Source organism: Streptomyces sp. CA-106110 (assembly GCF_050936285.1).
Classification (GTDB): domain Bacteria; phylum Actinomycetota; class Actinomycetes; order Streptomycetales; family Streptomycetaceae; genus Streptomyces.
In genome coordinates this window covers 279757-394473 of sequence record NZ_JBNJNB010000001.1, presented here as the reverse complement: position 1 = coordinate 394473, position 114717 = coordinate 279757, and the positions used below count along the sequence as shown (strand labels likewise).

The 114717-nt window shown below is 68.9% G+C and carries 99 protein-coding genes and 8 pseudogenes (2 of these 107 cut by a window edge); 55 read left to right on the top strand and 52 right to left on the bottom strand.

Annotation, left to right across the window (positions count from 1 at the left end; genetic code table 11):
- Positions 1-238, top strand: a pseudogene (locus ACQEXA_RS01990) (GNAT family N-acetyltransferase) (it extends 670 nt beyond the left edge of the window).
- A 141-nt stretch (positions 239-379) separates the two neighbouring features.
- Here the strand turns inward: ACQEXA_RS01990 and ACQEXA_RS01985 are convergent.
- Positions 380-1081: an SMI1/KNR4 family protein gene (locus ACQEXA_RS01985; protein WP_432937804.1), complete on the bottom strand. Its 702-nt coding sequence runs from the start codon at positions 1079-1081 to the stop codon at positions 380-382.
- 698 nt (positions 1082-1779) lie between these two features.
- Between ACQEXA_RS01985 and ACQEXA_RS01980 the strand changes: the two genes are divergently transcribed.
- Positions 1780-1863: a 50S ribosomal protein bL37 gene (locus tag ACQEXA_RS01980; protein WP_372496954.1), complete on the top strand. Its 84-nt coding sequence runs from the start codon at positions 1780-1782 to the stop codon at positions 1861-1863.
- A gap of 429 nt (positions 1864-2292) precedes the next feature.
- Positions 2293-2592 carry a hypothetical protein gene (locus tag ACQEXA_RS01975; protein ID WP_433128329.1) on the top strand — a complete coding sequence of 100 codons (300 nt, stop codon included), beginning with the start codon at positions 2293-2295 and terminating at the stop codon, positions 2590-2592.
- Positions 2593-2848: 256 nt separating this feature from the next.
- On the opposite strand, the gene ACQEXA_RS01970 is transcribed toward ACQEXA_RS01975, so the two are convergent.
- Positions 2849-3901: a PP2C family protein-serine/threonine phosphatase gene (locus ACQEXA_RS01970; protein ID WP_432937806.1), complete on the bottom strand. Its 1053-nt coding sequence runs from the start codon at positions 3899-3901 to the stop codon at positions 2849-2851.
- Between the two features lie 409 nt (positions 3902-4310).
- On the opposite strand from ACQEXA_RS01970, the gene ACQEXA_RS01965 reads away from it, so the two are divergent.
- Complete coding sequence (locus tag ACQEXA_RS01965) at positions 4311-5606, top strand: ISAs1 family transposase (protein ID WP_433128038.1); 1296 nt, start codon at positions 4311-4313, stop codon at positions 5604-5606.
- 124 nt (positions 5607-5730) lie between these two features.
- Here ACQEXA_RS01965 and ACQEXA_RS01960 read toward each other — a convergent pair.
- Together ACQEXA_RS01960 and ACQEXA_RS01955 are read right to left on the bottom strand one after the other, a co-directional pair.
- Positions 5731-5904, bottom strand: a pseudogene (locus ACQEXA_RS01960) (transposase); the annotation flags it as partial.
- Positions 5905-6428: 524 nt separating this feature from the next.
- Complete coding sequence (locus ACQEXA_RS01955; protein WP_433128327.1) at positions 6429-6602, bottom strand: hypothetical protein; 174 nt, start codon at positions 6600-6602, stop codon at positions 6429-6431.
- Positions 6603-7051: 449 nt separating this feature from the next.
- Between ACQEXA_RS01955 and ACQEXA_RS01950 the strand changes: the two genes are divergently transcribed.
- The 3 genes and pseudogenes from ACQEXA_RS01950 to ACQEXA_RS01940 all read left to right on the top strand — a co-directional run bounded on the left by ACQEXA_RS01950 (position 7052) and on the right by ACQEXA_RS01940 (position 10912).
- Entirely contained in the window at positions 7052-9844 is a 2793-nt protein-coding gene (locus ACQEXA_RS01950) for a helix-turn-helix transcriptional regulator (RefSeq protein ID WP_433128325.1), read from the top strand.
- A gap of 151 nt (positions 9845-9995) precedes the next feature.
- Positions 9996-10185, top strand: a pseudogene (locus ACQEXA_RS01945) (transposase); the annotation flags it as partial.
- A gap of 163 nt (positions 10186-10348) precedes the next feature.
- Positions 10349-10912, top strand: a complete 564-nt coding sequence (locus tag ACQEXA_RS01940) for a transposase (RefSeq protein WP_433128323.1) — start codon at positions 10349-10351, stop codon at positions 10910-10912.
- On the opposite strand, the gene ACQEXA_RS01935 is transcribed toward ACQEXA_RS01940, so the two are convergent.
- The 3 genes from ACQEXA_RS01935 to ACQEXA_RS01925 form a co-directional block, all read right to left on the bottom strand.
- A complete protein-coding gene (locus ACQEXA_RS01935) occupies positions 10866-11345 on the bottom strand; it encodes a hypothetical protein (RefSeq protein ID WP_432939948.1) in 480 nt (159 codons plus the stop codon). The genes ACQEXA_RS01940 and ACQEXA_RS01935 overlap by 47 nt on opposite strands.
- A 130-nt stretch (positions 11346-11475) precedes the next feature.
- Positions 11476-11709 carry a hypothetical protein gene (locus tag ACQEXA_RS01930; protein ID WP_432937814.1) on the bottom strand — a complete coding sequence of 78 codons (234 nt, stop codon included), beginning with the start codon at positions 11707-11709 and terminating at the stop codon, positions 11476-11478.
- Between the two features lie 431 nt (positions 11710-12140).
- The gene (locus ACQEXA_RS01925) at positions 12141-12275 is read right to left on the bottom strand and encodes a hypothetical protein (RefSeq protein WP_432937816.1); all 135 of its coding nucleotides are present in this window, start codon (positions 12273-12275) and stop codon (positions 12141-12143) included.
- 499 nt (positions 12276-12774) lie between these two features.
- Here ACQEXA_RS01925 and ACQEXA_RS01920 point away from each other — a divergent pair, with 499 nt between their 5' ends.
- From ACQEXA_RS01920 to ACQEXA_RS01900, 5 genes and pseudogenes are all read left to right on the top strand, one after another.
- A complete protein-coding gene (locus tag ACQEXA_RS01920; RefSeq protein WP_432937817.1) occupies positions 12775-13287 on the top strand; it encodes a hypothetical protein in 513 nt (170 codons plus the stop codon).
- 233 nt (positions 13288-13520) lie between these two features.
- Positions 13521-14531, top strand: coding sequence for an AraC family transcriptional regulator ligand-binding domain-containing protein (locus ACQEXA_RS01915; RefSeq protein ID WP_433134416.1), 1011 nt, complete (start codon positions 13521-13523; stop codon positions 14529-14531).
- Between the two features lie 79 nt (positions 14532-14610).
- Entirely contained in the window at positions 14611-15738 is a 1128-nt protein-coding gene (locus ACQEXA_RS01910; protein ID WP_433128321.1) for a hypothetical protein, read from the top strand.
- A complete protein-coding gene (locus tag ACQEXA_RS01905; RefSeq protein ID WP_433128319.1) occupies positions 15735-16559 on the top strand; it encodes an SDR family oxidoreductase in 825 nt (274 codons plus the stop codon). Before ACQEXA_RS01910 ends, ACQEXA_RS01905 begins: the two co-directional genes overlap by 4 nt.
- Positions 16560-17268: 709 nt before the next feature.
- A pseudogene (locus ACQEXA_RS01900) lies at positions 17269-18488 on the top strand (RNA-guided endonuclease InsQ/TnpB family protein).
- Positions 18489-18558: 70 nt separating this feature from the next.
- On the opposite strand, the gene ACQEXA_RS01895 reads toward ACQEXA_RS01900, so the two are convergent.
- From ACQEXA_RS01895 to ACQEXA_RS01880, 4 genes are all read right to left on the bottom strand, one after another.
- On the bottom strand, positions 18559-19233 hold the full coding sequence (locus tag ACQEXA_RS01895; protein ID WP_432937829.1) for a hypothetical protein: 675 nt from the start codon (positions 19231-19233) through the stop codon (positions 18559-18561).
- A complete protein-coding gene (locus ACQEXA_RS01890; RefSeq protein ID WP_432937832.1) occupies positions 19230-19463 on the bottom strand; it encodes a hypothetical protein in 234 nt (77 codons plus the stop codon). Before ACQEXA_RS01890 ends, ACQEXA_RS01895 begins: the two co-directional genes overlap by 4 nt.
- Before the next feature lie 517 nt (positions 19464-19980).
- Positions 19981-20397 (bottom strand): YeeE/YedE thiosulfate transporter family protein, encoded by a 417-nt coding sequence (locus tag ACQEXA_RS01885; protein WP_433128317.1) that lies wholly within the window; start codon positions 20395-20397, stop codon positions 19981-19983.
- Entirely contained in the window at positions 20397-21044 is a 648-nt protein-coding gene (locus ACQEXA_RS01880) for a YeeE/YedE family protein (protein WP_432937837.1), read from the bottom strand. The genes ACQEXA_RS01885 and ACQEXA_RS01880 overlap by 1 nt, the downstream gene beginning before the upstream one ends.
- Before the next feature lie 794 nt (positions 21045-21838).
- Between ACQEXA_RS01880 and ACQEXA_RS01875 the strand changes: the two genes are divergently transcribed.
- Positions 21839-22138: a hypothetical protein gene (locus ACQEXA_RS01875; RefSeq protein WP_432937840.1), complete on the top strand. Its 300-nt coding sequence runs from the start codon at positions 21839-21841 to the stop codon at positions 22136-22138.
- A 163-nt stretch (positions 22139-22301) separates the two neighbouring features.
- Positions 22302-23780, top strand: coding sequence for an MFS transporter (locus tag ACQEXA_RS01870; protein WP_433128315.1), 1479 nt, complete (start codon positions 22302-22304; stop codon positions 23778-23780).
- Positions 23781-23783: 3 nt separating this feature from the next.
- Here the strand turns inward: ACQEXA_RS01870 and ACQEXA_RS01865 are convergent, their stop codons facing one another.
- Positions 23784-25925, bottom strand: coding sequence for a transposase (locus ACQEXA_RS01865; RefSeq protein ID WP_433128313.1), 2142 nt, complete (start codon positions 25923-25925; stop codon positions 23784-23786).
- Between the two features lie 227 nt (positions 25926-26152).
- Here ACQEXA_RS01865 and ACQEXA_RS01860 point away from each other — a divergent pair, with 227 nt between their 5' ends.
- Complete coding sequence (locus tag ACQEXA_RS01860; RefSeq protein ID WP_432937851.1) at positions 26153-26704, top strand: hypothetical protein; 552 nt, start codon at positions 26153-26155, stop codon at positions 26702-26704.
- Here the strand turns inward: ACQEXA_RS01860 and ACQEXA_RS01855 are convergent.
- The gene (locus ACQEXA_RS01855) at positions 26652-27446 is read right to left on the bottom strand and encodes an IS5 family transposase (protein WP_432937853.1); all 795 of its coding nucleotides are present in this window, start codon (positions 27444-27446) and stop codon (positions 26652-26654) included. The genes ACQEXA_RS01860 and ACQEXA_RS01855 overlap by 53 nt on opposite strands.
- A gap of 281 nt (positions 27447-27727) precedes the next feature.
- Here ACQEXA_RS01855 and ACQEXA_RS01850 point away from each other — a divergent pair, with 281 nt between their 5' ends.
- Positions 27728-28492, top strand: coding sequence for a transposase (locus ACQEXA_RS01850; RefSeq protein ID WP_433128311.1), 765 nt, complete (start codon positions 27728-27730; stop codon positions 28490-28492).
- A 404-nt stretch (positions 28493-28896) separates the two neighbouring features.
- Here ACQEXA_RS01850 and ACQEXA_RS01845 read toward each other — a convergent pair whose 3' ends face one another.
- Genes ACQEXA_RS01845 through ACQEXA_RS01830 form a run of 4 tightly spaced genes read right to left on the bottom strand, consistent with a single transcriptional unit; the run spans position 28897 to position 32178 of the window.
- Positions 28897-29829 carry an ABC transporter substrate-binding protein gene (locus ACQEXA_RS01845; protein ID WP_433128309.1) on the bottom strand — a complete coding sequence of 311 codons (933 nt, stop codon included), beginning with the start codon at positions 29827-29829 and terminating at the stop codon, positions 28897-28899.
- A 12-nt stretch (positions 29830-29841) separates the two neighbouring features.
- On the bottom strand, positions 29842-30504 hold the full coding sequence (locus ACQEXA_RS01840) for an ABC transporter permease (RefSeq protein WP_359411081.1): 663 nt from the start codon (positions 30502-30504) through the stop codon (positions 29842-29844).
- 1 nt (position 30505) lies between these two features.
- Positions 30506-31147 carry an ABC transporter permease gene (locus ACQEXA_RS01835; RefSeq protein ID WP_359411083.1) on the bottom strand — a complete coding sequence of 214 codons (642 nt, stop codon included), beginning with the start codon at positions 31145-31147 and terminating at the stop codon, positions 30506-30508.
- The gene (locus tag ACQEXA_RS01830) at positions 31144-32178 is read right to left on the bottom strand and encodes an ABC transporter ATP-binding protein (RefSeq protein ID WP_359411085.1); all 1035 of its coding nucleotides are present in this window, start codon (positions 32176-32178) and stop codon (positions 31144-31146) included. The genes ACQEXA_RS01835 and ACQEXA_RS01830 overlap by 4 nt, the downstream gene beginning before the upstream one ends.
- A gap of 140 nt (positions 32179-32318) precedes the next feature.
- Between ACQEXA_RS01830 and ACQEXA_RS01825 the strand changes: the two genes are divergently transcribed.
- A complete protein-coding gene (locus ACQEXA_RS01825) occupies positions 32319-33884 on the top strand; it encodes an aromatic amino acid ammonia-lyase (protein ID WP_432937863.1) in 1566 nt (521 codons plus the stop codon).
- Between the two features lie 813 nt (positions 33885-34697).
- On the opposite strand, the gene ACQEXA_RS01820 is transcribed toward ACQEXA_RS01825, so the two are convergent.
- Positions 34698-35594 (bottom strand): aldo/keto reductase, encoded by an 897-nt coding sequence (locus ACQEXA_RS01820; protein WP_432937865.1) that lies wholly within the window; start codon positions 35592-35594, stop codon positions 34698-34700.
- Positions 35595-35627: 33 nt separating this feature from the next.
- Positions 35628-36659, bottom strand: coding sequence for an aldo/keto reductase (locus tag ACQEXA_RS01815; protein WP_433134414.1), 1032 nt, complete (start codon positions 36657-36659; stop codon positions 35628-35630).
- A gap of 228 nt (positions 36660-36887) precedes the next feature.
- On the opposite strand from ACQEXA_RS01815, the gene ACQEXA_RS01810 reads away from it, so the two are divergent.
- Complete coding sequence (locus ACQEXA_RS01810; RefSeq protein WP_433128307.1) at positions 36888-39662, top strand: helix-turn-helix transcriptional regulator; 2775 nt, start codon at positions 36888-36890, stop codon at positions 39660-39662.
- 44 nt (positions 39663-39706) lie between these two features.
- On the opposite strand, the gene ACQEXA_RS01805 is transcribed toward ACQEXA_RS01810, so the two are convergent.
- Positions 39707-40357: an SDR family oxidoreductase gene (locus tag ACQEXA_RS01805; RefSeq protein WP_433128305.1), complete on the bottom strand. Its 651-nt coding sequence runs from the start codon at positions 40355-40357 to the stop codon at positions 39707-39709.
- Positions 40358-40449: 92 nt separating this feature from the next.
- On the opposite strand from ACQEXA_RS01805, the gene ACQEXA_RS01800 reads away from it, so the two are divergent.
- On the top strand, positions 40450-41877 hold the full coding sequence (locus ACQEXA_RS01800; protein WP_432939902.1) for an IS1182 family transposase: 1428 nt from the start codon (positions 40450-40452) through the stop codon (positions 41875-41877).
- A 110-nt stretch (positions 41878-41987) separates the two neighbouring features.
- On the opposite strand, the gene ACQEXA_RS01795 is transcribed toward ACQEXA_RS01800, so the two are convergent.
- Positions 41988-42188: an SDR family NAD(P)-dependent oxidoreductase gene (locus tag ACQEXA_RS01795; RefSeq protein ID WP_433134412.1), complete on the bottom strand. Its 201-nt coding sequence runs from the start codon at positions 42186-42188 to the stop codon at positions 41988-41990.
- 164 nt (positions 42189-42352) lie between these two features.
- Between ACQEXA_RS01795 and ACQEXA_RS01790 the strand changes: the two genes are divergently transcribed.
- Entirely contained in the window at positions 42353-43087 is a 735-nt protein-coding gene (locus tag ACQEXA_RS01790; RefSeq protein WP_432937874.1) for a hypothetical protein, read from the top strand.
- A 99-nt stretch (positions 43088-43186) separates the two neighbouring features.
- On the opposite strand, the gene ACQEXA_RS01785 is transcribed toward ACQEXA_RS01790, so the two are convergent.
- Complete coding sequence (locus ACQEXA_RS01785) at positions 43187-43630, bottom strand: alcohol dehydrogenase catalytic domain-containing protein (protein WP_433134410.1); 444 nt, start codon at positions 43628-43630, stop codon at positions 43187-43189.
- Positions 43631-43896: 266 nt separating this feature from the next.
- On the opposite strand from ACQEXA_RS01785, the gene ACQEXA_RS01780 reads away from it, so the two are divergent.
- Both ACQEXA_RS01780 and ACQEXA_RS01775 read left to right on the top strand, forming a co-directional pair.
- A complete protein-coding gene (locus ACQEXA_RS01780; protein ID WP_433128303.1) occupies positions 43897-45138 on the top strand; it encodes a PP2C family protein-serine/threonine phosphatase in 1242 nt (413 codons plus the stop codon).
- 851 nt (positions 45139-45989) lie between these two features.
- Positions 45990-47114: an alpha/beta fold hydrolase gene (locus tag ACQEXA_RS01775; RefSeq protein WP_433128301.1), complete on the top strand. Its 1125-nt coding sequence runs from the start codon at positions 45990-45992 to the stop codon at positions 47112-47114.
- 208 nt (positions 47115-47322) lie between these two features.
- Here the strand turns inward: ACQEXA_RS01775 and tnpA are convergent.
- Both tnpA and ACQEXA_RS01765 read right to left on the bottom strand, forming a co-directional pair.
- A pseudogene (tnpA, locus tag ACQEXA_RS01770) lies at positions 47323-47565 on the bottom strand (IS200/IS605 family transposase); the annotation flags it as partial.
- Between the two features lie 571 nt (positions 47566-48136).
- Complete coding sequence (locus tag ACQEXA_RS01765; RefSeq protein ID WP_432937881.1) at positions 48137-48529, bottom strand: hypothetical protein; 393 nt, start codon at positions 48527-48529, stop codon at positions 48137-48139.
- A 27-nt stretch (positions 48530-48556) separates the two neighbouring features.
- Between ACQEXA_RS01765 and ACQEXA_RS01760 the strand changes: the two genes are divergently transcribed.
- Both ACQEXA_RS01760 and ACQEXA_RS01755 read left to right on the top strand, forming a co-directional pair.
- Entirely contained in the window at positions 48557-50056 is a 1500-nt protein-coding gene (locus ACQEXA_RS01760; protein ID WP_432937884.1) for an ATP-binding SpoIIE family protein phosphatase, read from the top strand.
- A gap of 486 nt (positions 50057-50542) precedes the next feature.
- Positions 50543-50680, top strand: a complete 138-nt coding sequence (locus ACQEXA_RS01755) for an Ig-like domain-containing protein (protein ID WP_432937887.1) — start codon at positions 50543-50545, stop codon at positions 50678-50680.
- Positions 50681-50765: 85 nt separating this feature from the next.
- Here ACQEXA_RS01755 and sigJ read toward each other — a convergent pair whose 3' ends face one another.
- Positions 50766-51719 (bottom strand): RNA polymerase sigma factor SigJ, encoded by a 954-nt coding sequence (sigJ, locus tag ACQEXA_RS01750; RefSeq protein ID WP_433128299.1) that lies wholly within the window; start codon positions 51717-51719, stop codon positions 50766-50768.
- 151 nt (positions 51720-51870) lie between these two features.
- On the opposite strand from sigJ, the gene ACQEXA_RS01745 reads away from it, so the two are divergent.
- Both ACQEXA_RS01745 and ACQEXA_RS01740 read left to right on the top strand, forming a co-directional pair.
- A complete protein-coding gene (locus ACQEXA_RS01745) occupies positions 51871-53007 on the top strand; it encodes an LUD domain-containing protein (RefSeq protein ID WP_433128297.1) in 1137 nt (378 codons plus the stop codon).
- A gap of 408 nt (positions 53008-53415) precedes the next feature.
- The gene (locus tag ACQEXA_RS01740; RefSeq protein WP_432937894.1) at positions 53416-53937 is read left to right on the top strand and encodes a hypothetical protein; all 522 of its coding nucleotides are present in this window, start codon (positions 53416-53418) and stop codon (positions 53935-53937) included.
- 240 nt (positions 53938-54177) lie between these two features.
- Here ACQEXA_RS01740 and ACQEXA_RS01735 read toward each other — a convergent pair whose 3' ends face one another.
- Together ACQEXA_RS01735 and ACQEXA_RS01730 are read right to left on the bottom strand one after the other, a co-directional pair.
- On the bottom strand, positions 54178-54339 hold the full coding sequence (locus tag ACQEXA_RS01735; protein ID WP_432940086.1) for a hypothetical protein: 162 nt from the start codon (positions 54337-54339) through the stop codon (positions 54178-54180).
- 182 nt (positions 54340-54521) lie between these two features.
- Positions 54522-54626 (bottom strand): annotated as a pseudogene (locus ACQEXA_RS01730) (hypothetical protein); the annotation flags it as partial.
- Positions 54627-54648: 22 nt separating this feature from the next.
- On the opposite strand from ACQEXA_RS01730, the gene ACQEXA_RS01725 reads away from it, so the two are divergent.
- The 3 genes from ACQEXA_RS01725 (at position 54649) to ACQEXA_RS01715 (ending at position 56397) form a co-directional block, all read left to right on the top strand.
- Positions 54649-55647 (top strand): RNA polymerase subunit sigma-70, encoded by a 999-nt coding sequence (locus ACQEXA_RS01725; protein ID WP_433128295.1) that lies wholly within the window; start codon positions 54649-54651, stop codon positions 55645-55647.
- A 5-nt stretch (positions 55648-55652) separates the two neighbouring features.
- Entirely contained in the window at positions 55653-55856 is a 204-nt protein-coding gene (locus tag ACQEXA_RS01720; protein ID WP_432937900.1) for a hypothetical protein, read from the top strand.
- An 85-nt stretch (positions 55857-55941) separates the two neighbouring features.
- On the top strand, positions 55942-56397 hold the full coding sequence (locus tag ACQEXA_RS01715; protein WP_432937903.1) for a DUF6069 family protein: 456 nt from the start codon (positions 55942-55944) through the stop codon (positions 56395-56397).
- A gap of 170 nt (positions 56398-56567) precedes the next feature.
- Here the strand turns inward: ACQEXA_RS01715 and tnpC are convergent, their stop codons facing one another.
- Entirely contained in the window at positions 56568-58016 is a 1449-nt protein-coding gene (tnpC, locus tag ACQEXA_RS01710; RefSeq protein ID WP_432920114.1) for an IS66 family transposase, read from the bottom strand.
- Positions 58017-58711: 695 nt separating this feature from the next.
- Here tnpC and ACQEXA_RS01705 point away from each other — a divergent pair.
- Positions 58712-60871, top strand: coding sequence for a transposase (locus ACQEXA_RS01705; RefSeq protein WP_433128293.1), 2160 nt, complete (start codon positions 58712-58714; stop codon positions 60869-60871).
- A gap of 22 nt (positions 60872-60893) precedes the next feature.
- On the opposite strand, the gene ACQEXA_RS01700 is transcribed toward ACQEXA_RS01705, so the two are convergent.
- The 5 genes from ACQEXA_RS01700 to ACQEXA_RS01680 all read right to left on the bottom strand — a co-directional run bounded on the left by ACQEXA_RS01700 (position 60894) and on the right by ACQEXA_RS01680 (position 66462).
- Positions 60894-61796 (bottom strand): IS5 family transposase, encoded by a 903-nt coding sequence (locus ACQEXA_RS01700; RefSeq protein WP_433128283.1) that lies wholly within the window; start codon positions 61794-61796, stop codon positions 60894-60896.
- An 89-nt stretch (positions 61797-61885) separates the two neighbouring features.
- Entirely contained in the window at positions 61886-62707 is an 822-nt protein-coding gene (locus ACQEXA_RS01695) for a helix-turn-helix transcriptional regulator (protein WP_432938085.1), read from the bottom strand.
- 172 nt (positions 62708-62879) lie between these two features.
- Complete coding sequence (locus ACQEXA_RS01690) at positions 62880-64313, bottom strand: aldehyde dehydrogenase family protein (RefSeq protein ID WP_432938088.1); 1434 nt, start codon at positions 64311-64313, stop codon at positions 62880-62882.
- Positions 64314-64629: 316 nt separating this feature from the next.
- The gene (locus ACQEXA_RS01685; protein ID WP_432938090.1) at positions 64630-65127 is read right to left on the bottom strand and encodes a hypothetical protein; all 498 of its coding nucleotides are present in this window, start codon (positions 65125-65127) and stop codon (positions 64630-64632) included.
- A gap of 981 nt (positions 65128-66108) precedes the next feature.
- A complete protein-coding gene (locus ACQEXA_RS01680; protein WP_433128291.1) occupies positions 66109-66462 on the bottom strand; it encodes a hypothetical protein in 354 nt (117 codons plus the stop codon).
- A 362-nt stretch (positions 66463-66824) separates the two neighbouring features.
- Here ACQEXA_RS01680 and ACQEXA_RS01675 point away from each other — a divergent pair, with 362 nt between their 5' ends.
- Complete coding sequence (locus ACQEXA_RS01675) at positions 66825-67490, top strand: DUF4097 family beta strand repeat-containing protein (protein ID WP_433134408.1); 666 nt, start codon at positions 66825-66827, stop codon at positions 67488-67490.
- Positions 67491-67676: 186 nt separating this feature from the next.
- Positions 67677-68492, top strand: a complete 816-nt coding sequence (locus tag ACQEXA_RS01670) for an alpha/beta fold hydrolase (RefSeq protein WP_433128289.1) — start codon at positions 67677-67679, stop codon at positions 68490-68492.
- 293 nt (positions 68493-68785) lie between these two features.
- Here the strand turns inward: ACQEXA_RS01670 and ACQEXA_RS01665 are convergent, their stop codons facing one another.
- Genes ACQEXA_RS01665 through ACQEXA_RS01655 form a run of 3 tightly spaced genes read right to left on the bottom strand, consistent with a single transcriptional unit; the run spans position 68786 to position 71565 of the window.
- Positions 68786-69766, bottom strand: a complete 981-nt coding sequence (locus ACQEXA_RS01665) for an alpha/beta hydrolase (RefSeq protein WP_433128287.1) — start codon at positions 69764-69766, stop codon at positions 68786-68788.
- Between the two features lie 48 nt (positions 69767-69814).
- A complete protein-coding gene (locus tag ACQEXA_RS01660; protein WP_433128285.1) occupies positions 69815-70603 on the bottom strand; it encodes a flavin-containing monooxygenase in 789 nt (262 codons plus the stop codon).
- Positions 70604-70662: 59 nt separating this feature from the next.
- Positions 70663-71565: an IS5 family transposase gene (locus ACQEXA_RS01655; RefSeq protein ID WP_433128283.1), complete on the bottom strand. Its 903-nt coding sequence runs from the start codon at positions 71563-71565 to the stop codon at positions 70663-70665.
- Between the two features lie 231 nt (positions 71566-71796).
- Here ACQEXA_RS01655 and ACQEXA_RS01650 point away from each other — a divergent pair, with 231 nt between their 5' ends.
- On the top strand, positions 71797-72822 hold the full coding sequence (locus tag ACQEXA_RS01650) for an IS630 family transposase (RefSeq protein WP_433128281.1): 1026 nt from the start codon (positions 71797-71799) through the stop codon (positions 72820-72822).
- Here ACQEXA_RS01650 and ACQEXA_RS01645 read toward each other — a convergent pair.
- From ACQEXA_RS01645 to ACQEXA_RS01630, 4 genes are all read right to left on the bottom strand, one after another.
- A complete protein-coding gene (locus ACQEXA_RS01645; protein ID WP_433128279.1) occupies positions 72733-73623 on the bottom strand; it encodes a flavin-containing monooxygenase in 891 nt (296 codons plus the stop codon). The genes ACQEXA_RS01650 and ACQEXA_RS01645 overlap by 90 nt on opposite strands.
- Before the next feature lie 84 nt (positions 73624-73707).
- Positions 73708-74892 (bottom strand): helix-turn-helix domain-containing protein, encoded by a 1185-nt coding sequence (locus ACQEXA_RS01640; RefSeq protein WP_433128277.1) that lies wholly within the window; start codon positions 74890-74892, stop codon positions 73708-73710.
- Between the two features lie 127 nt (positions 74893-75019).
- The gene (locus tag ACQEXA_RS01635) at positions 75020-76120 is read right to left on the bottom strand and encodes an acyl-CoA dehydrogenase family protein (protein ID WP_433128275.1); all 1101 of its coding nucleotides are present in this window, start codon (positions 76118-76120) and stop codon (positions 75020-75022) included.
- A 44-nt stretch (positions 76121-76164) separates the two neighbouring features.
- The gene (locus tag ACQEXA_RS01630) at positions 76165-77397 is read right to left on the bottom strand and encodes an acyl-CoA dehydrogenase family protein (RefSeq protein ID WP_433128273.1); all 1233 of its coding nucleotides are present in this window, start codon (positions 77395-77397) and stop codon (positions 76165-76167) included.
- Positions 77398-77701: 304 nt separating this feature from the next.
- Here ACQEXA_RS01630 and ACQEXA_RS01625 point away from each other — a divergent pair, with 304 nt between their 5' ends.
- A complete protein-coding gene (locus tag ACQEXA_RS01625; protein WP_433128271.1) occupies positions 77702-78643 on the top strand; it encodes a LysR family transcriptional regulator in 942 nt (313 codons plus the stop codon).
- 4 nt (positions 78644-78647) lie between these two features.
- On the opposite strand, the gene ACQEXA_RS01620 is transcribed toward ACQEXA_RS01625, so the two are convergent.
- Positions 78648-79802, bottom strand: coding sequence for a CaiB/BaiF CoA transferase family protein (locus ACQEXA_RS01620; RefSeq protein ID WP_433128269.1), 1155 nt, complete (start codon positions 79800-79802; stop codon positions 78648-78650).
- 40 nt (positions 79803-79842) lie between these two features.
- On the opposite strand from ACQEXA_RS01620, the gene ACQEXA_RS01615 reads away from it, so the two are divergent.
- On the top strand, positions 79843-80457 hold the full coding sequence (locus ACQEXA_RS01615) for an IS607 family transposase (RefSeq protein ID WP_433128267.1): 615 nt from the start codon (positions 79843-79845) through the stop codon (positions 80455-80457).
- A gap of 71 nt (positions 80458-80528) precedes the next feature.
- Entirely contained in the window at positions 80529-82427 is a 1899-nt protein-coding gene (locus ACQEXA_RS01610; protein WP_433128265.1) for a zinc ribbon domain-containing protein, read from the top strand.
- Here ACQEXA_RS01610 and ACQEXA_RS01605 read toward each other — a convergent pair.
- The 6 genes and pseudogenes from ACQEXA_RS01605 to ACQEXA_RS01580 form a co-directional block, all read right to left on the bottom strand.
- On the bottom strand, positions 82424-83737 hold the full coding sequence (locus tag ACQEXA_RS01605; protein ID WP_433128263.1) for a CoA transferase: 1314 nt from the start codon (positions 83735-83737) through the stop codon (positions 82424-82426). The two genes, ACQEXA_RS01610 and ACQEXA_RS01605, sit on opposite strands and share 4 nt — an antisense overlap.
- 198 nt (positions 83738-83935) lie before the next feature.
- Entirely contained in the window at positions 83936-84550 is a 615-nt protein-coding gene (locus ACQEXA_RS01600; RefSeq protein WP_433128261.1) for a TetR/AcrR family transcriptional regulator, read from the bottom strand.
- Between the two features lie 178 nt (positions 84551-84728).
- Entirely contained in the window at positions 84729-87107 is a 2379-nt protein-coding gene (locus ACQEXA_RS01595; RefSeq protein ID WP_433128259.1) for an acetyl-CoA acetyltransferase, read from the bottom strand.
- A gap of 87 nt (positions 87108-87194) precedes the next feature.
- Positions 87195-88301 carry an MBL fold metallo-hydrolase gene (locus tag ACQEXA_RS01590; protein ID WP_433128257.1) on the bottom strand — a complete coding sequence of 369 codons (1107 nt, stop codon included), beginning with the start codon at positions 88299-88301 and terminating at the stop codon, positions 87195-87197.
- Positions 88302-88343: 42 nt separating this feature from the next.
- Positions 88344-88647 (bottom strand): annotated as a pseudogene (locus tag ACQEXA_RS01585) (electron transfer flavoprotein subunit alpha/FixB family protein); the annotation flags it as partial.
- 390 nt (positions 88648-89037) lie between these two features.
- Entirely contained in the window at positions 89038-89553 is a 516-nt protein-coding gene (locus tag ACQEXA_RS01580; RefSeq protein WP_433128255.1) for a hypothetical protein, read from the bottom strand.
- Positions 89554-90355: 802 nt separating this feature from the next.
- On the opposite strand from ACQEXA_RS01580, the gene ACQEXA_RS01575 reads away from it, so the two are divergent.
- The 6 genes from ACQEXA_RS01575 (at position 90356) to trxA (ending at position 98181) form a co-directional block, all read left to right on the top strand.
- Entirely contained in the window at positions 90356-90970 is a 615-nt protein-coding gene (locus ACQEXA_RS01575; RefSeq protein ID WP_433128253.1) for an IS607 family transposase, read from the top strand.
- Positions 90967-92943 carry a zinc ribbon domain-containing protein gene (locus ACQEXA_RS01570; RefSeq protein WP_433128251.1) on the top strand — a complete coding sequence of 659 codons (1977 nt, stop codon included), beginning with the start codon at positions 90967-90969 and terminating at the stop codon, positions 92941-92943. Before ACQEXA_RS01575 ends, ACQEXA_RS01570 begins: the two co-directional genes overlap by 4 nt.
- A 344-nt stretch (positions 92944-93287) precedes the next feature.
- Positions 93288-93959 (top strand): TetR/AcrR family transcriptional regulator, encoded by a 672-nt coding sequence (locus ACQEXA_RS01565; protein ID WP_433128249.1) that lies wholly within the window; start codon positions 93288-93290, stop codon positions 93957-93959.
- Between the two features lie 614 nt (positions 93960-94573).
- A complete protein-coding gene (locus tag ACQEXA_RS01560) occupies positions 94574-96424 on the top strand; it encodes a BTAD domain-containing putative transcriptional regulator (protein WP_433128247.1) in 1851 nt (616 codons plus the stop codon).
- A gap of 550 nt (positions 96425-96974) precedes the next feature.
- On the top strand, positions 96975-97748 hold the full coding sequence (locus ACQEXA_RS01555) for an SDR family NAD(P)-dependent oxidoreductase (RefSeq protein ID WP_433128245.1): 774 nt from the start codon (positions 96975-96977) through the stop codon (positions 97746-97748).
- A 103-nt stretch (positions 97749-97851) separates the two neighbouring features.
- Positions 97852-98181, top strand: a complete 330-nt coding sequence (gene trxA, locus ACQEXA_RS01550; RefSeq protein WP_351365694.1) for a thioredoxin — start codon at positions 97852-97854, stop codon at positions 98179-98181.
- 67 nt (positions 98182-98248) lie between these two features.
- Here trxA and msrA read toward each other — a convergent pair whose 3' ends face one another.
- The gene (msrA, locus tag ACQEXA_RS01545; RefSeq protein ID WP_433128243.1) at positions 98249-98758 is read right to left on the bottom strand and encodes a peptide-methionine (S)-S-oxide reductase MsrA; all 510 of its coding nucleotides are present in this window, start codon (positions 98756-98758) and stop codon (positions 98249-98251) included.
- A gap of 641 nt (positions 98759-99399) precedes the next feature.
- Here msrA and ACQEXA_RS01540 point away from each other — a divergent pair.
- The 7 genes and pseudogenes from ACQEXA_RS01540 to ACQEXA_RS01510 all read left to right on the top strand — a co-directional run bounded on the left by ACQEXA_RS01540 (position 99400) and on the right by ACQEXA_RS01510 (position 104198).
- Positions 99400-99747 carry a GNAT family N-acetyltransferase gene (locus tag ACQEXA_RS01540; protein ID WP_433128241.1) on the top strand — a complete coding sequence of 116 codons (348 nt, stop codon included), beginning with the start codon at positions 99400-99402 and terminating at the stop codon, positions 99745-99747.
- Positions 99748-99931: 184 nt separating this feature from the next.
- Positions 99932-100396, top strand: a complete 465-nt coding sequence (locus ACQEXA_RS01535) for a DUF5709 domain-containing protein (RefSeq protein ID WP_359408865.1) — start codon at positions 99932-99934, stop codon at positions 100394-100396.
- Between the two features lie 392 nt (positions 100397-100788).
- A complete protein-coding gene (locus ACQEXA_RS01530) occupies positions 100789-101583 on the top strand; it encodes a sigma-70 family RNA polymerase sigma factor (protein WP_433134406.1) in 795 nt (264 codons plus the stop codon).
- A 51-nt stretch (positions 101584-101634) separates the two neighbouring features.
- Positions 101635-102348 (top strand): sigma-70 family RNA polymerase sigma factor, encoded by a 714-nt coding sequence (locus tag ACQEXA_RS01525; protein ID WP_359408861.1) that lies wholly within the window; start codon positions 101635-101637, stop codon positions 102346-102348.
- Between the two features lie 216 nt (positions 102349-102564).
- Positions 102565-103164, top strand: coding sequence for a sulfite oxidase-like oxidoreductase (locus ACQEXA_RS01520; RefSeq protein WP_432938115.1), 600 nt, complete (start codon positions 102565-102567; stop codon positions 103162-103164).
- On the top strand, positions 103134-103889 hold the full coding sequence (locus ACQEXA_RS01515; RefSeq protein ID WP_433128239.1) for a ferredoxin reductase: 756 nt from the start codon (positions 103134-103136) through the stop codon (positions 103887-103889). Before ACQEXA_RS01520 ends, ACQEXA_RS01515 begins: the two co-directional genes overlap by 31 nt.
- Positions 103780-104198 (top strand): annotated as a pseudogene (locus tag ACQEXA_RS01510) (DUF6510 family protein). Before ACQEXA_RS01515 ends, ACQEXA_RS01510 begins: the two are co-directional and overlap by 110 nt.
- Positions 104199-104595: 397 nt before the next feature.
- Here the strand turns inward: ACQEXA_RS01510 and pstB are convergent.
- Entirely contained in the window at positions 104596-105375 is a 780-nt protein-coding gene (gene pstB, locus ACQEXA_RS01505) for a phosphate ABC transporter ATP-binding protein PstB (protein ID WP_359408853.1), read from the bottom strand.
- A 1146-nt stretch (positions 105376-106521) separates the two neighbouring features.
- On the opposite strand from pstB, the gene ACQEXA_RS01500 reads away from it, so the two are divergent.
- The 3 genes from ACQEXA_RS01500 to ACQEXA_RS01490 all read left to right on the top strand — a co-directional run bounded on the left by ACQEXA_RS01500 (position 106522) and on the right by ACQEXA_RS01490 (position 110063).
- Positions 106522-108078, top strand: coding sequence for an aminotransferase class I/II-fold pyridoxal phosphate-dependent enzyme (locus tag ACQEXA_RS01500; RefSeq protein ID WP_433128237.1), 1557 nt, complete (start codon positions 106522-106524; stop codon positions 108076-108078).
- A gap of 532 nt (positions 108079-108610) precedes the next feature.
- Positions 108611-109345 carry an SDR family oxidoreductase gene (locus tag ACQEXA_RS01495; RefSeq protein ID WP_432938121.1) on the top strand — a complete coding sequence of 245 codons (735 nt, stop codon included), beginning with the start codon at positions 108611-108613 and terminating at the stop codon, positions 109343-109345.
- A 244-nt stretch (positions 109346-109589) separates the two neighbouring features.
- A complete protein-coding gene (locus ACQEXA_RS01490; protein ID WP_361827722.1) occupies positions 109590-110063 on the top strand; it encodes a GNAT family N-acetyltransferase in 474 nt (157 codons plus the stop codon).
- 107 nt (positions 110064-110170) lie between these two features.
- On the opposite strand, the gene ACQEXA_RS01485 is transcribed toward ACQEXA_RS01490, so the two are convergent.
- The 3 genes from ACQEXA_RS01485 to ACQEXA_RS01475 form a co-directional block, all read right to left on the bottom strand.
- Entirely contained in the window at positions 110171-111079 is a 909-nt protein-coding gene (locus tag ACQEXA_RS01485; protein WP_433128235.1) for a DNA-3-methyladenine glycosylase family protein, read from the bottom strand.
- A gap of 114 nt (positions 111080-111193) precedes the next feature.
- Entirely contained in the window at positions 111194-111811 is a 618-nt protein-coding gene (locus ACQEXA_RS01480; RefSeq protein ID WP_432938126.1) for a TetR/AcrR family transcriptional regulator, read from the bottom strand.
- 23 nt (positions 111812-111834) lie between these two features.
- Positions 111835-112248: a RidA family protein gene (locus tag ACQEXA_RS01475; protein ID WP_433128233.1), complete on the bottom strand. Its 414-nt coding sequence runs from the start codon at positions 112246-112248 to the stop codon at positions 111835-111837.
- A 536-nt stretch (positions 112249-112784) separates the two neighbouring features.
- On the opposite strand from ACQEXA_RS01475, the gene ACQEXA_RS01470 reads away from it, so the two are divergent.
- The 3 genes from ACQEXA_RS01470 to ACQEXA_RS01460 form a co-directional block, all read left to right on the top strand.
- Positions 112785-113333 (top strand): carboxymuconolactone decarboxylase family protein, encoded by a 549-nt coding sequence (locus ACQEXA_RS01470; protein ID WP_432938130.1) that lies wholly within the window; start codon positions 112785-112787, stop codon positions 113331-113333.
- Positions 113334-113444: 111 nt separating this feature from the next.
- Positions 113445-114239 (top strand): isocitrate lyase/PEP mutase family protein, encoded by a 795-nt coding sequence (locus tag ACQEXA_RS01465; RefSeq protein WP_432938132.1) that lies wholly within the window; start codon positions 113445-113447, stop codon positions 114237-114239.
- Positions 114240-114295: 56 nt separating this feature from the next.
- Positions 114296-114717, top strand: partial view of an IS701 family transposase gene (locus ACQEXA_RS01460; protein ID WP_432923500.1) — the start only. Its footprint extends 808 nt past the window's final position; 422 of the gene's 1230 nt are visible here — the first part of the coding sequence; its start codon is at positions 114296-114298; its stop codon lies off the right edge, out of view.

Sequence of the window (114717 nt, the reverse complement as noted above, 5' to 3'; positions counted from 1 at the left end):
CCCAGCCCACCTGCGCGGCCGCGGTTATGCGGGCGCTGCGACGATCGAGGTGAGCCGGGCCGCGCTGGCCGCGGGCGCGGCGCACGTCCTGCTGTTCGCGGACCTGGCCAACCCGACCAGCAACGCCCTCTACCAGCGGCTCGGGTACCGCCCGGTCACCGATTTCGCGGTATACGACTTCGAGTGCGCGCAGATGAGGCCCTGCTCAGCGAAGCAAGTCCAATGCGGGCCCCGTTAGTAGCTGCTTCTCTTCCGGTCGTGTGGTCGCCCGGGTCGAACAGAGCGCGGGTTCGGGGACGGATGCCGGAGCGGGCGGGTGATGCGGAGGGTGCTGCCGGTGTCGGCATGGGTTGGACCGCGGGGGCCGCCGACCTGAGAGCTACTGCGGGCCAGGACCGTCGTCCCAGGATCCCAGGACTTCCCTCTCTCTCCGCTCGAGCCATTCGAGATACCAGGTGTGGAAGTTGTGGCGGTTTCCGTGCACATCGACGAACGGTATGTAGGGCGGGTTGGTCCCAACGTTCCGGTCGCGGAGTTCTCCGCGGTGCGGGCCGACGATGATGAGCCAACTGGTCATCCCGCATCCGTTGTCGCTGATGAGGATCGCGCCCCGATCACGCTGCTCGTGCCAGATGCGGTCTGCGGCGTCGCCGAAGACCTTGCGGTAGTCGTTCAGGTAGTCGTCGTCCTCGTCGCGGGTGGTGGGCTCGTACCCGGCAGCGCGAAGGGTCGCCAGCTGTCGGTCGGCCCATTCTTCCGTCTCCACGAAGGGCTCGCTCGGGTCCAGCGGAATGGGATCGCCGTCTTCCCAGACCCAGCCCCAATTCCCGTCGACCCGGCGCAACGACGTCAGCTCGAATTCGGGTCCGGGTCCGCCCGCGCCGACCTCCGCCAAGAAGGTGCGGTACTCCTCGGGGAGTTTGACTCCGTATTGGGCCTCGGCCTCAGCAATCTCTGCGGCAGTCAGGACCGGCTCGAAGACGGGGTGCTGTGGAGGCCCCCAGCCGCGTGCCCGACACCGTGCCTCCACCACCGCGATTACACGTTCCCGGATCCCTGACCAGTTTGTCTGTGTGTCCACGGCTCCTCCTGTCAACGGCGAGCACGGACGTTAGTCCATGCCACCGACAACGGAGGTTCGCCCTTGGTGTCGCCGGAGTGGGTAACGGCGAACGGGCAGCCGCGACGCGGCTCCCGTCCTATTTGCTCTTGAGTGGCGTTCGCCGAACGGGAGTCTCGATCGGGTGATTACGACGACTGCCGGGCATGGGGAGAGGGCCTCTTGGTAGCTCGGTGGGTGTCTACGCCAACTCGAGTACCAGGAGGCTCGTTGTCGCACTTGTACGTCACTGCGGGGGTGAAGTCCATTTCGGCCACTCTCACGTGTGACCGTCTTGCGCACCGGTTCGGGAACGCCGCCGAGCACGGGGTGCGTGAGCGCCGGTATCCCACGGACATGTCGGACCAGGAGTGGGCCGCCGCCCTGCCACTGCTGCCGGTGCCGGGCTGGATGCGGGCCGGGGCAACGTCCGGCTGCGCATTCTTTCCGGCAGCGCCTCCGGCCGGTCCACCGTGCATCTCGACGCCGGCGTGATCACTCGCTGAACCGGCTGGCGCCCGGCTGTGGGATGGCCTGACATGCCGCCTTCCCGCAGCCGGGCCCGCGAGGATCTGGCGAGACAGGCGCGGTCTATGTGCGCCACGCCGCGGCACCGCTGATGCGGACGCTCCGGGCCGAATCTAGAATGACCGATGCGTAGAAAGTCCAGAATTAGGGAGATGTGCACCGTGGCTAAACGAGGGAACAAGCGGCGCGGCCGCAAGAAGAAGAAGGCCAATCACGGCAAGCGTCCCAACGCTTGAGCCAACCTGAGCAAGACGGCCGAGAGGATCCATATCGTCGCCGCTCGGATTGAGGGCAAGGACTGGGATCCCGCAGCGGTGCGGGAGCACGGCAAGGAGCCGGACCGGACCAGGTCGGCTCTCGATGACTGGGTGCCTTCCCAGAGTTGGGCAGGGAACGTTCGAACCTGCGCGCACGGCTCCGTCCGTTCGAATATGGACAGACCCCCTCTGTTCTGCGTCTCCGCAGATCAGAGGGGGATTTCTCCCGTGTGGCGGCGGCAGGATTCCAACCTGGGAAGGTTGAGCCGACAGAGTTGCAGACCGCACGGCGATCACGCAGTGACCTGGTCTTTCCCTCCGCAGGCGCCCTACCGCTCCACAGGGACCCCATGGGAGGGTTGCGTCCTTGGAAGTGGTGTACGCGGTGCAGTCGGCGACTTTCACGACATGACCCCCGACGCGCTCGGATCCATCCAGGACAGCTTCCAGTTGGGCCTCAGCGCTACGGGGCTGACCACAGGCAAGACTTGGTTCGCCGACCCCGGCCGCCTCGGCGGCACCATACGGTGCCTGTCCTGTCAAACGAACGGCAACCAGCAGATCATCGCCTGCACCTGGGGAGACAAGGGCAGCTTCGGCACCGTTCTGTCGCCCGACTCGGGCCGGGGCCAAGAGGCTGCAGCGGACCTCACCCGATCAGTACGGGAGGCAGTTCTGCACCAGGGGACCCCCGCCAACGCCGCCTGAGCGCCCCAGGATCCCTGCGCGGTCATATGGCGCAGCAAGGGCAACTGCACGAGCCCTGCGTGCGCAGACCTCCCCAAAAAACGGACCCCAGCAGGCATGCCGATCTTGCAGGTCGACCACGTACGCGATCTGGCCAGGAGTGGGGCATCGCCCGCCTGCACAACCTCGTCCTCGCCGGGTAGCCGCGCATCTCGTGGCCGTTGACCGCACGCATCGACCTCAAGATCAGTTGCGGGGACAAGCCTTGGGCGACCCCTCAGGTGCGGGAGCGAGTCTTGTATGCGTCGCCGGACGCGTCCGGCAGGCGGGTAACGGCCATGAGGGCGGCATCGTCGTCCAGGCGTCCTTCGGTGTACCGGGTCAGATCGGCGATGAGAGCGTCCAGGATCACACCGGGGTCCGTTGGGAGGGGACGGGACAGGAATGGCACGGGATCGTAGAAGGTGCCGTGGCGGTCGCGTGCCTCGACCAGGCCGTCAGTGAACAGCACCAGGGTCGCGTCGTGCGGCAGGGTGTACCGATCGACCGGCACCCGGGTGCGGCCCAGGCCGCCCAAGCCCAGGGGCAGGGATGGGGCAGACGGCTCGAGCGGACTCGCGCGGCCCTGGTGGACAAGGAGCGGCGCCGGGTGTCCCAGATTGATCATGTATATGGCGGAGCCGTCGTTGGGGACGTCGATGAGGACGGCGGTGGCAAAGGACTCAGTGCCCTCCTGCTCCTCGACATCGACCCTCTGCATGACCTCCTCCAGGCGGTCGACCACATCGGTCAAGCCGGGGATGTGAGCCACGGCCTCGTAGAAGGCGCCGAGCAGCCTGTTGACGGTTCGGACGGCGCCCAGTCCCTTCCCCCGCACGTCGGCAATCATCATCCGAACGCTGTCGGGTGTGGGGTGGATGGCGTAGAGGTCGCCACCGATGGCCGCCTCCTTCGCGGCGGCCCGGTACCGGGAGGCCACGTCCAGCGGCCCGACCCGCTCGGGAGGGATGGGGAGCACCGCCCGCTGGACAGCCTCGGCTACCTCGCGGGTGTCTTTCAACTGCTTCCGGTCTTTGGCCATGACCCGGTTGAGGATCGCGGCAAGAACGGTCAGGACTACGACGCTCGTGAACCGGACGGAGTATTCGGTAAAGGCGGCGCTCTTCGTGTACGCCGCGGCCATCCCGATCAGCTGTGTCGCTACGCCGGTGGCGATTACGCCCGGCAACGAGTACACGGGGGCGGCCAGTACGGGAGCGGCCGCCAGCAGCGGAAACACGCTGAATCCTGACGGGGTCAGTACGTCGACGACGACCGCGACGAGGAGCACCGCGGCAGGCAGGAGAGAAGGCCATCGAATCCAGCTGACCAGAGGTGTGCGGTCGCGTGTCATTACCCTGCTGTCCCCGGGCTCCTGGGCGGATCGTCATCGAGTCCCAGTCTCCGACGCACCCCGACCCGCAGCGACTGGACCAACCTTGTACGCGTCCATATCAGCGACATCAGCATCTGACTGAGACGCCATCCGCTTTCCGAACGTGATCGCTTGGTTCGGGCTGGGTGGGCATGAGCTCAACCCGGTGGCCCTTGTCCACGGCACCTTCTACGGCAGGGCCCCGGCGTTTGCCCGGCTCGTCCGACCTTGGGTCGGTTGACGTCGGCGGCGGGCCCCGGAAGCAGGCGAACACGGCCCCTGTGGATCATGGAGTTCTCTACGCTTCAAGATCCACGAAGGTGCCGTGTTCGTCCCACCATCATCCCCCATCCCTGCTCCTGTCTGCCCCGCACCCCGCCTGCAAGATCTGCGTGAGGGTGCCGCCCGGGATCAAGTCGGCAGCCTGGTCGCGGAGTTCGAGTCACTCACCGATCCGCGCGGAGCCAGCGGTGTGCGTTACCGGCTCTCCTCCCTGCTGGCCCTGGTGGTCTGCGCGATGACGCCCGCGGGCCACGACTCGATCACTGCGGCAGCGGAGTGGTGCCGGCGTGCGGCCCCCGAGGAACTGGCCGCCTTCGGCCTGCCCTACCACCCGCTCCTGGGCCGTTACCGGGTGCCGAGCGAGAAGACCCTGCGCAGCGTGCTGGGGCGCCTTGATCCGGCCGAGCTCAGCGCGGCCGGGTTCGCCTACCTGACGTCCCTGCTCTCCGACGAGCGCGCGCATCCCGCGCTGCTGATGCCGGACGGCGGCCCGGAACGCGAACAGCGCCGGGCCCACCAGGCTGCCGCCCAGACCGATCCGGTGCGTCAAAGGCGCCGGGCGATCGCGGTGGACGGCAAATGCCTGCGCGGTGCCAGGCGCCCTGACGGCAGCCGGGTCTTCGTGCTCTCCGCGGTCCGCCACGGCGACGGCATCACCCTGGCCTCCCGCGAGATCGGCGCGAAGACGAACGAAATCCCCGAGTTCGCACCCCTGCTCGACCAGATCGACGACGTGGAACTCGCCGGCGCGGTCATCACCGCCGATGCTCTCCACGCCCAGCACGCCCACGCCGCCTACCTGCACGAACGCGGCGCCCACTACCTCCTCACGATCAAGAACAACCAGCGCGGTCAGGCCCGCCAACTCCACCGGCTGCCCTGGAAAGAGGTCCCCGTGATCCACCGTGACGACACCCGCGGCCACGGCCGCCACGAGCAGCGCCACGTACAGGTCGTCACCGTCGACGGCCTGCTCTTCCCCAACGCCCGTCAAGTCCTGCGCATTCAGCGCAGGCGCCGCCTCTACGGAGCGAAGAAGTGGTCCAGCGAGACCGTCTACGCCATCACCGATCTGCCCGCTGAGCAGGCATCTGCCGCCGAGATCGCCGCCTGGGCTCGCGGGCACTGGACCGTGGAGAACACCGTCCACTGGGTGCGTGATGTCGTCTTCAGTGAGGACAAGTCCCAGGTCAGGACCCGCAATACGCCAGCCGTGCTCGCCGCCGTCCGCGACCTGATCCGCAGTGCACTCAAACTCGCCGGGTACGTCAACACCGCCGCCGGACGCCGAGCCCACACCGAACGCCACCGCGTCCTCGCCCTCTACGGCATCACATGATCAACCAGACATCCGAGGCAAACGCCGGGGCCCTGCCTTCTACGGCCCCAGCCCGCCCCCGGGTTGACGAAACCCATAGGGGCACCCCCTTGTTCCAGCTGAAATCAAGCCCTTCGTGTCTCGCCTTGAAGGCCATGGCCAGGGCGGCGCTGCGGGAGCCGGCCCCTCGGGTGACCTTGGTCCGCAGCCGGACGGTGGCGAACGTGGACTCGATCGGATTCGTGGTGCGCAAGTGGATCCAGTGCTCGGCCGGGAAGTCGAAGAACGCCGGCAGCTCGGCTTCGTCGTCGGTGATCTTGCGCTACTCGCTTCGACTCTCCAAACTTGCGGTTGGCCTGGGTAGTGAGCACGGCGACTGCCAGGGCGGAGGTCAGCGGATGCAGGCAACAAGGTTGGAAACGCTCGCCAGCGGGTCAAGGAGCTTCATGGCATAGCCATACAGCTCTCCGTGTTCTTGTGTCCCATGATCGGGCAGACGTCTAGGGCTAGGTGCATCCTCTATCGCCGGTCTATCGCGATCAGGGCGCAACAACGACAAAGAGCCGGACTCTCAGTGAGACTGGGCCCGGCTCTTCATTCATGACATCCGCCCTGGTCAGCGCATGATCTGTGCTGGTTGTCGGCGAGTGCCCCGGCAGGATTCGAACCTGCGCACATGGCTCCGGAGAGAATGCGTCAATCATCCCGCATAGCCCTCTGAGCTGCGGCGGAGCTCGTCAGAGGGCACCAGCGGCACAGACTGTGTCGAAGGTGTGTCGGGCGCCCTCCTCACGAGGACGCGAACCGCCTCTGTTGCGCTCCCTGCCAGGATGGCCAGGATATTCAGTGCTTGAAGGAGTCCTTGGTAGCCTCTTTCGCGCCCCGCATCTTGCCCCGCGCTTCGAGGGCCGCACCCTTTGCTGCGAGGGTTTCTTTGTGTACTGCGTGGGCCACCTTTCGTACGGTTTTTCCTACAACTTGTTCGGCCTTTGCCTTGGCTTTCTCTCCGGTACTCATCTCAGTACCTCCGCGCTCACAGGCCGAGTGCCCTTGAGGCTGAGAAAAACCCTGAGCAGGCGGACACAAACTGCACCGCACGGTCGGCGGGCAGGTGGACGATGGTGCGTGCCCCGTTTCCACAACGTTTCGTACGCGTACTCGCCCCGCGTCTGCAGGGCCCCTATCTCCTTCGTCAAGCGATCGTGATGGTGGTGGGCATGAGGGATGAGGATCGGGGCTTGGGTCGTGAGAGCCGTCGGGGGTGGACGCCGCTGCACTTCGCGGCGGATGAGCAGGACGCCGCGGCTGTCGGCTCTCTCCTGGCTCCTCGCCCGGAGTCGACTCCTTGATCTCTTCGAGGAGCGGAATGCTTTTTCGACCAGCTCCTAGCCGGGATGCCCCTGTGCCTCCGGTGAGGGTGCGGACACTCACAAACCCCTTCTCCGACATAACGGTCAGAGGTGTTTATGTCCTGGATTCCGCTTAGCGTGCTTGAGGAGGAGAAGATCGGAATACGGCATCCCGGTGAGGGACGCAGCCGTCCCGTGGCGCTGGTGGGCAGGTCACCGGAGCTCGCCGTGTTGGGATCGGCGGTAGACCAGGTGCACGAGGCCGGTGCGGCTTTGCTATTGCGTGGTGAGCCGGGAGTGGGCAAGACGGTTCTGCTGGACTGGGCGGCGGACCATGCGGTGCAGGCGGGCTTTTGGGTGCTTCGGGCCGCGGGGGTGGAGCAGGAGTCCGAGCTGGCTTTCGCGGCCCTGCACCAGGTCCTGTATCCGCTGCTCGACCGCATCGGGGAGCTCCCTCTGGCCCAGCAGACGGCGTTGAACCGGGCTTTCGGTGTGGTCGACGGCGGGGCACCCGACCGCTTCGCCGTCTCGGTGGCAGCCCTGGCCCTGCTGCAGCATGCGGCGCACACCGAGCCCCTGCTCGTGATCGCTGATGACGTGCAGTGGGTCGATGCCTCCAGTGCCCAGATCCTCAGTTTCATCCAGCGCCGCATCGCCCCCCTGCCCGTCGTCGTCTTGACAGCGGCTCGCAACGGATGGCGCAATCCCCTGGACTCGGCCGGCATCGACATGCTCGACGTCGCACCGCTCCCTGCTCAGGACGCCGCCGCCCTGCTGGCCTCGGCACATCCAGGTCTCGCCGCGCCGACCGCGCGCTGCGTCCTGGGCGAGGCCATGGGCAATCCTCTGGCGCTGGTCGAGCTGCCGGCGCAGCTCACCCGGCGCCAGCAGCGCGGGGCGGATCCGCTGCCGTCCTGGCTTCCGCTGGGCGAGCGGCTGGAAGAAGGCTTCGCGGGTCGGATCCGTACGCTGCCCCAACCGGTCCGCAACACGATGCTTCTGGCAGCGCTGACCGGAGGGGGTCCAGGCGGCTTGCGGACGGTGCGGGAAGCCGCCCGCACCTGGCACGGCTGGGACGAGGAGGCTCTGGACGCCGGGCAGGCCAGCGGCCTGGTCACCGTGGACGCCGGGAGCGAGAAGATCGTATTCCGGCATCCGCTGGTGCGATCCGCGGTCGTGCGTATGGCCCCCTTGGTGGTGCGCCGCGCCGCGCATCAGGCCCTGGCGGAAGTGCTCACGGCCGATCCGGTGCGGCGGGCCTGGCATCTGGCCGACGCGGCCGACGGCTCGGACGAGATCGCGGCCCAGGCCCTGGTCGACGCCGCGGAGCGCGACTTGAACCGCGGAGGTGCCGCGGAGGCGACGGTAGCGCTGGCACGTGCAGCGGAGTTGAGTCCCGACCCGCACGACCGGGCCCTACGACTGGTGGAGGCCGCGTTCGTGGCCGTCACCGGCGGACAACTGCAGACAGCCGAGCGTCTGCTGAAGGCAACCGAACAAGAGGAGTTGCCCATCGAGCTGGCGTTGCGCCGGACCACGACCGCCGCGCTGTTGATGTTGCACCGCGACGGCGATGCCGAGGGCGCCTACCAGGCCATTCTCCCCGTGGCGGAGGCCATCGGGCCCGACGAGCGACACGATCCGGCAGTGGAGGACGCATTCGATGTCCTGATGCGGGCCTGCTTCTGGTTGGGAGGAGGACAGGAGCGGTGGGAACCGGTGCGCCAGTTTCTGGACCGGGTGTCGTCCTTGGCTCGATTGGCTTACGACGCGGCTGCAGACCCGGCCCGCACCGCGCACACCGTGCGCGAGCGGTTGCAGCGGGCGGTCACCGAACTGCCACAAGGGCGGCGCACCACCCGGGCATATTGGCTGGTGGGTGCGGCGCACTCCATCGAGGCCTTCGGCGACTTCACTGCGGTGTGGCGCGAACTGATGGAGCGTTGCTCCTACGAGAGTCAGCCGCTCGTGATGCCGACGCGGCAGTACGACGCCTACGCCCGGGGCCGCTGGGAGGAGGTCGAGGCACTGTCCGAGGAGGGCATCGAGCGGAGCCACTCGGACAACTTCACATATCTCTTGCGCAGCGTCGAGGCCCAGGTCGCGGCATCCCGCGGCGACCAGGCACGGCTTCAGACCCTCAGTGACACGATCACCGCATGGGCGCGACCGCGGCGCATGAACCGGCTGCTCAGAAGAGTCACCGAGGCCCACGTACGGGAGGCCGTCACGCGAGGGGCCTACGAGGAGGCCTACGCCCGCGCCAGCGCACTGACGCCACCGGGTGAGCTCCCCGCGTTCTTCCAGCACTTCCACCGCGTCTTCCTGGACCTGGTCGAGGCGTGCATACGCACCGGACGCATCGATCAGGCACGCGCCCACGTGGCTGCTGGTCAAGCGGCCCGCATCGACGCCATCTCCTCGCGCCACGCGCTCATCCTGGCCGGATCGGCGGCACTGGCAGCCGACGACGAGCAAGCCGACACGCTCTTCCAGGCCGCGTTGGCCGAACCCGACGCCGACCAGTGGCCCTTCGAACTGGCCCGCATCCAACTCGCCTACGGTGAATGGCTGCGCCGCCGCTCGGACCGGACGGCCGCACGGGTTCACCTGGGGCAGGCTCTGGAGATCTTCCGCCGTCTGCAAGCCGAACCATGGGCCAAGCGCGCCTGCGAGGAGCTGCGCACCGCCGGCACGCCGCAAACAGCAGCCACAGTCCCGGGCTTGGCTTCCTTGAGCCCGCAAGAACTGCGCATCGCGGAACTGGCGGCGCAGGGCATGACGAACAAGCAGATAGGGCAACTGCTGCACGTGTCACCACGCACCATCGGCGCCCACCTGTACAAAATCTTTCCGAAACTCGGTATCACCTCCCGGGTAATGCTGCGCGACTCCCTGCTCGCCTCGTGATGGCGAGCGCGTCCGAAAGCTCGTGTAAGTCCGTAATGTGACAGGCCGGCCGCGGCCCAGCTGGGGGCCATGACCAGTCGGGACGGACGGACATGGCAGAAAAGGAAGACCCGGCCGTCGAGCGGTCGAGGACGAGGTCGTCGAGCGGTTGATGGATCGCGCCGAGGCCTCAGGAGCGGGCGCTGCTGGGCCAGAGTGTGGGTTGCTGACGAAGGTCCCGGGCTGTACTGGAGCGGGCCCTGGACGCGGAGATGACCGAGCACCTCGGCTACGAGAAGCACGATCAAGCCGGCTGTGGTTCGGGCAACAGTCGCAACGGGACGTCGGCGAAGACCGTGCTGATGGCCTTGGCCGGACTGGGCGCGCTGGCCGCGCCCGGAGTCGGGGCCCAGGGGCTGATCGCCTCGTTCGACGCGGACTCCTCTGCCGCCGCTGCACCCGACTCGGCGACAAGCACGGCTTCACCGTCGTCGCCTGAACCCCGAAAGAAAACCCGATAATGTCTTGGATCAAGCTGCCCGAGGTGCAGACCGTCGTGCGGACCGCGAGAACGTACTGACCGGACCGAATCCGACCGACCGCGGCAAGCTGGGATCCAAGGTCAATCTGATCACGGACCGGAACGGACTCCCGCTGTCGCTGGGAATCTCCAGCGCCAACCTGCACGACAGTCAGGGCCTTGAGCCGCTCGTGCGCGGTATCCCGCCCATGCGTTCCCGTCACGGACTCAGTCGTCGCCGTCCGGCGAAGCTGCGCGCCGACAAGGGTACGACCACGACCACCTGCGCCGATGGCTCCGCAAACGCGGCATCCGCTACCGCATCGCCCGCAAAGGGATCGAGTCCTCACAGTGACTCGGCCTCCACCGATGGGTTGTTGAGGGCCGTGTCCTGGCTCGCTGGCTGCCGCCGGCTCCAGCGCCGCAACGAACGCAAGGCAGAGCACTTCCTCGCCTCCGTCGGCATAGCCGCAGCCCTCATCTGCTCACGGCCGGCTCGTCCGTGTGGACGGGCCGGACCACTCAGTGTGAGGCTCCAACACTGCTGGCCCAGACAGGCAAGGGCGTGATCTCCGGCTTGGTCTCCGTCTGCTCCAAGTGGCCTTCCACGTCGTCCAGGTCCGACCAGGCGACGATGCCCGGCTTGCTGTCGGCCAGGAACGCCTCGACGACCGGACCAAGGTCGTCGGAAACCACATAGTTACTGCTGAACGGCAACGCATCCGGGGGCACAGAACCGGTCGAGCACCGGAGCTGCCCGGCTTGCGCGTCGTGCCACACATAGAACGTCGCCACTCCGGAAAAGCCCAGTTCGCGAATGTGTTCCCGGATGGCAGCAGCGGTCCGCTCGAAGGCAGCGACCACCTCAGCGGCGGACAACGACCTCCTGTCCTCGTCCGCCGCACCCAGCGACCAGGTGTTGGTCTCCCACTCCACCCGCCGGTCACCCGGCTCCAGCGCCAATGGCTCGTCCGCCACCTCAGCGATCCACGTCAACAGCACCAAAGCAGTATCCCTGCACGGCGCGGACCCAAGACCACCATAAGAAACGACTATTAGAAGGCACCGCCGGTGCCGGGGGCCGCCGTGTGCTCGGTCCAGACGGGGGTCTGGAACGTCCCGGTGGTGTGGGTCAGGCGTGGTCGACGAGCTCTGCCCTGCCCTGCTGGCGGGCGCAGTGCGCGCAGCAGAAGAACTGCCCGTCGGCCTGGAGGCCGTGACCGAGGATGCGGCATTGGCAGTTGTCGCAGATCGGCGCCATCTTCTGGGCGGCGCATTCGAGGCTGTCGAAGGTGTGGACCCCTCCCTTGGCGTGCACTTCGAATGACATCTCGTAGTCGTTGCCGCAGACCTCACACACGGCCATGGACGCTCAACTCCTCAACACTTCCCGGACAGGACCGCTACCGGTACCTGCAACCGCCGGCGTTCCTCGACGGTAGTGAAGAGACATCACTGTCCTTGGGCGGCACGTTGGTCTGCAGCCCGAGCGGCATACAGGAATCACTCGGCCGGGCGCGGCGGTACGCGGCAGCCGTGCCTGTCCTGCCGGCCTCGATACAGGACTGCCGCCTCTTTGTGAGGGGTGACCATGGAGCCACCCTTGCTTCGTCCGGCCCTGTGCGCCGTGTGAGCCATGGGGTCCGGACAGGTGCAGGAGCTTGGAGAGAGGGCGGCGGTAGGCGGGCGGCTGGTGGTCGGCCCTGGTGCCGGGCCGCGTGGGGGAGGGGTGAGGACGGCCCGGCACCAGGGTGGGGACGTCGTGCGGGCAAGGGACGGGGGCTCGCGGCGGTGGGGTCAGAGATCGGGGAGGTCGCACAGGGTGATGACGGTGTAGGCGTGGAGCCGGCGCACCATCTGTGAGGTGAGGAACCGGCCGAGGCCTGGATGCCTGTAGGGGAGCGCTTGGTCGGTGGCGGGCAGCGCTCGCACCCCGCCGTCTCCGTACCGATCAGGGGCGCCGATCACTCCGGATATCGGTGCACTCTGCACCAGGAACGCGGTCGGTCGCCTGGATCCGTCGGCAGCTCCCCGGCCGCCTGCTCGACCTTCGGAATGATCAACGGCATGTGACACACCCGGGAGCACGGCACGCTGACGCCTGGCTCCCTTGTTGCCAGTTGGCCCCCCGGGTCGCAGACAGGCGCACCGGACCCTATCCCGACGTCGCCGGCCTCGACCGTGCGCTGCGCAAGCTGTTGGGCGCGATGCGCGGCCTGGTCTTTGAAGACCGAAGACCTCAAGCCAGGATGCCTGATGCCGGTCCGTGGGCATAACGAGGACAACCCCGCCGCGCCGAAGTACGGCGGGAAGCTCACCTACGACCCGCACAAGACGCTCATCCGCTGAGATACCTGCCGCCGCGCGTACAGGCCTACCGACTGGCCCCAGCTCCCTCCCGCTCACCCTCACGGCCGCTCAGGAGGCCCCAGTGATCCGTACCCAACCCCAGCCCGGCGACATCGGACTGACCGGCATCACCGGCCCCGTCGGCCGGCTCATCCAGATCGGGCAGTGGCTCAACGGCGACGGCTTCGGCCCGTACGAGCACGCCTTCATCGTGCTGCCCGACGACCAGCTCATCGAGGCCGAGCCCGGCGGCGCCCAGGTCGTCCCGCTGTCCGAGTACGACGACCGCCAGGTGCTGTACGTGTCGCCGGCCGAGTTGACGCCGGCCCAGCGCGAGGCCATCGTCTCCTGCGCCCTCAAGTACCGCGACGTCCCATACAGCTTCCTCGACTACGCCGCGCTCGCCGCGCACCGCTTCCACCTCCCGGTGCCCGGACTGCGCACCTATGTGGAGTCGACCGGGCACATGATCTGCTCCCAGCTGTGCGACCAGGCGTACAAGGACGCCGGCATTGAGCTCTTTGACGATGGACGGTGGGAGGGCTACGTGACCCCCATGGATCTCTACAACCAGCTCGCCGACCCGACCCGATGAACTGCGGGCACGGCATCCCGCGTCACAGTCATGCAGGGAAGTGAGACGAGTACGGCAGGAGCGTCACCGGCAGGTTGTCTCTGCCCGGTTGAGCGGCCACGCTACCGGCGAAGATCAAACGAACCGGGACACTTCCAGCAGGGCTCTGTGTCCAGATTCAGGCGATCCCATGGAGGCCGGACTTTCCCCTTGACCGCACACCTGCTGGGGTTAGCCTCGCCCGGGTGGGTGCGATGATTCGGGGCGCCAGCCTGCGCGGGTTCGCGCGCCTCGTCGAGGAACTCGACGGCGACCCCGGGGAGTTCATGGGGCGGTTCGCGATCCCTTGGCAGGCGCTCTCCTCCGAGGAGGGGCTCATCCCGATCACAAGCCACGACCTGATGCTCGACGCGGTCGCCCGTGAGCTTCGATGCCCTGATTTCGGTCTTCGCCTGGCTTGCCGCCAGGATCTCAGCATTCTCGGCCGGCTGGCGCTGGCCATCCAGGCGTCGTCGACGGTGGCGGAGGCACTGGAGTGTGCCTCGCGGTTCATGTTCGTGCACAGCTCGGCGCTGAGCGTCGGTGTGGAACCGGATCCGCGGGGGTGTCGTGAGGTGGTCGCGCTGACCTATCGGAAGGATCTGCGCGAGTCGCCGTACTCCCCGCAGGCCATGGAGCTGGGGCTCGGCCTCTTTCACCAGGTGGCAGTGGCTCTGGTCGGCAGCCTGGCAGGCCTTCGGGCGGTGGAGCTGCCGCACCAGCCTCTGTCGCCGGTGTCGCGGTACACCGAGTTCTTCGGCGTGGATGTGAAGTTCGGGTGCCCGACCGCCGCGCTGCGCGTGGAACGGCGACTGCTCGACGAGGAGTTCCGCAGCGCTGACGCGGTGATCCGCCGGCTCGCCGTCGACTACCTGGCCAGTCACCACACCGATCCGGAGCGCTTGGTCTCCACGCACGTCCGGCGGGCCCTGGCCGGGAGCGTCGGCACCACCCCTGCGGCGATCGGTCACGTCGCGCGGCTTCTTGCGATGCATCCCCGTACGCTGCAACGGCGGCTCGCCGCGGAGTCGACCAGCTTCGAGGAGATCCTCGAGGACGTACGGCAGGGTCTCGCGCTGCGCTACATCACCACCACCGAACTGCCTCTTGGACAGGTGGCCGCGATGGCGGGCTTCGCCGACCAGTCCGGCCTCAGCCACGCCGTACGACGGTGGTGGGGCGCCAGTCCGAGCGAGGTGCGCCGTCGGGTGCGTGGCACCTCATGAGATTGTCGCGCTGGAACAAATCCCACCCTGCTTCAGCGGGCATTGTGCTGACCCGGCGACGAGAGCGAGGAGTGGGCCCATGGCGACAGCCGGAACCGACCATCTCACCGAAATCGGTGCGAGAGTGATCCCCGAGTTCGACGGCGTCCACGACGTGTGGCCGCGCGGCGAACGGCTGCGGGCGGTCCGCGAGGCAGCCGCGGCGTACAAGGAGCGCTTCAAGGCCCAGGGCCAGGTGCGCGCGGTGAAGTCGGTTGACATCGCCGCGGCGCCATACCCCGTGAAGTACGCCTTCCACGACGCCGTCTCGGTGCCCACGCTCCCGCTGATCTCGATGATCAACCGCATGATCGTCGTGCAGTACGACGACTTCGACGGCCGGGCACGCACGCTGGTCTTCGAGCCGACGGTGCCGGAGGGCTCCGCACAGGCGCCGTTCTACCGCAACCTGCAGAAGGTGACGGACAAGGTTCCCGGTGGCAAGCTGCTCGAGCGGATGGTGCTGAGGTATTACGCCGAGCCCGGCGACGTGCTGCGCCGACTGGGGCTGACCCCCGACGACATCGACTTCTGCACCTTCGACCACCTGCACGTACAGGACCCGCGGATGATCCTGGGCTCCACCGAGGTCATCGAGGGCGAGGCAGCCGAACGCAAACCGCTGTTCGGCGGGGCGAGGATGCTGGTGCACCACCGCGAGCTGGCGACCCTCGAGTCCCTGCACCCCATGCAGTGGGCCTGGTACGTCGACGGCGGGCTCGACGGCGTCGACCCGGAGAAGTTCGTCACCTTCGACGGGGACGTCGAGCTCGGTCCCGGCATCGCACTGCTGTGGACGCCCGGGCACACCGATGGCAACCACTCGCTGGTGCTCAACACCCCCGACGGGGTGTGGGTGTCCTCGGAGAACGGCATTTCGCTGGACAACTGGCAGCCGGAGCTGTCCAAGATTCCCGGCGTACGCCGCTACCACGAGGTCTTCGGCCGCGAGATATGCCCCAACGCCAACACGCTGGAGGACTCGCTGGACCAGTACGACTCGATGGTCAAGGAGAAGACGCTCGCCGACCGGTGCAAGGCGGACCCGCGCTGGCTGCAGATCCTGCCGTCCACCGAGCTGGCCTCGTGGAAGCGGTTCTGGCCGGTGGTGCCCACCTACGTCCACGGCGGGATCACCTACGGCGAGATCAAGGGCGGTCGGCGATGAACCGCTCCCGCGCCGGCGCGGTGGTCACCGGGGCGGGCCGCGGCCTCGGCAGGCTGATCGCCGCGGCTCTGGTCCAGCGCCGCCACCAAGTGCTGGTCACCGACGTCGACGAGGAAGCGGCATGCGCCGCGGCGGCCGAGCTCGGGCCTGACGTGTTGTGGGCCGCCGTCGACGTGCGCGACGAGGTCCAGGTCGCCGCGGCGCGGGACCGCATCGTGGCAGAAGCCGGCCGCCTCGACGTGTGGGTCAACAACGCCGGCGTGCTCGTGACCGGGCCCGCTTGGGAGCAGCCGCCCGACGTACGACGCCTGATGCTGGAGGTCAACGCGCTCGGCACCGTCAACGGCACCGTCGCCGCAATCGAGGCCATGCGGGGCACGGGCGGGCACATCGTCAACGTCGTATCCCTGGCGGGACTGACCGCGGTCCCGGGCGAGGCGGTGTACGCCGCGTCCAAGCACGCCGCGATCGGCTTCAGCCTGAGCACACTCGCCGACCTGCGCCTGGCCGGGATCAAAGAGATCGACATCTCCTGCGTCTGCCCCGACGGCATCTGGACCCCGATGCTCCACGACAAACTCGACGACCCCGCCGCGGCACTGTCCTTCTCCGGCAAACTGCTCATGCCCGAGGAGGCCGTCGAAGCGGTGCGCAAGGTGCTGGACCGCCCACGCCCGGTCACCGTGGTACCGGGCTGGCGGGGACTGCAGGCGCGCCTGGCAGACGCGCTCCCCTCGTTCGGGCTGCATGCCGTCCCCCTGGCGGTCGCGCAGGGCAGGCGGGTGCAGCGGAGGATGCTGGCGAAGAGACCGTCGGTGTAGAAAGCTCACCTCTCCTCTTCCTCGCTGGTATCGGCGGTGGCCGGGTCGCGGCCTCAGGCCACCGTTGGCCGGGTTGGAAGCACGGAAGCGGCAGCGACCCAGCACGTTGAGGTTCGCGTGCCGACGCGTCGACCACCAGGTGGCGCTTGAGCACTGTCCATCCATCGCGTACCCCGAGCGGGTCGTCGGCGTCTGCGCCTGTAGCGGCCGGACCTTGTACGCCGCGGCCCTCGCGCACGGTGCGGTGCCCGCCCACCTTCGACACGCCCGGCGCCGGCCTCCCTTGAACTGGTTCTCGTCTGTGCTCTGTTGCGCATGCCCGGGCGATGCCGTGGCTGACCTGCGGGGTGCTGATGACGTCGGCGGCGTGCGCCGGGCGGGTATCCCGCTCGCACTGCGGGGTTGGGCGCGGTCGGTCAGGGGGTGAGGGGCGGCGGGTGGCGAGTGCTTCGAGGCGGGAGCGATCCGTTTCCCGGCCCGTGAACACCTGGCCGTCTCCCACTGCTCACGGCGTGATCGACATGGTTCACCGGGTTCCTCCGAGGATGCCCCGGCCTTCAGGCCGGGGAGGAATCGGACTCCTGCGGAGCAGGACAGGAAATAGGGGTTTCGCCTCCAGGGCGAAAGACCGTCCACCCGCGACGAGGTGAGCGAGCCCGTGGCGATCAAGAGGTCTCAACTGTCAGTCCCCCCGGGTAGGTTCGGTTGCATGACGACAGACGCGACCACGGAGGGGGCCGGGCATGCCCGGTACTCCTTCCGTGTGCGCCTGTCGGCTACCGCGCGGCGCGCACTTGAAGCGGAGTGGGACCGCTGCCGGTGGCTCTGGAATGAATGCGTGGCCAAGTCCAAGCAGGTCCACCAGCGAGCCAAGGGGTCCGGAGAGAAGCTGACGTGTGGTCCGGCCCAGCTGGACAGGATGCTGACCGACGCCCGCGGGGTGACACCGTGGCTGGCCGAGGGTGCCTCGGTGCCGCAGCAGCAGGTGATTCGGGACTTCGCCAAGTCGCGGGCGAAGGCGCTGAAGGACATCAAGGACGGGCTTCCGGTGCACCGCCGGGCCGGGATGCCCCGCTTCAAGCGCAAGCGGGACAGCCGCCCGAGCCTGAACTACACCCGGCGGGGTTTCCGTCTGAAGGACGGTCGTCTGCACCTTGCGGGCCAGATCGTGGTGAGCGTGGTGTGGTCGCGGGCTCTTCCGGCTGACCCGTCGAGTGTGCGCGTGTACCGGGACACGCTCGGGCACTGGTATGTGTCCTTCGTCGCCCCCGCGCGGAGCGAACCGCTTGCCCTCACGGGGCGGGTGCTCGGGGTGGACTGGGGTGTGAAGGAGACGGCCACCACCACGGATGGCGCCTACGATCTCCCGCATGCCGAGTACGGCAAGCGGGCCGCGCAGGGGCTCGCCCGCTACCAGCGGATGATGGCCCGGCGCCGGCGTCCGAAGGGCCGGCCCGCATCCAAGGGCTACCGGAAGGCGCAGGCACAGGCCGCGAAGCTGCACAAGAAGATCGCGCGGCAGCGGGAGGACACCGGCCGCAAGTGGGCCAAGTCCGTGATGCGTGATCATGACGGGGTGGCGGTGGAGGACTTCCGCCCGAAGTTCCTCGCGAAAACCACGATGGCCCGCAAGGCGGCCGATGCCGCCATCGCCGCCACCAAACGCGCTCTGGTCGAGATGGGGCGCAAGCACGCACGGGACGTCCGCCTCGTGCACCCGGCGCACACCACGATGGACTGCGCGCAGTGCGGAGCGAGAACCAAGCACGCACTCCTCTCTCGATGAGAACCTATGCCTGCACCGTGTGCGGAGCCGTCTCGCCCAGGGACAAGAACTCCGCCCGCGTGATGCTGGTCCGGGCAGGTTGGAACCCGGACGGTGCCGAGGGCGTAAGACCACCTGAGCCGCCGGCTCAGGTGGCGGCCTGAGCCGTGAATCCCCACATCAGCCCTGGAGGGTGGACAATCCCCTCCCTTCAGAGAGGGGAGCCTTCAAGTCTTACGACGTCCCCTGGCCGGGGTCCCCTGGCGGGGCCAGGTGCTTGATCTTGATCCAGTCGCGGGTGCGCCTCCCGGGAAGGTAGGGGCTGGTGAGGCGTTTGGCGACGATGCCGTCGAAACCTTCGAGTCGGCTGTGTTCCAGGGCGGCAGGGGCCATGGCGGGCCAGGCGGCGGGCATCATGATGCCGGGGCCGGTGAGGCTGAGGTCGTCCAGCAGGTCGCGGCGAGCTGTGTATGGCAGCTGGATGGTGGGTTCGCCCAGGAAGAGGATGTCGTAGATCATCAGCTGGACGGGAAGGTCGCAGCGGGCGTGATCGACAGCGGCCGGGTGGTGCAGGCTGATGCGCTGCTGCAGCCGTTCCACCGACGGGCGTCCTTCGTCGTCGAGCACGACGATCTCCCCGTCCAGCACCGCCTCCGGCGCCGGCAGCAGTCCCGCGAGGGCCTGCAGTTCCGGGTACTGGGCCGTCACGTTCAGCCCGGCGACGGACACAAACTGCACCGTCCCGTCGGCGGGCAGGTGGACGATGGTGCGTTCCCCGTTCCACAACGTTTCGTACGCGTACTCGCCCTGCGTCTGTGGTGGGGGCAGCGGTCCGATCACCGCCAGCATCGGTGATAGGGGCGGCAGCTCATGCGGCTGAGCGGGCCCCGGTGGCGGGTGTGTGCTCATGTTTTCCAGCGTGACGCCTGCATCCTGCGGGAGCGACTTCGGCGCTCGGACGGGTCGGCCGTACGGCGGCACGCCTTGCAGACGTCGATCTCGGCGTCGACCGCGATGCCGATGACGTCCTTGCCGGTGTCCGCCCCGGCGATGGCGCCCGCCGCATGCGTGCCGGTGCCTACCTCGTCCTTCGCCCAGCCCTCGTCCGTGCCGTGCGCGAGATCGGTCCCGGAACGCACCCGCCGTCCCGTCGGCGCCGGTGAGGCCCTGGGCCGGCCGTGTCGCGCCGATCAGGAACACTCCCGCGCCCGCCAGTGGTTCGCCGTCCAGGCTGCAGACGCGCAATGTGATGTCCACGGGTTGTTCCAGGGGCATCACCAGCCCCGGATCACGCAGCGGCACGACTGCGGCGGGCGGCGCGGCGACGGGCCCGGCCGCGGACAGCGGCAGGTCCGGTTCGATGTGCACGTGCAGCGACCGCATCGCCGGCACCTGGGCCTCGGCCGCCTCGACGACCGCGATCTCCGGGCAGGAGGGCTGCAGTCCGGTCGACTGGAGTTTTTCCGACGGCTGGAGCCTGCGGGTCACCTTGACCTCGGGCATCCGGTCGAGCCGGTCGCAGACCGCGTCCATGCTCAGTTCGGGAACTCCCGGCGGAAGCAGGCTCTGCGGCAGCGGCGTGACCATGTACCGTTCGCGACGCGGCCGCACCGAGAGCGGTGACTGCTTGGTGGTCGTGTCGGTGGGTGGCCTTGATCAGAGCCCGCAGGAGCCCCGGTCGAGGTGGAAGTATCGGGCGTTGGCCCAACGGCACAGCCGGATACCGATGGCGACGCCGACGATTGTGACCAGGGCAGGCAGATATCCGCTGGCAACCTGAGTGATCGGGATTGCCGGGCACCCACCTGAGATGGCCCAGCCCGTACCGAACAACACTGCGCCTGGGATCACTCCGGCGTGGATCCGCCCCAGGGTGCGGCGGACCCGTAGCAGAGCGAACATGCATGCGATGATCACGACGGCGCCGGCGAAGGAGAGCATCATGCGCAGGTCCTGAAAGGTGAACATGCGGTTCAGTTCGGTGTAGTCGCCGAAACCGATGTTCGTGACGGTATAGCCGAGGGTCAGACCGGTGATGATGTTGGCCATCAGAATCGCGCCGCGGGTGCGCATCAGATCACCTTCCACAAGAGGAACGACACCCCGACAGCGGTGCCGAAGAACACCGCGGTCGCGACGATGCTGACCGGGCGTAGACGGCCGCAGCCGCTGAGTCCGTGGCCGGAGCTGCACCCGCCGGCCAATCGAGTGCCAAAGCCGACGAGCACGCCTCCCACGAACAACAGGGCGACCATGGTGATCGGATTGGCGGTGACCAGGTTCCGAAAACCCGAGCCCATGTCGAAGCGGAGGTGGAACCGCCCGGAGGTGACCGCGGCGATCAGTCCGCCGAGGAAGATCGACACCAGCAAGGCAGCCTGGGTGACCACCGGGACCGGCCGCAGACTCGTGGCCGAGGGACCGTCACCTGCAGCCGGTTCGACGGCCGGGTCCAGCGCTTGTGTCCCCCCGTACGGAGCCTGCGACATGGCTGCCGCACCGGGACCGGCTCCGAAGTGCTCCGCGGTGAGCGCGTCGGCGAGGGCACGATCGTCTTCGAACTCCTCCTCCGTCCGTTCGAGCTCACGTTCCCTGCGCCAGTGCAACACGCGGTCCCACGCCGAGGAGACCCCGAAAGACCGATCGGTGGTGAGGGTGTAGTTGATGGTGACCAGAGCGAGCCCGACAGCGCCCGCCCACCAGGGCCAGTAGGAACTCATGCAGGGCCTTTCATCCAATCGGCGAATCGAGCCCACCAGCCGCGCTTCGAGTCGGACGCTGGGCGCGCGTGTCGAGCGAAGCGGTCCGGAGGCTGGGGAAATTGTGTGGGTGGTGACGGTCGGTGATGTCCCACCGTTTCCGGCGAGGGGGCTGCGAACGGGGCGGTCATTCCCGGCGACGCGGTTCCAGGTCCTGACCGCTGCGGTGGCCGGTCTGGTCCCGGCTGGGACCAAGTCCCGGTCTGCGGGGAGTAGGGATTGGGTCCTGGTGGCGGGGTCTGTCGGGGTGCTTGCCTTGGGTCGGCCGCGCCGGACCGGTTCTCATCGGGCCGGGGTTCGAGGTGCCGCGCGCTGGCTCCGTTGGGCAGCAGACTGATCGGCACGCGTTCGCCGGTGAGCGACAACTGGTAGCGCGCGCAATCGTGCCACTGATCCTCGCTGTCGCAGTAGTACATGCGCCAGCTTTGCAAGCTTGCCCTGAGTAGGGGGAAAAGGGGGCATGTTGCAGCGTGCCAGCAACCCACGTTGCTCCCTCCTGAACGGCGCACACCGCCCGTTCGGAGAGGGCGGCTGTCGTTGTCGGTTCTTGTCCTTGCCGCGCCCGGTCGACGATCTCGATGCGTCGTGGAGTGCGGGCACAGCGCCGTATTGTGACTTTCCGTCATCGCGTCGAGACGTGATGCAACCACTGTTTCGGTATCCCGAGCAACCTCAACGGGCTTTTCAACCAAACCACTTGACATTGCATAGTGGGATACGCCGCGTGATGGATGTGCCAAGGGTGGTGGCGACGGGTGTCGCTGGGGCTCCACCCGCACGACCATGGAACCCGTGCCCGCCTCCAAGGGGGCGGGCGCGTCAAGGTGCACCAGCGCCCGCCGGTGGTCGGCCAGGCCAAGATGATCAGCATCAAGCGCGAGGGGAAGCGCTGGTACGCCATTCCGACTGCCGGACAGCCTGCGCCCGAGCCGTTTCTCGGTGGCCGCGACCACGCCGCCACCGGGTGCGGGCACTGCGTCCGGTGGCGCAGCGCAGTGTGCCTGTGGGTGTTCGGCCGCCCTTGCCTGGTCCGCCTCCTCGCCGGTGCAGCCTGAGTCGGTTGGATGTTCCGCATCATCGCCCTCGGCGGGCGGCTGACCTGCTGTCTCGTTCTCGGTGTTTGCGAGCCGCCCCAATAGGAGCATATGCTCCTATTTATTGACCCCCAGGCCACGGACCCAGATCCGCGGCCGCCGCCCACGAGACAAGGAACGGCACATGTCCCTCCACAAGCGGACCATCGGCGATCCGTCCCCGCGGACGGCAACCGGGGCGGCCCAGGGCGGTACCGCCCCGGACGAGCCCCAGGACCCTGCGGCGCGCCGGCACGCTGGGCGCGTACTCGCCCTGAGCAGCCTCGGTGCGTTCGTGGTGTTCCTCGACACCACCATCGTCAACGTCGCCTTCGAGACGATCGGCAGCAGCTTCCACACCACCATCGGGCACTTGAGCTGGGTGCTGAACATTTACAGCCTGGTTTTCGCCGCGGCGCTGATACCCGCCGGGCGCCTTGCCGACCGGTACGGCCGCAAGCGGGTCTTCCTGATCGGCATGACCGGCTTCGGTCTGATGAGCGCGCTGTGCGGGCTCGCCCCCAGCGCGACGGTGCTCATCATCGCCCGCGGGCTGCAGGGGGCCTTCGCCGCGCTGACCATCCCGACCTCGCTGGCCCTGATCCTGCCCGAGTTCCCGCCCTCGCGCCGCCCTGCGGCCATCGGCACCTGGGGCACGATGGCCGCGGCCGCGGCCGCGGTCGGCCCCACCCTGGGCGCGCTGCTCATCGAGTACGCCTCCTGGCGCTGGATCTTCCTGGTGAACGTGCCGATCTGCGCGCTGGTCCTCATCGTCGGGCTGCGGCTGCTGCGCGAGACCCGCGAGCAGGGCGCCCGCGGAATCCCCGACCCGCTGGGCGCGGTGCTGATCGCGGTGATTCCCGCCGCGCTGAGCCTGGGCATCGTCGAAGGCCCGAGCTGGGGCTGGACCAGCCCCCGGGTGATCGCCGCCTTCGTCGTCGCCGTCGTACTACTGCCGGCCTTCGTGTGGCGCACCCGCACCGCAGTCCGGCCCGTCATGGACCTGGCGCTGTTCAACGTCCCCCAGTTCAGGCTGGTCAACGCGGCCTCGCTGGTGTTCGGCCTGGCGTTCTTCGCCGTGCTCCTGAGCAACTTCATCTTCCTGCAAACGGAGTGGCACTACTCGGTGCTGATCGCCGCCCTGGCCTGCCTGCCCAACCCCATCCTGACGACTATCACCGCCCGCCCCGCCACCCGCATGGTGCACACATACGGGCACAAGGTCGTGTTCCTCGCCGGGGCCGTTCTCTTCGCCGTCGCCCAAGGCGCCCTCGCACTGGCGCTCTCCACCCACGCGCACGTGGCCGCCCTCTGGCTGCCCGTCATGGCGGTCACCGGAATCAGCCTCGGCCTCAACCTGCCCACGCTGTCCGTCGCCTCCACCAAGCCACTGGCGCCTGCCCAGTTCGCCGTCGGCTCCGCGATCAACCAGAGCTTTCGCCAGCTCGGCGCTGTCCTCGGCGTCAGTCTCTTCGCCGCCATCGTCGGTACACCCGGGGCCGGTACCGCACTCACCGCCTTCCACAACGCCTACTGGCTCTTCGGCGCCCTGGGCCTGCTCAGCGGACTGATCATCTGCCTGCCCCAGCTCCGTCGCACCACCACCCCGACACAAACCGCCTAAGAGTCATCCCGTATTGGGATGCCACCCGATCGGTTCCCGCGCAGGGATACCGCCGCGGGCTGCGGTGTTTCCTGTGTGGGCGGCTGTTCCGACGTGGTCCTTGTGCCGCTGGTTCGCGGGTCGGGTCTCATTCGGGGTGGGCCGGTGCCGGTCGGGGGTGTTTCGTCGAGCAGAGGCCTGCCGGCCGGGGATTCCCGGACCGTGGGCTGCCGCGTGGGTGCGGCCCCTGCTGGGGCGGCCACCGCGCTGCGGTTGACTCGACAGGGCTTCTTGCAGCCCTGGTGAGAACAAGATCTGTGTGGTGCGGGCCTGGACGGTGTCCAGGCCCGCAGTGCTGGGATCGTCTGGATCGGTGAGCCGGACGTGCGCGGCGAGTGCGGCGGAGACCATGTCGCGGTCGGCGACCAGGCCGCAGGAGGTGCAGGCGTGCGCCCGGTCGGCGAGGCTTTTCCGCACCTGGTCGCCGCACAGGCAGGTCTGGGACAGCTTCGTGGTGAAGGTCGACGCGCGCAGCAGGCGGCCGCTGGTCTTCTCGCATTCTTTGCCGATCGCGGCGATGAGCCGGCCAGGTGTGGTGGCTTGCAGGGCGCGGCCCCACAGCCGGTACCAGGTGCGGATGTCGCAGTCCTCGACGGTCAGGTTGACGCCATGATCGGCAACGATCCGCTCAGCGATTCGCCGTGCGCGGTGGTCTTTCGCGGCGGCCGCGGTGGCCGCGGCCTCGGCGAGCTTCGCACGGTCAAGGCGGTAGCCGGCCGAGAGGGTGTCCCTGCGGTATGCCTGTTTGGGTACTCCGGCCTTGTTCGCCGCCCGCGCGCCGCCCGGAACGTGAACGTGCCGTTCCGGGAGTCCGGCGGTCTTGCGTCGTGCGGCTCGGGCCTGCTGGCGTTTCGACGGCGCGTACTGGCCTGGGTTGGTGGCGCGGCGGGACCGGTCGAGGGCACGTTTGCGGCCCCGTTCCTTGCGACGGGCCTTTTCGAGTGCGGCCCTCTCATCATCGGTGAGCTCGACCCTGGTCGAGCTCACTGCGCCGTCTGCGGGGTCGAAGGTGTCTGGGAAGGAGACGACGGACAGGTTGGAGACGTTGCCGTCGATCCCACCGACCCGGTTCAGGTCGGCTGCGGCAGCCCGCCGCGCCTTCGTGGCTGGGGACGCGTATCCGCTGGTGAGGACCATCAGGTGCGCCTCGTATGCCCACCCACCAGGCGCACTGGCATCACGGCGGCGGACGAGGTCGACCTTGTGCCAGGTTTCTGGGTTGTTCAAGAAATGGACCAGCCGCGGCCAGCGGCCGGCACCGGAAGGCAGCCGCACGGGCAGGACGAGGTCGCCGCGCTGGGAGTCGGCGCCGCCGGTGAACACCAGGGCGAGCGGGCCGGTGTGGTCCCACCATGTCGCAGCCCGGGTTTTTGGTTTTCCCTTCGCGGTGACGTCGCCGGTCTCCACTCGGCGGGGCCTCGCGGGCACGGGCATGCGCCGCGGCTGCGCGAGAACACTCGTGGTCGGCGGCAGCCCGGCTGCCTGCTCCGGGGTGGTGATGGCCTGGTCGAGGTCCCGGTGCCGGTAGGCGTCCAGATGCTCGGCAAGGGTGCCGTGCAGGCGGAACGTCTCCCACTTGCGGGCCGTGGTGTGCGAGCGGGCACGGCCGGGGATGCGGGTGTAGTCCCACCAGGTGCCGGTCCTCGGCCGCCCGAACCGGCGACCGGACTCATCGGGGAACAGGTGCCGACTGACGCCTTCCCACACCTCGTCGGCCTGATGCATCACCAGAGCTTTGGTGACGTGCCGGCCCAGATGCCGGGAGCGTTCCATGTGTCGGTACCCGCGGCGTTCCATGCCCGCACGGGACAGGCCCAGCTCGACACGCCACCCTTTCGCGTCGACATCGCGGCGCACGTCCCCGGCCCAGTACGCGTCGACCGCGGCCCGGGCATCGCGCTGTAGCGCGCGTTTGACCGACCACATCGCCCAGTACAGTTGCTCTACTCGCAACTGGCTGTCGAGCCCGCTCACCTCGAGCGGCAGCCGGATTACCGCGAGCTCGGTGCCGTCGCCGCGCGTCCACCGCTTGCCTTTGTTCTTCCCACGGAACCGGCGGGCAGACACGTCACAGGCAGATACCGGGTCGAGCAGCTCTGCACTCACGGCATCCCACCTCCTTTGTCTACGGCAACGGCGATGCCCTGTCCGGAACTTGACAGCTCCGGCAAGCAAGTCCAAAGCTACAGACGCCCACTGACAACGGCTGGGCGACGGACGTTCTTGGCGTTCTAAGAAGCCGTATCTCAACTGAACGTGATCGTTTGATTTCTGCTGCTCAGGCATGGTTTCGCTCGGGGTGAGGGAGGGATGCGGCGTCTTGTGTCTGCTTGATGGCCGAGGGGTGCGCGGTGGCGTCGGTGCTGGGAATGCTGGAGGAGCGGGAGACGGCTGCCCGGGTGCGGGTGGAGGGGTTGCGGGAGGAGGCCGCGCGGCTGGCTGAGGTGTTGGAGGCCGCGGAGATCGAGCTGGACCGGCGGGTGATCGCGCGGGAGGAACTGATCGAGGCGTTGGCCGCCTCCGCCGCCGAGACGACTGCCGTAACCGAGGCCGGGGCGGAGCAGGTAACGGCGCCCTCACCGGTGCCGGTGCCCGGCTCGACGGTGCCGCCGTGGCGGGACGGGCTGCCGGTGACGGTGCTGGCGCCGGACTACCAGCGGATCCTGGAGGTGGTGCAGGAGCGGGCCCCGGCGGGTCAAGGACCGCTGAAGGCCAGGGAGATCGCAGTTCAGTTGGGCCTTCAGACGACGCCGGCGAAGGTCGAGGGCGTGCGCTCGAAGGCCAGGCGCCTGGCGGAGCGCGGGTGGCTCGTGCAGGACACGTCTGGGATGTTCAGCGCCGGCCAGCGGCCCGTGGCCGTGCCAGACGCCGGCCCATCCGCGTGATCATCGACCACCGGATCATCGCCTCGCTGGTAGCGGGCAGAGTCTCGTAATCCCGGGCCAGACGGCGGGAGTTCATCAGCCATGCGAATGTGCGCTCTGCTACCCAGCGTCTGGGCAGCACCACGAACCCTTTCATGTCGTCGGTGCGCTTGACGATCTGAAGGGTGAGGGCGAGTTTCTGCCGGCACCAGTCGACCAGGTCGCCGGTGTAGCCGCCGTCGGCCCAGACCAGGGTGATGTCGCGGTGCAGGCGGCGCAGCCGCCTCAGCAGGCCCGCCGCTGCGTCCCGGTCACCGATATTCGCGGCGGTGACCGCGACGACGAGCAGCAGACCGAGCGTGTCGGTCACGATGTGCCGCTTGCGGCCCGGCACCTTCTTCCCGCCGTCGTAGCCGCGTGAGGCGGCCGGCACCGTCGCGGCGGCCCGCACCGACTGCGCGTCGATGACCCCTGCCGTGGGCTCAGCCTCACGGCCTTCGCGTTCACGGACCTTTCCGCGCAGTCGGTCGTGGAACTCGCCGATCAGCCCGTGCTCGCGCCAGCGGCGGAAGAAGGCATACACCCGGCCCCAATCGGGGAAGTCCGCGGGCATCGCCCGCCACGAGATCCCGCCCGCGACCAGGTAGCGGATCGCGTCCAGCATCTGGCGGTGGCAATAGCCCTCGGGCTGCCCGCCCCGCCCCTGGAGCCAGGCAGGCACCGGCAGCAACGGCCGGATGGCCGCCCACTCTGCGTCCGTCATGTCCGACGGATACCGGCGCACCCGATCTGGATGATCAGCCGCGTTGCCGTACACATGCGCGAGGCAATCACACGATGGAGCGGCTGAGTTGAACTGGACGGACTCGGACGCGTACAACAACGACACCAGGGCCTCCCGGCATTGCTCGGTTCGATTCGCATCCCCGAGCTACCGAGAGGCCCTGCTCTCATGCGCACACAACGGGAAGATCACCCCGACGGGAAACCTGTTCGACCGGCACGTTCCATGGTCGGTTGAGATACGGCTTCTAAGGTGCCCTTATGCGCCTGACTCTGGCCCGCTGCACGAGCGTTGAACTCCGCGCCTTCACCGGGCTCACCGGGCCACAGATGCAGCACCTCGTCGAGCAGCTGTGGGAACGGAGACCAGAGGCCGACCACGGCCGGAACTGGGCGCTTCCGTTCCCCGACCGGGTCCTGCTGCTCGTCCTCGCCTACCGGACCAACCTCACAAGGCAGCAGTTGGCGTCACTGTTCGAAACAACCGACTCCACCGTACACCGCGTGATTTCCCCTCTCGCACCGCTCCTCGGGGAACTCCTGGGGCCGCCCCCGGGTGACCGGCGGGAGCTGTGGGTCGTCGACGGCACCCTCATCCCCGTCCACGACCACACCCACACCGCGAAAAGCAAGAACTACCGGCACAGCGTCAACGTCCAGGTCGTCTGCCGGGCCCGGGACAGACGCATCGCCGCACTCGGTGACGCATGGCCAGGGAACCGCAACGACATCGTCGTCTTCCGGGAAACTCTCGGCCGGACCCTTCCAGCTCACCCGCGGCTCGCCGGCGACGCCGGCTACCGCGGCTGCGCTCACATCAGAACACCACGTCGCGGACCAGACGGCCGCATCATCAAAGATCGGACCTACAAACGGTTCCGGAAACGGCGAGCAGTAGCCGAGCACACCATCGCACGCCTCAAAGACCATCAAATCCTGCGGCAATGCCGCCGCCGCGGCGACGCCATCAACCACGCCGTCGCCGGCGTCGCGGCGCTTCACAACCTCAAGATCGACATCAGCTAACTGAAGCCCCGGAGGTGGTGAGGCACGCACCGAACCGCATTACGGGATATCTCTTAGCAGCCGACCGCGGCCCGTGGTCTGCCCGGGGACGGAGGGGGCCTCTTGAGGGCGATGGCCTGGCGCGCTGGATCGCCGCGGCCCCGAGTCCCGCCCCTAGCAGACTCCTTTGGCTGATATCCCGCATGCCTGCCGTCTTTCGCCAGAACCAGGTGAGGATCGTGGGACCGTGCATGCTGGTGGGTTGGCGTTGGCTCTGGCGTGACGGCTTGTTCGTGAGCGTCCTCCTACGATGCTTGTCGGGCGCCTGATCGCCGACCGCAAGGGTGCTGTCCACGGCGTACCCGGAGCGCTGTTCGACCTCTGCGGCCATGGGGAATCGCCGTCATGGCCGGTCCTGGGTTGGCCTACTTCACCAGCCCGTGCCGCTTCGCGTACGCGTTCGCGACGTCCTGCGGGTCCTTCTTGTCGTTGTCGACCAGGCTGTTGAGCTCGGTGAGGTCGGCGGTGGTCAGGACGTTGCCGAGCCGGGCGAGCGCCTTGCGGACGGTGTCGTCCGCCTTGCGGTCGGCAATGAGTGGGACGATGTGCTGGCTGGGGATCAGATGCAGGGGGTCGGCCAGCACCACCCAGTCGTTTGACTTGATGTCGGTGTCGGTGGTGAAGAGGTTCGCCACGTCCACGTCGCCCTTTTTCAGGGCGCCTTTGACCAGAGGGCCGTCGGAGTCCAGCGACTTGAACTCCTTGAACTCGACGCCGTACACGTCCTTGAGGCCGACTGCGCCGACCTGGCGCTTCTTTACTTCGGGGGCGGCGCCGATGACCAGCTTGCCGTTCTGCTTCTTGAGGTCGGCCAGGGAGGCCAGGCCGTACTTGTTCGCGGTCTCGCGGGTGACGACGAAGGCGTCCGAGTCCTCCGCCATGCCGTAGGGCAGGATTTGGAGGCCGGCGGGTAGGGCGAGGGTGAGGGCGTTCTGCATCGCGCCCTGCTCGCTCGCCGTGGCCTTCGGGTCGAGGTAGTTGAGGAGGGCGCCCTGGTACTCGGGCAGCAGGTCGATGTCGCCGCTTCTGAGAGCGGGGATCACGATCTCGCGGGTGCCGAGGTTGGGGCGGACGGTCACCTTCACACCGGCCGCCTGAAGGGCCGCCGCGTAGAGGTAGCCGAGGACCTGGTTCTCGGTGAAGTTGGCCGTGCCGACGGTGATTCCGCCCTTGCTGGAGCTCCCACCGCCGGTGCCGGATCCCTGGCTGTCGAGGGAGGTGATGCCGCTCGCGCAGGCGGAGAGGGCGGGGACGGAGGCGACGGCGAACAGGCCACCGAGGACAGTACGTCGGTTCATGTCAGGAGTTCCCTAAGCGGTGCGGTGGCGGAAGAGGAAGCGCTGAAGGCCGGCGAGGGTCACGTCCAGGATTACGGCGACCACGGCGACCAGCACCGCGCCGCCGAGTACTTGGACGAGGTCGCGCTGGGCGAGGCCGTCGAAGACGTAGCGGCCCAGGCCGCCGAAGGAGACGTACGCGGCGATGGTCGCGGTTGCGACGACCTGGATCAGGGCCAGGCGCAGGCCCGTCATGATCAGGGGGAGCGCGAGCGGCAGTTCGACCTGGAAGAGGACCTGGTGGCCGCGCATGCCTTGGCCGCGCGCCGCGTCCTTCACGTCGGGGTCGACTGCCGTCATTCCCGCGTAGGTGTTGGTGACGATTGCCGGGACGGCGAGGGCGACGAGGGCGACGTACACGGGCAGCATCGACAGGCCGCCGGCCAGGAAGACCAGGACGACCAGGCCGACGGTCGGCAGGGCGCGACCGAAGGACGCGAGGTTGATCGCGAGGAAGGCGCCCTTGCCGGTGTGGCCGATCAGCAGGCCCAGCGGGAGGCCGATGGCGGCGGCGATGAGCGTGGCCACGAGGGAGTACTGGAGGTGTTCGGCGAGGCGGTGGGCGATCCCGTCCGGGCCGGACCACTGGGATCCGCTGACCAGCCAGGTGCCGAGGTTCTTGAAGAGTTCGTACATCTCAGGCTCGCCGCCTCTTCCAGGGGGTGAGGACGTACTGGAGGGCCACCAGCACCGCGTCCGCGACGACGGCCAGGAGGAGGGTGAGGACCACTCCTGCGATGACCGGGGTGGGGAAGTTGCGCTGGAAGCCGTCCGTGAAGAGCTGGCCGAGGCCGCCGTCGCCGATGTACGTCGCGACGGAGACGAGGGAGATCGACATGACTGTCGCGATGCGGACGCCGGCCATGATCACGGGGAGGGCCAGGGGGAATTCGACCGTGAGGAGTGTGCGCAGCGGGCGTGTGCCCATCGCTTTCGCGGCCTCCTTCACCTTCACGGGGACGGAGTCGAGGCCCTCGACCGTGTTCCGCAGCAGAACGACCAGGGTGTAGACCGTCAGTCCGATGACCGTGGTGGTGCGGGTCAGGCCGCTCACCGGGAGGAGCAGCACGAAGATCGCGATCGACGGGATTGTGAACAGGACGTTCGAGGCACCGAGGAGGAAGCCGCGCAGGGGGCGGATTCGGTGGGCGATCACCGCGAGCGGGAGGGAGATCAGCAGGCCGAAGAGGACGGCGGTCAGGGCGGCCTGGAGGTGGGAGATGGTGAGGGTGGTCAATTCGCCGGTGTGGGCGCCGATCCACGACCAGTCGATCGTCATGCCGCCACCTGCACTTCCGCGTGCGCCCGGCCCGCGTGCTCGTGGATGTCGTCCCGCGATGAGACGCCGGTGAGTACGCCGTCCGAGTCGACGCGGGCGATCAGGCCGGTGGGGGAGGCGATCGACTCGTTGAGGGCCGACAGGAGGGAGTCGGTGTCCTTCAGCGGTCGTACGGGGAGTTCTGCCTCCTCGGACCTCCAGTGCTGCGGCCTGCCCGCCTGGTCGAGGACGAGCGTCCAGGGCCCGCTGTGTGGCGCCGGGCCTTGCGGGACGTTCGCGAGCGTCTTCAGTGAGAGGAGCTTCAGGCCTCGTTCGGCGCCCAGGAAGTCGGCGACGAAGTCGTCGGCCGGGTGGGCGAGAAGTTCAGCGGGAGCGGCGCACTGGACGAGGTGGCCGCCGGTACGGAAGACCGCGATCTGGTCGCCGAGGCGGACGGCCTCGTCGATGTCGTGGGTGACGAAGACGATGGTCTTGCTCAGCTCCTTCTGCAGCCGCAGTAGTTCGTCCTGGAGTTGGGTGCGCACGACAGGGTCGACCGCGCCGAACGGCTCGTCCATCAGCAGCACCGGTGGATCGGCGGCCAGCGCGCGGGCGACGCCGACCCGCTGCTGCTGACCGCCGGACAACTGGTGGGGGTACCGCTTGCCGGCGTCGGCGGCGAGACCGACGGTCTCCAGGAGTTCGGCGGCGCGGGCCCGCGCTTTGCGGCGGTTCCAGCCGAGCAGCAGCGGAACGGTGGCGATGTTGTCGAGCACCGTGCGGTGCGGGAACAGGCCGGCCTGCTGGATGACGTAGCCGATGGAGCGGCGCAGGTCGGCGGCGTCTTGCTGGGTGACGTCCTGGCCGCCGACCCGGATGGTGCCGGAGGTGGGCTCGACCATCCGGTTGATCATTCGCAGGGTGGTCGTCTTGCCGCAACCGGAAGAGCCGACGAGGACGGTGACGCCGCCTTCCGGCATCTCCAGGGATAGATCGTGGACGGCTGTCGTGCCGTTGGGGAAGCGCTTGTGGACCGCATCGAACTGGATCATGAGATGTCCCTTGCCCGGCTGCATAATGTCATGCAGAGTTCTCGGTGAATGAATTACTTGTCAACAGTTCGGCGTTAATCCGAGGTGGCGGATGGCCGACAGCCGAGATCGAATGTCCAGGTTGGGGGGATTCAGCCCTGATGTCGTCTCAAATGCTGGACGCACCCGGATGTGCGTACTCCGGGCCGGTCGTCCTCGACGGGATCGGGCTCGGCGTCGAGGACGTCGTACGCCTCGCCGACGGGGCCGCCCGGCCGGTCCCCGGCACCGAAGCGATGAAACGCGTGACCGAGTCCTGGGACGCCGCCCGGCGGATCGCGGCGACCGGGCGCGTCTACGGCCGCTCCACCGGTGTCGGCGCCAACCGGAACGAAGACGTACCCACCGAGGCCGCCGCCGACCACGGCCTGCGCCTGCTGCGCAGCCACGCGGGCGCCATCGGCGAGGAACTCCCGGCCCGCCAGGTCCGCGCGATGCTCGCCATACGTGCCAACCAGCTGCTGGCCGCAGGAGCCGGCCTGCGGCCCAGCGTGATCACAGCCTTGTGCGAGGCGCTGGACGCCGGAGTTCACCCGGTCGTCAACGAGTTCGGTTCCGTGGGAACGGGAGACATCGCGGCACTGGCGCAGGCGGGCCTGGCGCTGGTGGGGGAGCGGCCCTGGCGGCGGACGGGCACCTCCTGGCCCGACCCGTCCGCGACGGGCGCCTCTGCTGAGGGGACCATCCTCCCGGGCCCCGAGCCGCAACCCCTCGACAACAACGACGCGCTCGCACTCATCAGCAGCAACGCCCTCACCCTCGGCCAGGCCGCGCTCGCGCTGCACGAGCTGCGCGGGCTGATCGGCGCCACCCAGGTCGTCGCCGCGCTCTCGTTGCTCGCGGTGGACGGTTCGCACGAGGCGTACGCCGCACCCGTGCACGCCGCCCGGCCGCACCGGGGCTCCGCCGAGGTCGCCCGCCGCATGCGGGAGCTGATCGGCGCCGCCGACCGGCCGACACCGCCGCTGGGCCGTATCCAGGACCCGTACGGCTTCCGCTGCCTGCCCCAGATCCACGGCCCTGCGCTCGACGCGGCCAACGCACTGGAGGACGTCATCACCGTGGAGATCAACGCGGCCGCCGAGAACCCGCTGATCTCCCCCGAGGACATGGCCGCCTACCACCACGGCGGCTTCTACGCGGCCCAGCTCGCCCTCGCCCTGGACCACTTCAGGCTGGCCGTGACCCAGGTCGCGCGGCTGTCCACATCCCGGCTGTCGACGCTGAACGAGCCCGCCTACACCCGGCTGCGGCCCTTCCTCGCCGATCAGGAGCCCGCCTCCTCGGGTGTGATGATCCTGGAGTACGCCGCCGGGGCCGCGCTCGGTGATCTGCGGGCGTTCTCCGCGCCCGCGTCGCTCGGGCACGCTGTACTCTCCCGGGGCGTCGAGGAACAGGCCAGTTTCGCCTCGCTCGCCGCGCGCCAGACGCTACGCGTGTGCCGCGCGTACCGTCTGGTGGTCGGCTGTGAACTGGTCGCCGCCGTAAGGGCGTTGCATCTGCGCGGCCTCAGGCCCGAGCCGGAGCTCCCGGTGGGCCGGGCGCTGGAGCTCGCCGAGACGGTGCTCGACCGGGACCTGGCCGACCGGCCGCTCACCGACGACGTGACGGCGGCGGCGCACCTGCTCGACCGGTTCACCGACATCTGGAGGGGGAGCACGCCATGAACGCGCGAGGAGTACGCGCGTGGCATGCTGCCCGGCCGCACTCTTCCCGCACGTGGTCCGGACCGCGGGCTCTGTCCGGACCAGCCCCGGCGCTCACGGGGCTGTGGCCAGGGGGAGCTCGTCACTGGAGTTGCGGGCGGTTCCAGGCGGGCCCGTCAGGTGTCCGGTACCAGGCGATCTGACGGCTGGGCGTGATGTTGAGTGAAACTCCTGCCGCTGCGGTTCACCGGCGAAGGTCTTGGCGAGGCCTTCAACGACGTCCCACTGGCGGCGCGGTCCGACCTGGCGAACCGTGCCAGACACGTGAGCCGTCGCGGTTGCCCCGTCCTCCGTCCAGATGCCGACGGCCGTCAGCTCGCCCCTTCATCGCGCCACGAGCACCTGGTGTGCCGGGGCAGTGCCAGTGACAGGGGGAACCGCAGCCGTCCCAGTACGTCACTCGGCGCTGTCGTGGTCTTGGTGGGCTCGGCTTCCCGGGTCGCGTCGAATGCAGGCGGCACGGACGAGATACGGCGGGGCATGACGTGGGCCCGGGTCGGGAGGAACCATCCCGTGCCATGGCCAAGGGCTGTCACCGTGAACCGCTAGATGCCGTAGCCGACCGGGACACGATGACCGCGCCGGGCGCGGCCTGCTTGAGGAACGCGTTCGGGATCGCGCAAAGTGCGGCAGTGGCGATGAACCGCTGGCAGGGGGCGCGGTCTGGCCAGCGGCCGGCGCCGTCACCGGTGCCGATGAAGGGGTGCAGGCCTGCATCCGCATACCGCCACCTGCGAAGCCGTATTTCGTCGGTTCCCGGGACGGGGAGCAGGGTCAGTTGGTGGGCTGCTCCTCGGAAGCGAGCCCGGTCAGCCGGCGGACCTCGTCGTCGGACAGGTGGAGGTGCGCGGCCGCCAGGTTCTCGGCGAGGTGACCGGGCGTCGTGGTGCCCGGGATCGGGAGGCTGTTGGGCGACTGGTGCAGGTGCCAGGCGAGCGCGACTTGCTGCGGCGTCACGCCGTGGTGCTGGGCGATCGCCTGCGCCTCGTCCCGGATGTGCGGGGCGCCGGGGCCTGCGATCCGGGTCGGTCCCCAGGGGGAGAACACGACGTCGGCGCGTTCGGCGGCGGCCAGCTGAGCGGCGCCGGCCCGGCTTGCGAGGTTGTACTCGGCGGTGATCGCAGCGATGTCGACGATGCGGCGGGCGGCTTCGAACTGGTCGACGGTGACGTTCGACAGGCCGATGTGGCGGATCAGGCCCTGCTCCTTGAAGTCGGCCAGCACGCCGACCTGGTCCTCGAAGGGGGCGTCGGTCGCCCTTCCGCTGTGCAGGTAGTACAGGTCGATGCGGTCCAGGCCGAGTCGGCGCAGGCTCATGTGCACACACTGTCGCAGGTAGTTCGGGTTCCCGACGGCGCCGAGTGTGTCGTACGGGTACCCGCCGCGCACGAACCCGCCCTTGGTCGCGATCACGAGATCGTCGGGGTACGGATGGAGCGCCTCGCGGATCAGCAGCTCGTTGGAGTGCGGTCCGTAGACGTCGGCCGTGTCGATGAAGGTGACGCCCGAATCGACGACGTGGCGCAGCAGGGCGATACCGCCGTCGTGGTCGGGATATTCGCCCCACACCTGGTCGCCGGTCAGTCGCATGGCGCCGAAGCCCATCCGGCCGACGGTCAGCTCTCCGCCGATCGTGATCGTCTCGGTGACGTGTCCGGTCGTTGCGGACATGGGTCCTCCTTGTTCGAGTGGTGGCGGCCTGGTTCAGTGCTGCTGGGGCGCGGAGTCTGAATCGGCGTCGAGGGTCGCGAGCATTCCGGCGGAGTAGCGGTCGCCGGCGGCCTTGCCGATCGGGGCGGCGTCCTCGAGCGCGGCGCGGTCGGCGTCTGTGAGGGCGATGTCGGCGGAGGCGAGGTTGTCCTCCAGGCACTGGATCCGGCGCGTGCCCGGGATGGGTACGTGGCCCTGGTCGAGGAGCCAGGCGAGGGCGAGCTGCGAGGGCAGGACCTTCTTGGCAGCGGCCACCTGGCTGATCGCGGCCACCAGCCGCAGGTTGGCGTCGAGGTTCTCGCCCTGGAATCGGGGGTCGTGGCGCCGGAAGTCGCTGTCGTCGAGCGCGTCGAGGTTGGTCAGCGCGCCGGTGAGCATGCCGCGGCCGAGCGGCGAATACGGGACGAAGCCGATGCCGAGCTGCTGGACGGCGTCGAGGACCCCGTTGCGCTCCACGCCGCGCTCGAAGAGTGAGTACTCGCTCTGCACGGCGGTGAGAGGAAACGTTGCGTGGGCGCGTCGGATGGTGGCCGTGGATGCCTCGGACAGGCCGATGTGGCCGACCTTCCCGGCCCCAACCAGGTCTGCCATGGCGCCGACGGACTCCTCGATCGGCACCTTCTGGTCGATGCGGTGGAGGTAGAGGAGATCGATCTGCTCCACTCCGAGGCGGCGTAGGGACCCGTTCACAGCGGTGCGCAGGTGCTCCGGGCTGCAGTCGACGGCGGGCCGGCCCCCGTCGTGCATCACCATCTTCCCGTCATCGTCGAAGATGAAGCCCACTTTGGTTGCGATCCGCACCCGGTCGCGGACAGTGGCCAGGGCGGAGCCCACGAGGCGTTCGTTGTGGAACGGCCCGTACGTCTCGGCCGTGTCGAACAGCGTCACCCCGAGGTCCACGGCCCGCGCAAGGGTGGCGCGGCTCGCCTGGTCGTTGCTCGGCCCGTACGTGGTGCTCATGCCCATGCAGCCGAAGCCGAGGGCGCTGACCGTCAGACCCTGACTGCCGAGTTCCACGCTCTTCATCATTGTCACCTGTCTCGTCCGGTGTGCTGGCGGTGGTCCTGCATGCGGTTCAGGACCTGCACCTTCAGCGTGGTTTCCAGGAGTGGCCCCTGGCCCCAGGCAAGTGCCTGGGAGGACACCCGGGTCCCCACGGGCGGGAAGCCCCGGGGGCGGGCCCGGGGCTGACCCGTGGAGCGACGGGAGCGCGATCGGATGCCGGACCTGGGCCTGCACCCGTACCCTGTGCGCATGTCCAGATCACTGGGTGCTGCCTTCATGGGCCGCGCTCGTGAGCGGATCGAGCTCGACGCCCTACTCGCCGACGCCCGCAACGGGGCCGGCTCGGTCCTGGTCATCCGAGGCGAGGCCGGCGTCGGCAAGACAGCCCTGATGCAGTACTGCGCACGGCAGGCGTTCGGGTTCCAGGTCCGGGAGATCTCCGGCGTCGAGTCGGAGATGGAGCTGCCGTTCGCCGCGCTCCACCAACTGTGCGCGCCGATGCTCGACTGTCTCGATGTCCTGCCGGCCCCCCAACAGCAGGCGATCCAGGTGGCCTTCGGGCTGGCCGAGGGAAGTCCTCCGGACCCGTTCATCGTCGGCCTGGCGACGCTCGGCCTGCTGTCCGAGACCGCGGCGGAGCAGCCACTGGCCTGCCTCGTCGATGACGCCCAGTGGCTGGACAGCGTGTCCAAACAGGTGCTCGGATTCGTCGGCCGGAGACTGAACGCCGAGTCCGTACTGCTGCTGTTCGCCGTCCGGGCGGACGCCCGGGACGACGACCCGGGGTTCGCCGCGTTGCCGGGCCTGACGGTCGGCGGGCTGACCGACGAGGACGCGCGCGAGCTGCTGACCGCGTCCGTGCCCGGTCGCCTGGAACAGCACGTGCGCGACCGGCTGATCGCCGAGACCCGCGGGAACCCTCTTGCCCTGGTGGAGCTGGCGGGCGAGATGAGCCCGGAGGAGCTGGCCGGCGGCTTCGCCGGCCGGCCGTCCCTGACCGGCATGCTGTACGACCGCTACCTGCATCGGATCGAGGGCCTGCACGAGGCGGCCCGGCTGTTCCTGGTGCTGGCCGCCGCCGACCCGACCGCCGATCCCGCGCTCGTGTGGCGCGCGGCGCATGCTCTGGGGCTGGGGCGCGCCGAGGCGGAGGCCGCCGAAGCGGAGCAGCTGTTGGTCATCGACTCCCTGGTGCGATTCCGGCATCCGCTGGTGCGATCGGCGGCCTATGCGGCAGGGAGCCCCGAGGAGCGCCGTACCGCGCACGAAGCGCTCGCCGAGGCCACAGATCCGAAGGCCGATCCCGAGCGCAGGCTGTCGCACCGGGCAGCGGCGGCCACCGCGCCGAACGAGGACATCGCCTTGGAGCTCGTGCAGGCGGCGGGCCGTGCCGAGGCCCGCGGCGGGCTTTCGGCCGCGGCCGGGTTGCTGCAGCGGGCGGCGGCGCTCACCGAGCGTCCGGGAAAGCGGGCGGACCGTGTGCTGGCGGCCGCGTCGGAGCACCTGCAGGCGGGCTCGCTGCAGACCGCCGCCCGCCTCGTGGCCGAAGCGGAGGCGGACGCGGGCACCGATCTGCAGCAGGCCCTGGTCGCGCGGCTGCGGGGGCAGATCGGCTGGGCCGCATCCCCCGGGCGGTCAGCCTCGGTACACCTGCTCCGGGTCGCGACGCAGCTCGACGGGCTCGACGCGGGCCTGGCACGCGAGACCTACCTCGACGCCTGGGCTGCTTCCCTGGTCGCCGGCCGGTTCGCCGAGCCCGGCGGGCATCTGCCCGAGGTGTCACGGGCGACCCTGCAGTCGCGGGCCATGGCAGAGCCCTCGCCCGGCCCGGCTCACCTGCTGCTGCGCGGCCTGGCGACCCTGATCGACGACGGGCCGGCCGCCGCAGCACCGAGCCTGCGTCAGGCCGTCGACGCGTTCGTGCACGACCCGGATCACGGCTGGTTCCAGAAGGGCGCCAACCTCGTCGCCACGGCCGCCGTTCTGCTGTGGGACTTCGAGACCTTCGCGCTGCTGAGCAGCCGCTGGACGGAACACGCCCGAGCGTCGGGCGCCCTTGCCCCGCTGGTCGGCTCCCTGGGCGTGCAGGAGCTGGTGAACACATGGCGTGGCGACCTGAAAGCGGCAGCCGCGGCTCGGGACGAGGGCGAGACGATCGCGGAGGCGACCGGCACGAGGCTGTTCCCGCTGGGCGCGGCGCTGCTCGCCGCCTACCGAGGCCGGGCGGACGAGGCCATGCCTCTGATCAAGGCGACCGCCGCCGCCGCGGTCGAACGCGGCGAGGGCATCTCCTCGCAGGCCGCGCACTGGACGGAATCGGTCCTGCGCAACGGCCTCGGCCAGTACGCCGAAGCGGCAGCAGCCGCGGAGCAGGCCGTCGACGAGACCCACCTGCCCCAGATCACCGGGTGGGTGCTCCCCGAACTGGTCGAGGCGGCGGTCCGGGCCGGAAAGCGGGACGTCGCCGAGCAGGCGCTCCGACGACTGACCGAGCACGCTGGCGACTCGGACTGGCCGGTGGGCATCGAGCTACGATGCCGAGCCCTGCTCACCGACGGCACCGAGGCAGAGCCGCTGTACGCAGGGGCCATCGAGCGCCTCGACCGCACGCCGCTGCGGCCCGAGGCCGCCCGGGCACGTCTGCTGTACGGCGAGTGGCTGCGCCGCGAGCAACGGCCCACCGATGCTCGCGACCAGCTCAGGGCCGCCCACGAAGGGTTCTCGGCCATGGGCGCGGAGGCGTTCGCCGAACGGGCCCGCCGCGAGCTGGCCGCGGCCGGGGAAAAACTCCGCAAGCCGGAGTCCCAGGCCGCGACTGGACTCACGTCGCAAGAACAGCACATCGCGCGCCTGGCCCGGGACGGACGCACCAACCCGGAGATCGGCGCCGAGTTGTTCATCAGCGCGCGGACCGTCGAATGGCACCTGCGGAAGATCTACATCAAGCTCGGCATCACGTCACGCAGAGCGTTGCGGGAGGCGCTGCCGCCCCTGGGCGACGGGTTCTCAGCCGGGCCGCGCTAGTTCTGGCCTGGACTGGCCAGGTCCTGCGCAGCGGTCCTGCCGCCTCACCAGGTCTGATCTGGCGCCCGGACGATGATCTCGTTCACGGCGACGTGGCGGGGGCTGGCGACGATGAACGCCACGCTCCGGGCGACGTCCTCCGGCGCCAGACGCTCGATCCTCCGGACGTGCGCGTCACTGTCGACGCGTTGCTGCTCCCGGGCGTGCGGGGTGCGTCCGGGGTCCACGGTGCCAGGCTCGACCAAGCCCACCCGGATCCGCTGCGGCCGAAATTCCTGCCGCAGGGATTCTGAGAAAGCCACCACGCCGGCCTTGGTCATGGAATAGACGGCCGTCCCGGGGCGGGGCACCCGCCCCGTGGTCGAACCGATGTTGACGACGTCGGCCACGTGCCGCGGCTCTGAGGCGGCGGCTTTCGCCAGGTGAGAGTGTGCGGCCTGGGTGACGTAGAGCAGCCCCAACTGGTTGACCGCCACCATCCGCTCCCACTCGCCGACCGGCGCATCCTCGACGGGGCCGACGAGCATGGCGCCCGCGTTGTTGACCACAGTGTCCAGACGCCCGAAGCGGGCCACCGTTTTCTCCACCGCCAGGGCCGCCTGCCCACCGTCGGTGACGTCCGCCTCGACGCACAGCGCGGGAGGACCTAGGAACGTGTCTCTGTAACCGGCGACCCGCGCGCGGTCCGTGATCATTCGTACGGGATGATTTTGGTATGCGTGGTGGGGATGGGCTGTTCGAGGTCGAGCCGGTGGAGAACAAGCGGCCGCAGGCCCGCCCGGCAGCGGTGGACAAGACGTTTCGGGCGTTCGACCCGCACCAGGTCCTGCTGCTGCCGCCGTCGCTGGACGAGTGGCTGCCCGAGGACCACCTGGCCCGGTTCGTCGCCGAGCTGGTCGACGAGGTCCTCGATCTTGGACCGGTGCTGGCGGACTACACCGAGAAGCGGGGCTACCCGCCCTACGACCCGCGGCTGATGGTGCGGCTGCTGATCTACGGCTACACCACCGGGGTCCGCTCCTCGCGGGCGATCGAGCGCCGTTGCGTCGATGACGTTGCGTTCCGGTTCCTGGCCGCTGATCAGGCCCCGGACTTCCGCTCGATCGCCCGGTTCCGCCGCCGCCACCTGGACGCGCTCGCGGGTCTGTTCACCCAGTCCCTGCACCTCGCCCAGAAGCTGGGAATGGTCAAGATGGGCCGCGTCGCGCTGGATGGCACCAAGCTGGAGGCCAGCGCATCCCAGCACAAGGCGATGAGCTACGGCCGCCTGGTCGACAAGGAAGAGCGGCTCGAGGCCGAGATCGCCGCTTTGGAGGCTCGGGCTGGGGACCTGCTCGCTGACGCGGAGGCCACCGACGAAGCCGAGGATGAGGTCTTCGGGCCCGACGGCAAGGATGTGGACCTGCCCGCTGAGCTGGACCGGCGCGAGAAGCGCCTGGCCAAGTTGCAGGCCGCCCGCGCGCAGATCGAGGCCGAAGCGGCTGAGAAGGCTCGCCGCCACGCGGAAGACAAAGAACGCCGCCGCCAGGAGCGCGCCGGCAGTAGCGACGAGCAGGCCGTCACCGACGCGGGACAGAAGGCTGCCGCCACAGCCCGGCCCAAGTCCAAGGCCCAGGCCAACTTCACCGACCCCGACTCGCGGATCATGAAGAACAGCGACGGCGCCTACATCCAGGCCTACAACGCCCAGGCCGTCGTGGACGATAAACATCAGGTCATCACCGCCGCCGACGTCACCTGCAACCCCTCGGACGCGCTGAACTACACCACGATGCTCGACCAGTGCGCAGCGAACACTGGCACGCATCCCAAGCAAGCGCTGGTCGACGCCGGATACTGCTCCGAGACCAACCTTGAGGCGGCGAAAGACCGCCAACTGGCCTGCGGCACCGACACCTTCATGGCCACCGGCCGACTCGCCCACGACGAACAGGTCCCACCCGCACCCCGCGGACGCATCCCCAAGGACGCCACGCTCAAAGAACGCATGGCCCGAAAGCTGCGGACCAAGCTCGGTAAAGCCGCCTACGCCCGCCGAAAAGTCATCGTCGAACCCGTCTTCGGTCAGATCATGACCTGCCAGAACGGCCGCCAACTCCACCTGCGCGGCGAAGACGGAGCCCGCGGCGAGTGGCGACTGCTGGCCGCCTGCCACAACCTCCGCAAGATCTTCCGACACGCCGGAACGGCAGGACTCGCTACCGTGACCGGCTGACCAGCCGGGCTCACCGGCCCGCCACGCCCACCGGGCCATGAAACTCAGCGGCACACGACCCACCCGAGCACCTCAGACCACCAACGGACGATCACAACCGATCCCGCCGATCACGACCACCGGGCCAGTAGCCGGTTACCGAGACACGCTCCTAGCTCGAGTACCCGCCGCGCCACGGCTTCCAGACGGTTGCGCCGTCGAGCCACCAGGGCGACCGCTGCTCCCTGCTGCGCGAGCGCGACAGCGGTTGCCGCGCCGATGCCGCTGCTAGCCCCGGTGACCAGGGCCACGGTGCGGTCCAGTCGCTCCATGATCGCCTCTTCCCACACGTGCTCTGCATGGACTCCAAGCTGTTCTCACCGAGCGTGCTCCCGGGCGGGCACAAGAGGGACCAGGGACGTCCCTGGTCCCGTACCCCGGTGGCCACCGCGGCGTGTGCGAGGGTGAGTGGCGCGACTGCCCTGTCGTTCCTGACTTGTTCAACCGATCTCAGACGAATGAGCTTGGCGGTCTGCTCACGCTGCTCTCGAAGTCCGTCGGCGAAGGTGGCATCGGTGACGAATTTCGTGCGGGACAGGCATGTGTTGCCCTTGTCGCAAGACTGATGGGCTTGTTTTTGAACCTGTCGGTGTGGGGGCGGGCGATTGCGTCTTCGTGCGGTGAAGCTGAGAGCGTGAGCATCAGTAGCGAGCGTCCGGTGACTGCTGAACAGGTCTATGCCGCACTGGCGGCTCTGGGGGCTGAGTCGGTTGATACGAAAGTGCGACCCGAGGGGCCGCGGGACGAGGACCGTCTGCATCTGCTGGGGAGTCTGCTGGCGAGGACAGAGCTGGAAATCACCGCCGCGACGCGTCTGGCCGGGGAGGAGGGGATCGAGGACGTCCTCGACACGTCGCTCGGCTGGACGGATCAGGTGGGCCCTGACCCCGGCCTTGCGGTCAACGTCCTGACGAACAGGCTGCACCGCACTGCAATGCAGATTTCGCCCGGGGCGGAGGAGCTGTCACGGGGCCGGGAGGCTGCCTTCGCCGCCGTCATGACGGCGGTGTATACGCTCAGCGCCCAGTTGCATGCGGAGCACGGTGATATGGAGGGAACCCGACGGGCTCTGGGTGGGGCGGAGGAAGCGGTCATCGACATCCTGCAGGGCATGCATGACCTGCGCGCCGCCATCGGCGACGTGGCCGGGCAGGAGGACGCAGAGGGCTGACCCGCTCACCCGTCCGGCGTTCGGTCATCGAGACCGTATTGCGTACGGAGCTACGACTCCAAGACGGCGTTGATGAGCTCTTGACCTGCGACAACAGGTTCAGATACAGCGTTTGCACGCACGCGCAGGGACCCCGAGCACGTGCCGGACCTGACACTGCCGGAAGCCCGCTACGCCGACCGTCCGCTGCCCTGCAGGGAACGCTGCCACCGTGGGACACCCAGGCCGCGATCGATGTGCTTGCGTGCCGCCCGGAACGTCATGAGCCACGCAGAATCGACCTCCGCGACGCCGTTCTGAGTGAACTTTGTCGGGTTCGGACAGAACGTAGTCGGCGTCCATCACGACGTGGGTGGAGTAGCGGCCCTGGGTGGTGCCGTCACGGTCGACTCCGGCGTAGGTGGGGACCAAGCCGCTCAGGCAGTACTGCTCGTCACCGTTTCGGTAGTAGGCGCACTTGCCACAGGAGTTGACCATGCAACCGACGCCGACGCGGTCGCCGACCTGGTACCTGGTGACATCGGCGCCGATTTCAGTGACGATGCTGACGATCAGGCCGAGGCGAGGGACTGTCCGACTCGAGGCGAGCGCGACTCAAGCCGGACTCGCACACCTCGCGTCGGCATCTCCCTCACCGCCGAGCATCTGGGTCCAGGGCGGCGTGTCGAGACGGCACGGCCAGGGATGTCCCAACACCGCTCTGATCAGTGCATCGGTGACACTCCAGGCGCTTACACGGTGGTGTGGTGACCGGCAACGCGCATAGTGGGAACCGAGAGGGGGGCGACTGATGGGAACGGAGGGCGTCGGTGTCCACACCGCCGATCGACTACCAGGCGTTGTTCGCCGCCACACTCAGTCCGTATCTGGTGCTGGGCCCCGATCTGGTGATCCTCGACGTCAACGAGGCGTACTGCCGTGCCGTCCGCCGTCCTCGTAAAGACCTGGTCGGGCGGTATCTCTTCGATGCGTTCCCCGAAAATCCGGCAGACCCCGATGCCGAGGGGGTGCGGAACCTGCGTGTTTCCCTGCACCGGGTTCTGTGCTCGGGGGAGCCGGAGGCGTTGGTGGTACAGAAGTACGACATCCCCGTGCCCGACCGCCCGGGGATGTTCGAGGAACGGTGGGGCGCTCCGACCAACGTCCCCGTGCGCGGACCGGACGGACAGGTGGCGTGGATCCTTCACCGGGTGGACGACGTGACCGACTTCGTACTCTCCCACGCCGACCGCCTGCGGCCGGATCAGGCACCCAGCGAGCGGCAGGCCCTGGAGGCCGAACTCTACGTGCGGGCACAGGAACTCCAGCGGTTGAATGAACAACTGCGGCGGGCTCACGCCAAAGAACGGAAGGTCGCCGTCACCCTCCAAGAGGCCATGATGCGGGCTCCGGACCTGGCTCGGCACCACAACATCGCGGTGCGCTACCTGCCCGCCGCCAAAGGACTCAACGTATGCGGCGACTGGTACGACGTGGCGGACCTGCCCGACGGCGGCTTCACCGTCGCGGTCGGCGACGTCGTCGGCCACGGCCTGGAGGCCGCCGCCGCCATGGGCATGCTCCGCAGCGCCCTGTCCGCCGCCGTCCGCGCCCTGCAAGAGCCCGCCCAGGCCATGGAGGTCCTGGGTCTGTACGCACGATCGGTGGAAGGGGCACTGGCCACCACCGCGGTCAAAGCCGTCATCGACACTCACCGCCGCCACATCACCTTCAGCAGCGCCGGCCACCCCCCACCGATCCTCGTCCGCCCCGATGGCACCTTCGTCCTGCTCGACCAGGCCACCGACCCGCCGCTGGGAGCCCGCCCACGCCATCTCCCGCGCCCCCAGGCCGCCCTGTCCTACAGCCCCGGGGAAACCCTCGTGCTCTACACCGACGGCCTCATCGAACGCCGCGGCGAAGACATCGACGCTGGCCTGCACCGGCTCACCGACGTCCTCGCCGCCCACGCCCGCCTCGAGCCTGAACACGTGGCCGACACCCTGCTGTCCCGCCTCGGCGTCAGCGGCGGTGGAGACGACGACATCGCCTTGATCGTCGTCCGTCTGTAGTCCTTCCGTTGCCCGGTACCCACACCCCGCTGTCACCGGGTGGTCTCCTGAGCCCGTTGGCCTCCAGGCGTGGACAATCGACAGTTCGCGCCGGATGGGATCAGACCCGTCCTCGATCGGTCACGCACCTCGAGAGGCCCAGCGACTCGGCGCCTGCGCGTGCGCTGCTCACCGGGGGCGCGTCTCACTTGGTGGGCGTCAACGCGCCGCCGATGGCAGGGCAGGCGGCATCGCTCAGTTGTGCAGGCCCCGCCTGCTGACGCGGTCGGCGTCCGGCAGTGAGTGTCACCTCGTCAGTTGTAGCAGCGAATGTCGTGGGACAGCACCCGTTCGCCGTCCGCGCTGATCACCGTGACTGGTGACGTTCCTTGCCTGTATCGGCCCAGCCGAGGTCCGGGCGGGCACGCCGGCTCATGCTGCATCGATCACCCGGACGGCCCTGCCCTGCCGTTCTTATGGCGGCGATCGCGTCGCGTCTCCGACGTGGCGGTCGATTCGACCCGCGGATCGGGGAGGCAAGGTCCCGTCAGCCGCCAAGCGGCTTACCTCTGTGGCCACACCCTGAACCCACGGGTTGTCCCCCCGCGGGTCGTCCGACCAGAGCAGGCACGTCGTGAAAGCAGGAACGGCAGGACAGGCCTCAGCCGAAGCTCCATTTGCGGCAGTTGGAGGCGCGGCACAGCATGGGCTGCACAGGCGTGATGCGCGCCTGTTCTTGGGGTCTATGCGTAGGCGTTGTGTGCTGGCGAAGTTTGCTGCCGCGACGCATTGCCCGCATTCCTGGACGCCGAGGTGATCGGTCTCCACGCCCTCACTGAACAAACGCTCGTCAGGTATGGAAGAGGAGCCTCATGCCTCGGGAATCTGCGAACGAAAACTCCGGAGACCAGGTCAACGCCAGGATGCCCCGGCGCCACGTGCTGCGCACGGCAGGCGTGGGTGCGCTGGGGCTAGGTCTGGGAGGCGTCGCGCCGACCGCTGTCACGATGCCGGGCAGTGCGCCCCCGGACTCCCATGTCAAGCCCGATCCCACCCCGGAGGGCCTCGGCTCCGTCGTCCAGGCGCCGCACTTGCCGCCGGGGTTCACCAAGACGTTCACCAGCCGGTACATCAACACCGGCCAACTGCGCCTGCACGCGGTCATCGGCGGCGACGGACCACCACTGCTGCTGATACACGGCTGGCCCGAGACGTGGTACGCCTGGCGCCTGGTGATGCCGACACTGGCCCGGGACTTCAAGGTGATCGCGGTCGACCAGCGCGGCGTCGGGCTGTCCGACAAGCCCAAGACCGGCTACGACACCCGTACTCTCGCGCGCGACATGGTCTCGCTCATGGAGGCGCTCGGCTACCAGCGATTCGCCGTCGTCGGCCACGACACCGGCATGCCGATCGGCTACGCGCTGGCCGCGGATCACCCGGAGCGGATCGACCGCCTGGCCGTCGCAGAGGCCTTCCTCCCGGCCGTGACTCCCTCACCGCCCCTGGTGGGCTCTGCGCAGGTCAACAACAGGCTGTGGCACATCCCCTTCAACCGGCTCACGGACGTGAACGAACAGCTTGTCAGAGGACGCGAAAACATCTACTTCGGCTGGCAGTTCGCCACCAAGGCCGTACAGAAACTCCCCGATTACGCTGTCACGCACTACGTCCAGATCCTCGCCTCCCAACGGGACGCCCTGCGTGGCAGCTTCGGGTGGTACCGAGCGCTTGACACCACCATCGCGCAGGACCAGCAACGCAAGATGCGTCCGCTGACTCTCCCCGTCCTGGCGATCGGCGGAGCAGGGAGCCTGGGTGCGAACGTTGCGAGCACGATGAAGCTCGTCGCGCACGACGTCCACAGCGTGGTCATTCCCGGCTCCGGTCACTGGGTCGCGGAGGAGGCTCCCCAACAGATGCTGGCGGCGCTGACCGCTTTCCTGGCCCCCTACCGCGACCGAGCGCGACGCGCACAGCCCCAGGCCACCGCGTAAATTGGACTTCCGCCGGTGGTGGGCCGAGCATGACGTAGCCTAGTGCGCCCATGACACGGTGCGCTATCGGCATCCCCTGGTCGGCGACACCACCATCCCCATCTTCGGAGGGAATCTCCGCCTTCAGGCGGGGAGGGAATCCGATCCTGAGCCCCGTGGCGCGGGGCGCCGCAGCTTCTCTCCGGAGTGTTCCGACCACAGCCCGCGCTCAGTCGGGCCGCACCTGGTTCTCGATGTAGTCCTTGACCACTTGGGGCGGTGCTCCGCCGTATGAGCCGGCGAAGTAGGAGCCGGACCAGAATCGGTCGTGCATGATCGCCCGGTTCACGCGGCCGGCGAACTCCTCCCGCAGGCGGCGCGAGGAGACGCCCTTGAGGAAGTTGACCAGGTTGGAGAGGGCGACTTTCGGCGGGTAGTGCACCAGCAGGCACACGTGGTCTTCTTCGCCGTTGGCGGCCCGCGGCACCGCGGCCCTCCAGCTGTCGGTGTCAACGGGCCGCTGGGATCTCCTGCAGGAGTGCCGGCATGCGACGCAGGCCCGGGTCTTTGCTGGCGTGCGGGTGGCCGACAGTGTGACGGTCAGTGATCGTGGTCCGGGCGATTCGTTTCGGCGCAATGCGCGGTCTGCCCGGCGCGACGGTGCCATCGAGCTGCGAGGGCACCCCAGCCGGGACAAAGCGGGCGCTGTACTTTGCCCACGGGTGCGACCGCTGGGACAGAACACCTCCCTCGTGTGCGCGGCAGTCGGTGTGCCTGTCCTCTGCGGAACTCGGGTGGCACGATGGCCGGCAGCCTCCAACGATGGGAAATAGCCCAGGCTGTCGTTGGATGGAACTGCGTGAAGGCCTCCGACACCGCGCAGGGCCCGCCGCAAGGCCGGGTGCCCACCCTCCTGGCTTTTGGAGGTGTACTACGTGCGACCAATTCAGCCAAGCAGAAGCTTCGCTTTCCTGCTCCTCGGCGTTGCGCTGATCTCAGGCCTGGAATTGGCTTTGGCTGCCTCTCACGTGCAGGTGATGGGCCTACCGGAGTATTCCGTGCTGATCACTGTCGTGGCCAGTGCTCTGTTGCCGCTGCGACAGACCGTGATCGTGGGCCTTTTCAACCTGGCCGCCGCCATGGCGATCTACGGGATATTCCTCCGGGAAATCGGGCAGGCCAGTCAAATATCGGTCATCATGGCGTTGGTCGTCGCGCTGGGCATGAGCGTGGTCGTCTGCCGTGTCCGTATTGCAAGGGAGAGACGATTCGAACGCCTCATGATCGCTCGCGAGCGGCTCGCGTTGCTCAGCGAGGCCAGCAGCCGTGTCGGCAGCACGCTCAACGTGGCTCGAACCGCTGAGGAACTGACCGAAGTAGCAGTTCACCGCTTCGCGGACCACGCCGCCGTGGACCTCTTCGATCGTGTCCTCCAAGGTGAGGAACCTGCCCCCGGTCCTCACATGGGCGAGATCACCTTGCGCCGCACCGCCCGTCAAACGGGCCCGGTCGCCCTTGCTGGCACTGCACGGCCGGGTGAGACCGTCACCTACCGCCAGGGATCGGTACCAGCCCTGAGTCTGAGGACAGGCGAACCCATGAGGGCGGAGATCGCCGATGCCGCCTGCTGGCCTGCCGATACAAACGACGCCAGCATGAACGCACCACACTCCGCGCTGGCTGTCCCTCTCCGTGCCCGGGGAGTGACCCTTGGTGCGGCACTTTTCACACGCTCCCCGAGCCGGGAGCCCTTCGATGCCGATGACCTGCTGCTGGCGCAGGAAATCGGGGCACAAGCCGCGGTATGCGTGGATAACGCCCGCCGCTACACCCACGAGCGCACCACCTCCCTGGCACTTCAGCAAAGCCTTCTGCCCCAGACGGCCCCGAAGCAGCCGGCCGTGGAAGCAGCCACGCGCTACATCCCCGCCAATTCCCAGGCCGGAGTAGGCGGCGACTGGTACGACGTGATCCCGCTTCCGGGAGCCCGCGTCGCCCTGGTCGTGGGCGACGTGGTCGGGCACGGCGTCCATGCCTCGGCAACCATGGGGCGTCTGCGAACTGCGGTACGCACGCTCGCCGACATCGACCTGCCACCCGACGAACTGCTCACCCACCTCGACGACCTCGTCACCCAATGCCGCATGGTCAGCGACCGCACGCAGGAGGCCAGTCGCGACGTCGGAGCGGATTTCGGTGAGGTCGGTGCGACCTGCCTGTACATGATCTACGACCCGGTCTCGCGCCGGTGCACAGCCGCACGCGCCGGTCACCCACCACCGGCCGTGGTGCGTCCAGGAGGAGACGTCGACTACTTCGACATTCCCGCCGGCCCTCCTCTGGGCGTCGGCGGCCTGCCCTTCGAAACAGCCGACCTGGACCTGACCGAAGGCAGCCTGCTTGTCCTGTACACCGACGGTCTCATCGAATCCCTCAGGTATGACCTGGACGAAGGGCTCGAGCGTCTGCGAAAGACCCTGTCCGAGCCGACGCCCTCTCTGGAGGACACGTGCGACCGCGTCCTGAACTCGATGGTCGCTGGTCGCGCCAGAGACGATGTCGCCCTCGTCATCGCCCGCACCCAAGAACTCGACAGCAAACACGTCACCACCTGGGACTTGTCGGAGGATCTCGCCGAGGTCGCCCGCGCACGCGAGCTCGCCTCGCTCCAACTGGCGAGCTGGAACCTGCAGGAGTTGGCGTTCACCACGGAACTCGTCGTGAGCGAACTGGTCACCAACGCCATCCGCTATGGCGGGCGTCCCGTCCAGCTGCGTCTGCTGCGCCAGGACACCTTGATCTGCGAAGTGTCCGACGGCAGCAACACCGCCCCCCATCTGCGCCGGGCCCGCATGTTCGATGAGGGCGGACGCGGGCTGTTCATCGTGGCGCAGCTCGCCGAGCACTGGGGCACACGGCAGCGGCCAGAGGGAAAGACCATCTGGGCCGAGCTGCGACTGTAAACAGGGTCGGGGACCGGCGCATTGGCCGATGCTCCATTTTCCAGTCCCCGCCGCTGTGACTGACGGTGGCAGGGCGTAGGTGTACAAGTCGGTGGCAGGCTGAACGGCGGTAGGCGACGATCGCGAGGGCACTGCCCTTCACTCTCGCCGCAGGCACCCGAATTCGTTGCGGTGTTCAACGGTGTGGTGCCGTGCTGACGACGGATCGATACCGGGTCGTCTGTGGATGCTTCGGCCGTGCGGCTACGTGAAGTCCCCGCGGTCGGAGGACGCTGATCGAGCACAGGGCCGTTTCGCCCGCAAGATCGGCAGGACAGGGCCCAGTCAGCACCCTTCCCGCCCCAGCATCCCGCCTCGGGCGGCTTTTCATACCCTCGGGAGGCTCCTGTCTGCGACCACCCTCGCCGTTGGAACCGGCACGAGCCGGCCGCGACCGGTGCCGAGGTCGGCGCCGGAAGTAGGCGGATCGGCGACCCGGTCTCGCACGTGTGGTCGTCCAGCGACGCCAATGTCGCCTCGGTCGACCCCGTGACCGGCGAGGTCAGCGCCCACCGCGCCGGCACGGTGGGCGCCTCGGTCACCAGCGGCCGGATGACCGGCAGCGTGCAGCTCACCGTGAGCTGACGCCGCCCCGGCGAACAAAGCGCCCCGGAACCCCCTCGGTTCCGGGGCGCTTCACGCTCCCACGAACGCCGGCCCGTTAGGGCCGTCAGGACAGCCCCCATGGGCGGAGCTTGTCCGGGTTGCGCACCGCCCAGATGTGCGTGATCCGGTCGTCGTCGGCGACCTCGAACGCGAACACCGTCTCGATCCGGCCCTCGGACTCGACCACCAGGCCCGGCAGCCCGTTGACCGTGCGCTCGAGGATCGTGCGGGGCGGCGCGAACCGGGCGATCGTCAGGTAGAGGCGGGCGATCTGCTCGGCGCCCTCGATCGGCAGCAGGTGGGCGACGGCGCGGCCACCACCGTCGGAGATCGCGGTGGCGCCCGGGTCGAGCAGGCCGATCAAGGCTTGGATGTCGTGCGCCTCCCAGGCCGCCTTGAACCGCCGGACGACGCTCGCCTGCCGGGCCGCGTTCGGCCTCGCCTCGGCCCGCGCGGCGGCGATGCGACGGCGGGCCGAGGACGCCAGCTGACGGCACGCCGCCGGGCTGCGGCCGACGATCTCGGCCACCTCGGCGAACGGGTAGCGGAAGACGTCGTGCAGCACGAACGCGACGCGCTCGGCCGGGGTCATCGACTCGAACACGACCAGGAAGGCCATGGTCACCGACTCGTCGAGGGTGATCCGGTCGGCCGGGTCCACGCCGGCGCCGCCCGCCGCCCCGGCGATCCACTCGGCCGGGTCGGGCAGCGGCTCGGGGATCCATTCTCCGACGTAGGCCTCCCGCCGGGCGCGCGCCGAGCCGAGCAGGTTCAGGCAGATGCGGCTGGCCACCTTCGTCAGCCAGGCGCCCGGGGACTCGACGGCCTCCTGCTGCGCCCGGGACATCGCGTACCAGCGAGTGTAGGTCTCCTGGACGACGTCCTCCGCGTCGGCCAGGGACCCGAGCAGCCGGTAGGCGAGATTGAGCAGCTGTCGCCGCTCGCTCATGATCGTGCTCAGGCCCGGGTCCCGCTGCTCGTCTGCCTGCCGCTGTGCCTGTTCCGACGGACTGGTCATACGCTCTCCGGCTCCCTCGTTCACGTTCCCTCTCCATTACGACAAATCAGAGCGGCGGAATGTGAGGTCGGCGGCTCGCCTCACATTCGGCGTGGCTGCGTTGTCGGACCGGTGAAGACGAGTACACCATCCACAGGACAGGACGCTGAGCATGAACGACTTCCAAGAGATCGCCGACCGCGTCGAGATCGAGGCGCTGCGCGGCGAGTTCACCGACGCGGCGATGATGCGCGACCGTGCCCGCCTTGCCGCGCTGTTCACCCCTGACGGCGTTCTGAGCATGCCCAACGTCCCGGTCGAGCTCATCGGCCGGAGGGAGATCCGGGCCGGAGGCGAACGCCTGCAGAGCCAATGGGACTTCTTCGTGCAGAACAGCCACCCGGGCACGATCCGGATCGACGGCGACACCGCCACCGGTCGCACCTACATACAGGAGATCGCACGTCTGCTCGACGGCCGCTCGGGCCTGAACTTCGCCATCTACCACGACAGCTACCGGCGTACGCCGGAGGGATGGAAGTTCGCCGAACGGGTCTACGAGGTCAGGTACGTCGACACCACCCCGCTGGGAGGTTCGGCACCCGGCCCCGACGCTCAGGCGCACGGCTCTGGTGAGGCCGGGGACGCCGGCCGGACACCGGGTGCCGGTAAGGCGGACGCGTCGGCTACGGGGGCGGCCGACGCCTTCAGCGCACCCGCGTCCGCCGAACGGCTGGACCGGGCGATCGCGGCGCTGCAGGCGAACGGCTTTACCGCCGAACTGCTCGACAACGCCGCGGCGGCCCGCGCCCGCATCAAGGATCTGATCCCGGAGGGCGCAGGCGTGTTCACCGGGGCCAGTGAGACGCTTCAGCTCTCCGGCATCGCGCAGGACATCGAGACGGGCGACCGCTACCAGGCCATCCGGCCGCGCGTCCTGAAGATGGACCGCGCCACCGAGTCCGACCAGATCCGCCGGCTGGTGGCCACCCCCGACGTCTTCGTCGCCAGCGTCGCGGCCGTCACCGAGACCGGCTCGCTCGTCATCGCCTCGGGCAGCGGCAGCCAGCTGCCCGCCTCGGCCGGCGGCGCCGCAAGGGCGATCTGGGTCGTCGGGGCACAGAAAGTGGTGCCCGACCTGAGCACCGCACTGCGCCGGGTCGAGGAGCACGCCCTTCCGCTGGAGACCGCACGCGCCCAGGCCGTCTACGGGCAGCCGAGCGCGATCAACCGTCTGCTCGTCCTCAACGCCGAGCCGCAGCCCGGGCGCGGCACTGTCCTGCTGCTGCGCGAGGCCATCGGATTCTGACATCCCGCGCGGTGAGGACGTCAGAACGACGCGGGGCGGACGGCGAGCCGTATCGGGATCGCCGTCCGCCCCCACGCCCTGCCTTTTGCGGGTGCTGCCGCGCCTAAGGGCTGCCCCGCAAGACGTGCTTCGGCCGACGGCGGCAGGGCGCAGGTGTGCAAGTCGGTGGCAGGCTGAAAGGCGGCAAGGGACGATTGCGAGGGCACGGCCTTCTCTCGCCGCACGCACCCGAACTCGTTGCGGTGTTCAGCGGTGTGGTGCCGTGCTGACGACGGATCGATGCTCGGCCCGGCCTTTCCACACCGGGCCGGAGAGGACGCGCGTGTCACGCGCTCTTGAAGATCGTTTGGCCTTCACCGAACTGGTCTCGTTGCATGGTCACTTTGTTGACGACGGAAGCCTTGACCGGTGGAGGAATTGTTCACCTCCGATGTTGTCTACGACCTCACCGACCGTATGAATCACCATGACGCCACGCAGGAGGAGGAGCCGCCCGAGCACCTCCGCTTCTGGGCCTACCTGAGCAAGCTGGAGCATGTGACGGAGGCCGATGAGGTCGACTTGGTCAGCGAGGTTCTCACCGATCCGGACCAGACGATGGCCCAGTCCGCCGTCCTGAGGCACCTGGACCGCCGAGCTACCGACCTTCACTCAGGCTCCGCCTACGACCCCTGGGTCGAGAAGATGACCCAGGCCACGACGCGTTATCCGTTCCTGACCCAGCGCCTGCGCGAATGGTGCCTCTTCCGAGCCGTCACGCTGGGGCAGCTGTGGCGTCCGGACGCCTTGCTCGAGTCATCCAGCTGGTTCCAACTCAAAACGGCCGAAGCGACCAACGCCGCCGCCCTCGAAATCCTCGCCGACCGGGGACGCACCAAGCGGATCCGCAACACCGCCCGGATGAACTTGCTCCGGCAGAACCGACGCTGAGCTGCAGTCAACTCACCCACAAGTCCTGACTATTGCTCGCGTGAGTTCGTCCGCCCCCTCTGGGTGCCCACCGCTGACAGTCGGCGGGACACTGCTTCCGGCTTACCGGGCGCTTGAGTAGCCCCCAGCTGGGCCAGCCGATCCTCCAGCGTGGGGCTGAGAGGTTTGTCGCGCGGCCTTCGCCGGCGACAGGAACAACGCGTGCCGGCGTGGCACTTGAAGGCTGCTGCCACGTCGCCTTCAGCCAAGGGTGCCCAGACGCGCCGGCCTGGTCGTGCCGTGCACCGCGATGCCCAGATGCTCAACCGTCGGCGTGACCGCCGGCAGTGCGGCCTTCGCGGCAGCGGTGAACGCCGCGTTCGCGATCGGCCAGGACACCTCGAAGTCCCGCGTGGCCTGCACCAGGTGCGCCCGCCGTCGACCACAGCCGACCCGATCGCGGCCCGAGACCTGGCCGTCAGCCGGAGCCGCGGCGGTATCGACGGCAGCGCCTCGGTGAACGTCTTGCGTGCACACCGCTCGTTCAGGCAGCGCCAGCGGCGCTTGGTCGAGCGCAGCGCGGTCCGGCGGCCGGCCGCTGGAAGGTCCCGGGGCCGCGTCCGCACCCGCGAGTGCGGACGCTCAGCTATGCCGACCGACCCTGGTGATGAGTTTTCGCGCCCGCACCCGTCACACCTACGACGGGACACGACGAGGCGGAAGGATGAGGCGATGAGCGCGGACACACGGCTGGAGGAGGTGGACGTGAGCGGTCTGGGCGAGGTCGACGAGCCGGCGTTCTCGGGGCTGGCGGAGCGGCACCGGCGGGAGCTGCACGTGCACTGCTACCGGATGCTCGGGTCGTTCGAGGACGCCGAGGACACTGTGCAGGAAACGTTCCTCCGCGCTTGGCGGCGGCGGGAGACCTTTGAGGGGCGGTCGACGTTCCGGGCCTGGCTGTACCGGATCGCCACCAACGCCTGCCTGGACCTGCTCGCCAAGTGCCGTCCGGAGCCTGCGACCGGCGGCGAGGTGCTGTGGCTGCAGCCCTACCCGGACCGGCTGCTCGACGAGCTGCCCGCGGGCGACGCGGACGAGCCGGAGACCGTTGCCGTCGCGCGGGAGACGATCGAGCTGGCGTACCTGGTCGCAGTCCAGCACCTCGCGCCGCGCCCGCGGGCCGTGCTGATCCTGCGGGACGTGCTCGGCTGGCCGGCGAAGGACGTCGCGGAGCTCCTCGGGGACTCCGTCAACTCCGTGAACAGCGCGCTGCAGCGGGCCCGCGCCTGCATGCGGGGGCACCTGCCCGCCGAGCGGCAGGACTGGACCGGCGGCGAACAGGACGCCGGGACGCGCGAGCTGGTGCGCCGCTATACCGAGGCCAGCCTGGCCACGGACGTCGACGAGCTCGCCGCACTGCTGCGGGACGACGTCCGCTGCTCGATGCCGCCCACGCCGGGCCTGTACGTCGGCCGCGACGCGGTGGTGAACGACTGGGTCGAGAGCGGCTTCGAGGGCATGACGGGCCTGCGCGCCGTCCTCACCTCCGTGAACCGGCAGCCCGCCGTCGCCTTCTACCTCTGGCGGAAGCGGGAGGGCGCGTACCTGCCGCTGACGATCGACGTCCTGCGTGTCGCCGGCGGGGCGATCACCGAGATCGTCACGTTCCACGACGACCAGTTCCCGCGGCTCGGGCTGCCGGAGCGCCTGCCGGCGGACGGCACGGAGTAGTCCCGGTGTGGACGCTCGCGCTGCGCGGTGGCGCGCGTGTCGCGGTGGTCGTGGCGGAGTGGTACGACGCGTTCGGCGTCGTCACCCGCGGGCGGGCGCAGCTGGAGCTGCACGACGGCGAGCCCGGGCCGGTCCTCGGACGCGACGCCGGATTCTGCCTCCGCGGCACCGGCGTCCGCGCCTGCGGAACCCCGACCGTCGCACGGTGAGGGTGCGCATCGTCACCCCAGGGCCAGGACCGTCACATGCCAGTCAACACCCCGTACGCCAGTTACCGAAGGATGGAGGAACGACATGAACGGCATGAATGACACCGGGGTCGTCGCAGGCCCGGCATCGGGCCAGACCAGCCACACCCACCGACTCCGCAGGCTCGCCGGCACCGGCTTCATTGCCACACTCGCGGCGATGGTGGCCACCACCCTTGCCGCGGCGCTTGCCCAGGCCGTTGGCGTCGACTTCCAGGTCCCCGATGGTGGCGAGACGATCCCGTTGTCCGGGTTCGCCGTGGTGACTGGCTTCTTCTCGGTCGTGGGCATCGTCATTGCCGTCGCTCTTCTTCGTTGGAGCGATCGCCCCGCCAAGCGATTCGTGTGGACGGCAGTGTCGCTGACCGCGATCTCGTTGGTCCCGCCCCTCCTCTCCGGGGCAAACACCGCCACCACCACCGCCCTCCTCGGGCTACACCTCGTCCCTGCGACGGTGATGATCCCCACCCTGGCCCGAAGCCTCCGCACCCGTACCGATTGACGATCCCGCAACGGAACAATGCGCGGCGCAAGGGCGCGCGCGAGCGCACCAACGTGGCGCCCGGTGCTGCCACCCTCCATTCCAGGTTCCTTTTCTTGGCCAATTCGAAACCTGAGTCGCGCGTGCGAAGAAGCACAGGGCACCTTGCGGGATGGTGACTGGTTTGGTGGTCAGGCTGGGGTGGGGATCCAGGCGCCTCGGCCGTCGAAGAGTCGGGTGATGGTGTCGAGCAGGTTGCGGCCCTGCTTGGCGGCGGTAGATAGGTAGCCGCGCACGGCGAAGAAGCGCTCGGCTCCGGGTGCCGTGCGCCAGCCGCCGGAGATCTTCTGCTGGATCTTGGCCATCCGGATGGCCTGCTCGCTGGTGTTGTTGTCGAAGGGCACCCGCCAGTCGAAGGCGAACCGGAGCACCTGGTGGCTTTCGGTGTCGAGGCGGTCGAGCAGGTTCGCGGCCTTGTCCCGTTTGCGGCGTGGTTCGCCGGGGGCGCGGGGCGGGTGCAGGGTCCGTCCGGCGGCGATGATCTCCTCGTAGCGGGCGGTGAGGCGTTCGAGGGCGTCGACGGTGAAGCCGGTGGCGTGAGGGTGCGCGGTCTGGATGTTCTTGATCTCGTCCCAGGTGTCCACCAGCAGCGCGGCCAGCTCTTCGGCCCAGTCCTCGGGGTGGCCGGCAGGCGCGTTGTCCACGACGGAGGCCAGTTCGCGCAGGTGGTGGGCATTGCATAGGGCGTGGACCGCGTCGGTGTACGTCTTGTAGGGCTTCCAGCCGTCGTGGACCGCGATGCCGGTGAAGTGCGGTAGGACGCCCATGGCTTCGAACGCCTTCACGCCGCGCTTCGTGTGGACCTGGTAGAGCGTCAGCGAGCGGGTGCAGGCGGTGTGTACCCAGCAGGTGCGCCCCGCGATCCGGGTGCCGGTCTCGTCGAAGCCGACCACCTCGCACTCGATGAGTTGCTGCCGCACGGCCTCGGTGTGCGGGGCGACTGCCTCGGCGGCCTGCCCGGCCCACCCGAGCAGAGTCGCGGTGGCCACATCCGCGTCCAGGCAGTCGGCCAGCAGTTCGGCGCACCGCTCATAGGGCAGGTGCTGGCGAGTGAGCAGGTAGACCGCCAGGCTCTTCAGCCGCGGCCCGTACTGGGCCGGGGCGGCGGGGGCGTCGGAAGGGGTGGCGGCAGCGTTGACCTGCCCGCAGGCGCAGCGGCGGTGTTCGATGCGGTGCTCGGTCACCCGCAGGCGGATCTCGGGCAGGTCGAAGACCTGCCGCCGCTCGATGGAGACTACCTCGGCCCCGGTCAGGTCACCCGCGCAGCCCAGGCAGGCGGTCGGGGAATGGACCTCGATCGCGTCGGGCTCGTCGACCTGCATCAGCGCGCCCCCGGCGCCGCCGCGGGGCTTGCCCGGGCCTCGGCCCGAGGGCTTACGTAGCGACGTCGGCCTCGCCAGCCCGTCGCTGGACGGCGGCTTGGAGGAGTTCTTCGAGTTCATCCCCAGACGCCGCTTCAGCTCACCGTTCTCCGCGCGCAGCTCAGCGATCTCGGCCCGGGCGGCCGTCAGCTCGGCCCTCAACTCGCCAACGAGTGCAATCAGTTCCGCGTAGCTCGGCAGCGGCGGGGTGTCGGACACGAGATCCAATGATCAACGAGTTGGACGCCAAGATCAACTCAGTGCGCCAGGACCACCAAACCAGTTACGCGGGATGAAGACCAAATGCCATCCGTGTCTGTCGGGGCGAACCGGGTACCCCGGTCGCGTTTCACCCTCGCCGACCCCGCCGTCGCGCCTCCCATTGCCCGTTCCTTCGGCGACAAGAGCGGCCTGTCCCATGGCCGTCCTGCGCGCGGGACGGGTGACGCCACTGTGGCCGGAGGGCGTGTATCTCTGCAACGGCCCGGGTGATGGTGGAATGGGACGTCGAACGGCAGCTTGAGAGCGGCGCGCGGAATTGTCGTGCCGGAGATGAATGAGCGTGGCCACCGGCCGAGTCGACGAAGACCAGCTGATGCCTGGTGCCGGCACCTGCCGCCGGGTCGTGCCGTGCCGGCACAGCTCACGGCGTGGTCGGCAGAACCGCGAGCCGGCGCTAAGAGTCGATGAGGTGCTGCATGTGCGGCCCGGTCAGTGTTGTCCAGGCGCGAAGGTCGGCCGACGTGCAGCGGGCAAGACGCAGGTGCATGAAGGCCTTCGTGGAGAGCGAAGTCCTGTTGTGGCACGGGGCGTTGTCGGTGGGGTCTTGTAGCTTTGGCGTTGGTTGCCGTGCTGGTCAAACTGCGGACAGGTGACGGCGCCCGGCATGAGCCAAAGAAGGAGGTGGAGCATCGGTGACCACAGAACTGTGTGAGACCGCGGCCTCCTTCGATGCTGCTCCTGCTCGTCGATACCGAGGAAGGAACAAGGGGAAGCGCTGGACGCGAGGCGCGGACATCGAGCTTGCGGTGATCCGTCTGCCGCTCGATGTCCACGATCTCGGCATCCGGCACCGGAGCGAGGGTCTGTTCTGGGCGATGTGGTCCGTCAAACGCGCACTGCAGCGTGATGGGCGGGATGCCGTCGACGCGTACTGGGCTGGCGATGTCCGCCGCGAGAGGGACGCGAAAGTCTGGCGGCTTCAGCTGGGTCTGTCCCGGGAAGGGATGGAACGCCGCGCCTACCGGCACATGGAAAACTCCAGGCACCTCGCCCATCACGTCACCAAAGCACTGGTGATGCACCAGGCCGACGAGGTCTTCGAGACTTCCGTGAGCCGGCATCTGCTCCCGGACTCTTCCGGCCGCAGGCACGGCCGGCCCCGCGCGGGCCGGTGGTGGGACTACACCCGCATCCCAGGCCGCGCCCGCTCCCACACCATCTCGCGGAAGTGGGAGACCTTCCGGCTGCACGGCACCCTGGCCGGGCACCTGGACACCTACCGCAACCGCAACCTCGACCGTACGGTCACCACCCCGGAGCAGGCTGCCGCGCTCCCGGCAGGGACCGGGGTGCTGGAGCAGCCACGGCATCTGCCTGCTCCTATGCGCCCTACGGGACGTATTCAGACGGGCGAGGTGACGGCGAAGGACACGACGAAGACGCGGGCCGCGACGTGGTGGGACCACACCGGGCCTTTGGTCGTCGTGTTCACCGGCGGCGCCGGTTCACGTCGTGGTGACCTGGTCCTGCCCGTCCGGCTGCCCTCGGGTTCGGGTCGCTGGCCGCGCCTGGTGCACTTCCTGACCAATCCCGATACCTGGCACAAGATCGACCTCGTGCGCCGCCGCGACACCTCAGCGCCGGGCGGGTGGGCCTACGAAGCCCACCTGATGGTCCTGACCGGCGGCTACGCATCCCCCGCCACGAAGGCCCGGCGTGCGGCGGCGGCCGCACTCGAGCGGGTCGGTGGCATCGACGGCAACGTCTCCAACCTCTCCATCGTCTCCTTCCCCCACACCTTCGACCCCGCCGACGGCGACGTCGAAACAACCCGCATCGAGCCCAGCGACGCGGAGCTTGCCGCGCTGGCGAAAGCCCGGCGCAAGGACCGCGGCCGCAGGCGCGCCCTCGACCGCTCCCGCCGAGCGTCCAACCCCGGCCAGTACCGGCCGTCGAAACGCCAACAGGCCCGGGCCGAAAGGCGCCAGGCCGCGGGCCTTCCCCAACGGATCGTCGAAACGCCCGGCGGGGCAAGGGCAGCGAACAAGGCTGGGGTGCCCAAGCAGCCCTACCGGCGCGACAGCCTGTCAGCCGGCTTCCGGCTCGACCGGGCTCGCCTTGCCGAAGCCGCCGCCACGCAGGCTGCGGCAAAAGACCACCGCGCCCGCCGCATCGCCGAAGAGATCACCGCCGACCACGGCGCGAACCTGATCGTCGAGGACTGCGATATCCGCACCTGGTACCGCAGGTGGGGCAAAGCACTGCAGGCCACCACACCCGGACGGCTCATCACCGCTCTTGGCCGGGAATGCGAGAAGACCGGCCGGCGGATGCTCCGGGCCTCCACCTTCACCACCACACTCTCCCAGGCCTGCTTCTGCGGCGAAAAGGTCGTTAAAACCCTCGCCGACCGCATCCACACCTGTCCCGCCGGCGGGCTGACCGGCGACCGAGACAAGGTCTCCGCCGCCCTCTGCGCCCACGTCCACCTCACCGACCCCGACCACCCAAGCACCGCGCGCCTGGACAGAGTCCAGGCGCGCCACACACAGATCGCGTTCCATGAAGGGCTGCAAGAAGCCCTGTCGAGTCAACCGCAGCGCGGTGCCAGCCCCAGCCGGGGCCGCACCCACGCGGCAGCCCACAAGCCGGATGCTTCCCGCCACGGGCCTCTGCTCGACAAAACACCACCACCCGGTACCGGACTTACCCCGAATGAGACCCGACCCGCCAACGAGCGGCACAAGGCCCACGTCGGAACAGCCGGCTGCACGGAGCTGACACGCCACCCAGGCATGCCAGCCCCGCACAGACATCGGGCGGACATCACAGCATTACGTGATGGCTCTTAGAGCCTGTCGGGTGGCTGGTTGATTACGCTGCGATGAGGTCTTCGACGGTCTTGGTTCGGGCGGTCTTGCGGTGGGATTCGTGGCTCCACCGCGTTGGCTGCCCGGCGAGCCGGACGAGCATCAGGCGGATCATCGCCACCTTGATCATGGCCTCGGAGGTCGCGGTCAGCCGTTCGTAATCGCGGGCCAGTCGGCGGTTGCGGACCAGCCAGCCGAAACTTCGCTCCACCACCCAGCGGCGGGGCAGGACCTTGAAACCCTTGACATCGTCGGTCCGCTTCACGATCTGGACGACGATGTCCAGCGCGTTGCGAGCCCATGAAAGCAGCGTGGAATCAACAGAGTTGGCGTATCCGCCGTCGGCCCACACCAGACTGACTGTGCGGAAGCCGGCGGCGAGCCGGGCCAGGACGGTGCGGCCTCCTGCGCGGTCCTGCACGGACGCGGAGGTGACGGTGACGACCAGCAGCAGGCCCATCGTGTCGACGATCAGATGTCTCTTCCGCCCCGTCGTTCGTTTGCCCGCGTCGAATCCACGCGCCTCGCCGCCCTCGCTGGTTTTGACCGACTGGGCGTCGATCACGGCGGCTGACGGCTCGGGATCGCGTCCGGCCCCGATCCGGACCTGACGGCGCAGCTCGTCGTGGACGCGGTCCCAGGTGCCGTCCCGGCGCCACTTGGTGAACCAGCGGTGGGCCGCGTCCCAGGGCATCAGGTCGCGCGGGAGCATCCGCCACTGGCAGCCCGAGCGCAGCACGTAGAAGATTGAGTCGAGCACCAGCCGATCCGGGTACTTGCGCACCCCGCCGCCTTTCCGCAGGTCACGCATGGGAAGGAGCGGCTGGATGATCTCCCACATCTCATCGGTCAGGCTGGACGGATAGCATGGGCCGCTGACGGCCTCGGAGTTGTCGCACTGGCACACACCACGTGATCATTCCGGGGCCGTCGCCATGCCCAGAGGGCAGATCGCGACCGTCACGCATCACGCATGATCAGCCACCCGACAGGCTCTTAGCCGAGTACGGAGAGCAGTTGGAGGTTGGTGTGGCTTTCCGTGCCCGGTACCGCGGTGTACACCAGGAGCCGCTGGGACTGGTCGGGGTCGACGAGCGTCTGACAGTGCAGCTCCAGCAGGCCGACCTGCGGGTGCTGGAACCGTTTGGCCGCACAGGAGGGCCCGAGCACAGGGTGCTCGCGCCACAGCGCCGCGAACTCGGGGCTGACCCGCTGGAGTTCCTCCACGAGTGCGCCGGCGCGCGAGTCACCTCCGTCGTGGGTGTACGTGCCGTACAGGTCAGCCACCATCAGCCGGCTCTGCTCCGGGACGTCGCTCTCGGGCGCGAGGCGGGAGGCCGGATCGGTGAACCAGCGGTAGTGCGCGCTGCGGTCCCACTCGGTGTAGGCCGTCTGGTCGCCGAGCAGCGCCACGGCCGGGCGGGTCTGCCGCAGCGTCTCGCCCAGGTGGTTCATGACCAGGGCGGGCGTGTCCTCCAGGCGGTCCAGGATGCGCATCATGCCCGGGTTGATGTGGTCGCCGCGGCGCACCCTGCGGGGCAGGGCGTGGCCGGCGAGGTGGAACAGGTGGTCGCGCTCCTCCAGCGACAGGTGCAGGCCGCGGGCGATCGCGGCGAGCATCTGCTCCGAAGGATGCGGACCTCGCGGCTGCTCCAGCCGGCTGTAGTAGTCGACCGACATGTCGCACAGGGCCGCCACTTCCTCGCGGCGCAGCCCGTCGGTACGTCTGCGCCGCCCGCGCGGCAGCCCGATGTCCTCCGGCTGCAGTGCCTCGCGGCGTGCCCGGAGGAAGGCCGCCAGCCCGGCTCGGTCCGCCATGTGCCGTCGCGTCCTCTCGTGTCTACGTTGTGGGGTTCCGGCCGGTCCGGATCGGCCGGAAGGGGCGTGGGCCGCCCCCTGCGCAGGGTAACTCCGCGCCGCCGGCGGTCCCCGGGTGTCCACGGGGGCCGCGGACGCCCACCGGGCCGTCCGCGGCCCCCGTGGTCACCGGTCAGCGGGTGATCGCCTTGGTCTCCAGGAACTCCTCGAGACCGGATCGGCCCATCTCCCGGCCGTTGCCGGACTGCTTGTAGCCGCCGAACGGTGCCTGGAAGTTGTGAGGGCCGCCGTTGACGTCCACCTGGCCGACCCGCAGACGCCGGGCGATCGCCATGGCGTGCTCCTCGTCGCCGGTGACGGCGCCGTTGAGGCCGTAGATCGTGCCGTTGGCGATCTCGACGGCATGGTCGTCGTCGGTGTACGGGATCACCGCGAGGACGGGGCCGAAGATCTCCTCCTGGGCGATGACCGAGTCGGGGTCGACGTCGCAGAAGATCGTGGGCCTGACGTACGCGCCGGCCTCGAATCCGTCCGGGCGGCCGGCGCCGCCGACGACGAGCGTGGCCCCGTCGGCGATGCCGCGCCGGATGTAGCCGTCCACGCGCTGCCGCTGGGTCTCGGAGGCGAGGGGGCCGATGCGGGTGGCCTCGTGGGCCGGGTCGCCGACAGCATAGGCAGCGGCGGCGGCACGCAGCTTCTCGACCACCGTTTCCTGAAGGTGCTCGGGCACCAGCATCCGTGAGTAGGCGCCGCAGGCCTGGCCGCCGTTCGCCCACGCATACGCGAGACCGCGGGTGACGGCGAAGTCGAGGTCGGCCTCGGGCAGGACGATGTGGGCCGCCTTGCCGCCCAGTTCCAGCGCGACGCGCTTGACGGTCCCGGATGCCGCCGCGGAGACGCGCCTGCCGGCGGCCGTGGAGCCGGTGAACGAGACCATGTCGATCTTCGGATGCCGGGAGATGGCCTCGCCGACCACCGGGCCGGTGCCCTGTACGACGTTCAGCACGCCGTCCGGGAGCCCGGCCTCGGAAGCGATCTCCGCGAACATCCGGGCGCTGAGCGGGCAGAGCTCCGATGGCTTGAGGACCACGGTGTTGCCGGCCAGCAGGGCCGGGACGACCTTCGTCACGAGCTGCTGGAGGGGGAAGTTCCAGGGTGTGATGGTGCCCACGACGCCGATCGGCTCCCGGATGACCAGCGAGTTCTCCACCGTCTCGGTCCACTCGAACCGCTCGGCCGCGACGATCGCGGCCTGGGTCGCCGCCACCGGGAAGCCGGCCTGAGCCTGGCGGGAGAAGGAGATCGGGGCGCCCATCTCCAGGGTGATCGTCGCCGCGAGCTCCTCGGAGTGCTTCGCCATACCCTCGGCCACCCGCCGCAGCACGGCGATGCGGTCCTCAGGCGAGGTCGCCGACCAGGCAGGGAAGGCGGCAAGCGCCACGTCCACCGCATGGTCGACGTCCTCGTGCGTGCCCTGGGCCACGGAGGCGACCACGGAGTCGTCGGCGGGGTTCACGACGTCGAGCAGCGGCCCGGAGCCGGGGACAGCGAGGCCCCCGATCCAGTGCGACGGGGCCGGGAAGGGAACATCGGGGTTTTCGTTCATGCCGCCAGGAAACATCGGCCGCCGCGCGGCAGCCATGTCCGGCCATACCCATGATCCGGGTCACTCCTCAGGCACCCGGGGAGTCCGGCACCTGGACAGTCACGGACTCTTCGTGCGGCACGGGCCGCGCGCCCAGCTGTCCACGTCCCGGACCGGTGACGCGGCCCTGACGCGCGTGACATCACCGTGCTCGCGTGATAGCCGCGCGGCGAGGCCGTGTTGGTATCCGCCGGCCTGGTGCAGCGCCTGCAGCGCCACGGCCCGCGTCCTATCGCGCGGTTCTCGTCCGGGGCCGCTGCCTTTGGCGCCGCGCCGGTCACTGGTCTTGCTGCTGGCCGCCCCGAGCAGCCCAGTGCGAGTTCTTGACCGGGATGTTTAAGTCACCGGTGATGGAGCGCGTATAGGTCGAACTTGCCGGTGATGTCATGGGTGTAGAACCAGTGAGCTGGCGCAGGCGATGCTGCAGTTCCACGATCTGGGGGCCGTTGTCGCTGCGCCGCAGCACCGTGACGGTCTGGCTCGTGCGAGCCTGCGTTGAACCGGCCGAGCCGGCGGTACGGGCCGTCGGCACGCGTTTCGGGGCTGTCGGCGTGGTCGACGTCGACGCCGAGGGACGCGCGTGCTTCGGAGCGGACGGCTCGGTGGACGCCGACGCGGAGCCCGGGGTGCGGCCGGACTCGTCCGGCGCGTTGGTGTGTCCGTCCTGCAGCGCGGTGTCGCCGCTTGACTCGTCCGGGGTGAACAACCCGCTCGCGTAGCCCGCGGCGGCAGCGGCGATCGCCGCGAGGATCAGAGCCTGTCGGCGCCGGCCCATCGGTCGGCGCTGCTGCCTCCTGTGGGAACTTCTACTGGAAGGGCGGCGCGACGGCGACAGCGGCCTGTTCGGCCCGGTCGCCGGCGGTGGCGACGGTTCCAAGAGCGAGTGGGGCGCCGTGCGGTCGTCCATCACGTTCATGCCCGAGGGGGCGGTCGCAGAAGGCGCAGTGGTGGGGGCCGGCGGCGTTGCGTGCTGTCCCGGAGCGGTGGAGCTCTGGCCCGGAGGCGGGTTGGAGGGGAGCCCTCGTGTGCCGAGCGGTTTTGGCAGCTTGACGTACATGTATGGGCGGACGCCGAGCGATTGGAAGTCTTCCGGCGTGGCCGTTTCGGCGCGGCGGGCCGCGGTGGCCACCTGCTGAGTGCACTGACAGGCTTCAGTGCCCCCCGCCGTCCGTTCAGCGGAACATTTCGAACACCTTTGCCGATTCATATGCGAATCCTTCCCCCTACAGACGCCGGCGATCATGCAGCGTTCGTCGCCGATCCACTCGGCAATTCCGTGGATCCATGAGGGCTTAACGGGCCATTACTTGCCACACTGATAACGACAGATGGCGGGAGAAGTCTCAGAGCTCACGGGAGAGCGCCATGAATTGCGGATGCGCGCCGTGACCGACTCGCCCTTTGAGCAGCCAAGACCGACTGTTGGCGTCTCGCCAGCTCGGGCTCATGTTCGACCTCGTGGGCGGGGTCGTGTTCGGGCTTACGGGCCAAGATGAATGCCGGAGCACCCCGAGCCCAGGATTGCGCTGGTCGATACGGCGCCGAGTGCCGTGGCACCTGATGACCTTCCTCAAGGACGCGCATGAGTGTCACCGTGTGGTGCGGCAGGTCGGAGCCGTGAACCGGTTTCCGACACATTGACCTGCAACGCCGCCTTGCCCAGCAACCCCAGCCACCGACCACGTGACCTTGAACCGGGACGCCGGCCCGACCAGACCGGCTGGTCTCGCCATCACAACCGTCTCCCGCGCCAGACCTACCAGCGCATGTCGAGGGCGTCGAGGTCGGCGCGGCGCTGCGCGGTGAGGAGCAGCCGGTCGTCCTCCTGTGCCTTCCGGACCAGATGCCACGGGTCGCTGTGGTCGCAGGTGTTGAGCCGGCTTTGGACCGCACCGAGCACGCTGGCGCAGTCTCGGTCCTGGCGTACCGCGTTCGTGTAAAAAGCAAAGGGAAGCCACAGCGGAAGGACGTTCTGCAGGCGGTCGGCACCCGTCACCAGCTCGGGCTCGTCGGCCAGAACATCGAGCACCAGCCTGCGCAGCAGGGCGCTCTTGCGGGCCCCGGGCGCGCCGACGACCAGGTGCCGCGACCTGGTAGTCAGCCGGTCCATCGTCTTCACCCGTTTCGCATGGATGGTGACGGCGGCCGCCGTGTGGGCAACGGGCCGGAGCAAACCCGAAGGCCGATCCCGGCTGAACTATGCGCTGCCGTCTGCAGTGGCAGGAGCTGAGGCCGCGGTCGAGGCCGCATCCTTCGCGGGGGTCCCGGGTCCCCTCTGGCCATAGCGTTTACTTCTCGCTCGTTGCAACGTTCGGAGTGGTCGTCGTTGCATTATCGGCGAAACCATTGCAACGATTGCGTCGATCTGAGCTGCGAGGATGCTGATTCTGCGCAACGAGTCTGTTGCCGGATCCTGGAAAGCAACGTAGCGTTTCCTGCATCGGAAACAACGAGTGAGTGCAGGAGAGCATGATGCAGAAGTTCGAGTCCCCCGCCCCTATCTCCGCCGTCCTGGACATCCCTGCCGGGCGGATCCAGTTCATCGCCGCCGACCGCACCGACACCACCGTGGAGGTCCTGCCCGCCGACCCGTCCAAGAGCCGGGACGTGCAGATGGCCGAGCACACGGTCGTCGCCTACGCCGACGGTGTCCTGCAGATCCACACCTCTAAGCCCACCCACCAGCTTTTCGGTCCCTCCGGATCCCTGGAGGTCACCGTCCAACTGCCCGCCGGCTCCCGCATCGAGGCCACGGCCGCCGGCTGTGAACTGCGCGGCGTCGGCCGCCTCGGCGATGTCGCCTTCGACGGCGCCTACCGCCACATCAAAATCGACGAGGCCGCCAGCGTCCGCCTCACCGCGATCGACGGCGACGTCGAGGTCGGCCGGCTGGGCGGCCCCGCGGAGATCAGCACCGCGCGGGGCGATATCCGGATCGCCGAGGCCGGGCGCGGCACGGTCGTGCTCCGCACCCAGTCCGGTGACATCACGGTCGGCGCCGCCGGCGGCGTCTCGGCCACCCTGGACGCCGGTACCGGCCACGGCCGTATCAGCAACGCCCTGAAGAACGACGGCACCGCCGAACTCGACATCCGCGCGACCACCTCCCACGGCGACATCACCGCCCGCAGCCTCTGAAAAGAGCAGAACCGGGACCAACCGGCCGGGCCCACCGCGATCTCGGCCCGGCCGGGTCGCCGCCCACGACCCGGCAGGCCGTCCCGCACGGCCCGCGTCCCGCACGGCCTGCGCTCCACGCGCTCCACGTGCAGCGCCTTGAAGAAGAAGTCATCCACGACGCTTGCACCCGATCTGGGAGAACACATGACGAAGAACAGCATGTCCTCGACCGGTTCGACGTGGGCCGGCATGGTGCCGGTCGACGACACGGCCCTCGCGGTCACCGACACCGGCGGCCCCGGCATCCCCGTGGTCTACCTCAACGGCCAGTTCGCCACGCAGGGGTACTGGAGGCGGGTCGTCGCCGAACTGGGGACGGGGTGGCGGCACATCACCTACGACGAGCGGGCCCGCGGCAAATCGAAACGTTCCACCGACTATTCCTTCGAGGCGGCCGTCCGGGATGTCGATGCCGTGCTCGCGGCCCGGAGTGTGGACCGGGCGCTGCTGGTGGGCTGGTCCTACGGGGCGTTCGTCGGGGCGCACTGGGCCGGCCGGAACCCGGAACGCACCGTGGGCGCGGTCCTGGTCGACGGCGCGTTCCCCTACGACTGGCTGGATGAGGCCATGGAGCAGCGGATCCGGAAACTGTTCGGGCGGATGAGCTGGTTCCTGCCGCTGCTGCGCCCGACGGGTCTGGCCCCGCGGATGACCGCCCAACAGCAGGCGGACAGCAACATCGAGCTGGGCCGGCTCTCCCGCGAACGGGAACTGGCTCCCGTGCTGGACGACATCACCGTCCCGGTGCGCTACGTGGTGGCGTCGGGGACATCCTTTGGAAGCCGCGGTGACGAGCAGGAACAGATACGCACCAGCCTCGACGCAGTGACCGCCCGCAACCCGCACATCCAGATCGGCGCGAAGGTCGCCAGCAACCACGGGGCGATCCTCAAAAAGGACTTCCCGGCCATCGCCGCAGCCGTACGCGAGGTCGCCGCCCTCGACCGCGCAGGGCACTGACGACACGACCAACCGACGACACCTACACGTCCGCGCCACCATCGTCCACCCCGACCGCGTCCAAGCCGCGCAAGGGCCACAGCCCTTCGCACGGGACGGACGCGGTCAAGCTGCAGCGGCCGAGCATGTCCTTAAGAGGCACGACTTCGCACTAGGCACACGAGGCGGGACTTTCTCCGCCGAAGATTGCGAAGGCTGAGCATCCATGCGGGAGCGGATGCATGGATGCTCAGCCTGGGCCGGCTGATGGCCGGACGCGGTACGGACGAGGCGAGGTTCGAGGGGTGAACCCCTCACCCGTTGAAGTGCCGGCCGAGCGCCCCGATGCAGTCGCGGAAGTGTGCCTGCGTCACCCGGGCGTCAGGAACCATGTCGTACGCGTGATAGGCGCCGGGGTAGACATGCAGCTCGGTCGGGATTCCGGCGCGGATCAGCCGGGTGCCGTAGGCGATGTCCTCCTCGGCGAAGAGGTCGAGTGCACCGACGCTGATGAAGGCCGGGGGCAGACCCGCCACCGATTCCACCCGAGCCGCGGCCGTGTACGGGGAGACGTCGTCCCCGCCGGGCTCGCGGCCGAGTATCGAAGTCCAGCCGAACCGGTTGTCGCCCGGTGTCCAGATGAACTCCCCGGCGTAGGGGTGGGCGTTCTCGGTGCTCGCGGTGCGGTCGTCCAGCATCGGGTAGATCAGCAGTTGGAAGGAGACGGGCACCTCGCCGCGGTCGCGCGCGAGGATTGCCAGGGTCGCGGCAAGGCCGCCTCCGGCGCTGGCGCCCCCGACCGCTATCCGCCCTCGGTCCACTCCGAGATCCTCGGCGTTGTCATGCGCCCACCTCAGGGCGGCGTAGCAGTCGTGGACGAGCCCCGGTTCCTTGGTTTCCGGTGCCAGACGGTAGTCGACTGAGACGACCGAGGCGCCTGTCTCGGTGGCGATCCGGCGGCAGAGGATCTCGTCGATGTCGGCCTTGCCGAGGACGTAGCCGCCGCCGTGGATCCAGACCAGGGCGGAGGTCGGTGTGGTGCGGGCCTTGGGCTCGTAGTGGAGGATGCGGACGTCGGGGTCGCTTTCGAAGCCGGGGATCCACTTCTCGGTGGTGGTGACATCGGGGTAGAGCGCCTGTGGGTCGGGGGCGTCGGGGATCGGGGCCGACTGGGCCTGGCGGACCTCCGGCAGTGTTTCGGGGCTGAGGTTGAGCGGCGGAAAGATGTCCAGGACCGGCGCGACTTCGGGGTCGACCAGGTGCCGGGTGCTGGCCGGGCTGTCGATAGTGGTCATCGGCGCTTGTGTTCCTTCTCTTTCGGGCGAGTCGCCTTTTCGGATCGATCAGGCGGGCTGAGCCGTGACGGCCGGGGTGAGCGTGAAGCCGCGGTAGCCGTCGCCGGCGATCTCGTCGCAGATCTGCCGGTAGGTCCCGACTCCGCCGAGGTAGGGCATGAAGACCCGTGGCTTGCCGGGGACGTTGGCGCCCATGTACCAGGAGGCGGCGTGGGGGTAGAGGGTGTGCGACGCCACCTCGTTGACGTGTTCGACCCACTTGGCCTGAGCCTCTCGCCGGGCGTCGATCCGGGCGATGCCGGCCTGGCGGGCGTGGGCTATCGCGTCCGTGATCCAGTCCACGTGCTGCTCGATGGAGACGATCATGTTGCTCAGTACCGAAGGGCTTCCCGGCGCTGTGACCATGAACAGGTTCGGGAATCCGGCCGCCGCGACCCCGAGGTAGGTCCGCGGGCCGTCCGCCCATTCCTCACGCAGCGAGGTGCCGTCGAGGCCGCGGATGTCGATGGCGTTGAGCGGGCCGGTCATGGCGTCGTACCCGGTGGCGAAGACGATGGCGTCCACCTCGTGGTCGACCCCGCCGACCCGCAGTCCGGTCGGGGTGATGCACTCGATCGGGTTGCCGCGCAGGCCGACCAGGGTCACGTTGTCGCGGTTGTACGTCGCGTAGTAGTCGGTGTCGACGCAGATGCGTTTGGTTCCGATCGGGTGGTCCTTCGGGCAGAGCAGTTCGGCGACGTCCGGATCCTTCGTTGTCTCGCGGATGCGGTCGCGCACGTAGTCCGCCGTCACACGATTGGCTTCCTCGTCGATGACGGTGTCGGTGAAGGCGCTCACGAAGGCCGCCCCGCCGGCCGCCCACCGCCGGTCTAAGAGCCTGTCGGGTGGCTGGTTGATTACGCTGCGATGAGGTCTTCGACGGTCTTGGTTCGGGCGGTCTTGCGGTGGGATTCGTGGCTCCACCGCGTTGGCTGCCCGGCGAGCCGGACGAGCATCAGGCGGATCATCGCCACCTTGATCATGGCCTCGGAGGTCGCGGTCAGCCGTTCGTAATCGCGGGCCAGTCGGCGGTTGCGGACCAGCCAGCCGAAACTTCGCTCCACCACCCAGCGGCGGGGCAGGACCTTGAAACCCTTGACATCGTCGGTCCGCTTCACGATCTGGACGACGATGTCCAGCGCGTTGCGAGCCCATGAAAGCAGCGTGGAATCAACAGAGTTGGCGTATCCGCCGTCGGCCCACACCAGACTGACTGTGCGGAAGCCGGCGGCGAGCCGGGCCAGGACGGTGCGGCCTCCTGCGCGGTCCTGCACGGACGCGGAGGTGACGGTGACGACCAGCAGCAGGCCCATCGTGTCGACGATCAGATGTCTCTTCCGCCCCGTCGTTCGTTTGCCCGCGTCGAATCCACGCGCCTCGCCGCCCTCGCTGGTTTTGACCGACTGGGCGTCGATCACGGCGGCTGACGGCTCGGGATCGCGTCCGGCCCCGATCCGGACCTGACGGCGCAGCTCGTCGTGGACGCGGTCCCAGGTGCCGTCCCGGCGCCACTTGGTGAACCAGCGGTGGGCCGCGTCCCAGGGCATCAGGTCGCGCGGGAGCATCCGCCACTGGCAGCCCGAGCGCAGCACGTAGAAGATTGAGTCGAGCACCAGCCGATCCGGGTACTTGCGCACCCCGCCGCCTTTCCGCAGGTCACGCATGGGAAGGAGCGGCTGGATGATCTCCCACATCTCATCGGTCAGGCTGGACGGATAGCATGGGCCGCTGACGGCCTCGGAGTTGTCGCACTGGCACACACCACGTGATCATTCCGGGGCCGTCGCCATGCCCAGAGGGCAGATCGCGGCCGTCACGCTTCGCGCATGATCAGCCACCCGACAGGCTCTAAGCGGATGACCTGAAGTTCTGCGCGGAATCTGGAGCGGCAGCGGCGGCCTGGCGCGATGGCCTCGATGACGAGAAGACCTCGCCGGGTGTTGTATCGAGGTTGACCAAACTACGACAAAACCGGCGAGGTCAAGGCCAGTATGCGTCCGGCATCCGTGTTCGCCAACCGCCCCGGTCCGGCGTACCAGCACCTGTATCACCTGCTGCATCACCGGTGGCGAGAGGCCTCCCGCGCGGTGATCGTGCTGCTGTCCGCGGCCGGCATGACCGCAGGAGAGATCGGCGAGCTGCTCGGCTACCACCCGGCCACGGTGCGCCGCTGGATCCATCGCTACAACACCGCCGGCCTGGCGGGCCTGGCCGATCGCCCCCGCGCGGGGCGGCCCCGGCTCGGCGGGCCGAGGCTGGGCGAGCGCATCCGCCGCCTGCTGACCCGCCCCGGGCCGTGGACCATCCGCCGGATCTGGCGCCGCCTGGGCCGGCCGAAGATGAGCCTGCGCACCGTGTACCGGCACACTCGCGAACAGGCGGCCTGGCGGCGGCCCCGCCTGGTGGCCAGGGGTGACCCCGAGCGCAGGCGCACCCTCGCCGCCCTGCGCCGCCAACTCGCCGCCCTGCCCCACGGGTCGGTGGTCTGGGCCGAGGACGAGACCCACCTGCACCTACTGCCGCACGTGCGGGCGAGCTGGATCCTGCGCGGGACGCGGCAGCAGGTGGCCACCCCAGGCAAGAACCGGCAGGCCACCGTCTTCGGGGCCCTGGAAGTGGCCACCGGCGCCTGGGTCTACACCCTGGGCCGCCGCAATGCCGCCGCCTTCCTCCAGCTACTGCTGGCCGCCTACCCCGCCGCCCCGGTCGTCGCGGTGGTCTGCGACAACGACAGCATTCATCACGCGAAGGCGGTGACCGCCTACCTGGCCGACCAGCCCCGCCTGCGCCTGCTGTTCGGCGCCCGCTACAGCCCGCACGACAACCCGGTCGAGCGCATCTGGGCCGCGCTGAAGGCCCACATTGCCAACACCGCCGTCACCTGGCCGGGCCGCCTGCGCCAGGTCCACGCCTTCTTCCGGCAGCGCTCACCCACCCAGATGCTGACCACCGCCGCACCCTGGGCCTCGCCCTGGCTGCCGAAGAGTTACGCGCAGAACTTCAGGCAAGCCGCTTAGTTCGGCGCTGCGCAGCTCCTCGTCCACATCGAGGGCGTTGCCCAGCGCGGGGGGCGTGATGACTCCGGCGGCCGAGTTGCGGGCGTCGGCCCGCAGTTGCCGGTACTCGGCTTTGATGCGCCGCTGCTCGTCCTGGGACAGGGGGCGGTTCTGCGCGGGTATGGAGAAATTGGGCGTGCGCTGGAAGACGGTGACGTGGGCGGCCTGCTGGGCGATCACCGGGATCGCCTGGATGCCGGAGGAGCCGGTGCCGATCACGGCGACTCGCTTGCCGGTGAAGTCGACGCCCTCGTGCGGCCAGCGCCCGGTGTGGTAGGTCGGGCCGGTGAAGGAGTCGAGCCCCTCGAAGTCCGGCACGCGGGAGGCGGACAGGCAGCCGACGGCCGTGACGAGGTAGCGCGCACTCGCCTGGCGTCCGTCCTGCAGGGTGACGGTCCAGGTGTCGGTCGTCTCGTCGTAACGTGCGCCCTTGACCGAGGTGTTGAACTCGATGTCCTCGCGCAAGCCGAAGCGGTCGGCCACGTGGTTGGCGTAGCGCAGGATCTCGGGCTGGGTGGGGTAGCGCTCGGTCCACTCCCATTCCTGCTCGAGATCCTCGGAGAAGGAGTAGGAGTAGAACATCGACTCGACATCGCACCGGGCGCCTGGGTACCGGTTCCAGTACCAGGTGCCGCCGACACCGTTGCCTCGCTCGTAGACACGGACCTGGAGGCCCAGGTCGTCGCGTAGGCGGTGCAGGAGGTACATGCCGGCGAACCCGGCACCGATCACGATCGCGTCGTACTTCTGAGTTGTCCGCATGCCGCGCCAAACCCCTTCTCCCGGCGACATTGCCGGGGGTCGGCCGATCGATCACCTGCAGCATCTCCGAGCGTGTGACGTGCGTCATTGGACAGATGGCGCGGGTGGAGCGCCATCTGTCCCGTTCATGGGGAAGAGGTGCCCGGAGTCCTGCAGGCGCCGCAGGACGAGGGCGAGGAAGAGACGAGGCCGCCCGTAAGGCTCGGTGAAGCTGAAACCGAGGTACCGCTCGGCGCGTTCCACCCGGTAGGCCACCGAGTTGTGGTGCCGGTGCAGCAGCCGTGCCGCTTTGCGTACCGACTCGGTGGCGGCGACCGCCTCCAGGCAGACCAGAATGTCCTCGCCGTGCTCGTCCACCAGGCGGTTGAGCCGGTGTACGTCGGGGACCAGCGCGATCCGTTCGGCGCTCAGGGTCTCGGCGAGGACGGCATATCCGCCGAGTTGGGCTCCGTCGACGAGCACCGCCTCTTCCACGGTGTACGGGCCCTGTGCGCGAGGACTCGGGCGTGCGAAGCGCAGTGCGAGCCGGGCCAGCCGCCAGGCCTCGGGTGCCTGTGAGGCGGGGTACGGTCCGGCGAACGCCGCGCGGGTCCCGGGGGGCACCCCCAGGACCGCGGTGGGGTCCAGGTCGTTGGCCAGGACCAGGTGGAGGTTCCCCGCGGGCGCGTCGAGCACGACGCGCGCGTGCTGTCGTACCTGCTCGACGAACATCCTCGCCGGCTCGGCGGGTGCGCAAAGAGCGAAAACGGTAGCTGCGGAGGTTTCCTTGAGTCCCAGACGCAGCAACATGATCGAGCGTGTGGACATTTCGAGGCCGATGTCGACGACCGATCGCAGCGCTACGCTGTCGGTGGCCGGTGGAGCATGGCCCAGGAGGGCCACCTTCGCTGCTATCCCGAGGCGGCGCAGCAACAGCGCCGCCCGGGGTCCGGCTCGTGACAGGCCGGGGGCGTCGATCCAGACACGCCCCGTGCCGGGGAGGTCGTGCGTTCCCGCGTGCGGTGGCTGCTGCCCGGTGCGGTCGATGCCACGGGGGGTCGCCATGCAGACTTCCCCGCGCGCCGTCCGGATCCCGACGGCGCAGTCGAGCGCTGATGCGGTGCGGGCCAGCAGCGACTCCAAGTCGGCATCGCATTCGGTCAGTTCGTCGATGAGATCGAGGACCGCGTCGATCTCGATCGCCGCCCGGGGAAGCGGGCCTGCCTTGGGTGCCGGATCTTCGATGCCGGACTTCTGTGATCTGTTCGTGGCTGGACCCCTTCCTGGCACGGTGTCGGACCTTCGCGGGCCACCTGTCCTGATGCGCGGCAGCGCGTGTCCAGGTGGCGTTGCCGGGCGCGGCCGAGGCTGCCGATGGCCGCGCCCGTGCGGAGGGGAACGGGTGGCGGCAGGCGGCTCAGAAGCCCAGTCGTTCCGCCACCTGGGCGCGGTGGAACTCGGGCTCTCCGAGTAGCAGTTGGCTGGAGCGCGCCCTCTTGAAGTACAAGTGTGCCGGAATCTCCCAGGTGAAGCCCATGCCACCGTGGAACTGGATGTTCTGGTGGGCCGTGCTGACGAACGCGTCCGCGCAGTACGCCGCGGCGAGCGATGCCGCAACCGGCAGCTCGTCGCTGTCGTCGGCGGCGGCGAACAGGGCGTAGTAGGCGGCCGACCGCGCCGTTTCGACCTCCACCAGGGCGTCGGCCGCCATGTGCTTGAGGGCTTGGAAGGCGCCGATCGGCTGACCGAACTGCACGCGGACCTTCATGTACTCCACGCCCATGTCGAGTGCCGCCTGCGCACCACCGACCTGCTCGGCGGCCAGCGCGACGGCCGCCAGGTCGAGGACGCGGGCGAGGATCTCCTTCCCGCTGTTCGGGCCGCCGACCGGCGTGGCGATGACCTCGACGAGTTCGATGTCGGCGAGCTTGCGGGTCTGGTCGAGGGTCGGGCGCAGGGTGGTGCCAAGGCCTTCCGCGCCGGCCTCGACGGCGAACAGGCCCAGTCCCTCGGCGGTGTTGGCCGGCACCAGGAGGAGGCCCGCCACATGTGCGTCGGTCACCAGGGGCGCGGCACCCGTCAGCCGCCAGGTGCCGTCCTTGTGCTCGGCCCGTACGTCGAAGGACGTGCCCGGCCGCGGGAAGGCCAGCGTGGCGATCAGCGAGTCGTCGGCGATACCGGGCAGGTGGCGTTGCTTGGCCTCGCTGTCGCCGGAGGCCAGCAGCGCGCCCGCTGCCAGGACGACGCTGGAGACGAACGGCGCGCACAGCAGGGCACGGCCCATCTCCTCGAGCACGATGCCCAGTTCGACCCAGCCGAAGCCCTGGCCGCCGTACTCCTCGGGGATGGCGATGCCCTGCAGGCCGAGCTGGGTGGCCATGGTCTTCCAGACCTCCGGGTCGTAGCCCGGTTCGGTGGCCATCAGCTGGCGGACCTCGGACTCGCTCGAGTGGTCGGACAGGAACTTGCGCACCGTTCGGCGCAGTTCGTCCTGTTCCTCGGTGAACTCCCTGATCATCGTGTGTCTCTCCCGTTCTCTGGTGGTGTGGTGCGGGTCGACGCTCAGGCCTGGCTGACGGAACGGGTGGCCGCGCCCTTGCGGACGTCACGGAAGGGGACGCCCTTGTCGGGTTCGTGGCCCTTGGGGAGGCCGAGGACGCGCTCGCTGATGATGTTGCGCTGGATCTGGTCCGAGCCGCCGCCGATGGAGTTGATGAAGGCGAACATCAGGTCGCGGTCGACCGGGCAGGACAGCGGGTTGTCGTAGTCGTAGACGAGGGACTCCTCGCCCTGCATCCGGTAGGTGAAGTCGGCGCCGGCGTGCAGGATCCGGGACATCGCCAGCTTGCCGAGCGAGGCGAGGGAGGACGGGCCGCGTTTGATCTCGGCTGCCGCGCGGCGGCCGGTCCAGATGTTGGTGAGGCGCCACGACATGATCCTCACGATGTCCTGGCGGACCTGCGGGTCGTCGAGCCGGCCGGCCCGCCGGGCGGCCTCGACCAGGTCGTCGGCCGCCTCGCGCAGGCCGGTCTTGATCGCCGTGCCCGACATGGAGGACGACATCGAGCCCATGCCGCTGCGTTCGGCGGCGAGGGCGATCTGCAGCGCCCGCCACCCCTCGCCCGGGGCGCCGATCATCCAGGCGGCCGGCACCCGCGCCTCGGTCAGGAAGACCTCGTTGAACTCCGCGTCGCCGGTGATCTGCCGGATGGGCCGGACCTCGATGCCGGGCTGCTTCATGTCGATGACGAAGAGGCTGAGACCGGCGTGCTTGGGGACGTCCCAGTCGGTGCGGGCCAGGAGCAGACCGTACTTCGCCACCTGCCCGTTGGTGGTCCAGATCTTCTGGCCGGTGACGACGTACTCGTCACCGTCGAGTTCGGCCCTCGTCTGCAGGCCCGCCAGGTCGGAGCCCGCACCGGGCTCGCTGTAGAGGAGGCATCCCTGGCCGACGTCCCCCTTGAGCAGCAGCGGGATGAAGTGCTCCTTGGTCTCCTTGCCGCCGTAGGCCAGCAGCGGGTTGCCGAGCAGGTACAGCCAGGGGTTGTCATGGAAGGGCGCCATGTCCTGGCAGCCGCCGGGCGCACCCGCGGCCCGGAACTCCTCGGCCGCCGCCCGGGCGGCCTTTCGGTCCAGGCCGCGCCCGTAGTTGTCCGCGGGCCAGGTCGGCGCCGCCCAGCCGGCGCTCACGACGGCATCGCGCCAGGCCTCGTCGTCGGTGCCGTGCCAGTGATCGGACAGCCATGAGCGCGCGGCTTCCCGCGCCTCGTCGGGTGACATCGTGCTCTCGCCCATCGTCGGCCTTTCTCCGTGCGGCAGAGGGGGGGTATACGGGCGACGGTAATACGGACGACTACCGTTCACAATATGCCTCGGGGCTTTTTCTGCCGATGCCCGTCCGTAATGGCGTGTCGAAGAGTCCGGGAAGGCCTGGTGGAGCGCCACAGGGCTGTGCCCATGCGTCACCAGAGGGTTTTCCTGCCGACGGCTCTTGTTTAGAGTTCTCGCGTGCCGGCTGGTGCGACCGGGGAACCGCGGAGAAGGCCGACCCGGCGCACGTGCTGGAGCGCAACGGACGTGACGAGGAGGTCGCGGTCGTATGGATCTCGCAAAACTCACCGCCTTCCTGGCCGTCGCGGAGGAGCGCAACTTCGGGCGGGCGGCGGAGCGGCTGCACACGACTGCCTCGCCCCTGAGCCGGCAGGTCGCCCAGCTGGAGCGGGAACTGGGAGGTGCACTCTTCGTCCGCGAGTACCACCATGTGGCGCTCACACCGATGGGCGAGGCGCTGGTGGCGCCGATCCGGAGAATCCTGGAGCAGACCAGGGAGCTGCCGTCGATCGCGGCGCAGGCGCGCGGAGAAGCGCGCCCGCTGCGCGCCGCGGCCATCACCTGGGCGCCGACGGCCCTGGTGACACGCTTCGCGGCGGCCGTCGGCAGGACCGGCGGGGGCAGCGGATCCGCACTGGAGCTCGTCGAGGACTCCGACGATGTCGTCCCCGGTCTGCTGGACGGACGCCTCGATCTGGCGCTGCTGCATCTGCCGGCGCCGGTGAGCGAGTTGTCCGTCGTGCCGTGGCTTCGCTATCCGCTCGCCGTCGCGGTACGGGCCGACGACCCCCTCGCCGGGCGAAAGAGCGTCTCGTTGGCCGAGCTGAGCAGCCGCAGACTCGTCGAACCGGTCATTCCGGCGCGGGTCACCAACGCCATGCGGCGGGTGACGACGATGCTGGAGAATGCACGTGTCACGCGTGCCGAACGGGTGCAGGGAGCTCCTGGAGGCGTCGAGATCTCCCGCGAGGTGCTGCTCCGCGGCCCGGCGACCTTCGTCCCTGATCTGCCCGGGTCGGCCTTTCCGTCGCTGATGTCGCCGCCCGCCTTCGCCACCGTCCCGGTCGAGGACGACGGGTTCGGCATGGACGTCGGGTTCGTCTTCTGTGCGGACCAGGCCCGCCGCCACCCCGACACGGCACGCCGTATCGAGGAGGCGGTGGAGGCGCTCACCGGGGCGCCGGTTCCGGCCGGCGCCCCCCTGGCCTGACGCCCTACTTCCCGGCCCCTGCTCTGCCGGGCTGCTCCCCGTCCGCCCCCAGGAGTTCGGCGATCCGTGGATCCTGCTGGAAGACCCCTGCCGCGAACAGCTCGTCGATGGTCGCGTCGTCGAGTTCGAGGAGGCGGGCCGCGATCTCACGGGTGTGCTGCCCGAAGAGCGGAGCCGGCCTCAACTCGGGATCCGGAACATGGGCGAAGAGGCCGCCGGGCAGGTTCTCACTGGGCATGATCCGGTCGATCAGCGGGTGTGAGGCCATCCGAAACGCGCGCCGGGCGACGAGATGCGGGTTGTCGGGGAACTCGGTGATCCGCATCATCTTGGCGGCGGGGACGCCGGCCTCCTGCAGTCGGGCCATGGCCTCCTCGGGGGAGCGCCCCCTCGTCCAGGCGCCCAACTCCTTGTCGATCTCCTCCCGGTGCATCACCCGCGAGGCCGCGTCGGGGAAGCGTGCGGCGTCGATGCCGCACGCCGCCGCCAGACGGCGCCACCGCTCGTCGCCCTGGACGTCGACGACCAGCCACTCGTCGTCACCACCCGACGGGTAGACACCACGCGGGGCGTCACCGGGACCGACGTTGCCGACCGGGACCGTGGTGCCCGGGGCCAGAAACTCGGCGGCGAAGACATGGGCGTGCTGGCCGAGCACGACCTCCGTCTGTGCCAGGCGCACGCCGCCGCCGACTCCGCTCTCCCGACGCTCGACGAGCTTGGCGAGGGCGGCGAACACCGCGGCGCGACCTGCCACATGATCCGGGAAGATGGTGGTGTCGTCCTGGAAGCGGTGCTCGTCCCCCGGGTAGCGCCACAGCCCGGTCACGCCGACGGCACTGCGGACCAGCGGGCCGTAGCCCGGGTTGCCGGCCCAGGGGCCGCTGTGGCCGTACGCGGACGACTCCAGGACCACGATGCCCGGATTGACCTCCTTCAAGTGCTCGTAGGAGATGCGGAGTTTGTCGAGCGTGCCCGGCTTGAAGTTGCTGAGGACGATGTCGGCGTCCTTGGCGAGCTTCAGGAACAGGTCGTGTCCGCGGGCGTCTCTGAGGTTGAGGCCGAGACCGAGCTTGTTGCGGTTGCCCCAGGCGAACACCGGACTCACCACATCGCCCTGGATGGACTGTCGGGCGCCGTCGGGGGCGTGGAGGCTCATCAATTTGCTTAGTGTTCTTCAGTGATCGTACGGTGATCGTGTGGAACTTCTTCGACTCTCAAAAGCTGCTAAACGTTTGGGTGTTCACCCCGTGACGCTTCGGCTTTGGGCGGACTCGGGGAAGATCCCGGTGACTTGGGTCGGGCGTGAGCGCCGGTTCTCCTCGATCGATGTGGAGGCGATGAAGGTCTCCACCGGCGAGCGTGTCCGTCTGGAGGGCCTGTACGTGCGCGTGTCCGGCTCCCACGGGCAGGAATCCTTGCTTCAGGCGCAGGAGAAGGAGTTGCGGGCCACCTCCACCTGCGAGATCGTCAAAGTCTTCCGTGACCGGGCCTGTGGCCTGCGGGAGGACCGGCCCGGTCTGGGCCGGCTCCTGCGGGCCGTCGCGGACGGCTCGGTGACCGTCGTACGGGTCACGCACGAGGACCGGCTCGCACGGTTCGGTGTCGGCTGGCTCAAGCACCTGCTGTCCGTGTACGGCGCGCGTCTTGAGGTGCTGCACCCGAAGACGCTCGGCGGCCGGGACGAACTCCTTGAGGACTTCGTGTCGCTGGTCACCACGTTCGCCGGCCGCCTGTACGGGATGCGGTCGGCTGAGAACCGGCGTCGCCTGCTGGCCGAGTCGGGCCAGTGCGAGGCATGGCGCGCCGCGTGAGTCGAAAGCTGCCGATCGGTAAGGGCGAGACCCCTCGTACCGCGTGCGCCCGCACCCTTGTGCGCACAGGCGTGGATGAGAAGACCGGCGAACGCCTGTCGCTGTCCGCTTTAAGGTTACGCGTCGGCTGGTGCGCCAACCTCGTGTCCAACATGTCCGCCGACCTGCTGGCCGAACACTGGAATACCGGCGATGTTGATGTACTGGCTGCCGGCGTCGACGAGGGCGGCCGGGCACTGCCGTCGAACGCGTGGATGGCGCTGCGCCGTCTGGGCTGGAGTGCCGCCCCGCCCCAGGGCGTGAAGGTCAACGACCGGATCGTGCGCATGGCCCAGGAGCAGGCCGGGCGGGCGCTTCGCTCGGCGAAGTGGCGCGCCGATGTGGATTTGGGGATGCTGGCGACGTGGCCGGCCGATCCGGGCAAGCGCACTGCCCGCGAGTGGGACGCCGTACGTGAAGCGGTCCCTGGTGGAAAGTATCTGCCGTCCAGCATCATCAAGGCCCGCACCCGGCAGGCCGCCACGTATCTCAAGGCCAACGGCCGTCTGCCCGTGAGCGTGTTCGAACTCGAAGGCACCCCGAAGGCGGCGCGCCTGCTGCTGCTCGCCGCGTGCGATGGGCAGCAGGCCACGATCGAACGCTCCGAAACCGACACCCGGCAGGCGCTGCTACGGCTTCAGCTGCCCACCCGCCCCGACCCGCAGGCATACCGGGACTGGACGTGGGTGGCCTGCCCCATCGCGCTGCCGCCGACAGTCCCCGCATCGGCGGTGCTCCACCTTCCCACCCTCCGCTGCGCGGGTGACACCGTGCGCGCGGACCTGGCCTACACCCACGCCGTCCCCAAGGCCCACCGCACTGGTCATGCGGTGGCGCTCGGCGTGGACTGGGGCCTCAACACGCTCCTCAGCACGGGCGCCGTGCAATTGAGCGGCGAGCGGCGGACCACTGCGCTCGGTGCCGGCGCCCAATTCCGGGCCGCCGGTGTGCTCGCCAAGCAGCACCGCCTGCGCCGCCTCTCGGAGCGACTGCACACCAAGGCCGACCAGTACATGCGGCTGATCGCAGGCCACGACGACCACCAGCTTGCCCCCACGCTCGACGTGCTCCGCAGCGAGATCCAGCACGTGTCCAACCGCAGGTCGAGCCTCAACGACGCGCTTGCGTGGGCTGCTGCCAGGTGGGCCGTCGACCAGGCCATCGCGGCCGGGGCCACGGTGATCTATGTCGAGGATCTGCGGTCGATGGAAGCCGGGGGCATGGGCCGCACCCTGAACACCCGCCTGTCCCAGCAGGTCCGCGGACAGATCGCCGACCGCATGCGGCACCTCGCCACCGAACAGGGCATCACCGTCGTCACGGTTCCGGCCCGCAACACCTCCAAACTGTGCCCGCACTGCCTGACCCCGCTGCGGCACCGCAAAGCCCCCGCCCGGCCCACCATCGCGGGATGGAAATGGGCCATCTGCCCCCACCAGGACTGCCGTTGGCAGGGCGACCGCGACCACGGTGCCTGGCGCCGTATCGCAGCCCGCGGCCTGGCCCACCAGGCCAAGACCGCTTGCGACCGCACCAGCGGCCACATGGTGATCCGGACGGTCCTCGACAACCTGGAAGCGAACGCCGTCCTCACACCGACTGCCAAGACCAGTCGGAAGGACCGGACCAAGACCGGCTCTACCCGGCCACGTTCCACACGCCCCGCGCCCAGGCGACGCAGGGCACCCTCCCCAGCACGGCCTCGCGGTCGTGTTGGCCAGCGTCCGGAGGGACACGCTCACACGGACCGGACCCGGCTGCCCCGCGCAGCCCACCGACACCAGGGCGTGAACACGATCAGCACACCCACCACCGGTCACCAGCCACGAGGGGCAGCACTCGGCGCGGGATTCCACCTCCACGCCCACGCCTCCCCACCACGGTGGGAAACGATCCCGGAAACTCAATCCAACTCAGGATCGCATAGCTAATCAGAGACGCTTTCCACCTTCAAGACCTCGGCGCCCAGGTCCGCGAAGAGCCGGCCCGCCTCGGCGCCCGCGACGATGATCCCCAGGTCCAGTACCCGCAGCCCGTCGAAGGGCCGGCGCCCGGTGGTGGCGGACGGCTCCGAGCGAGGCCGCCGCTCCTCGATGCCGGCGAGGACCTCGGCCGTGTCACGGCCGATCGCCGGGGCCGGCGTGTGGTGGCCCATACGCGCCCCGTCCACCTCCACGAAGCCGTCCACCACATCGGTCTCGCGGCCGTGGGCGATGGTGGTACGCGTGAAGGCGCGTCGGGCTGCGAAGTGCTCGTTGCTCGCGACCTCCTGAGGGGACAGCACGGCTACGGCGGCGACACCGTAGTCCTGTGCCTCCCGCACGATCTGGTCGCGGGCCTTCGGCCTCAGCAGCTCGCCGATGGCCGGGTAGAGGACGTGACTCTCCTTGAACCGGACGGCCAGGTTGTCGAAGCGCTCGTCGGCGAACCGCTCGGGGCAGCCCATCCAGGCGAACATCCCCTGCCACTGCCTCGGGCTGAGAACGGTCAGCCGGACCGCACCGTCGGCGCAGGCGAAGAAGGGGTACTTGTGGCTGTCGTCGATCCTGCCGCGCGGCCCGTCGGCCGCCGGGACCCCGCCGGTGGCCGAACCGGCCATGCCCCAGCCCGGGTCGAAGACCTGCACCACGCATTCGAAGACCGAGATGTCCACGGCGTCACCGACGCCGGTCTCCAGCCGGTTCCAGTAGGCGAGCAGGGCCGCCCACGCCGCCGAGACGCTCGCGGTCTGCAGTGCGATGTCCAGCGGCGGGAGCAGCGGTTCACGGCCCGGATCGCCGGAGCGGGAGAGGACACCGCCCATCGCCAGGTGCGTCCACTCCGTTGCGGACCAGTCGCGATAGGGGCCGGTCAGGCCGTAGTCGGTCAGGGAGAGGGCGACCAGCGCGGGGTTGTGTCCGAGCAGCGCCGCCGGTTCGATGCCGAGGGCAGCCTGTGCGGCGGGGGACAGGCTGGTGAAGCAGATGCCGGCGTGCGGCAAAAGGCGCTCGAGGAACACGGTGCGGTCTGCGGCCTCGGAGAGATCCAGCGCCACGGACCGCTTGTTGGCGTTGAAGACCTCGTGATACAGGCTGACCCCGTCGACGACGGGGCCCTGGGCCCGGCTCGTGTCGGTGCCGGCGGATTCGACGCGTATGACGTCGGCGCCGAGGTCGGCGAACAGGCGTGTGCCCAGTTCGCCCTTTCCGTTCGTCAGGTCAAGGACCCTGACCCCGGCCAGGGGGAGTGCGTTGTCGGCCACGTTGCCTTCTCCACAGCATTGTGCCGGGGCGGGTGCAGGCGCCCGGCTGCCCTGTTACCGGCACACCGTGGCACCAAGATCATGGCCCCGTACATCGCTGATTCCGCGCCCTACACATGTCGCAGAAGGACATGTGACCGGGTACGGATCTGCCTGCGGGAAGGAAAAGGGCGAAGGCTCCTTTCGGCCGGCCGGGCCTCAGGCGGGCCGTGCCCTCACGAGCACCGAAGCGAGGACGAAGTCGACGAACCGCTCGGCGTAGTCACCCGCGGCCTCGACGAGGCCGGCGCGGAGCTCGGGAGGTGTGGTGAGGGCGTGGTTCATCGCACCGCCGCACAGCGCGTCGAGCAGGAAGGTCACCGAGGTGTCCTCGGGCAGCTCGCCCCGGCGGATCCCGCGCCGGACGATCGCCCGCGCGGCGAGGATCTGGGCCTGGGCGAGCTCGTCGTACCGCTCGGCCAGCCGGGGAATGGTGCGGGCCTCCATGGTCAGGCGCAGTACGGCCCTGCCGTGTTCGCCCGCGTACTGCTGCAGCAACTGCCGGACCAAGGCGACGAGATCCCCGCGGACGGTGCCGGAGTCGACGTCGGTGACGCCGGCGACCCGCAGGGTCAGGGCCTGCGCCAGGAGCTCCTCCTTGCTGTCCCAGCGCAGGTAGACGGAGGCCTTGCCGACGCCGGCGCGGCGCGCCACCGCCTCGATGCTGAAGGACTTCCAGCCGTTCTCGCCGAACAGCTCGACGGCGGCGTTGGCGACGCGCCGGTCCACGTCGTTGTCACGTGGGCGTCCGGCGGAGGGTCTGGGCTGCGTCATGGACCCATGATCCTCCACATGCCCGCAGGAAAACCATTACTGAACGCCATCGGTCGGATTCAGGATCGGTGGCGTACGGCTCCATGGGTCGGCGCGCTGCCACCGACCCTGGGCGGACGGTGGCCGGTGGCAGCGGCGGCCTGCAGAGGGGAGCCGAGGCGCGCAGATCTCTGCCAGATCAGCGGTTCTTCCACTCGGGGCGGCGCTTTTGGGCGAAGGCCGTCATGCCCTCGATGGCATCCTGGCTGACCATCAGACTCTCCAGTGCCGACGAGGGGTGCTCGACGGCGTCCGCGGTGTCCGCGATGCCTTCGGTCTCCGCCATCACCTGGAGCGAGACACGGACCGAGGTGGGGGAGCCCTCCTGGATCTCCGCGGCGAGCGCACGGGCCCCTGCCAGGGCCGTGCCGGCCGGGACGACCCGGTTGACCAGACCCAGTCCGAGGGCTTCGTCGGCGGTGACCTGGCGGCCGGTGAGGATCATCTCGGTAGCGATCTTCCGCGGAACGGCACGCGGCAGGCGCACCAGGCCGCCGGCGCCGGCCGCCAGACCCACCTTGACCTCGCTGAGCGCGAAGCGAGCGGTCTCGTCGGCGACGGTCAGGTGGCAGGCCAGAGCGATCTCACAACCGCCACCCATGGCGAAGCCGTTGACCGCGGCGATGACCGGCTTGGTCATGTTCCGGCGCGACGTCAGGCCCGCGAAGCCGTTCTTGGGCACCCACATCGGCTTTCCGGAGGCGGAGTACTTCAGGTCGTTGCCCGCGCTGAAGGACTTGTCACCGGCGCCGGTGAGGATGGCCACCCACAGTTCCGGGTCGGCGAAGTAGGCGTCGAAGACCTCGTCGAGTTCCTCGTTGGCCATCGGGTGCAGGCTGTTGCGCGCCTCCGGCCGGTTGATGGTGACCTCAAGCAGGTGGCCGTCGCGGCGGACGGTGACGTACTCGTAGTCGTCACGCAGGACCGGCTCGCGGCGGGCGAGGATGGTGTCCATCCGCTCCTGGCTCGTGGTCACACGGTTTCCGAAGCCGAAGGAGCGGACGAAGACACGCCTGCCGATGGGCTTGCCATCGGACAGCAGGCCCAGCATCTCCTCGTCGCCCTGGTGGACGAGGGCGATGAAGCGGCGGTCGTCCGCCTCCAACCGGCCGATGACCACGCCGGTACGGACCCCGCCGCGGTCGTACTTAACGGTGTACGTCTCGACGCTGGCCCACCCGTCGGCGCGGCGGGCCTCCTCGGGTGCCTCCCAGGCGTCGATCTGCGCCTGCAGCGCGGCGGAGTTGTCGGCGCGCCATGCGGTGGGTGTGGTGGAGTAGACGCCGACCGAGTACTTGCTCAGTGAGCCGCCGTTGGCCCCGACGAGGCCGTACGAGCCAGGCGCGGTACGGGCATGCTGCACGGTCTCGGCGATGGCGTGCATGGAGTAGTTGTTCCCCGCCCCGCCGAAGAACGGCAGGCCGCCGGTGAGCGTGAGGCCCCGCGGATCGTCGGCCGCGAGATCGAGACCGTCGGCGACGTTGGACACGGCGATGGGGAAGCAGCTGTAGAGGTCGATGGTCGCGAGCTGGCCGGCGGTGATCCCGGCCGCCTCCAGGGCGTACTCGGCGGCCATCACGGCGGCGGGGCTGCGACTGAGGTCGGAACGCTCCATCAGGTCCCGCTCGCGCAGATCGGCGTAGCCGTGCAGGAACACCCACCGCTCCTCGGGCACACCCAGTCGGCGGGCGGTTCTCACGGACATGACCAGGACGGCCGCACCCTGGTTGACCTTGTCCCGCGCGACGACGTACCGCGGATACGGGTCGGCGATCATACGGTTCGTCTCGGTCACGGTGACCAGCTCCTCAGCGGAGCGACGCACCGGGGCCGACGCGTGCGGGTTCTTCGCCGCGACGTCGGTGAACGGCGCGAACAGCGCGCCCATCCCGGCCGCGTACTCCTCACGCGACTGACCGAGCCGTGCCCGGCGGGCGTTCTCGAAGAGGGCGTACTGGCCGAGGGCGTCGGTCAGCCCGTGTGACGCCTGATGCATCGACATCAGGCCCTCGAGCCCCCAGCCCCGGTCCTCGAGCTGCCCGCCCACCTGCTCGGTGAAGTCGGGCCGGTCCTCGGCCTTGGCGAGGGCCCGGGTGGTGGAGATGGCCTCGGACCCGAAGACGAGCGCCGCCCGGGCGTCACCGCGGACGATGGTCGCGGCCATCTCGTTGAGCAGGTGCTGGGGCGACTGGCCGCCGACGACTTCCAGGACGGCACGGCCGGGGTCGGCGCCGACGCGCTGGTCGACGGAGCGGGGGTAGTTGTCGGACCTGCCCAGGAGAGCGGGGGCGCCGGGCGTGGAGATCTCGAACTGCCGGACGCCGGCGACCGTGTCGATCGCGGAGGCCACGGTCGCGGTGTCGACAGCGGTGTCGGCGAGTGCGTCGAGCGCCGCCGCGGCGGCCAGCTCCACGGCCGACATCCGCCGGTAGCCGGCATCGTCGAGCCGCTCGGAGGACTGACCGACGCCGACCACCACGGGAGTGTTCGGGGCGAGGCCGGAGAGGTCGGGGATCATGGTGGCGCCTTTCATTACTGCAGGAGCAGGGGTCGGCGCCGCGGGACAAGGGATGGTGGGTCTTTCGGGAGCGGTGGACGCCGGACGTCAACCGGCCGGCGTATGGCTGAGGCGCACCGGGCGCTCACCCTCGCCGGAGCGGACGAGACGCCTTTGGGCGATGAGGTGCTCCGCGTGGGCCTCGGTCTCGGCCAGGGCGGCGATGCGCATCGGCCCGACCTGCTCCCAGGGACGGGACCAGGACAGGTGGGCGGTCACCTCCCAGAGGGTGGGCCGGCCGAGCGCGTCCACCACCGCCAGGAGCTCGTCAAGCCGCCCTGCGTGGTGGTCGCGCAGCTGCCGCGTGCGGGTCGCGAGGCCCCGGAACCGGTACTCGTGCGCCGGCAGAGCCTCATGGTCGTCCCAGTCCGCCAGACGTTCGAGGGACGAGAGGAAGTCGGCGAGCGGCGCCTGCCCCGGTCGACGACCGTGCAGACCGATGTTGGGAGTGATGCGGGGCAGAACGTGGTCGCCGGTGAGGACGACGCGCGCGGCGGGCTCGGCCAGGCAGAGGTGACCCGGGGTGTGGCCGGGTGTCCACAGGGCGACGAGCTCCCGTCCCTCGAGCGGAACCCGGTCCTTGTCGTCGAGCAGCAGGTCGGGCTCCGCCATGCGGAAGGCGTCAGAGGGGTTCTCCTCGTCCGGAGGGCCGAGCAGCTCCCGTACGTCGTTTTCGGAAGCTCCGGCGTTGAGCAGCCAGGTGCGGGCCGAGTGCCTGGAAGGCCGCTCCTGCGCGGGCTGCCGGTGCGGGAGGCTGTCGCGTTCCGCAGGGTGCATGGCCACCCAGGCGTCGCAGGCCGCCTTGAGCCGGGTCGTCATGCCGTGGTGATCGAAGTGGACGTGGGTGGCGACGATGCCGGTCACATCGGCGGGCGTGGCTCCGGCTTCGGCCAGGCCCCGGCACAAAGCTTCCCAGCCTTCCGTGCTGTCCCAGCCCGGATCGACGACGACCAGTCCCGCGTCCCCGGGCACCAGGTAACTGAGCGTGTAGCGCAGCGGATTAACTGGTATCGGCACTGGCACCGACCAGATGTCGCCGGCCAAGTGCTCGACCGGCGGGAGGACGCGCGCCCCCCATGCCGCCTTCTGCAGACTGCCGGTCACGACGACGGGCGTGGCGGCGTCGAGCGTGGCGCGCTCACCGGGTGCGTGCAATGTTCGTGCCTCTCGCGTTGTTTCGGCCGGGTTCGCCTGGACTCAGCCCTTGCGGGCCCTGATCTCCTCGGTCAAATGCGGGACGACCTCGAAGAGGTCACCCACCACGCCGTAGTCGACCAGGTCGAAGATCGGCGCCTCGGAGTCCTTGTTGATCGCGACGATCGTCTTCGAGGTCTGCATACCGGCGCGGTGCTGGATCGCACCGGAGATACCGGAGGCGATGTACAGCTGCGGGGACACGCTCTTACCGGTCTGGCCGACCTGGTTGGTGTGCGGGTACCAGCCCGCGTCCACCGCGGCACGCGAGGCGCCGACGGCCGCGCCGGGAGTCGGCGAGCGCCTCGTGGCCCGCGGGACCATCAGGAAGGCAACGTCGACCTCGTCGCCGATCTGTGTGCAGGAAGCGGCGGTGGGACGGCCGTGTACCTCGACGCCACGCCGGTTGACCAGGTGAGTGCGGTCACCGAACCCGACGCCGACCGGATTCGGAAGGCGCTCGCGGAGAACGACGACTTGTCGCTCGCCCCTACGAGGGCGACGCTGCACGGACGGAACAGCGTCCGCAGGCGCTCCGGCGTGGGCGTGGAAGATGAAGTCATCGTCGGCTCCAGAAATACGCGTCGGAAGAGGCGGTTCGCGCGGGCGCTGACCGGAGATGCGGGGGCGCGCCGCCCGCCGCCGGGAACTGTACGTGTGGGTCATTAATGAACGGAAACCGTCCGCAACGGCGACTCTAATCGGACGAAGGCCGTTCAGCAATAGAGGTCAGGTCGGGCCAGGGGAGGGGATCTGCGCTCAGGGGGAGGGATGTGCGGCCCGGGCCGGGTACGTCGGGCGTCGTCCTCGGAGGATGGGGGCTCGGTCCGCGCAGCCGGGTCGTGGGGCACCGGCAGCGCGCGCCCCGCAGCACCAGATCCACGAGACAGAGGGTGAACCGCTCGCCGCGCGCGTCGCTCTCGCGGTCCGGGCCGCTCGGAGTGGCCAGGGCGTGGGCGATCACCCCACCGGTCACGGCCCAGCGGAAGTTCGCACCGTTCGAACGCCCGGTGCACCATGGTCCGGGCGGCGCGCACCGCGAGGAGCTGACCGCGGTCCATGCCTCGGCCAGGAGGCCGCGGTGGACCCGGACCGCGACGGAGGAGCGGAGGGAGGCGAGCCCAGCCGACCTCAGCACGTGAAACGCGAGCAGCTCGCGGGCGACGGTCAGCGGGTCGTCGTGGATGTCCCCGGTGTCGATCGGTTCGACCACGAGGGCGTGGGTGCCGAGAGCCGGATCCTCGGCGGCGGCCTGATCAGGGAACTCTTGGCGCTCGGCCTCGCGGTTCGGGGTACGGCCGCGAGCGGCTTGACGTTGGCAGGGACGACCATGCCGTCCGGAGCCGCCGCCGAGGCTCACCGGTTGGATGAGCGAAACGTAGTGAACCTGTCGCAGAGTGCTACGCGCACGCCCGGCGCCCAGGCGACGTCGGGCACCCTCCTCGGTCAGGTCTTGCGGCCCGGTCGACCAGCGTCCGGAGGGACGTGCCACGCGGGCTGGCGGCTCCTGTCGTTCAGTACCAGGGCACGAAGGCGATTGGCTCCCAAGGCTGAGCAACGCTCAGGCTCGCTAAGCCAGTCAGAGACGCTCAGCTCCTCGATGCTCCGGCGAGCGTGCTGGTGGTACGGCATACAGTGGCGGAAGCTGAAGTGCTCGTGCGGCACCGCGGTGGCCGTGCGAGCGCGGCGGCTCACTGGTGATCGCCACTCGGGAGCGAACAAGCCCCACGGGGGCTCCCTATGGTGTCTGGGCCCACCGTCGAGCATCAGGAGGGCAAGCATCCTGACGGTCGCGCGTCTCCCCGAGGCGTAGGCGAGCCGATTTCCGGCCGCAGCGAGTGGACTGACGACTGACTTGCCTCGTCGTGTCTGGTCGTTGCTGCCGACAGCAGCGTTCTCGACGGAGCACAAGCCGCTCCGTCCGCGGGCGAGCACATGCGACGCCTTCACATGAGTGCGGCCTCCCGAGGCTCACCGGTTTGATTAGGAATCCTCAGTGATCGTAGAGTGATCGCGTGGAACTTCTTCAACTCTCAAAGGCCGTGAAGCGTCTGGGTGTTCACCCCGTGACGCTTCGTCTTTGGGCTGACTCGGGGAAGATTCCGGTGACTTGGGTCGGCCGTGAGCGCCGATTCTCCTCGATCGACGTGGAGGCGATGAAGGTCTCCACCGGTGGTGGGCGTGTCCGCTTGGAGGGCCTGTACGTGCGCGTCTCCGGCTCTTCCGGGCAGGAATCTTCCCTGGAGACGCAGGAGAAGGAGCTGCGTGCCACGTCCACCGGCGAGATCGTCAAGGTCTTCCGCGACCGGGCCTCGGGCCTGCGGGAGGACCGTCCTGGCCTTAACCGGCTGCTGCGGGCCGTCGCCGACGGTTCGGTGACGGTGGTGCGTGTCACGCACGAGGACCGGCTCGCACGGTTCGGGGTCGGCTGGCTCAAGTACCTGCTCGCCGTTCATGGCGCCGCTCTGGAAGTGCTGCACCCGAAGAAGCTCGGCGGGCGGGATGAACTCCTGGAAGACTTCGTTTCGCTGGTCACCACGTTCGCCGGACGGCTGTATGGGATGCGGTCGGCTGAGAACCGGCGCCGACTGCTGGCCGAGTCCGGACAGTGCCAGGACGGTGCCCGGTGAGCCGGAAGGTGCCGCTCGCCGACGGCGAGACCTCTCGCACCGCCTGCGCCCGTGGGCTCCTGCGCACGGGCGTCGATGAGAAGACCGGCGAACTCCTGACCGGCGCGATGCTTGCGCAGCGTGTGGGCTGGTGCGTGGATCTCGTATCCGGCATGACCGGCGTACTGCTGGCCGAGCACGGGAACACCGCTGATGTGGACGTGCTGGCCTCCGGAGAGGACGCTGGGGGCTGCAAGCTGCCGTCGAACGCCTGGATGGCGCTGCGCCGCCTCGGCTGGGTCGTCGCGTCACCCGAGGGCGTCAAGGTCAACGACCGGATCGTGCGCATGGCCCAAGAGACAGCAGGGCGCACTCTGCGGTCGGCGAAGTGGCGTGCCGACCTGACCGTCGGCGTGCTCAAGACGTGGCCCGCCGATCCGGCCAGGCGCACGCCGCAGGAGTGGGACGCTGTCCGGGAGGCCGTGCCTGGAGGCCGGTTCCTGCCGTCCAGCGTGATCAAGTCCCGCACCCGGCAGGTGGCTGCTTTCCTCCGCAAGCACAGGCGGCCTCCGGCTGATGTGTTCGAACTGGAGCCGTCGCCCCGCATCGCACGCATGCTGCTGCTGTCGGCCTGTGACGGGCAGCAAGCGTCGATCGAACGCGCCGACGAACCCGGGCGCGCCCTGCTGCGGTTGCAGCTGCCCACCCGCCCCGACCCTGCCTCCTACAAGGACTGGACGTGGGTGGCCTGCCCGATCACGCTTGCGCCCACCGTCCCGGCCGGTGCGGTGCTGCACCTGCCTACCCTGCGTATTCACCAGGGCAAGGTGCGCGCCGACCTCGCCTACACCCACGCCGTCCCCAAAACCCGCAGGAGCGGCCACACGGTCGCGCTGGGCGTGGACTGGGGCCTGAACACCCTCCTCAGCGGGGGCGCGGCACGCCTCCACGACGACGGCCGTATCACTGGCCTCGGGTCTGGTGCCCAGTTCCGCGCCGCCGGGGTGCTGGCCAAGCAGCACCGGCTCAGGCGGCTGTCCCAGTACCTGCACGCCAAGGCGGACCGCTACCAGAGGCTCATCGCCGAGAACGAGCAGCATCCGCTGATCGCCAAACGCACCGTTCTCACCGACGAGATCCGGCACGTCTGCGTCCGGCGCTCGAACCTCAACGACGCTCTGGCCTGGGCTGCCGCCCGCTGGGCCGTTGACCAGGCGATCGCCGCCGGGGCGACCGTGATCTACCTGGAAGATCTGCGGTCCATGGAAGCCAAGGGCATGGGCCGCACGATGAACACGCGCCTGTCCCAGCAGGTACGCGGGCAGATCGTGGACCGCATGCGGCACCTGGCGGCCGAGGTCGGTATCGCCGTCGTCACCGTCCCGGCGCAAAACACCTCCAAGCACTGCCCGCAGTGCCTCACCCCGCTGCGGCACCGCAAAGCCCCCGACCGGCCCACCGCCACCGGCTGGACGTGGGCCATCTGCCCGGACCGCTCTGGTTGCGGGTGGCAGGGCGACCGCGACCAAGGGGCATGGCGGCGAATCGCCGCACGCGGCCTCACCCACCAGGCCAAGACCGTCACGGACCGTACCAGCGGCGCCGTGCGCATCCGCTGCGTGGTTGAAAAGGCGGAGTCGAAGGCAGTCGTCACTGCGGCTCCGAAGACCAGCCGGAACGACCGGTCCAAGACCGGCCCGACCCGGCACCATTCCACACGCCTCGCGCCCAGGCGACGCAGAGCACCCTCCCCCGGCGGCCCCACAGGACCGGCGGACAAGCGTCCGGAGGGACACGCACCAACGGGCCGGAACCGTCTGCCCCGCGCAGCCCACCGGCACCAGGACGTGACAACGATCAGCACACCCACCACCGGCCGACACCGGCCACGCGGAGCAGCACTGGGCGCGGGCTTCCATCTCCACGCCCACGCCTCCCCGCCACGGTGGGAAACGATCCCGGAAACTCAATCCGATTCAGGATCGCTTAGCTGATCAGAGACGCTTACCAGAGCTCTTGCAGAAGGCTCTGGCGTTCGCGCCGGGGATGAATCCATCTCGGGACTGCTCTGACCTGCACTCTAGCCTCGATGTTTCGTGGTGGTCCGTCGATTTATCCAGCGGGCCGTTTCGGCTGCTCGGTCGGGTGGCCGGCAGGGTCGCGGCTCGGCTGTCGGGTCGAGTGGGCGCCGGGTTCCAGCTCTCCGGTCGCGGGCTCGTCGGGGCGGCGAGGCCCGGGCGATGGCTCCGGGTCGGGCCGAGCGCCGGAGGCGGGGCAGAAAAGGACCTTGAGGTCCATTCTGAATCCTGCTAGCGTTCACACCGGTAATCTGGTCAATGTGGCGGAACAGGCGAGCGACAAAAACGGCTCCCGGCTGACTGAGCGTGGGCGGGCGACTCAAGGGCGTATTTTGAGAGCCGCCGCCGACATGATGTACGTCAAGGGCGTGTCTTCCACGACCCTCGACGAGGTCAGGGCGGCCAGCGGAACGAGTAAATCCCAGCTCTACCGCCACTACCCCGACAAGGATGCGTTGGTGCGGGACGTTGTGGCGTTGCAGGCTGCAGAATTGCTCGAACGCCAGCACCAGCTACTGCGGCGGCTCAACTCCCTCCGCGGGCTGGAGCGCTGGCGGGACGCAGTGGTCGAACACAACGCGCTCCGAAACGGAGCGTACGGCTGCCCGCTCGGCTCCCTTGCAAGCGAGCTGGCCGATCAGGACGAAGATGCGCGCAAGGCGATCGCCCGGCACTTCGACACCTGGCAAGGGCTGCTCGAGGCCGGGCTCGTGCGGATGAAGGACTCGGGAGTCCTCCGTGCCGATGCGGACGCCGGAGAGCTCGCCACCGGCCTCATGGCCGCCCTTCAAGGCGGCTACCTCCTTGCCCAGACGGTCCGGGACGTCAAACCCATGAGGATCGCCCTCGACATGGCGATCGGCCACATCAAGGCCTATGCCGTGCCCGCCGAGGACGGCAATCCGCCTGAAGGGGGCACGAGAGGGCGCTGAAACCGTCCGGGACGAGGCGGCGCCGAGAAGTCCCGGTGCGGCGCCACAGGCGGTTTCGCCGCGGTCTCCCCTACCGGCTGGACTTCATCGTCCTCCCGGCAGGCGTCCAAGGCGTGACGGCGGGAGGACGTGTTCGTCCGCACGCCCCACTGCCCGCATGCGGCCCCAGTCGTCGCCAACGAAAAGCCGCGGCCCCCTGCGTACCAGGCAGGTCGCCGTCCGTCGAGCTCTCCGGCCGGACGGAACGCGGACAGGGCGCCGGCTCGCCGCTGCATGCCTTCCTCCCCACACCGGAGGTCACCGAGTGGTTCGCCCACCGCCACCAGCCGCGGCTGCGCGAGCACACACCGCCGCCTGCGCTTACCTTCGCGTTGTGCGAGCCTGCACGCCGTGCCATGAAGAGCCGCTCGGCCGCGGTCAGGAGCCGCGGTCCTGGCGCGCCAGCACAGCGCCATGGCAGCCGGGTAGCGCGAGGTGCCAGTGGGCCTGGCCAAATAAAGAGGGACTATTTAGTCCAGAAAACTGGGCCGATCTGCGGTACGTTTGGGGGAAGCGGTCCCCTGCGGACAGCCAAGCAACCAAGCTTCACAAGGATCCCCAAGGCGGTAGGCACCATGTATGCGGGCGTCCGGTTCTCAGTGCTCGGCCCAGTCCGGCTACACAGACAGGGGGTCGAGGCCGGAGCTGGTCAGCCGAGGCAGTGCGCCGTGCTTGCCTCGCTGTTGCTCAGGGCGGGCAGGCCTGTAAGCCTCTCGAAACTGGTGGAGGACGTGTGGGGCGACGAGGCCCCACCGTCGGCCATAGGCTCCGTGCGCACCTACATCTACAGGCTCAGACAGGCACTCGGGGAGCAGAGTGACAGCTCCGTACGCCTGGTCGACGGGGGCTATCTGCTGCACATCCAACCGGACGCTCTGGACCTGAACAGGTTCAAGGAGACGGCGGCAAGGGCGAGGGAGGCGCGCAGCACCGGCGACCTGGCCTCCGCGGCGAGCCTGCTGACCGAGGGCCTCGAGATGTGGAAAGGAGTGGCCCTCGCCGGAGTCCCGGGGCCGTTCGCGGCCCAGCAGCGCAGCGTCATCGGCGAGCTGCGCCTCGCCTGTGCCGAGGAGCAGCTCGCCTGCGAAGTGGAGAGAGGGCGCTACGCCGAGGCCGCCGCGGAACTGTCCGCCCTGCTTGTCGAGCACCCGCTTCGAGAGCGCGTATGCAGCCTCCTCATGACCGCGCTCTATGGTGCTGGGCGCCAGTCCGAGGCCCTGACGATCTACCACACGACCAGTCACCTGCTGCGTCAACGCCTTGGCGTCAACCCGTCGCCGGAACTGCAGCAAGTCCACGAGCGCATCCTCTCCGGGCGATTCCAGCTCCCGCAAAGCGCCGACCGCCCGAAGGGCGCGCCGCAAACACCCCCGCCTCACGCCCCGGCCCAGCTCCCAGCCGCCCTGCCGAGCCTCGTCGGCCGCGAGGGAGAGCAGGAGCAGGTCGAGCGCTTGGTCGCCGATGCGGAGGTGTCGTCCTCTGTGGCCATCTGCACGGTCGGTGGACTGGCCGGCGTCGGCAAGACGGCTTTCGCCATCACCGTCGCCCACCGTCTGGCAGACCGCTTCCCGGACGGTCAGCTCTTTGCAGACCTGCAGGGAGCCGGACCGGAGACCGAGCCACGGGATCCCGCGCACGTGCTCGAGGACTTCTTGCAGTCTTTGGGGGTCCGACCCGAGGACATACCCGAGACCGCGCAGGCACGAGGGCTCATGTTCCGCGGCTTGCTGGCCAAGCGCCGAGTGCTCGTCGTGCTCGACAACGCATGGAACACGGACCAGCTAAAGCATCTCCTCCCCGGAGGCCCCGGCTCCATGGCCCTTGTCACCAGCCGTATGCAGTTGCACGCGCTCGTCGCCGCCTATCAGGCGCTTCCCCTGACACTCATGCCCCTGAGCCAGACGGACGCACGGAGCCTTCTCGCGCGCCGACTCGGCGCTGCAAGGACAGCGGCTGAACCAGAGGCCGTCGACCGCATCATCCGGCTGGCCGGGCGGCTCCCCTTGGCCCTGGCCAACGTCGCCGCCCGCGCGGCCTATCGACCACAGCTGCGCCTGGCGAGCCTGGCCGACGAGTACGAGGCGCCGGAGCTCAGCACCCTGGACGCCTTCGCGAGCGACGAGGACCAGGCGCTCGACGTCCGGGCGTCCATCACCCGCTCGTACCGCCTCCTCGACACGGAGACGGCGGCGCTCTTCCGCGACCTGGGCGCCTGCCCAGACCCCATGTTCGCGGCATCGCAGGTCGCGGACCTGGCCGGACGGCCCGAGTGTCGGGTCCGCCATGTCCTGTCGCGTCTCATTCGAGCGCACCTCGTCTCGGAGATCGGCCCGGGCCGGTACAGCTGGAACCGGCTCGTGGCCGCGTATGCAGCTGAGCAGGCAGGGCAAGGGCTCCTCGACCAGGGCGAACCGGCCCGTTGGTAAGACGAGCAGGGGCCGGCATCCATGTCGTTGTCACAGGCACCCTGCGGAGACGATGCCACGGCGAGCAGCCGAGACCGAGCGGTTCTCGAAGTGGGAGCATGCCCTACCGGGCGGCGTCGTCAGACGAGACATCTCGTATAGAGGGATTGCCCTGCCGACCGTCGAGCTTCTCGCTGGTCACAAAGTCGGTGGACAAAGCCGGCACGCCGCCCGGCGGGCAGCGTGCGTACGACAGCGTCCGGGGCTCAGCGCGGGTGCTGCCTCGATGGCAGCAGACCGTTGTCGGCAACGGTCTGCTGCCATCGAGGCAGCAGAACCGTGCAACGGCTTTCCTGCGGCTTCTCTGCGCGGGCCGTTTGCGCGCAGTAGTGCGCAGAGGACTTGAGGCGGCGGGCAGGACACACCTATGCGTCTTTCTGCTTGGTGGGGGGCTGCGGCGCAGCTGCGATTGGCGCCGTAGAGGCGTTGTAGAGCTGCTGTAGAGCCCGCCGTGGCAGGGTCGAGTGCATAGCAGGCAAGAAGTGTCGGCGCTCAATGAGGAGTAACTCGCATGGCCATGGACTTCGAAGGCAAGAAACTCGTCGTGATCGGCGGCGCCAGCGGCATGGGCTTCAAGGCCGCCGAGGACGTGATCGCGGAGGGCGGCAGTGCGGTGATCGTCGGCCGCGCGGGTCAGAAACTCGACGATGCCGTGGCGAGCCTGGCGCGCTCCGGCAGCGCATGGTCGATCGAGGCCGACCTGGCGGACTGGGACCAGGTCGTCGAGGCGCAGAAGCAGTTGGCGGAGGACCACCCCGACGCCACCCTCCTCGTCAACTCGGCGGGGTTCTTCCTGCCCAAGCGCTTCCTTGACTACGAGGTCGCGGACTACGACGCCTATCACGATCTCAACAGGGCGACCTTCGTTCTGACTCAGACCGTCGTCCGGGGCATGGTCGCCGGCGGTCAGGGCGGCGCCATCGTGAACGTGGGCAGCATGTGGGCGTACCAGGCCCTCGCCGTGACACCGTCCTCGGCCTATTCGATGGCCAAGGCCGGCTTGCACGCTCTCACGCACAACCTGGCCATGGAGCTCGCCGGCGAGGGCATCCGTGTGAACGCCGTGGCTCCCGCTGTCACCAGGACGCCCCTGTTCGGGAAGGTCTTTCCCGCGGATCAGTTGGACGGCGCGATGGAGCAGCTGAGCGGCCTGCACCCGCTCGGCCGGGTCGGCACCCCGCAGGACCTGGCCTCCGCGATCGTCTTCCTCCTCTCGTCGGCCTCGAGCTGGACCACGGGCGCCATCCTCAACGTCGACGGCGGAGTCATGGCAGGCCGCAACTAGACGTACCTCTCACGCCCCGCCCAGGGCCGCCACCTGACACGGACCCCGGGCGGGGCAGCCAAAAAGGCGTCGCCCAAGGCCGCTCGCATACGAAGGAGCCCGCATGGCAGGCAATCTGAGAAGCGTGACCGACGAGACCTTTGCGGACGAGGTGCTCAAGAGCGGCAAGCCTGTGCTCGTGGATTTCTGGGCCGAGTGGTGCGGGCCCTGCCGCCTTGTAGCACCGGTCCTTGAGGCGCTCGCCGCCGAGCACAGTGACAAGATCACGATCGTCCAGCTGAACGTCGACGAGAGCCCCCGCACCGCTGAAGAGTACGACGTCAGATCCATCCCCACGCTCAACGTCTACCGGGACGGCAAGGTCGTCAAGACGGTCATCGGGGCCAAGCCCAGGCTGGCCCTGGAACAGGACCTGCAGGAGTTTCTGAGGTGACCGGGCCCTGAAGGCGCAACGCCCGCCGCCGCGCCTGCTGCGAGACGCTGCGGCAAGCGCGGGCGGGTCAGGCCGGTGCTCGAGGCAGCTTCCGGCCTTTCCGGACGTACTGATTCATGTGCGCGTCCGGATGACGCTGGAGGTAGTTCTGGTACTCAGGTTCCGCCTCCCAGAACGTGCCGGACGGAACAACCTCCGTAACCAGCTTCCCCGGCCACAGTCCAGACGCGTCGGAGGCCGTGATCACAGCCCCTGCGATGCGTCGCTGCTCCTCGTCCAGGTAGAAGATGGCGGACCTGAAGGTCAAACCGATGTCGTCGCCCTGCCGGTTCAACGTGGTGGGGCCGTGGATCTGGAAGAAAAACTCCAGGATGCTGCGGTAGTCCGTCCCGGACGGGTCGTAGGTGACCTCGACCGACTCCGCATGGTTCCCGTGGTTTCGGCATGTCGGTTCCACCACCTCGCCGCCGGTGTAGCCGGCACGGGTCCCCACGACACCCGGAAACCTGCGGAACAGCTCCTGCATGCCCCAGAAGCATCCGCCCGTCAACACGGCATGCCCCCTTGTCGGTACCACGTTGTGTTCCCCCTTCTGCAAGGCCGGAATCGACTGAAGCCGTCCGACACGAGACCGGCCCCGACAGACAATGTCCGCCCCTTCGCCCGGCCGCGGCAGCTGGACAGTAGCCCTCGACTCTGCGGCGTCGAACCGCTGAGTCGTTCACCGTTAGCTGCCTCGACCGCGGACTCCTTACCCGGTGTCTGCAAGTGCCAGGCCGGGAGTGCCCCGCAAGAGGTTCCGAGCGTCTCTGATTGGCTTAGCGAGCCTGAGCGTTGCTCAGCCTTGGGAGCCAATCGCCTTCGTGCCCTGGTACTGAACGACAGGAGCCGCCAGCCCGCGTGGCACGTCCCTCCGGACGCTGGTCGACCGGGCCGCAAGACCCGACCGAGGAGGGTGCCCGACGTCGCCTGGGCGCCGGGCGTGCGCGTAGCACTCTGCCACAGGTTCACTACGCTTCGCTAATCCAACTGGTGAGCCTGCCCGGGCCACGGCGCAGTCCCTTGTCCCGAGGGCTGCCCCGGAACAGCCCGGACACGGTCCGAAGCCAGCCGCGGGCAGGCGCACACTGCCGTCTCGGACCATCCCCCCGAGACAAACGCGTACGCGCGCCCACTCAGCAGCGGCGCCGAGCCGCCCAACCGAGGAGTAAGACAGCCATGACCAGCAGAGAAACGGGCCCAGCAGATGACGGTCGCGTCGAGATCGCGGACAATCCCGGCGGGCGCTTCTACGAGTTGCGCTACGGCGACCAGGCAGCGGGCATACTCGTCTACGAGACGGCCGGCTCGCGACGCGTGCTGACCCACACGACCATCCGGGAGGAATACCGCGGTCGGGGCTGGTCCAAGCTGCTGATTCGTTTCGCTCTCGACGACCTCGCTGCCAAGGGAGCGACGATCACCAACTACTGCCCGGTGGTCGACCGGTTCATCGAGGAGAATCCCGGATACGAGCAGCTGATCGACCTCGACCACCCTGGCAACTGGGGCGGGTCTGGGAGGTAGGAACGTGGCAGGACGGCCCAAGGGGCTTCCTCGCTACTTGACTGCAGCCGGTGGCCGGCCGCCCGGGCGACTACGCCGGATAGACGCCTCGTCGACACCAGGCCGCTTGAATGGCCTTCTTCCGCCGCGCCGTCTCCGAGACGCCAGCACCGAGATGCCGCGTGGCTCCGACGGCATGGAGGCCATGATGACTTCACCAGACGATTTCCCGTCCTACGATGACCTGGCTTCCTCCAACCCACTGCGCTCACAGGAGGAGTACGACGAGGACGAGCTGGGGGAGGACGTCCTGGACCGGGGCTACTCACCCGCGAATGCACCCCTCGCCGTCAACGACTGGGGTGTCACCGCGAGGGAGGGCGCCTCCCACGAGGACCTCGCGCATCGGCTCAGGCGCGAGGTGCCGGAAGCCGGTGCACCGGACGAGGGCGACGGGCTGGGCGACACGATCGGCACGGACGGAGAGCTCATCGACGACCAGGTCGGCGACGAGCGCGCGGGACGCCTCCTCAGCTGGGACACAGACGTTCTCGCCGCAGGATACGACGGCGACGACTACTGGGCGCGGGACGTGGGCATCGACAATGGTGCCGCCTCCGCCGAGGAGGCGGCCGTCCACGTGGTGCCTGACACCCGAGAGGACTCCTGAGTGATCGCCTGCCCCCGGCCGGGCCAGGGGCAGGGGCGAACCCGAACTGCCCGGCCCAGAAGGCAATGAGCCAGGGGCAGGGGCGAGCCCGAACCGCCCGGCCCGGAAGGTGCTGAGGCAGGGGAGGATTCCCGGCTGTCCCTCCGCAACCGGTCGGCGGGCTGTACGTCGGCTCACCCAGGACAGGCGCATTCGCGGAAGACCCACCGTTGCCAGGACAGCCCGCACGGCACCCCGGCCCGGCAGAAGTTGTTGGGGCAAGCACGTCAAGCAGCTCTTGGCAGACGTTGGGGCCGCCCGGATCCGCCGCTGCACCCAGACCAACGGAGCGGGCTGACACCAGCCGAGGCCGGCCTGTTTGGGCGCGAAGATAGGCAGCGACTGTGAAAACGATGCACTTACCGCCGGAGCCCAGCACCAGCAGCCAGCAGGAGAGCCCCGCCCAGCGCCGTGTGAGATTCGAGAAGGAAGCCCTCCCGCATCGCCGTGCCCTCTACGCCGCCGCCTGGCGCATGACTCGCCACGCAGCAGACGCTGAGGACCTGGTCCAGGAAGCGTACGCGCGTGCGTACGCATCGTTCGACCAGTTCCGGCCGGGTACGAACTTCGGAGCCTGGATAAAGAGAATCATGGTCAACCAGCACATTTCTGCACGTCGCAGGCAGCAGTGCAGACCGCGCCTGTGTTTTTCCTCCGAAGTCGAAGACCAGCAGCTGGTGCGTCTCGGCGCCTACGCTTCTGGAGCGCTGAAGTCGGCCGAAGCCGATGCGCTGGAGCGCGTCGTGAATCCCGACCTCAGAGCAGCCTTCTGTCAGATTCCCCGTCCGTACCGTCTCGCTGTGTACCTCGCTGACATCGAGGGCCTCTCCTATCGCGAGATCGCGGAAACCATGGGGACCCCGGTGGGCACCGTGATGTCGCGCATCCACAGGGGGCGCCGGCAGCTGCGCTGGCTGCTGCCACAGTACGCGCCCGGGCAGCGGCAACATGACCGCCCGCTACCGGGAGGAGGACCGCGAGTCTCCTCTGCCGGGCCCGCTCACCAGCCAGGCGCCGCAGTACGGGAGAGCACGCCCCACGCCGCGCACGAGTCGCTCACCGAAATACGCCGGAAGCTTCGTCCGTCAAATCCCGGGATGCACGCACGGCGAAAGCGAAAACGGCGACTTCACGTAGACGGCCTGTAGATAGTGCCGTGGTTGGCTTATCCGTACGAGATGACCTGGAGATTGAGAGCCATGCACTCTGCGGATGCCAGAAGAACGTGCCGCTCGGCTCCGAATGAACATGCCGGAAGCGGTGGCAGGGCTCCGGCAGCAGGGCCCGTCAAGGGTCGGGGACAACTCGACCCGGAGTCCGCCGCCTGGGTAGATGCGCTCGGAGTCGGTCGCGGGCAGCAGTACGAGCAGGCCTGCACGCGGCTGCATGAACTGCTGGTGCGGATCGCCATGGACGAGGTGTTCCGTCGGGGTCCTCGTTACCGAATTACCGGACCCGAACTGAACGACCTCGCCCACCATGCGGCCGCCGACGCACTGATGAAAATCACGCACAAAATTCAGGAATTTCGAGGCGATGCCAGGTTCACTACATGGGCATTCCGGTTTGTCGTACTTGAAGTGTCCAGCAAGCTGGGCCGCCATTTCTGGCGTGTTTCAAACGCCCGATTCGACTTGGACGAATGGGCGCAAGTTCCCGACCGCTCCGGCACTGACCCCGTCAGTCACTGGCAGGCGCGAGAGCTGGGCGAGGCTGTACGCGACGCAGTCGAGACGGCACTGAGCGCCCACCAGCGGCAGGTCTTCACTGCCGTCGTCAACGGTGTTTCCCTGGAAACGCTCGCCAGCGAGCTGGAGACGAACCGGAACGCGCTCTACAAGACGATGTTTGATGCCCGCAAGAAACTGCGAGCCCAGCTGATAGCCACCGGACACCTCAGCGGCGCAGGCTGATGCGGCGACGACCACGTCGGACCGGGCGACGCTGACCGGGGTCCCCGCATCGCGGCCACACGCATCCCGGGCCCGACAGCCCCAGGACGGACAAGAGAGGCTGCGCCGCCAGGCGTTCACCTTCCCGGGGCGTCCCAGGTAAGAAGTCGCTTCCCCCGTGCGCTCACCTCCGCAGGGGCCCGCAGGGGCCGCACTGGACGAACAAGGACGGCGAGCATGGCGTTCATCTCGCGCGGATTCCACGGCCGAAGGCCGTCGGCGGGCACGAAGCTGCCGCCCGGGCAGTACGAGACGACCGGCTTCCCGGTGCTGTCCGCCGGGCCAACTCCCCGCATCCGGCAAGACGACTGGAAGCTGTCCGTGACCACGGAAGCCGGGACGCAGCATGTGTGGGACTGGGCAGGCCTGATGGCACTCCCGCCAGAGTCCCCGACCGTCGACCTGCACTGTGTGACGAAGTGGTCGAAGTTCGGCACCAAGTGGCAAGGCGTGTCCCTGGACGTTCTGCTCGCGGACGTGGAGACGGCCGCAGAGCACGTCCTCGTCACCTCGTACGGGGGCTACACCACGAACATCCCCCTCGCCGACCTGGTCGACGGCAAAGCGTGGATCGCCTACGGCTACGGAGGCAGCGACCTGGCGCCCGAACACGGTGGCCCCGCCCGGCTGCTGGTCCCGCACCTGTACCTGTGGAAGTCCGCGAAGTGGGTCCGCGAGATCGAGCTGCGGAAGAAGGACGTGCCCGGCTTCTGGGAGAGCGCCGGCTATCACAACTACGGAGACCCATGGCGAGAGCAGCGGTACCAGGGAGACTAGGCGACCGGCTCCGGTGGCGGGCCGCCGAGGTAACGGGTCGGCGCGTGGAGTCGGCGACGGCCGTCACCCTGACACTGGACCTGCCGGGCTGGCCCGGGCACCTGGCCGGCCAGCATGTGGACGTCAGGCTGACCGCAGAAGACGGCTACAGCACCCAGCGCAGCTACTCGATCGCCTCGGCCTCCAACGGCCGGAGCCTCGACCTGACAGTCCAGCGCACGCCCGGCGGGGAAGTGTCGCCCTACCTCGTGGACGAGCTCGTGCCGGGGGACCAGCTGGAGCTGCGCGGGCCTGTCGGTGGCTGGTTCGTCTGGAGGCAGCAGCAGACGGAGCCGGTTCTGCTGGTGGCGGGCGGATCGGGACTCGTGCCTCTGATGTGCATGGTCCGCGCGCGGCAGGCGGCCGGCAGCCGTGCCCCGTTCCGGTTGCTGTATGCAGCGCGGACCCCGTCGGACCTGCTGTACCGCTCGGAGCTCCGCCAGGGGGCGCCGGGGCTGGATACGACGTACCTCTACAGCAGAGAGGCCCCGAAAGACTCACCGCGCCCGCCGGGGCGCATCACCCCTGAGGACTTGGTCCGCGGCGGCTGGCCCCCCGACTTCGAGCCGACCTGCTATGTCTGCGGGCCCACACCGTTCGTCGAGAAGACGGCTGCCTACCTGGTGCTCCTGGGACATGCACCTGAGCGAGTGCGTACCGAGCGCTTCGGCGACAGTGGAGGTTGAGATGGCGTCCGTAGAGGCCAGCGGCCCAGATGTGGACGATACTCATGCCGGGTATGCCGACGGAAACGCGCTGGCAGGGCCTCTGTCCGCAGTCTTCGCCGTTGATGTGACCGCCGCGACGAGCCGATGCGCCAACTGCGGTTGCACAGCCCCCTTGCTCGCCCGCATGTGTACAGGCACGCACTTGGCCTTGTCGCACGCTGCCAGCAGTGCGGGAGGGTCATGCTGCGTACGACGCGCACGAGGGACACGGTATGGCTCGACATGAGCGGCGCGGCCTCGCTGGCAATTCCATTGGGAGAGATCTGAGTTCCCGGGTACCACCGCGCTGGCTCTGATACTGACGGACGTTGTTGACGGGTGGGTCTCTCACCCAGAGGAGTGATCCGCATGACTGAACGGGAAAGGTCCCGACTCGCTGACCGGTGATCTTGCGCGCAGGCCCCGTCCTTCAGGGCGGGGTGAACGCATCGTCGATCTGCGCCCGGCCGTCCGGCCGGGCGTTTCCGCTGCTCGGTGTACTGCCGGATGATCGACAGCGGCGCGCCGCCGCATGCTGTTGCCAAGGCCTTCTGGTCCGGGCACAGCACGTTGAAGCAGGAGGGCATCGGGAGGGTCGGTCGACCCTGGCGGGAACCCCCGCCCTCGATAGCAGGGGGCATGGTCACCGCATGGGGCCTTCGTCGAGGCTGGGACATGGGAGCGGCTATCCGAAGCGGCCCGAGACGTAGGCTTCCGTGCGTGGATGGCTCGGGTTGGAGAAGATCTTTACGGTGTCGTCCATTTCCACGAGCCGGCCTGGCTGTCCCGTCTGTTCGAGGTCGAAGAAGGCCGTCCTGTCGCTGACGCGCGCGGCTTGCTGCATGTTGTGGGTGACGATCACGATGGTGTACTGCTGCCTGAGGCTTCGGATGAGGTCCTCGATGGCGAGCGTCGAGATCGGGTCGAGCGCCGAAGCCGGCTCATCCATCAGCAGCACCTCGGGCTCAACTGCTATGGCCCGGGCGATGCACAACCGCTGCTGCTGGCCCCCTGAGAGCCCGGCACCGGGACGGTCCAGCCGGTTTTTTACCTCATCCCAGAGACTCGCCGAGCGCAGCGATTCCTCGACGATGCCGTCGAGTTCCGATCTAGGCATGCGTCGATTGTGGAGCGTGACGCCAGCAGCGACGTTGCCGTATATCGACATGGTCGGAAAGGGGTTGGGCCGTTGGAAGACCATGCCGACCGTGCGCCTCACCTGGACGGGGTCGGTTGTGGGGGCGTAGATGTTGTCGCCGTCGAGGAGCACGGCGCCTTCGACGCGCCCACCAGGCGTGACCTCGTGAAGCCGGTTCAGCGTGCGCAGGACCGTCGACTTGCCCGTCCCCGACGGGCCGATGAACGCGGTGACGCTGCATGCCTCGATCGACAGGTCCACGTCGGCAACGGCAAGAAACGTCCCGTAGTAGACGTTCAGGCCTTTGACGTCGACACGTTTCCCCACCGGAATCTCCTGCCAGTAGACGTCGAAAAAGAAGACTATTTCGTCCGGAGTGTACGAGGCGGCTCGGACGACGGGCAACTGCCATGACCATGGGCCCGGCCCGGCTGCTCCATCGAAGAATCCCCTCGCGGCCAGCGGAAACCGACGGGACCCCAGAGCCGGCGGAGGTCTCGGCCGCATGAAGGGTTCCTCTTGTGTTCACCGCCAGCACATTATCGATGGACCTCATCGTCCAGTTCTCTGACCGCATGCCTCTCGAGGGGCTGCCTCGTCCCGGTGTCTGCACGTACTCGTCGGCGGTTGGCCGGGCCGCGGTGTCTCACCCGCGACGGGGGCGTCCACGGGGCGCCGACCGTAGAGTGTCCTGAGGGCTGAACCCGCTCAACCGGAAGGGTTGAGCGTGCTCGAGAAAGGGCCCGGTCACTGAGCGGGGTCGGACCCAGTGGGACCTGGCACACGCTGCGGCCAAGCGCTGATGCAGACGCCGCTCACGGGTTGCCAAGTGTCTCCGCCAGACTGGATAGTGGACTCTAGAGACCCGTTTGGAGTCGAACCTGCCTGTTGGTTCGGCTTGCCGTGGCGTGGACGTGGGGGATGAGGTGGCCGTTCCTCCGCGCCCGTCGTACTGGACCCTTAAGACCATAGTCAGGCCACCGCGTAAGAAACCCGGCTGTCGAAGGCCCTGCCCGGACACGGCGCCACAGATCTCGTCTGCTGGAACCACGTCCCTGCTGCCCGTCAAGCCGTCGCCCGGCTTCACGTGGCACAGGAGCGGCAGGCGACGTTCGCAGCGTACTCGCAACGGCCGCCGAGCCGACGGCCTGGAGGCGCACGGCAGCGCGATCCATGACATTTCGATCGGTCGACGTAAGAAGCCGGCGCTGCCCGCTGCTAAGGGGACAAGGGCTACGACCAAGGCCGCATGCGTACGCATAACTGCTCGACAGGCCGTCCAGGCCGCCCCGCGAAGCGTATACAGGCCACGCGCCCCTGAAGGCCACGTCGGCCGCGGCCGCCGGCTTCGGGTGTGCGAGGTCCGGGCCCACGGAATGGACCTCGCACCAGACCGGTGAGGAGACCACCACGAGCCCGTCCCTGGGGCGGCAGCCCTTTCGGCCAGCGGCTCCGTTCCCAAGGAGGCACGTCGTGACGGACAGGATCCGGCAAGCGAAAGCCGAGGCCTTCCGAGCGCTGCACGAGGAGGGCACACTCGTCCTCCCGAACGTGTGGGACGCAGGGAGCGCCGTCCTCATCGCCCGGGCCGGCGTGGAAGCCCTGGGCACCACCAGCGCTGGCGTGTCGTGGGCTCAGGGCCACCCCGATGGCCAGATCCTCACAGCAGATATCGCCTCTGATTTGATTCGAACCGGCAGAGGTGTGCGCCGTGCGCTGGCCGAAGCCGTGCGCGAAGCTGTCCGCACCGGTCACCTGGCCCCGGGGACACGGCTGCCCTCCTCCCGCCAGCTCGCCACCGACCTCGGCCTTGCCCGCAACACCGTGGCCGATGCCTACGCCGACCTCGTCGCCGAGGGATGGCTCAACGCCCGCAGAGGCTCGGGCACACTCGTGGCAGACAGGATGATCACTCGGCCGATCATGTCGCGCTCGGCCGACGACCCATCCGGTGACCCTTGCCACGGCCTGATCCCAGGCAGCCCCGACCTCGCCACCTTTCCTCGTGCAGCCTGGCTGAAGGCCGCACGCCGCGCCCTGGCCGCTGCCCCCGACGACGCGCTCGGCTACGGCGACCCCCGCGGCCGGCCGGAACTACGGGCCGCTCTCGCGGACCACCTCGCCCGAGCCCGGGGCGTGTACGCGAGTCCGGAGCACATACTGATCTGCGCCGGCGTCTCCAACGGCCTCCAGATCCTGAGCGGAGTCCTGGCCGGGCGGGGGGCGAGGAACATCGCCGTCGAGTCCTACGGCCTAGACAGGCACTGGGGCCTGCTGGAGGCTGCCGGGCTGAACACCCTCCCGCTTCCCTTGGACACCGACGGGACCGACCCGGTGCCGCCCGTCGGCACCGACGCGGTCCTGCTCACACCGGCTCACCAGTTCCCCGTGGGCACGGCGCTGCAGCGCAACCGCCGGACGGCCGTCGTGGACTGGGCCAGACGGACCGGCGGGCTGGTATTGGAGGATGACTACGACGGTGAGTTCCGGTTCGATCGCCAGTCCGTCGGGGCGCTCCAAGGACTCGACCCCGACTGCGTGGTCTACCTGGGTACCGCCAGCACGACCCTTGCTCCTGGTCTGCGGCTGGCCTGGATGGCGCTGCCTCCCAGGCTCGCTGAGGAAGCCGTGGCGGCCAAGGGGCAGATCGACTCGTGCGAGGTACTCAGCCAGCTGACGATGGCGGAATTCATCACCTCCGGCGCCTACGACCATCACGTACGTGCTGCCCGTCGCCGCTACCGCGATCGACGAGACGCTCTCGTCACAGCCCTGGCCCAGAACGCCCCAAAGGTGGGCGTCATCGGGACAGCGGCCGGCCTGCACACCGTGCTCGGTTTGCCGCCCGGGACCGAGCAGCGGGTCCTTCAGTCGACAGTTCGGCAAGGCCTCAAAGTGGCTGGCCTGTCCCAATACCGCCATGAACGGTCCCTGAGCGCCATGGCCGATGCCCTCGTCGTTGGATACGGGGTGCCCTCCGACGCCGCGTGGCCTCAGGAACTCTCCGCACTCGTGCGGATCCTTTCCTGACGCGCCCCTGAGTAGAAGGGCTTCCATGCGGTGGCAACGGCGGGCGGCAAGCCCAAGGAGGCGATGCCTGGATGCTGTCTCTCCAGGTCGGACCGGAAGTTCCTGGTCAGGTTGCGGACGAGGTTGTCGAGACCGCACCCGCGGGGGCACGCCACGGCAATCTGCTCCTTTATGGTCCACTACCTCTCGCGAACGACCGCCTATGCCGATCTCGTCGACGCCGGACACCCGGGCTACTCCGATCGTGCTGCTGCCGAGCCGGCACGGGTGCAGGCCGGTCGCTGAGACCACCGGGCCGCAAGCAGGAGTCCCCTCGGACGAGCCCCATCGCGGGCTCACGACGTACTGCCTCGAGCCAACGGCGGCGGAGTGCAGCGACTCAGCCGCGGGCCAGGGTGATTCGGGCACAGCTGGCCAACGGCGATGAGCTCACGTCCCGCATGGCGCCAAGTCAACGGTAAGAGGCGGAGTCCACCCGACACTAACCCTCTCGCCGAACGCGCGAGCTGGCTCTGACTAAAGGTCGAAACACATGAAGATCGCTGTTATCGGCGGGACCGGGCTTATCGGATCGCAGGTGGTGAAGATCCTGAACGCGGGCGGGCACGAGGCGGTGCCACACTCGTCGTCCACCGGACTGGACCTGTTGAGCGGGAAAGGCTTGCCCGAGGCGTTGGCGGGAGCCGATGCCGTCGTGAACCTGACGGACTCGCCGACCTTCGATGAGGCCTCGCCCGCGTTCTTCCAGACGACGATGGACAACCTGCTGCCGGCCGCCAAGTCCGCCGGCGTCGGCCACGCGGTGGTCCTCTCGATTGTCGGCGCCGACCTGGTGCCGGACCTGGTGTACTACCGAGCCAAGGTGCTGCAGGAGGACATCCTCAAGGCCGGCCCCGTGCCGTACTCGATCGTCCGCGCCACCCAGTTCTTCGAGTTCATGGACGCGGTGATGTCGTGGACCTCCGACGACAAGACCGTCCGCCTGCCCACCACGCGCATCCAGCCCATGGCCTCGGCCGACGTCGCCCAGGCCGTGGCCGAGGTCTGCGTGGGAGCCCCGCTGCGCGGCACCCGCAACGTCGCCGGCCCCGAGGTCTTCACGCTCGACGAGCTGGGCCGGATCACTCTGGCCGCCCGTGGCGACCAACGCACCGTCGTCACCGACAACAACGCGGGCAAATACGCCGTCGCCTCGAGTGACGCTCTCGTCGCCAAGAGCGACGCGGTCATCGCCAAGACCACCTATCGGGACTGGCTCGCGCGGTGACTGAGACGGCGCTCGCACGACCTCCGTGGTGCGGGCCCCCGGCCGTACGGTCGACCGGTCAGGCCGGGACGGACACCGCCGTGTTCTTCTCCGGGTCGACCATCCACTGCACGTGGTCGATCCCCGCCGTGGAGAACAACCCGGAGTCTGCCGACCTCATCGACCTCAAGCACCCGGGAGTTACCAAAGGCCGCACGCGTTTGTCTCAAACCACCTATTAATTTCCCCGACAGAAAGTGTGACAATGACGATCAATCTCGGGGCCGAGGCGTCGGCCCGTGAAGAGAACAACGCTGCGCTCATCGCTGCTTTGGACGAGGCAAGTCTCAGCGAGGTGGAGTCCAGCTGGGAGCTCGATGTGCTCAACGACGCGGAGCACGGTCGCTGGATCGCCGCCCTCGGTGATGAAGCGATCGCTGAGCTCTCGTACCGGTTCGTGGGCGGTCGCGTTGTGCTGCTGACGACGTGGGTCGACCCCGCCTACCGTAAAAATCGGGTGGCCACAGAGCTCGTCTCTCGCGTGCTGGACGAGATCCGCGAGAGCGGGAAGAAAATCACCATCATCTGCCCGGTCGTGGGTGAGTTCATCGACCGTAACCCTGCGTACGCCGACCTCATCGATAAGGTCCATCCCGGCGCCGGCGCCTACCCCAAGCACAAACCCGCGGAAGGCGGTCACGACGAGGAGCTCACCGCGATCGAGCACGACCTGGCGTAGCCGTCCGGCGTTCAGACATGGTTGCCTGTCACGGCATACGAAGCGCGCTACATGTTTACCGCGGCACGGCCAGGAAGGTGGTAGTGCTGACGGGTCATTCGCCCTAATTAGCGGAACGGCTCGGCGCGGGGCGCGCGGTGGCTGCGACGCGGCGCCGAGCGCGGAGTGAGCTCGAGGATTTGGACCACCCGGTAGCGGTGCGGCCGCCACGGCAGGTAGAACGCCTCGATCTCCTGCTCGGCCAGTGGACGGCCGAGCAGGGCCATGCCGGTCATACGGCCGAGGTGGAAGTCACCGATCGGCAGCGCGTCGGCGTCGCCGAGCGCGCGGTGCCCGACCTGTGCCGCGGTCCACACCCCGACGCCCGACATCGCTGACATCAGTTCATAGGCGCGGGCGGGGTCGGTGGCGGCACGATCGAGCTTGGCCGCATGCCACGCCGCGAAGATGACGGTCTTCGAACGGTGCAGGTCGACCCCGGCTCGCCGCCATTCCCAGATCGGGATCTTCGCCCACGTCTCGGGCGAGGGCATGACCCGCATCGTCTCGGGCGCCGGACCCGGCGCCGGGCCGCCGTGCGCGCCGACGAGGCGGGCCCAGGCGGCTTGGGCGTCCAGGCCGACCACCCGCTGCTCGAGGATCGCGGGGACGAGGGCTTCGAACAGCCGTCCCGTGCGCGGGACGCGGAGGCCGGGCAGGCGGCTCCAGGCTCGTTCCAGAACGGGATGTGCCGGCCGGAAGTCCTCGGGGCGGTCGTGTTCGCCGAGCTCGGTTCGGATGCTCCTGATGAGCTCGCCGGCGCCTGGCCCCCACGCGTCGACGTCCAGATCGTCCAGGCGCTGTTGCCGAATCCGGTAGGTGACCGGCCCTGACGAGGTCAGGGCCGTACGCCACAGGGTCCCGTCGGTTTCCTGACGGTGAGTGGGATCGTGGCGGCCGCGCCGCAGGCCCTTGAACGTCAGCTTCGCGTCCACGGGAAAGCGGGGCTGCCAGTGCAGAGAATGGTCCGGCGGCATTTCTATCGTTTCCTCCCTCGGGGTGCAGGAGTCGGTACTCCAGGCGGCCTGCCCGGAGGGCCCGCAGTGTGCCGCTGGTGCTCGACCAAGCCGGAGATAAGGGCGAACGATGGCTCAGCTGCGAGCGAAGGATTCGATGTGGTCCAGGGCCATGTCCAGCGCGACGGCCATCGGCTCGGAGCTGTGAGCGTTCTGTGCAAGCACGTAACCACCCTGCAGGGCAGCCAGCAGACCAGTACCCAAGCGTTGTGGGTCCGCCTCCTCGGCGAGTACGCCGAGGACGCGGAGCCGAGTCAGCGTTTCGACGAGCATCCGCCGCCAGGCATCGAATGATGCGTTGAGCGCTTGGCGGGACTGCTCATCGTTGTCGGACAGCTCAATCGACATCGCGCCCAGCGCGCACCCGTACGAGCCGTCCTGCAGTGAGTTGGCCTGTACCAGGGCGTCACGCCAGCGGCGCAGACCGGTGAGGGTCTTCACGCCGCGCAGGCGCTGTTCCTCGCGGGCGAGGACGAACTTCGACTGCACGTCGATCACGGCGTAGATCAGCGCTAGTTTGTCCTCGAAGTGGTTGTACAACTGGGACTTACTCGTGCCGCTGGCCAGCCGGACGTCATCGAGGGTGGTGGTGTTGACGCCCTTGACATAGAACAGCTTGGCTGCCGAATCAACGATCCGTGAACGGGTCTCCAGGCCGCGTGGCGTGCGGCGTGTACCGCTCGTTCCGGGCACGGTGTCTCCCTCCGGCATGATGCTCACTCGCGCTGCTTGGCCGCGGAGTGCGTCACAACCGCGGTGACCTTGATCTCCAGGCGAAGAATGGGCCGGATCAGTTGTGGTACCACTGCGAGCATACGGACCGGTCGGTGAGAGATGACGTCCTTGCGAACCTCCAGGCAGGCGTCGATATCGCCGGGGTCTGTGAGCCAGGACCGGACCTGAACGATGTTGCTCAGTTCGGCGCCTGCGCACCGCGGCGCCTCGCACACGTTGTCCGAGGCTTGCCAGGCCTCCTCGGCGAAATCTTCCGGTCGGGTTCGGTCCGGCCGCACTCCCGGGGTAGCGGACAGGGCGACGTGCGTGGCGCTGGTCGGGATCGCGACCGCGTCGGAGTAGGTGCCGATGTGGCGCGACGCCGTGGCGTCGATGAACTGTGTTGCGGCGGTCATATCAGCGAAAACCTCTCGTAAATGGGCGCGAGGTGGAGGCGCAGGCAGATCCGAGAGATCTTGCGTTCGTTTCAGTCCAGCCTCACTTTAAGTATGGACTAAATAGTCCACTTAAGCGAATCGATCACGCCCGAGCCAGCCTGGCTCGAGGTAGCTTGAGCTGGCTCGTTCCGACCGACGGAATGGCTCACGGCATAGCCTTCATATGGCTCTGAACTGCAGATTTATCGCTCCGGTGCGACATTGGCCCGCTTGCATCCAGCGCGGCCGACTCGGCCCGTCTGGGGGAGGGGTTGCGTAGGAAACGGTGGTCTGTATAGTCCTTCCTGTACGGTGTCCTGGCGCGAAGACATCCGGAACTCGGCGCCGACGGAGTCAGCCCTCGCAGTGCAGGTCACCAGGCGCCCGGCGCAAGCGACGCCACTGGCGAGGTTGCGGCCGGCGCAGGTAAGGCCTGCGGCGGAGCTCTGAAGGACTACGGGCCCGACTTGGGCTCGACAACGACTACTCACACCGCGACCGGAGGTCGATTCGCTGTGTCACGACTGAAGGTTCCCCCTCGAGACGACGTCCCCGAGGCGGCGGAGGGCATCCTCGACAACGTCGGCGCACAGTTCGGCTTCGTCCCGAACATGTTCGCGACTCTCGCGTCGAACCCGACCGTCCTTGAGGTCGTCATGACGCTGCAGGGCACCTTGAGCCGGGTTCTGGACGCGAAGACGCGGCACACCATCGCGCTCGCCGTGTCGCAAGCCAACGGTTGCGATTACTGCCTGGCGATGCACACGTACGTATCGTCGGAACTCGGCGGCATGTCGAGCGACGACATCGACCTGGCCCGGGCCGGGAGCTCGGTCGACCCCAAACGCGCCGCGGTCGCTCGTTTCGCTCAGCAAGTCGTCGAGAGCCGCGGTCAGGTGAGCGACGCCGACCTGGCGGCTGTGCGAGGCGCCGGCTACACCGACCCGCAGATCCTGGCGATCGTCACGGTGGCGGTGCAGGTCCTGCTGACCAACTTCATCAACAACGTCAACCAGACCGACATCGACATCCCCGCCGCCAGCTCGGTCGGTACACCGGAATGAGCGTCCGCGTCCTCGTCGAGGCGGCGTACCCAGCCGCTCGATCCGTCACTGTCTCCAACGATCGCTCGGGAAAGGTTCGGTATGCCGGGCTCCGAACTCTATGAGAGATTCATGGCACTGCACACCCGCGACGGTGGCCTCGTCATGCCGAACGCATGGGACGGCCTCTCGGCGCTGATGCTGGCCGATGCCGGCTTCGAGGCGATCGCGACGTCGTCGGCGGCGCTCGCTGCCACGCTCGGCCGGTCCGACGGGCGGCACGAAGTCACCCGCGAAGAGCACCTGGAGCATGCGCGGCTGATCGGTCAGCTCACCGGGCTGCCCGTCAACGGAGACTTCGAGGACGGCTACGGCGACACGCCGGAAGACGTCGCCGCGACCGTGGAAGCCTCCGTGGCCTGTGGCCTGGCCGGTATCGGGATCGAAGACACCTCGGGCAATCCCGAACGGCCGATCCGCGACTTCGACGACGCAGTCAACCGCGTTCGCAGCGCCGTCGACGCGGCCAAAGGGCGCATCGTCGTCACCGGCCGGACCGACAACTTCATCCAGGGGCGGCCCGATCTCGACGACACCATCCGGCGTCTGACGGCCTTCGCCGAGGCCGGCGCGGATGTGCTCTACGCGCCGTTCCCACCCGACCTCGACGCACTTGTCGCGATCGTCACCGCCGTCGCGCCGACACCGGTCAACGTCCTCATCTCGCCGGCGGACAAGGTGCTGACCGTCGCTGAGCTGCAGAAGGCCGGGGTCAAGCGCATCAGCTTGGGTCCGTTCCTCTACGCCCACGCCATGGAGGCACTCCAACAGGCCACCAAGGCGCTCGTCGCGGGCGACCTCACCGCCGCGACAACAGGAATCAGCTTCGAGCGCATCAGCGAACTACTCGCCCGCGGCACGAACTAGTAGGGCTTGGTTACCTTGGGTGAGTAGCGGTGTGTCGTCTCTCGGAGGTGAGGGGAATGACACCGCAGGAGCTCACGGAGGCCCAACAGCGGTTGGAGTCGCTCGCGGCCGAGGTGTTCGGCTCGTTCGGGCGGGTGGATCAGCGGCGGTGGGGCGAGCGGTATGTGCGGGGGCTGCTGGGCGCGGGGCGGCGCAAGTCGATGGAGCCGATGGCCGCCCGGCTGGGGGTGGACCGGCAGGGCCTGCAGCAGTTCCTGGCCGACTCCCCGTGGTCGCACCAGATGGTGCTGGCCGAGCTGGCCTGGCGGATGGAGCCGGCCATCCACCCGGCAGCCTGGGTGATCGACGACGTGTCCTTCCCCAAGGACGGTCATGCCTCCCCGGGGGTGGCCGCGCAGTACTGCGGCGCGCTGGGCAAGACCGCCAACTGCCAGGTCGCGCCGAGTCTGCACCTGGTCACCGACGCCGCCTCCTGCCC

What these genes read in the sequence shown, in the direction of transcription:
- ACQEXA_RS01895 (WP_432937829.1), bottom strand. Translation starts at nt 19,233, where the DNA reads ATGAGCACACACCCGCCACCGGGGCCCGCTCAGCCGCATGAGCTGCCG.
- ACQEXA_RS01595 (WP_433128259.1), bottom strand. Translation starts at nt 87,107, where the DNA reads ATGATCCCCGACCTCTCCGGCCTCGCCCCGAACACTCCCGTGGTGGTC.
- ACQEXA_RS01555 (WP_433128245.1), top strand. Translation starts at nt 96,975, where the DNA reads ATGGCCATGGACTTCGAAGGCAAGAAACTCGTCGTGATCGGCGGCGCC.
- ACQEXA_RS01670 (WP_433128289.1), top strand. Translation starts at nt 67,677, where the DNA reads ATGACGAAGAACAGCATGTCCTCGACCGGTTCGACGTGGGCCGGCATG.
- ACQEXA_RS01905 (WP_433128319.1), top strand. Translation starts at nt 15,735, where the DNA reads ATGAACCGCTCCCGCGCCGGCGCGGTGGTCACCGGGGCGGGCCGCGGC.
- ACQEXA_RS01635 (WP_433128275.1), bottom strand. Translation starts at nt 76,120, where the DNA reads ATGATCAGGGAGTTCACCGAGGAACAGGACGAACTGCGCCGAACGGTG.
- ACQEXA_RS01675 (WP_433134408.1), top strand. Translation starts at nt 66,825, where the DNA reads ATGCAGAAGTTCGAGTCCCCCGCCCCTATCTCCGCCGTCCTGGACATC.
- ACQEXA_RS01850 (WP_433128311.1), top strand. Translation starts at nt 27,728, where the DNA reads ATGCGCCTGACTCTGGCCCGCTGCACGAGCGTTGAACTCCGCGCCTTC.
- ACQEXA_RS01495 (WP_432938121.1), top strand. Translation starts at nt 108,611, where the DNA reads ATGAAGATCGCTGTTATCGGCGGGACCGGGCTTATCGGATCGCAGGTG.
- ACQEXA_RS01620 (WP_433128269.1), bottom strand. Translation starts at nt 79,802, where the DNA reads ATGAGCCTCCACGCCCCCGACGGCGCCCGACAGTCCATCCAGGGCGAT.
- ACQEXA_RS01825 (WP_432937863.1), top strand. Translation starts at nt 32,319, where the DNA reads ATGTCGTCTCAAATGCTGGACGCACCCGGATGTGCGTACTCCGGGCCG.
- ACQEXA_RS01715 (WP_432937903.1), top strand. Translation starts at nt 55,942, where the DNA reads ATGAACGGCATGAATGACACCGGGGTCGTCGCAGGCCCGGCATCGGGC.
- ACQEXA_RS01845 (WP_433128309.1), bottom strand. Translation starts at nt 29,829, where the DNA reads ATGAACCGACGTACTGTCCTCGGTGGCCTGTTCGCCGTCGCCTCCGTC.
- ACQEXA_RS01775 (WP_433128301.1), top strand. Translation starts at nt 45,990, where the DNA reads ATGCCTCGGGAATCTGCGAACGAAAACTCCGGAGACCAGGTCAACGCC.
- ACQEXA_RS01665 (WP_433128287.1), bottom strand. Translation starts at nt 69,766, where the DNA reads ATGACCACTATCGACAGCCCGGCCAGCACCCGGCACCTGGTCGACCCC.
- ACQEXA_RS01815 (WP_433134414.1), bottom strand. Translation starts at nt 36,659, where the DNA reads ATGAAGAGCGTGGAACTCGGCAGTCAGGGTCTGACGGTCAGCGCCCTC.
- ACQEXA_RS01795 (WP_433134412.1), bottom strand. Translation starts at nt 42,188, where the DNA reads ATGGAGCGACTGGACCGCACCGTGGCCCTGGTCACCGGGGCTAGCAGC.
- ACQEXA_RS01910 (WP_433128321.1), top strand. Translation starts at nt 14,611, where the DNA reads ATGGCGACAGCCGGAACCGACCATCTCACCGAAATCGGTGCGAGAGTG.
- ACQEXA_RS01560 (WP_433128247.1), top strand. Translation starts at nt 94,574, where the DNA reads ATGTATGCGGGCGTCCGGTTCTCAGTGCTCGGCCCAGTCCGGCTACAC.
- ACQEXA_RS01980 (WP_372496954.1), top strand. Translation starts at nt 1,780, where the DNA reads ATGTGCACCGTGGCTAAACGAGGGAACAAGCGGCGCGGCCGCAAGAAG.
- trxA (WP_351365694.1), top strand. Translation starts at nt 97,852, where the DNA reads ATGGCAGGCAATCTGAGAAGCGTGACCGACGAGACCTTTGCGGACGAG.
- ACQEXA_RS01530 (WP_433134406.1), top strand. Translation starts at nt 100,789, where the DNA reads ATGCACTTACCGCCGGAGCCCAGCACCAGCAGCCAGCAGGAGAGCCCC.
- ACQEXA_RS01525 (WP_359408861.1), top strand. Translation starts at nt 101,635, where the DNA reads ATGCACTCTGCGGATGCCAGAAGAACGTGCCGCTCGGCTCCGAATGAA.
- ACQEXA_RS01840 (WP_359411081.1), bottom strand. Translation starts at nt 30,504, where the DNA reads ATGTACGAACTCTTCAAGAACCTCGGCACCTGGCTGGTCAGCGGATCC.
- ACQEXA_RS01485 (WP_433128235.1), bottom strand. Translation starts at nt 111,079, where the DNA reads ATGCCGCCGGACCATTCTCTGCACTGGCAGCCCCGCTTTCCCGTGGAC.
- ACQEXA_RS01520 (WP_432938115.1), top strand. Translation starts at nt 102,565, where the DNA reads ATGGCGTTCATCTCGCGCGGATTCCACGGCCGAAGGCCGTCGGCGGGC.
- ACQEXA_RS01860 (WP_432937851.1), top strand. Translation starts at nt 26,153, where the DNA reads ATGGCCGAGGGGTGCGCGGTGGCGTCGGTGCTGGGAATGCTGGAGGAG.
- ACQEXA_RS01600 (WP_433128261.1), bottom strand. Translation starts at nt 84,550, where the DNA reads ATGACGCAGCCCAGACCCTCCGCCGGACGCCCACGTGACAACGACGTG.
- ACQEXA_RS01680 (WP_433128291.1), bottom strand. Translation starts at nt 66,462, where the DNA reads ATGGACCGGCTGACTACCAGGTCGCGGCACCTGGTCGTCGGCGCGCCC.
- ACQEXA_RS01630 (WP_433128273.1), bottom strand. Translation starts at nt 77,397, where the DNA reads ATGGGCGAGAGCACGATGTCACCCGACGAGGCGCGGGAAGCCGCGCGC.
- sigJ (WP_433128299.1), bottom strand. Translation starts at nt 51,719, where the DNA reads ATGACCAGTCCGTCGGAACAGGCACAGCGGCAGGCAGACGAGCAGCGG.
- ACQEXA_RS01855 (WP_432937853.1), bottom strand. Translation starts at nt 27,446, where the DNA reads ATGACGGACGCAGAGTGGGCGGCCATCCGGCCGTTGCTGCCGGTGCCT.
- ACQEXA_RS01820 (WP_432937865.1), bottom strand. Translation starts at nt 35,594, where the DNA reads ATGTCCGCAACGACCGGACACGTCACCGAGACGATCACGATCGGCGGA.
- ACQEXA_RS01830 (WP_359411085.1), bottom strand. Translation starts at nt 32,178, where the DNA reads ATGATCCAGTTCGATGCGGTCCACAAGCGCTTCCCCAACGGCACGACA.
- ACQEXA_RS01835 (WP_359411083.1), bottom strand. Translation starts at nt 31,147, where the DNA reads ATGACGATCGACTGGTCGTGGATCGGCGCCCACACCGGCGAATTGACC.
- ACQEXA_RS01880 (WP_432937837.1), bottom strand. Translation starts at nt 21,044, where the DNA reads ATGAGTTCCTACTGGCCCTGGTGGGCGGGCGCTGTCGGGCTCGCTCTG.
- ACQEXA_RS01745 (WP_433128297.1), top strand. Translation starts at nt 51,871, where the DNA reads ATGAACGACTTCCAAGAGATCGCCGACCGCGTCGAGATCGAGGCGCTG.
- ACQEXA_RS01695 (WP_432938085.1), bottom strand. Translation starts at nt 62,707, where the DNA reads ATGGCGGACCGAGCCGGGCTGGCGGCCTTCCTCCGGGCACGCCGCGAG.
- ACQEXA_RS01760 (WP_432937884.1), top strand. Translation starts at nt 48,557, where the DNA reads ATGGGCGAGATCACCTTGCGCCGCACCGCCCGTCAAACGGGCCCGGTC.
- ACQEXA_RS01950 (WP_433128325.1), top strand. Translation starts at nt 7,052, where the DNA reads ATGTCCTGGATTCCGCTTAGCGTGCTTGAGGAGGAGAAGATCGGAATA.
- ACQEXA_RS01645 (WP_433128279.1), bottom strand. Translation starts at nt 73,623, where the DNA reads ATGCGGACAACTCAGAAGTACGACGCGATCGTGATCGGTGCCGGGTTC.
- ACQEXA_RS01930 (WP_432937814.1), bottom strand. Translation starts at nt 11,709, where the DNA reads ATGGCCGTGTGTGAGGTCTGCGGCAACGACTACGAGATGTCATTCGAA.
- ACQEXA_RS01915 (WP_433134416.1), top strand. Translation starts at nt 13,521, where the DNA reads ATGATTCGGGGCGCCAGCCTGCGCGGGTTCGCGCGCCTCGTCGAGGAA.
- ACQEXA_RS01885 (WP_433128317.1), bottom strand. Translation starts at nt 20,397, where the DNA reads ATGCGCACCCGCGGCGCGATTCTGATGGCCAACATCATCACCGGTCTG.
- ACQEXA_RS01805 (WP_433128305.1), bottom strand. Translation starts at nt 40,357, where the DNA reads ATGATCACGGACCGCGCGCGGGTCGCCGGTTACAGAGACACGTTCCTA.
- ACQEXA_RS01685 (WP_432938090.1), bottom strand. Translation starts at nt 65,127, where the DNA reads ATGGGCCGGCGCCGACAGGCTCTGATCCTCGCGGCGATCGCCGCTGCC.
- ACQEXA_RS01955 (WP_433128327.1), bottom strand. Translation starts at nt 6,602, where the DNA reads ATGAGTACCGGAGAGAAAGCCAAGGCAAAGGCCGAACAAGTTGTAGGA.
- ACQEXA_RS01535 (WP_359408865.1), top strand. Translation starts at nt 99,932, where the DNA reads ATGATGACTTCACCAGACGATTTCCCGTCCTACGATGACCTGGCTTCC.
- ACQEXA_RS01650 (WP_433128281.1), top strand. Translation starts at nt 71,797, where the DNA reads ATGCGTCCGGCATCCGTGTTCGCCAACCGCCCCGGTCCGGCGTACCAG.
- ACQEXA_RS01725 (WP_433128295.1), top strand. Translation starts at nt 54,649, where the DNA reads ATGAGCGCGGACACACGGCTGGAGGAGGTGGACGTGAGCGGTCTGGGC.
- ACQEXA_RS01690 (WP_432938088.1), bottom strand. Translation starts at nt 64,313, where the DNA reads ATGAACGAAAACCCCGATGTTCCCTTCCCGGCCCCGTCGCACTGGATC.
- ACQEXA_RS01625 (WP_433128271.1), top strand. Translation starts at nt 77,702, where the DNA reads ATGGATCTCGCAAAACTCACCGCCTTCCTGGCCGTCGCGGAGGAGCGC.
- ACQEXA_RS01810 (WP_433128307.1), top strand. Translation starts at nt 36,888, where the DNA reads ATGTCCAGATCACTGGGTGCTGCCTTCATGGGCCGCGCTCGTGAGCGG.
- ACQEXA_RS01540 (WP_433128241.1), top strand. Translation starts at nt 99,400, where the DNA reads ATGACCAGCAGAGAAACGGGCCCAGCAGATGACGGTCGCGTCGAGATC.
- ACQEXA_RS01515 (WP_433128239.1), top strand. Translation starts at nt 103,134, where the DNA reads ATGGCGAGAGCAGCGGTACCAGGGAGACTAGGCGACCGGCTCCGGTGG.
- ACQEXA_RS01870 (WP_433128315.1), top strand. Translation starts at nt 22,302, where the DNA reads ATGTCCCTCCACAAGCGGACCATCGGCGATCCGTCCCCGCGGACGGCA.
- ACQEXA_RS01490 (WP_361827722.1), top strand. Translation starts at nt 109,590, where the DNA reads ATGACGATCAATCTCGGGGCCGAGGCGTCGGCCCGTGAAGAGAACAAC.
- ACQEXA_RS01465 (WP_432938132.1), top strand. Translation starts at nt 113,445, where the DNA reads ATGGCACTGCACACCCGCGACGGTGGCCTCGTCATGCCGAACGCATGG.
- ACQEXA_RS01475 (WP_433128233.1), bottom strand. Translation starts at nt 112,248, where the DNA reads ATGACCGCCGCAACACAGTTCATCGACGCCACGGCGTCGCGCCACATC.
- ACQEXA_RS01975 (WP_433128329.1), top strand. Translation starts at nt 2,293, where the DNA reads ATGACCCCCGACGCGCTCGGATCCATCCAGGACAGCTTCCAGTTGGGC.